Genomic DNA, 111804 nt, shown 5'->3' on the forward strand with positions numbered 1-111804 from the left:
TCGTTGGCTCCCAGGTCCGTCGCTTAGGGCGACAGACGCTGACGATCTCGCGGGAACAACGAGAGACTCACTCCGTTCGCCTCTCTGGCTCCCCCTCGCCGGTCAGCGGCGAGCCCGATTACGGGCTCAGCCGCTGACGGTCTCGCGGGAACAGCACAGCTTCTCGGATGTTGTCCAGTCCGAGAAGCGTCATGATCAGGCGCTCGCCGCCGAGGCCGAAGCCGGCGTGGGGCGGCATGCCGTACTTGAACATCTTCGTGTAGTACTCGAACTGATCGGGGTCGAGACCCTGCTGCTCGAAGCCTTCGATGAGCTTCTCGTGGCGGTGCTCGCGCTGGCCGCCCGAGACCAGTTCCATGCGCGGGTGCATCAGGTCGAAGCCGGTCGACAGTTCCGGATCGTCGTCGTGGTCCTTGATGTAGAACGGCTTGATCTCGCTGGGCCAGTCGGTGATGAAGTAGTGGCCGCCGACGTCCTGTCCGAGGGCCTCCTCGGCCGGCGTCGAGAGGTCGTCGCCCCAGACGAGCTGCTCGTCGAGTTCGCCCGTCGCGTTGATGCGCTCGATGGCCCCCTCGTAGCTGATGCGCGGGAAGTCGCCCTCCGGCACCGCGAACTCGTCGGCGATGCCGATCGCCTCGAGTTCGTCGCCGAAGTTCTCCTGGACCGCCTCGTAGGCGGCCTTGACGATGCCTTCGGCGACGTCCATGGCGTCCTGGTGGTCGCAGAACGCGCCCTCGAAGTCGATCGAAGTCGCCTCGTTGAGGTGGCGGGGCGTGTTGTGTTCCTCGGCGCGGAAGATCGGGCCGATCTCGAAGACGCGCTCGACGTTCGAGCCCGCGATCAGCTGCTTGAACAGCTGTGGCGACTGGTTCATGAAGGCCTCCTCACCGAAGTAGGTGATCGGGAAGAGCTCGGTACCGCCCTCGGTACCCGTGGCGACGATCTTCGGCGTGTTGATCTCCGTACAGTCGAACTCGCGGAACTGGTCGCGGACCGCGTTCAGCACGCCCGAGCGGATCTCGAAGACGGACTGGACGTCCTCCTTTCGGAGGTCGAGCGTCCGGTTGTCGAGTCGCGTCGAGAGGTCAGCGTCGACCTTCCCCGACGGGTCCAGCGGCAGTTCCGGGTCCGCGGGCGCGACGACCTCGACCGATTCGGGCGTGACCTCGACGCCCGTCGGTGCGCGCGGCTCTTCCTCGACGGCGCCGGAGACTTTGACGACGCTCTCGCGGGAGGCGTCGAGTCCCGTCTCGACCAGATCGTCGTCCATCTCGTCCTTCTCGAACTTGATCTGGATCTTGCCGGAGGTGTCCCGAAGAATCAGGAAGGCAATTCCGCCGAGGTCGCGGATCTCGTGGACCCAGCCGGCGACGGTGACGTCATCGCCCGGCTCGGTGTCAGCAGTGTAGGTTCGGTCCTGCATACACCTCGATTCCGGTCGCCGCAACTTAAGCGCAATCGTTCGCGGCCGTTCGGTTCGCGGACCGCTCACGCTCGGCCGTTCGTCCGAGGGCGGACCATCGACGCCGCTCGAAGCGCGGCCGAGCGGTTCCGATCGGCCTCGAGCCGTGCGATCGCAGTCGCTCGCACCACGACGAGTTTTCACGATCCGCCCCGACCGTCTGGTATGGACGACCTCGAGTCACTCGCCGACGAGATCCGGAGCGCGGACACCGTCGTCGCCTTCACCGGCGCGGGCATCTCCGCGCCCTCGGGCGTACCGACGTTCCGGGGCGACGGCGGCGTCTGGGAGAAGTTCGACGAAGGGCAGTTCACCTACGGTCGCTTCCGGAGCGATCCGGCGGGATTCTGGGACGACCGCGTCGACCTGCAGCGGGAGATGTTCGCCGAAGTGTACCAGCCGAACGCGGCCCACGAGGCACTGGCCGCAATGGGCCGGGACGGCCATCTCGAGGCGATTCTCACGCAGAACACCGACGGGTTACACGCGCAGGCCGCCGACGCGGTTTCCGGGGACTCGAGCGGCGATTCCGACGGTGCTGACGCTAACGGCGACGCCGCCGATGACAACACCACGCTCCTCGAGTTACACGGCAACGCCCGGCGCGTCCGCTGTACGGACTGTGGGCGGCGAAGAGACGCCGATCCGGTCTTCGACCGGGCCGCCGAGGGCGAGTTGCCCCCAACCTGCGACTGCGGCGGCGTCTTCAAACCCGATGTCGTTCTCTTCGGCCAACAGCTTCCGGGTACGGTCATCCAGCGCGCCCGGTCGCTGGCCCGCGAGAGCGACGTCTTCCTCGCCGTCGGCTCCTCGTTGGTCGTCGAGCCGGCCGCCTCGCTGCCTCGACAGGCGGCGTCGACGGGAGCCACTCTCGGTATCGTCAACCTCGAGTCGACGCCGGTCGACGACGCGGCCGACGTGGTCCGTCGCGAGGACGTGACCGAGGTCCTGCCGCGGCTTCGCGAACTCGTCGCAGAATAGCATCGGTTTGAGTCGGATCCGACCCGAATCAGGCGTCGCGGGCCGCCTCGACCGTCTCGCGAACGGCCTCGACGCCCTCCTCGTGAGCGAGGTCGCCGACGACGATCACGTCGGCGTGCTGGGCCATCGTCGCGGCCGAATCGTAGTCGTGGATGCCGCCGCCGTAGAACAGCGTCGTCTCGTCGGTCGCCTCGCCGGCCGCCTCGACGATTTCCTCGTCACCGAACGTCCCGGAGTACTCGAGGTAGACGATCTCCTGGCCGAACATCCGCTCGGCGACCTCGGCGTAGGCTGCGACGTCGTCCGGCCCGAGGTCGCAGTCGGCTTCGGTGTACTCCGCGACGTCGGCCTCGGGGTTCATCACGATGTAGGCTTCCGTCCAGGTCCGGTCCCAGTCCATGTCGTCGTCGGTTCGCACCCACTCCTTGTGGGCGCCCGTGATCCAGAACGGCGAGCCGGCGTTGAAGACGGTGGGGATGAGATACCCCTCGAGCGCCCGGTTGTCGATGACGACGTCGGGACTCGAGGGCTCCTGGTAGAGCGGCACGTCGTGTTCGGCGCAGGCGTCGACGACGGCCTCCATGTTCTCCTCAGTGATTCCCATGGTGCCGCCGACCTCGATAGCGTCGGTACCGGTCGCACAGAGGTCTCCGTAGGTGACGCCCTCGGGGAGCTCCTTGTCCGGGTCGATCTTGAGAATATGGTTCCAGTCGTCCCAGGGGCAGGCAGTCATACCGCGTCGTTTCCCGACAACCGGCAAAAACGCTACGAAACGGCCCCTGGCGGAGAACGACCGCGAGTAACCTCACGAGGCCCGTTTACGACGACCGTTCGTCGACGCGTTCGGAGACCGTCAGGAGGTCTCGAATAGCCGTCAGCGCCTCGTCGACCGCAGCCTCGTCGATCGTCGTCGCGTCGCCGTCGAGCGCTTTGTCGCCCTCACTCGAGTCGGAACCGATCGCCGGTACTGACAGTCGGAGGACGAGCGCATCGCCGTCGGTCAGCAAATCCGTCGCCGGCGGAATCGCGGTCGCGTAGCGTGCGGCGAAGGCCCGGAGATGCACAGCAGCGCCGGGAATCCGGAGCTCGACGGATCCCGCTGACAGCGCGTGAACGAGCAGGTGGTCGTCGGCCAGCGACGGGGCGTCGATCGCGACCGTCGATTCCTCGGAGGTCATCTCGCCGCTGGACTCGAGGTCGAGGTCGCGATCGAGGTCGGAACCGGCGCGGAACTCGAACGCGGGTTCGCGCTCCGTCGCGAGCGACCGGTAGGCGTCGACGACCGACGGCGGTCCGCCTGTGGAATCGCGGTCGCCGTCGATCGCGGACGCCAGCAACGCCGCCCGGTACGCTCCCCGATCCGTGCCGCGGGCAGCGAGTCGGTCCCGGAGCCACTCGAGCGGAACCGTCGCGTCGATCGTCGGGTCGGTGTCCGTCGCCGACTCCTCGAGACTGTCTGCCGGTGCGAGCAGGACGACCCGACAGTCTCCTCGTCGCCCCTCGAGAGCGTCCGCGTCATCGTCGGCGCTCGAGCCGAAATCGGTTGCGACCGTCAAAACGAGATCCACTCGTTCGTTCTGCTCCCCGCGTTCGAGTACCACCTCGAGGACGGACGCGGACCGTCTGCGAGCGGTATCGAAATTAGCGGTCTCGACGTCGCCGAACGAATCCCGTGCTTCGAGGTCCGTCACCGATTCGGTCTCGGTCCCGATATCGATCTCGAGACCGATCGCCTCGAGCAGCCACGACCGAAACGCGTCCGAGAGCGACAGTTCCTCGAGGACGATCAGCGCGACGTCCCGAGGCGTGACCGATTCGAAGCGAACGGAATCCGCGGGCGTGGGCATGTCTCGGTGCTGTTGGGCCGTCGCCAAGAGCGTTCGGTTCGCGTCGACGACCGACGCTCGAGGAGTCTCGCGTCGAGGACCGCTGAACCGGGCCGGCCGATGAGTCGGATCAGCGCCGCGACCGGTACGCACCGACGGCCCCGAGGAGACCAATCGCGGCGACGGCGGCGCCGACGGATCCGAGACCGCTCTCGTCAGACTGGTCGTCGGTGTCGGTCCGAGAGTCGTTGTCCGCGTCTTCGGCTCCGGAGTCGTCGCCGGGGTATTCGAGTTCGGTGTGATCGCCGACCTCCTTCTCGAAGTGCGTGTGGACCTCGGTTCCTTCGAGGGTCCCCTCCAGATGGACGACGTACTCGCCGGGTTCCGTGAAGATCACCGGAGCCTCGTACACGCCGGGTTCGCCGTGTTTCTCGCTGACCTCGAGCGGGGTTTTCTCGCTTCCCGAGGCGTCGATCGATACGGTTAGCGTCTCGGCCTGTCCGTCGACCGGCTCTCCTGTCTCGTTATCGACGATTTCGAACTCCAACCACATCCGCTCGCCGGTGACAAGCGGTTCGTCCGCTCCGCCGAAGGTGACGTCGTAGCCGTCGAGCTCTTGGGTCTCGTGGGCTACAACGGGTCCGACGGCGACGGTCATCAGTACTGTGATCACGACGAGTGCAGTGAGCGGTTTGCGCCAGCGCATGCGAGATGGGACGTAATCTCATCTCGAAAAGAATCTGGTTCGATTCTCTGGTAGCCGTATCAGGAACTATATAGCAATATTTCGGCCGATTCAAGCGTTACTGGCGAGCTCATTCACAGAAGTGACGATATATATACAGTTTCTCGGCCTGTCGGCGTGTACGCATAGTGAAACGAATGCCGCGTTCGTCCGCATCGCTATCGGACGATCCGATTTGAAAGCGCGCGAGGACGACTCGAGGATTGCTCGCGAGAGCAGCGAACCGAGAGAGACGGAAATCAGCGGGTTCGGACGTCTAGACGTACTCGAACCACTCGTCGTACTCGTCGGTCTCCCGCTCGACGACCTCGAAGAACTTCTGCTGAATTTCCTCGGTGACCGGGCCGCGAGAGCCGTCGCCGATGACGACGTTGTCGACCTTCCGGATGGGCGTGACCTCGGCCGCGGAGCCGGTGAAGAACAGCTCGTCGGCCGTGTTGAGTTCGCCCCGTGAGATCGAGACGTTGTCGTGGACCGTGTAGCCGAGGTCCTCGGCGATCTCGATCACGGTGTCGCGGGTGATGCCGTCGAGGATGGACTCGGAGAGGCCGGGCGTGTGGAGCTCGCCGTCGCGAACGAGGAAGATGTTCTCGCCGGGGCCTTCGGCGACGTTGCCCTCCTTGTTGAGGACGATCGCCTCGGCGAAGCCGTTCCGGCGCGCCTCCTCGCCGGCGAGCATGCTGTTGACGTACAGTCCCGTCGTCTTCGCGTTCGTCGGAATCTGGCTCGAGGCGTGTTTCCGCCACGAGGAGATCATGACCTCGATCCCCTCTTCGAGGGCTTCCTCGCCGAGGTAGGCGCCCCACGGCCAGACGGCGATCGCGGTGCGCGTCGGGCAGTCCTTCGGACTGACACCCAGCGAGTTGTAGCCGTAGAAGGCGACCGGCCGGATGTAACAGGACTCTAAGTCCTGGCGCTGGATGAGCTCCTTCGTCGCCTCGGTGAGCTCCTCCTTCGTGTAGTCGATATCCATCTCGTAGGGCTTGGCCGACTGGAAGAGCCGTTCTAAGTGTTCCTCCCAGCGGAAGATCGCGGGGCCCTCCGCGGTGTCGTAACACCGTGCGCCCTCGAAGACGCCGCTGCCGTAGTGCAGTCCGTGCGTGAGGACGTGGACCTGCGCCTCGTCCCAGTCGACGAACTCGCCGTCCATCCAGATCGTGTCGACGTCCATCTCGTCGAATCCCATGATCGAGAGTGTTACAAGCCACCGTACTAAGTGTTCGCGGTTTCGGGTGCGAAAATCGAACCGAGCGGCGTTGCTTGCCGTTGAATCTTACTCAAATGCGGCCGTGATGACGACCGACTGGGGACGCAGGATGCAGACGGCGAATCATCAGATAGCAGTCTTCCGCTGCGGATGACCAGTATCCGTCTCGAGACGAGATCGGAGAACAAACGTGATCGACTGGGCCGAGCGCTGCCTACTCGGAATCGACGGGGTTCTCGAGCAGGCCGTCGACGAGCCGCGTAAATCGATCGACCAATCGGTCCGGCACCGTCGGTGAGATCTCCGAGAGCAGCGGCGCGGTTCGGTCGGGTCGGGACAGCGAGAGTGTGACGCGATTGCGCTCTCCGTACTCCTTCTCGACGATGTCGCACTCGACCAGGTTATCGAGGTGGTACTCGAGGGTGCTCCGGGCGATGTCGAGTTCGTCCGCGACCGCGGCCGGTCGGCTAGAGCCGCGCTCGATCAAGAGGAGGACGATCTCGCGGGTCGTCTCGCGGCGAAACAGCGCCAGCGCGGCGCGCTCCCACTCGTCGTACTGCGGGGGATAGTAGTGGGTCTGCCCGTAGAGTTCCTCGCGAACGAGTTCGTCGGCGTCGATCAGCCGACGAACGTGATACTGGATCTGTCCCGGCGCGTACGTCGACTCGCGGACGAGTTCGTTGAAGTGGATTCCGGCGTTGGCCCGAACGTGTGCCCTGATCTGTCGTCGTGTCTCGCTCATTGTGGACGTGGTCGTCGTGATCGATGCCCCGCCAGCGGGGCTGCTATCATCGAATAGCGACCACGACCGGATAACGGCTTCTGCTCGTTCCCGACAGCTGGGAACGGGTCATACGACCCGTCTTGATGGGATAATCGGTGAAATATGAAATCGACGCAGACGCGAGCGAGTGCTCGAGATGCCCGTCTTCGATCGATTCGATGTGAGACGGATGATCACCGTGGTACGACGACTCGTGAACAACCGAAGCGCATAGGTAGCGTTCCCGCCCAGCTAGTGTATCGCGGATGGAACATACGAGTCCCCTCGACATCCCGTGGCTGGATCCGCAACTGGCGCCGGTGTTGATAGTCGTGATCGTCCTCGCCGCCGTCGGCACGACGATCCTCTTTTGCTGCGGGCTCGTCGCGTACTCGAGACGGCGCTCGCCCCGGTATCTACTGATTACGGCCGTGCTCGGACTGCTCGTGGTTCGGTCTGTCGTCGGCCTCGGTACCGTGTTCGGCGTGGTTCCGATGACGGTCCACCACCTCGTCGAACACGGGTTCGACTTCGCGATCGCCGTGCTCGTCCTCTATGCGGTCTACCGAAGCGGACCGATGGCCGATACTGAGACGAACCGCGAGCGTCCCTCGAAGTCCGACGATTAGTCTCGAACGACGGCCGAAAATCCCGCTACCGAACGCATCTGCACGTTTCAGCGTGACGCCGCGTTACTCGTCGTCGAACTCGAGGGCCACCGAGTTAATGCAGTAGCGTTTGCCCGTGGGGTCGGGGCCGTCCTCGAAGACGTGGCCGAGGTGGCCGCCGCAGTTGGCACACAGGACCTCGGTGCGGCGCATCCCGTGGCTGTTGTCTTGCCGAGTCTCGACGCGGTCGTCGTCGACGTCGTAGAAACTGGGCCAGCCGCAGCCGGACTCGAATTTCGTGTCGCCGTCGAACAGTTCGGCGCCGCAGCCGGCGCAGGCGTACGTCCCGTCCGCTTTGTGATCGACGTACTCGCCGCTAAAGGGCGGTTCGGTGCCGGCCTCGCGCAGGATGCGGTACTCCTCCTCGCTCAGTCGATCGCGCCACTCGGCGTCGCTGTCCGGAAGGTCGCCGTCAGCGTCGTCGCGGGGCTGATCGCTCGTATCGTGTTCCATGGAGTTCCCTAGGGGAGAGACGCCTAAGAGTCTGTGCGTTCCGACGGGGTATCGAGTCGCAATCCGTTGTTCGCGGTTCTATCGACTCGTGATAACGTCGGTACTCTCACAGTCGGGACACTGTGTCATACGGCCCAGTTTCGGGACGTCGATGCGACGCCACGCGTCGTCGCCGCCGGGCGCTTCGAACCCGCAGTTGCGACACCGGGACAGGCCGAGGCTGGTCGAGTTACTCGCCATAGATCGATCTATGCGACACGGTCGCATAGAAGTTGTTCACGGTCGCGCTGACAGTCACCGATCGGAATGAAACTATCAGTCTCGTTCGACCCCACCGGATTCGAACGTGGGCCGTGCGCGACGGTGTTGCGACACGGTTCGGCGTCTAGCTGATGGTTCGACAGCCGACAGCATCAGTCGGATCGAGACGACTCCACGTCGGCGCGACTCTGCCCGTAATCGGTCGCCCGATCCGATGATCGGTCGGTCAACCCGTCGCTCGATCCCTCGTCGACGGCCAGCGGTGACTCCGCGTCCTCGAGGAGCGTCTCGAGCCGATCGAAGACATCGATCGTCCGGTCGCCATCGCGACAGGGCGCGACGTGGAGGAGTTCGTCGCCGTCGAACTCCGCGACCGCGATCGTCGGGAGCCGCCAGACGTCGTGTGACTCGCCCGTGATCGACGACTCGACGTGCGTGTTTCGGAAGAACGGCTCGAGCCGGCGCCCCGTGCGAGCCGCCCAGTTCTCGAAGGCCTCGAGTCGGCGCTCGATCCGACAGAGCTGGGGAATTTGCATCGCTCGCTCGGGTCGATCGACCTCGATTTCCTTGCCCCAGACGCTCACGTCTACCGACTCGATCGGCGCCTGCGACTCGAGATCGGAGAGCTGCTCGAGAGCGCGTTCCTGCGTCGGACCGGCGCTCGCGGGGGCGAACGATCGGATCCACAGTTCGACTGACGTCGGTGTTGTAGTGGGGTTCGACACGTATCTGAGCCGTCCACAGATGTGTACAAAAGTGTTGTCTGAATCATAATTTGGATTGAAATAATGGTTGGCGGCGGCCGTGGTGATTTCCGCGTCGCGGGCCCACCAGAGAGCGTGCGAACGCTACTGATCGGTCGTGGTGGTCCACACTGGCGATTGCCGACACCTATTGGCGACCAGCACCGAAACGCACACATTCAGGGTCCCCGGTCGCCAACGCTTCAGCAATGACCGTTTCACGAACCGTCGAACTCGAGGGGCACATCATCGACTCGGGGACGATGGGCCACTGTTTCGGGGTCGTGATGGACATGGGCGGCGAGTTCGAGGTCGAGGAGTTCGAGGTCGGCCGCCACAAACACGCGGAGACGTACTGCCGGATGCGCGTGATGGCCGAGAGCGAGGACGACCTGCGGGCGATCCTCCACGAACTCAACCAGCAGGGCGCGACCGTCGCCGACCCCCGCGATGCGACGCTCGAGGCGGCGCCGGAGGACGGGGTCGTCCCCGTCGATTTCTACTCGACGACCAACCACCCGACGTTCGTCCGCGTCGACGGCGAGTGGGTCGAAGTCGAGAACGTCGAGATGGACTGTACTCTCGTCGTAGACCGAGGCGAAGACGGCGAGGACCCGCGCGTCTACACGAAGGTCCTGAACGCCGTCGAGGAGGGCGATCTCGTCGTCACCGGCGAGACCGGGATCCGCGTCGAACCGCCGGAACGCCCCCGCAACGGCAGTGGTTCGTTCGGCTTCATGCAGGGCGGCGTCTCGAGCGAGCGGCCCTCGGCGTCACTGATCGAGGAGATCGCCGACGAGATGCGCGAGGTCCGGGAAAACGACGGGAACGTCCTCGTCGTCTGCGGCCCGGCGATCGTCCACTCCGGCGGCCGGGACGCGCTCGCCGACCTCGTCCGTGCGGACTACATCGACGCGCTTTCGGCCGGCAACGGCTTCGCCGTCCACGACCTGGAGCGCGACCTCTACGGCACCTCGCTGGGCGTCGACACCGAGAGCCTCGAGCACCCGCGAAAGGGGCACAAACACCACATCTACACGATCAGCGAGATCGCCCGCCTCGGCGGGATCGAAGAGGCCGTCGACGAGGGCGTCGTCGACGAGGGCGTGATGTACGAGTGCGTGCGCAACGACGTCCCCTACGTCCTCGCGGGCTCGATCCGCGATGACGGCCCGCTCCCGGACACGATTACCGACTCGATCGCGGCCCAGAACGCGATCCGCGAGCAGGCCCAGGAGGCCGACATCGTGCTCATGCTCGCGACGCTGCTCCACTCGGTCGCCGTCGGCAACTGCCTCCCCTCGACAACCAAGACCGTCTGCGTCGACATCAACCCGGCCACCGTCACCCAACTGCTCGACCGCGGCAGCGCCCAGGCCATCGGCATGGTCACCGACATCGGGACCTTCATCCCGATGCTCGCCGAGGAACTGCTCGAGTAACTGCCGCCGATCGAACTGCGTTCTCGTTTTCCGCTGGGTCAGATTCGAACGATACTCTGGCGATAGAGCCTCTAGCCAAATGGGGTTTCTTTTGGACAATACCATTGGCTATTTCCGATAGACTTAGTTAGTTGAATTATGTATCCGAACCATACGATGGATCGACGATCAACACCGACACCGACGCGCCGACGGTGGCTCGCAGCCTGCGGCGGCGCATCGGTCGGTATTGCCGGTCTTTCCGGCTGTACGGGTAGTGACGATTCGGACGGCGAAAACGGTACTTCTGAATCCGACGGCGACGGTGAGAAACCCGATGAAAACGGGACCAACGGCAGTCACAACGGCTCGATCGGCGAATCGTGGCCGATGGCACGGTTCTCGGCGAACAACGGGATGGTTACTGATGAGTGGAGCGGACCTGAAGGTCCGCTCGAGGAACGGTGGACGGTCGAAATAGAAGATGGAGCGGTTTCAGGACCTGTTGTCGGTCACGGCCTCGTCTATGTCGCGGATGAGACGTCGACACTCCACGCGATCGACCATACGACTGGCGACGTCGAGTGGACATACGAACCGGAACTGCCACCGGAGACACCTCCAAATCCGCAGTGGGAACCGACGACGCCCGCGGTAACTGACGACGCCGTGTACTTTCTTACTGAAACCCTGTATGCACTCGAGCCCAAGAGCGGTGATGTCTTGTGGTCGATCGAACTCGGGTCCCTGTACTCTGGAGACATTCGTGTCTACGATGGGATCGTATATGTCCACAACGGTGGAAAACTATACGCAATTGATTCTAATAACCAAACTATCGTCTGGGAGGATGAAGCTAGTTCCACACAGGATATAGCCATCGGAGATGACGGCATGTTCTACGTAGTTCGGCGAACAAACAATGGCCATGATTACGAGGTAATGGGAATTGACATTTCGTCTAAGGGGACAGAGTGGACGTATTCTCCACCGGGAAACGTAGCCTCCGGTTTTGGATTACTGGTTCGTGATGGAACAGTATATCTTAACGAGATGGAAAAGCTACTGATGATTGATGGTGTAACTGGTGATGTCGAAATACTCGCCGAATTCGAACAAACGAGCGAACTTGTCCCAACAACCGGTCGTGCACCAACAATCGCAGACGGAATTGCCTATTCCCCGGCTCCGAGCAGGTATCCTGCTGTCCAAGCAGTCAATTTAAGCACTGGTAAAGAACCCGATATATGGGATTCGAGTGCTCTTAAAAACGGACCAACAGGCATCCAACCGTTCGTTACTGATGGTACACTCTACGTTTGGCGTGATCCAGGATATGTTCAGTTAGATGCTATTAATACTAAAACTGGAAAACAACAATGGACAACCCATACAACAGATCACATTGACTTAATCGGTGGGCGTATCAGAGGATACGCAATCCTCAGCGATACTGTGGTGTTCACATATAACTCTGGGAGTGGTAGTACTATCAGTACACTCGAACCAGAATAGTCATTGGGAGAAGCATTATCTATATATCGGCTTATTGAGGACCGGTATCACCGTACTTATCAGTCGATTTTTCGGGACCCAATATTACAGTCTCCTCATCATTGAGGGACTCTTCAAGAGATTTTAACATCTTACTGAGTCCAATCTTCTCACCGAACGAAGGATCCCCTGTATTTGGCGGTGTACCCGATTTCATCGGCATCATGCCGGGCATAGCGATCAGAATCTCGAGTGACGTATCGAACGTGATCGGTTCGACTTCACCGATTTTCTGTGGAGTATCGCCGCCGAGGTCGACTTCGACGTCCATCCGATCGCGGACGTACGTCGTTCCCTCACCGTCGACCGGATCGCCCGCTGTTGCACTCACTTCGAAGCGAGAGTACTCGCCCTGGAGATCGACGTTGTAGCTGTTGACTTGCAGGACGTACAGCATCGGCGGCCACGGTACCAGCGGGAGCCCCGGTGTCGGTAGCCGCTGTCCGTATTTGGCTCCGAGCGCCGCGTGCTCGCCGTCGACATCGTTGTCCATGATCGTGGTGTTCGGCGGTCGAACCGACGGTACCTCGTCGTCGTTGACCGTCTCGAGATCCATGTACGTCGGCGAACCGGAGACGTCGAACTCCATGTCGCCCATGAGCTCCGATCCCTCGAGTTCGCCGCTTCCCGTCTCGACGTCGCCGGCGAAAACCGCCTGCACGATATCGAGGGAGTCGTCGAGCGCGCCGTCGCTCGTGGACATCGCGTCATCGACCTCGCTGACCGTTTCCTCGTGGAAATCGGCCATCTCATCGAGTCGACCGGTGAGCGTCTCGAAGTAGGCGTTTCGCACTTCCATTCGAACGAGGTCCGGAACGTTGTCGTACGATTCCGTCTCTACGAGTTCGGCTTCGACGTCTCGGATCTCGTCGTTTAGCTCTCTGAAGGGCGATGGACTGCGCAGAAACTCCACTCGCGGTTGCTCGATCGCGTTCGTCTCTTTCTTGACGTACGCGTTGACCAGATAGAGGTCGTCCTCGAGCCATTCTTTGAGTTCGGCTCTGTCGAGATTTGAACTGGCCTCGAGATCCTCAAAGCCGTAACTCGCAGAGTCCGCTCCGAGAACTTCGGAGCGAATATCCAGCGCGACGGATATCGCCCCGTTGGTACTCTCGTTCGTCGGCGGAATACTCGAGATGCGGATCGAATCGCTGAGATCCGCTTCGATCTGGGACTCAAGGTCGCCGTCCGAATCGAGCGCGTTCACCTCGAGCATCGCCTCGAGGGAGTCAGTTACGACGTGCTCGAAGTTGGCCGGATCCGAGAGGCCGGTGATATCGCCTCGGCTCGCGTATCCGGTGCCGGCCTCGAAATCGTCCTCGATCTCGCTTCGATCGATATCGAAATCGTCGACGAGATCAGCGTCGATGTCGACCTCGATCGTGACCGGGAGTGTTTCGGGCGATCGATCGATGGTTTTCGTGTCGGTTCCGTTCCCCGTCGTGTTCTCGAAAACCGATCGCTCCTGAACTTCGACGTCGGCATCGATCGTGAGACTGTGGAGATCACGATTGGTGTACGCTCCCTCAGTAGCCCGCCAGTCCTGCGACAACGACACGTCGATGTCGGTGACTCCGGTCGAATCGAACTTCGAACGGCTGTACTCGTAGTCGGAAAACGAATTGCTCCTGTTTGCGGAAAGTGACCCGTACGAGACATCGACCGATCGATCGACATCCACGTCGTAGATATCGTCGATGAAGTCGCCGTTCTCGAGTTGCGATTTGAATCCCTCGGTGTAACCGATTGGTTCGTCAATGTCCTCGGGATTCATCGCGCTAGGGAGATCGCCCAGTACCGTCGAGAGATCTCCGATGCCGATCATCTCGTAGTAGGCGATGTCTGCCATATCGTTCGGTTCGACCGTTTCGTTCTGCGTCAGCGGATTCATCTCGCCGAACATGCCGTCGACGAGTTCGGCCGTCGAGGGTGCGTCCGGGAGATCGCCGTCTTTGTCGCCGAAGAGATACTCGCGGAAGTCCTCGCAGGCCGCGTCCTTGAGGCTCGGATCGTCCTCGAAGTAACTGTGCAGTCCCGCACTACCCTCGAGATCGTCGAGCGAGGCGTCGCCTTCCGACGTGAGGATCGCAGTATACGAGCGGTCGATCTCGATCGTCCTCGAGGCGTCCTCGTAGCCGTCCGCGAATATTTCGACGGTGAGTTCCGTCCGGTCGTCGATTGCGAGCGACTCGAGGTCGATCGTTCCATCGGCGCCCGTTGTCGCGTACGCGAGTCCGTCGTCCGCCCAGACGTTGACGTCGGCCCCGTCGATAGGCTCTCCGGACGGATCGTAGACGTTGATCGTTCGATCGGTAGATGGCTGGAGTTCGACGCGTTCTCGAGAATTCCGTTCGGAAAACCGGATGCGCTGCTCGAATCGTTCGTAATCATCTCCAATCACGACGACTGAGTGCGTCCCGTTCTCCGCGAGCTCGAACGAAACCTCGTTACCGGGGACCGTCGTACCTCGCTTTTCTCCGTCGACGAAAACGGTCGCGTTGTAAACGCCGTTTCCGAACCCGTCCGTGACGGACACCGTCGCCTGATAGCCGTCGTCGCTGTTCTCGTCATCGTCTTCCCCGGCCATCGTCTCCAGCATGTCCGCGGTGAAACACGCCCATGCAGGACGCATTACCCTGTCAGCGTACGGATCAACAGCGTCCTCGCCGAAGACCTCGTCTTGGACGCCGAAAATAGCGTCGTTCGCCATCACTTCCGTGTGATTGTTCTCGAGAATTTCGTCGAAGGTCCATGCTTGCTGGCCAGCACCTGTCCCTTCGTCCATCCGATTGATGAACGACTTGAAATACGCCATCGGATAGAGCCGCATGGCCGTCTTCTGGGCCATGTTTTCGAACTCGGTGGCCTCGCCCTCGAGAAAGTCCTCATTCAACATCGTCTCGAATTCCTGGGTCTTCTCCTGTAACTCGAGGATCGGCGTCCCGACAGTAACGGTGAGATCGTCTACCGTCCGCTCGCTGATGACCCGATCGTCTTCCTCGAGCGTGATCGTCACCCGATCGAGCGTCACCTCGAGCAGCCCGTCGCCGCCCGCTCGTTCCGCGACATCGATTCGGTCATCGGCGGTCCTGATCGCGCGGTCGGGGTCATCGGGAACGTCCCCACCGATGGAAACCGTCGTCGCGACGTCGCCGGTCGTCTGGCCGGCGGCCGACAGCGACTCCTGTGCCTCGAGGTAGATCAACAACTCGAGATACGTCTCGAACGTCTCGGTCTGGTTGCCCCCGAGCGCGTCGAGTTCGGACGTCGTTACCGGTTGGGCCGCGGCCCGGTGGGTCGCATCGAGGACGGCACCGCGGAGTTCGCTCTGGACGGCCGTTTCCGTCCGGTCCATCGCGAGCGTCTCGTCGATCTCCGTCTCGGGTCCGCCGCGCATCTGGAGGACGCCGACGACCGTGACGCTGGTCACCAGCAGCAACACTCCGATTATCGCGAACGGGACGCGAGCGCGATCGTCGATCGATACCGTTGCCGTTCGTGAACGTTTTCCTGTCATTATTCCCATGTATACGTCGTGATGTCGACGTCGCTGGGGGCGATGGTTTCCTCGAAGAACGCTTCCAGTTCGGCCTCGTCGTCGCCGATCGCGTCGAGTTCCTCCCCGATCGCCCCCGACTCGAGGTCGTCGGCGATCAGTTCAGTGAGGCCCGCGATCAGCACCTCGTTGGCGTCGTCAGCCCGGGCGTCCGACCGCCGCAGCGGACCGGCGTCTCGCTCGAGGTCGTGATCCGGATCGAGTCGATCGGCGAGTTCGAGGTAGTGAGTCGTCGTGACGGCACGATCGAGACCGCGCCGCTCGAGTGTCAGTTGCGTTCGCTCGGGCGGGAAGTAGCCGCGGACGATCGAGCGAGCGATCGGTTCGGCGAGCGCGTCGATCTCTTCCTCGTCGGCGTACGCCGCCGCCAATGCTGAACTGTTGAGAGCAGGGGGTTCGCTCGAGGCGGTCGTCGTCGCGGCGGTCGTATCTGCAGTCGGCGGCGGCCGCTGGCCGGCGGTCACTTCGCCGCTGATCGAGGCGTCCTCGTAGGGGCGCCAGCTGGCGACGACGTGGACGTTGCGGTTCGAACCGGTGAACCGGCCGTCGACGCTGGCGGCGACGCTCTCGACGAACGAGTCGGCGTACCGGATCAATCGGTCGTCACCGATCGTCGCGTTCGCGACTGCCGCCTCCGCGAGCAGGTCGGTCGCGGAGCCGTACGTCGTCCGTTCGTAGCCGTCGACGGTCTCCGGTTCCTCGTAGCGGTCGCTCTCCGTGATCGCCTCGAGATCGTAGCTGACGGCGACCGTCGACCCGCTGAGCGTTTCGGCGGTTCGGTCCGCCCGCGTTTCCTCGAGCGAGCCCTCGGTACCGGTAAGATAGAGGCCGAGCAGCAGGACGCTCGCGCTGACCAGCAACAGCGCGAACGCGACGTCGAGGACGGTGCTGACGGCGCGCTCCGATCTCACGGCGACCACACCTCCACGCGAAGGGTACCGCCGCGGACGTCACCGGGGGCGACTTCGACGGGGACGGGCCGTTCCGCCACGCCGGTCTCGATTCCGGACCCGTCGGCGGGCGGACCCTCGGGGTCGTCGACCGGCGTTCCGTCCGCCCCGAACTGTTCCGTCGCGACGACCGCCCGATCGCCGTCGTCGGTCACCGCAGTGACTTCGACGTGGACGTTTCGTCCCTGCGGGAGCGAATCCGGTTCGACGTCGTCCAGCCCGGTCGGTCGGTGGGCTGCAAAGGTGCCGCCGTGAGAGGCGTCGGCCCAGATTCGGTCGATCGCGGACGCCTCGGGCGAACGGTCGGTGCGGTCCCTGAGGACGTCGGCGAGGAAGCCGCTGTAGAGGCCGAGCGCGAGCACCATCACGACGATCGCAACGAGCGCCGCTACCGGCTCCGTCTGCCCTCTAAACGACCACGAGCGTGACATGGTAGTTCTCCGTCTCGTCGTTTCGTTCGATCCAGTCCAGTTCGGCCGCGCGCTCGTCGGTGGCGGTAGCGGTCGGACAGACGGAATCAACGGTCGTCGCGCTCTCGAGGGTCGTTTCACACGTTTCCGAATCGAACTCCGCAGTGACGGTGAGCGGATAGACGCCGATCCAGAACTCTTCGTCGGGACGTTCGGTATCAGTACCCGGCGAACGGGTCCCGTCGATCCGCACCCCGTCGACGAGGTGCGAATCGAGATCGGTTCGGACGGTATCGGAGTCCGCGTGGGTCGTCGTCCACGTCGCCTCGTAGCCGACGGCCGCGTACTCGTGTGGCGCGACGATATGGGGCTCGATGGGAGCAGTACCGGTCACGGTATACGTGATCGTCGGCGTTTCGTTGCCCCGGTACGTGGCGGCCACTTCCTTCGGGAGGGAACGACGGCCGTCGAGTATCGAGTCTTCGTGTTCGGTCCCCCGAACTCGTAACTCCGGCATCTCGTCGGGTTCGACGGCGACCTGTCGAACGGTTAGCTCGTCCGAGGCGGTCAGCCACTCGCCGGCGTTGTTCTCGTCGGCGTCGGCGACGCGGTCCATGAACGCGGTCGCCGCGTTCGCGTCTGCGTCCTCGAGTTCCGATTCGAACACCGTCGTGAACGACTCGCCGTAGACGAGGCGTTCGAGTCGCTCGTCGCCGTTGACGACGACGACCTGCCCGTACGCGAGACTCGAGCGACTGATCCCGTGCTCGTTGCGCAGCGCGACCGTCTTCCCGTCGATTCTGATCGCGTCGGCGTCGTGCTCGAGGGTCGACGCCGCTTCGTAGCTGCTCGCGGTCGTCTCCTCGATCGCGTTCGTCGCGCCCTCGGCGTCGGGCGGCGGTCCCGTCGGCAGGGCGAGGACGACGCCGGCGAGAGCGAGACTGACGATACTGGCGCCCAGCCACACGTACCAGGCGTCGACGGGTGTTTCCCAGTCCATGGCCGCTGCTGGCTCGTGATCGTATTTAAACTCGGAGACGGGTGCGAAAGCGACCTGGTGTCGCGGGCTCGGAGGGCTTCTCGGGCCCGAGTCCATATGGGGGTCAAGCCCGAACCACTACTCGATGGACGCCGGGAACACACTCGCCGACGTCGCCCTCGAGACGCTCCCCATCACCGTCGCGGTCGTCGACGAGAACGGAGAGATTCTGCTGACGAATAAGTCCTGGCGGGCGTTCGGTCCCGACGACCACCGAACGGATCACGTCGGCGTCAACTACATCGCGACGGCGGAAATGGACGCCGACACCGACGAATACGCCAGACGGGCGGTCGAAGGAATCGAGGCGGTTATCGACGGCGAGCGGGAGACGTTCACGATGGAGTACCCCTGTCACTCGCCCGAGCGAAAGCAGTGGTTCCTGATGTGGGCGAAGCGATTCCGCATCGGTGGGGAGGTCCGCGTCTCGGTGGTCCACCTCGATATCACCGAACGCAAACTGGCCGAGATCACCGCCGAGGAGACCGCCGCGGAACTCCGCGAGGAACACCGGACGCTCGAGCACGTCCTCGAGCGCGTCGACGGCCTGCTCCGGGACGTCACCGACGCCGCCGTCGGCGCGACGACCCGCGAAGAGATCGAACGCGCGGTCTGTTCGCGTCTCGCCGACACCGAACCGTACGTGCTCGCCTGGATCGGGCGCGTCGACGTCACGAACCGCCGCCTCTCGCCGCGCGAGTGGGCCAGCGCCGGCGACGTTCCCCTCGAGGACGGCGACCTCGTCCTGGGGTCGGACGAGAGTCACCCCGCCGTTCGGGCGCTCGCAGACGGGGACGCGCAGGTGGTACAGGATCTCGACTCGTTCGACGACGCGGAGCGATGGTGGCCCGAGGGTGCCGGCGATCGGTTTCGGTCGGTCGCCGCGTTGCCGCTTCGCTACGGCGACGTCGCGTACGGGGTGCTCGCGGTGTTCGCCGACGAGCCGTCGGCCTTCTCGGAGCGCGAACTGCTCGTCCTCGACTCGCTGGCCGGGACGATCTCGACCGCGATGAACGCGATCGAGGCGCGGCGGATGCTCGCGACCGACGACGTCGTCGAACTCGAGCTCGCGATCGGGGATCCCGACCTGTTCGTCGCGGCGCTGGCGACCGAACTCGAGGCGGCGGTCACCTTTCGGGGATTGACCGACGACGAGGACGGGACGCCGATCGCGTTCTTCCACGCCGACCGTGCCGTCGACGGCGCCCCGGACGCGGCGGCGATCGACGGCGTCGCCGACGTCCGAATCCTGTCGACGTACGACGGTGGAACGCTCCTCGAGGCCGCCGTCGACGACGACATCGTGCGGACGATCTCCGAACACGGCGGGACGGTTCGGCGGTTCGAGACCAGAGGCGATACGCCCCAGGCCGATTCCCGGACCGCCGCCGGCGACGGGATCGTCGATCTCACCGTCGATCTCCCGAACGGACAGGCCGCACGCTCGGTCTACGACCGGTTGGACCGGCGGTACGACGCGGTCGAGTTGATCAGCTACCACGAGACTGAGCGCCCCAGACGAACGCCGGGGGACGTGATGGCGCGATTGGAGTCGTCGCTGACCGATCGCCAGCAGACGGCGCTGCGGAAGGCCTACTACGCCGATTACTTCGAGTGGCCCCGCAACGTCTCCGGCGAGGAACTCGCCGAGTCGATGGACATCTCCCGATCGACGTTCCACCAGCACCTCCGGACCGCACAGCGGAAGCTGCTGGACGAACTGTTCACCGGGGACCCCACTAGGTAGGGGCAGCTATTTTATAGGCAACTGTCGTATGTGTTACATCCCACCGCGGGGAGGGTCACGAACAGAGAATGCAGCAGAAACACATCGACGCGGGCAAGACGATCCAGCAGCGAACCGGGAAGACGTTCTACCTGGCGACGAAGTTCCTCCCGGAACGGGTTCGCCACGCGACGCACGTCCTCTACGGGTTCTTCCGGATCGCCGACGAGGTGGTCGACGACGCCGAAGGCGTTCCGCCGGACCGGCAACGCGCCGAACTCGAGTCGCTCCGAGCGCAGGCCCTCGGCGAAACCGAGCCCGAGGGACCCGTCCTCGAGGCGTTCGAGGAGCTCCGGCGGGAGTACGACATCGCCGGCGGCGAAATTAACTCGTTCGTCGACGCGATGCAGTCGGACATCGAGACCGACCGGTACGAGACCTACGACGACCTCGAGTCGTACATGCGCGGCTCGGCGGCCGCCGTCGGTGTGATGATGACGGCGATCATGGATCCCGACGAGCGCGCGGCCGCACTCCCCCACGCCGTCAAACTCGGCGAGGCGTTCCAGATGACCAACTTCCTGCGGGACGTCCGTGAGGACGTCGTCGAGCGCGACCGGATCTACCTGCCACAGGAGACGCTCCGCTCGCACGGCGTTTCGGACGCCCAGATCGAGCGCCTCGAGTACTCCGACTCCTTCGAGGCGGCGATGGCGGCGGAGCTCAAACGAACCGAGGAACTCTACCGTGAGGGCGTCGCCGGCATCCGCTACCTCCCCGAGGACTGCCAGTTGCCCGTCCTGCTAGCGGCCGTCCTCTACGCGGAACACCACACCGTGATTCGAGCCCAGGAGTACGATGTCCTGAGCCGGGAGCCGTCGCTCTCCACGACGCGAAAGCTGCGATGTCTCGCGAAGACGCGCTGGCACTGGCACTGGAACCGCGATCCGGAGGCCGTCTTCCGGCGGGTCTCGGCCATCCCCGATCGCGACCGCGACCGCCACGAGGCCGGACACGGCGGTCACGTCCCGACGCAGTGACGCCGAACTCGGCGGCCGCTTTTCAACTCCCTCGATATAATGGATTTCCCGTTGTTATCTATCGGGGCGTAGGTCGCCGTGTATGTCCACTACCGGTTCACACGACCCCGTCGACATCGACCGAGAGAACGCGCGCCGGGCCGCGGTCGGTCTCGGCATCTGGCTGACGCTCACGATGACCGCGGTGCTCCTGTTGCTCCTGTTCGGAAGTTCTATCACCGGTCTGTTTGTCTGACCTGCGCCGGTGCCGAACGGCTGCGGTCGGTGCTCACTCCGAGACGTCTCTCGCGTGCAGCGCCTCGGTTTCGGCGACGACGAACCGCGCTAACCGTCGTTTGGTGTGAGCGTCGACGAGGTGGTCCTCGAGGGTCCCGCCGCCCTCGAGTTCGGTGTGACAGAGCGGACACTCGACCGGCGCTATGGTCGCCATACGATCAGTAGCGGCCGCGCGAGCAAAAGTCTCGAGCAAGCATGGCTCGCCCCCCGATTCGCGCCGCTTGGCACCGAAGACGACTGCGCCTGCGGCGCGTCGACCTTCCGCCGGCTCCGGTAACCTCACGTCGACGAATGCGCCGCCGAACACCGCGAGCCGCGATCACGAGTCGCGATTCCGTCCGACGCTCGCGGGAAGCGCCGTCAGGAGCAACTCGCGGTCGTAGCGCTCGGTCCGGAACAAGCCGAGACAGAACAGACCAGCGACGCCGGCGGCCAGCCAGTTCCCGTAGAGGACGTTGATCGCCCCCCAGAGCACCACGAAGCTCACCAGATCGTCGAGGACGAACTCGCAGGTTCGGACCCGCTCGAGCAGTGCCGCGCGGTCGAACGCGCGGTCGACGAGGAGGACCGCGACGGTTCCCGAGAGGAGCCAGCCGACGTAGTTCGAGGCGGGAACGCCGTAGTAACTCCCTGGCGGGACGTACGCCCAGAAGCCGATGGCGACGGCGGCCGGATCGAGGACGAGGTCGACGGCGACGACGACGGCGATCGCGGTCGGGATCCTGACCAGCGGCCGCGCGCTCCAGCCCTCGAGGATCAGCAGCGTCAGCAGGAAGGCGTTCAGGACCAACGGGAGGAAAAACAGCGGGAGCGCGAGCGGGATCTCGCCGAACAGCATCGGTCCCAGTTGGATTCCGTACTCGAAGGCACCGTAGGGCCAGCCGGTTCGCACGCCGACCAGTTCGATCGCGTACGTGTACGCCGTCACGAGCCCCAGATAGGCCAGCGCTCGGCGGTCGACCCGCGGAAGCAGGCCGACGACCAGCGGCGAGCGCATCACCAACGTCCCGAACAGGATCAACAGCGGATTGTACGCGAGCGGCCTCGGCAGTAGCCCTTCCGCGCTCGCGACCAGCGTCACTGCGCCGACGACCGGAAACACGACCGCGATCGTGAATCGATTCTCCCGAATCAGCGCCTCGAGGCGGCGCTCGAGAGCTACCCGGCGTTCGTCAGCCCCGGGGTCGGAGCCGGCGACGGCGTCCGAATCGATATCGGCGTCCGTCGGGGCGCCCGGATCAGCCATAGAGCACCCTCCAGAGGCCGCCCATCGTCAGCACCGCGCCGACGACCGTGTTGATCGCCGGGAACCACCAGTACGCGCGGTCGACCGCGACGCTCGAGGTCGCGATCGCGGCGACGAGGCCGGGGTAGACGAGCATGAGCGCACCGAGACGGAGATCGAGCGCGGCGAACGCGGCGGCGCTCGCGAGCCAGCAGGCGCCGCAGTAGGCGTAGGTCCGGCGCTCGCCGAGCACCGTCGCGGTCGTCCGGATGCCGGTCTCCCGGTCTGGTTCGATGTCGGGAACCGCGGAGAACGTGTGCATCCCCATCGCCCACAGCCAGCCGCCGAGGACGGCGAGGATCGGGGGCTGGCTCCCCGCGACGGCGGCGTAGGCCGCCACGCCGGGGGCGATGTAGAGCCCGTTCGAGACCGAATCGAGCACGGGTGTGGTCTTGAACCGGACCGGCGGCGCGCTGTAGGCCGCCCCGAGGACGAGGAAGACAGCGAGCCACGGCCACGCCGCGGACGGGACGAGAGGGAGGATCGCCAGCCCCAGGAGCGCGCAGACGGCCACGACGACGGGAACGATCCGCTGGCCGCGGTACCGGGCCTCCCGCTCCGATTTCTTCGGATTCGCGGCGTCGATCTCGCGATCGTAGATGTCGTTGATCCCGTAGAGGAAGACGTTCGCCGGAAGCAGGAAGTAGGCGAACAGGACGATCGCCGCGGGAGCCAACGCATCGCCGACGCTATCGGCGGCGTAGGCGACGCCGACGAGCACCGGGCCGGCGAGATAGAGCCAGAACCGGGGCCGAGAGAGGGTCAGCAGGTACCGGAGCCGGTCGCCGTGTCGGCCCTCGCCCGCAGCCGTCGAGTTCGCGGTCATGGCAGTGAAGCGATCATCGGCCGGTCGGTCGGCCGTAGTCCTCGAGGACCGTCTGGGCGGTCAGCTCGCCGCTGATGAGACACATCGGAACGCCGATCCCGGGCGTCGTGTCGCCGCCGACGAAGTAGAGCCCGTCGACCCCCTTGGAGCGGTGGGGCGGGCGGAACAGCGCGGTCTGCCGGAGCGTGTGGGCCAGTCCGAGGGCCGTCCCGTCGTAGCTGTTGTACCGGTCGGCGAAGTCCTCGACGCAGAAGCGCTCCTCGAGGACGATCCGGTCGCGCAGATCGGTCCCGGTGTTGACCGCGATGTCCCCGAGGATCCTGTCGCGGTACTCCTCGCGGACTTCGGGGGTGTCCTCGAGGCCGGGCGCGATGGGAACGAGGACGAACAGCGCGCTGTGGCCGTCAGGAGCGACGTCGTCGTCGGTCTTCGAGGGCACGCAGAGGTAGTAAGCGGGATCCTCGGGCCACTCGGGGTCTTCGAAGATCCGATCGAAGTGGTCCTGCCAGTCCGTGGGGAGGACCAGCGTGTGGTGGGCGAGTTCGTCGACCGACCCCTCGACGCCGAGGTACAGCAGGAACGCAGAGGGCGCGTAGGTTCGCTTCTCCCAGTAGTCGGCATCGTAGCCGCGCTGTTCGGGCTGTAAGAGCTCCTGTTCGGTGTGAGCGTAGTCGGCGTTGCTGACGACCAGATCCGATCGGATCGGGCCGTCGGGCGTCTCGACGAGAAAGGCGCCCTCGCGGCCCTTGATCGCCGTCGCTGGCCGATCGGTGTCGTACTCGACGCCCAGTTCCCGACCCAGTTGCGCGATACTGTCGACGACGGCGGCGATCCCCCCGTCGGGATACCAGACGCCGAGGTTGAAATCGACGTGGCTCATCAGATTGTACAGCGCCGGCGTGTTCGTCGGCGAGCCGCCGAGGAACACCAGCGTGTACTGCATGATCTGCTGGAGCTTCGGGTGGTCGAAGTAGTCCTCGACGTGGCCCTGCATCGATCCCAGCAGCGAGAGGCCCCGTGCCTGTCGAGCCACGTCGGGATCGACGTAATCGCGCAGGCGGGTGCGATCCTCGTAGACGAAGTGTTCCATCCCGACCTCGTAGTTCTCCTTCGATTTCTCGAGGTAGCGCTCCAAGGCCTCGCCGGCGCCCGCCTCGTACTCGTCGAAGACGGCCTTCGTTCGCTCGAGGTCGGGCGTCACGTCGACCTGATCCCCGTCTTTGAAGAACAGCCGGTAGTGCGGATCGAGGTGCGTCAGTTCGTAGTAGTCCGACGGCGTCCGATCGAAGTCGCCGAAGAAGCGCTCGAAAACGTCCGGCATTAGGTACCACGAGGGACCCATGTCGAACCGGAAGCCGTCTTTCTCGAGGCGGCTCGCTCGACCGCCGACCTGCTCGTTCTTTTCGATAACCCGCACGTCGGCGCCCGCGTCGGCGAGGTAACAGGCCGTCGCGAGGCCGCCGATTCCGGCGCCGATCACGACGACCGACTCACCGGCCAGCGATTGCATACCCGAACGTGAGTGTCGGCACGGTGAAAAGCGTATGTCATACCCATGTAGGGTCGACCCCGCCACGTGCGGCGAGGGTCCGACGGTCAGCGCCCGTTCGCGACCGTCCGCGCTCCGGTTCTGGTTTGGTACGTGCTGACTCGGGGCGTCCTCAAAGCCAAACGCTTAGTTCGTTCCGTGATTCGAACCCGACTATGAGCGATCACGAGCAGCCCGGTAGCGTGGAGGAAGACCGCGCTGACCGGGACCAAGAGGAGGCGCCGCCGCCCGATCACGACGCGGAGGCGGAGCGAGTCCGCGAGGCCGTCGACCGCTCCCGAAGCGGAGCGCCGGCGGCCGGATCGGTCGTCCGCGACCGGTTCTCTTCGGACGAGGTCTTTCAGCGGATCGTCGCGGCGGCCGACGAGGAGGTCACCTCTGGCAGCCGCGAACTGTTCTTCAGCGGCATCGCCGCCGGCTTCGCGATCACGATCACGGTCCTGCTGTACGCCTCGCTGTACGGGGCGACCGACGGCCATCCGATCCTGAGCGCGCTGCTGTACCCGCTCGGGTTTATCTACATCATCATCGGTGGCTACCAACTGTACACCGAAAATACGCTGCCGCCGGTGGCGCTCACCCTCGAGCGTCTCGCGAGCATCCCCGCGCTCTTGCGCCACTGGACGATCGTCCTCGCCGGCAACTTCACCGGCGGCGCGATCGGCGCCGCAGTGCTCGCGTGGGGCGGCGTCTTCTCCGACGAGGCGTTCGAGGCGGCGCTGTATCTCGGCACCCACGGTCCGGAGACCGCGTGGTTAGACCTGTTCTTCAAGGCGGCCTTCGCCGGTCTGATCGTCGCCGGCGTCGTCTGGGTGGAGTACGCCGCCCGCGAGACGGTCGCCAGAATCCTGATCGTCTACATGGCGTTCCTCGCGATCCCGATCGGGAACCTCTTCCACGTCGTCACCTCCTTTACTGAGATGGCCTTTGCCGTCTTCCTCGGCGAACTCTCCCTCTACGTGGGCGTCGTCCACTTCGTCCTCCCGGTGGCGCTCGGCAACACCATTGGCGGCATCCTGTTGGTGACCGTCGTCAACTGGTTCCAGACCAGCGAACGACGCCTCGAGTCGGCTCGGTTCGAGGGGATCGAACGGCGCCTCTCGATCCAAGAGTGGACCCTCGGTAGCGTCGTCGGGCGCTCGTACGTCCCCATAATCGACACGGCCGATACGACCGCTCCCGCCGACGACGACACCTACCGGGTGGTCGTCCCCATCGCGAACCCGCGCACCGAATCCCGGCTCGTCGAACTCGCCGCGACGCTCGCGAGCACCCGCGAGTCGGCGATCGTCCACGTCGTCCACGTCGTCCAGACGCCCGACCAGCCGTCGGCGGTCGGCACCGACAGACAGCGCGCCCGAATCGTCAACGAATCCGAGAGCTTACTCGAGGACGTCACCGGGTCGATCGACTACGGCAACGTCGACAGCGAGACGTCGACGGTCGTCACCCACCGCTCGTTCGAGGAGATCTTCGACACCGCCGTCCGCGAGCACGCCGACCTCGTAGTGATGGGCTGGGGCGGCAACAACCTGTGGGACGCCGCGCGCGCCGAACGGCCCATCAGCGAACTCACCAGCCAGCTCCCCTGTGACTTCCTCGTGGTCAGGGACCGCGGGCTGGACACCTCGCGGATCCTGCTGCCGACGGCCGGCGGTCCGGACTCGGATCTGAGCGCCGAGGTCGCGAAGACGCTCAGTGACACCACCGGTGCCGAGGTCTCGCTGCTGCACATCGTCGACGGTCCCGACGACCGCCGCGCCGGCGAGGAGTTCTTAGAGGAGTGGGCCATCGACCACGACCTCCACGACGCCGAGATCCTCGTCGACGACTCCGGAAACGTCGAGGAGGCCATCTGTCGCGCGGCGGACGATCACACGACGATCATGCTCGGCGCGACCGAGCGCGGCCTGCTCTCGCGGCTCGTGACCAGCTCGCTGCACTTAGACGTCGTCAACGAGGTCGACTGCTCGGTGATGCTCGCGGAGCGACCGAGCGGACGGAGTTTCTTCAGGCGGCTGTTCGGTCGGTAGCCGACTCCCCTGCTTTTCTATCGACCGAGACCGATCGCGTCGCCGACCGTCTCGAGTCGAGACGATTCGCACCGTCCCGAATCGCTCGAGCGGGAACTCGCGAGTCCGACACGCTTATTCACGAACGGCGACGAAAGACGTACAGTGAGTACCGAGACGCCCGAACCGACCGAAACCGAAGCGTTCGAGCGGGTCTGCGAGACGCTCGTCGAGCGGATCGTCAACGGCGAGATCGAGCGCGACGAGGTCGAGAAAGCCAAACTCGAGGCCTGTTCGGAACACTCGGCGCCGAAGGTGCCGAAGAACTCCGAACTGCTCGATTACGCGCCCCAGGAGTACCGCGAGGATCTCGAGGCGGTCCTCCAGCGTAAGCCCGTCCGTACCGCCTCGGGCGTCTCGCCGGTCGCGATCATGACCTCGCCCGAGCGGTGTCCCCACGGGAAGTGTCTCTACTGCCCCGGCGGTCCCGACTCGGAGTTCTCCTCCTCCCAGAGTTACACGGGCGAGGAGCCCGCGGCCGCCCGCGGGGTCCAGAACGATTACGACCCCTACGGGCAGGTGACGCTCCGACTCGAGCAGCTACGCGAGATCGGCCACCCCATCGACAAGGTCGAACTGATCCTGATGGGCGGCACGATGACCGCCCGGAGCCACGACTACCAAGAGTGGTTCGTCAAGCGGGCCCTCGAGGCGATGAACGACTACGATGTCGAGAAGGAGCCCGAACCGGCCGAGGGCGAGAGCTTCGCGCAGGACCCCGAGGAGTACGACTGGAAGTACGTCGAGGACGTCATCACGGAAAACGAGACCGCGGACGTCCGCAACATCGGCACCACGTTTGAGACCAAACCCGACTGGTGCGATCCCGAACAGATCGATCGCATGCTCGATCTCGGCGGGACCAAAGTCGAGGTCGGCGTCCAGACGACCTACGAGCGCATAAATCGGGAAATGCACCGCGGCCACGGCGTCCAGGAGTCGATGGAGGCCAACCAGCGGCTGCGGGATTCGGCGTTCAAGGTCGGCTTCCACATGATGCCCGGCCAGCCCGGAATGTCCAAGGAGATGTGTCTCGAGGACTTCCGCCGGATCTTCGAGGCGGAGGCCTGGAAGCCCGACTACCTGAAGATCTACCCGACGCTGATCGTCCGCGGGACGGCGACCTACGACTGGTGGCACAACGGCGAGTTCGATCCGCTCGACAACGACGAGGCCGCCGAACTGGTCGCCGAGATCAAAGACATGATACCCCGCTACACGCGCCTGCAGCGCGTCCAGCGGGACATCCCGGCGGACTACATCGACGCCGGCGTCTGGAAGTCGAACCTCCGACAGCTCGCCCGCAAGCGGATGGACGACCACGACTGGACCTGTGAGTGTATCCGCTGTCGCGAGGCCGGGATGAATGACGAGACGCCCGAGAACGTCGAACTCGACGTGATGACCTACGACGCCTGCGGCGGGACGGAACACTTCATCTCCTTCGAGGACTTCGAGCAGGACCTGCTGGTCGGCTTCTGCCGCCTGCGGTTCCCGAACGATCCCGTCCGACCGGAACTCGAGAACGCCGCGCTCGTCCGCGAACTCCACGTCTACGGCAGCGAAGTCACAGTCGGCGACGAGGGAGCAACGGACCAGCATCAACACCGCGGCTACGGCCGCCGACTCATGGCCCGCGCCGAGGAACTCGCCGCCGACGCCGGCTACGACAAGGTCAGCGTCATCTCGGGCATCGGCGCCCGCGAGTACTACCGGGAGAAACTCGGCTATCATCAGGACGGGCCGTACGTCAGTAAACGGCTCTGAGGCGTCCGACGAGCGGTTCGCTTGCGGTTTTCTTCCTGTCGATATACGATGCGCGTGTCGAGTCCCCCTCGGCCCCGTCTCTCGCGCCCATATAAAATAACCCATAGTATACAGAAAATTTATGAGTATTCGGAACGGAGTATTCGACGCCGACAATCGTCGGCACCGTTGTCAACACTCCCCAGACCGACAGCGGCACACCGAGTTGCCTCTCACCCAGCACGCCGGGGATGCTCCCCGAACCGCTCGTCCCCCACCGAGCGATCCACCCCCGGCGTGTATCCTCTCACTGTGCCTTCGATACCCCCTCGAGTCGATTCTCTAGTCAGTTCTCTGAGCCAGACGCGACGTCGAGCTTCGCCCACTGAGGACCATCGGGTCGTACCAGCGCCTTATAATATTCGACCGACCGTCAGCGTCGATTCGAGATGGCTTTCAGCGACCAGTTACTCGAGGCGGGATCGGACGTCTGGGCGGCACAGAAAGAGCACCCGTTCGTGCACGAACTCGCGGCTGGCACGTTGGACGAAGACGCCTTTCAGCACTGGGTGAAACAGGACTACCGGTACCTGCTCGATTACGCGCGGGTGTTCTCGATCGCGGGCACGAAGGCCCGCGACGAGGCGACGATGACCCACCTGCTGGGGGTCGCCCACGAGGTCTTGGATCACGAGATGGACCTCCACCGGGAGTTCGCCGCCGACTACGGTATCTCGCGGGCGGACCTCGAGGCCGTCGAGAAGGCGCCGACCTGTCACGCCTACACGAACTTCCTCGTGCGGACCGCGTACGAAGGATCGATCGCTGAGATCGCTGCAGCGCTGTACCCCTGCATGCAGGGGTATCTCGACGTCGCGGAGCACATGGCCACCCTCGCCGAGGAGGAGCACCGGTACACGCCCTTCATCGAGCTGTACACGGGTGAGGACTTCCGCGAAGCCACCGCCTGGTGTCGAGAATTCGTCGACGACTGCGGCGAGCGGTATCCGGGCGAGCACGACGCGATGCGCGAGGCGTTCCTGACGAGCGCCAAACTCGAGTACCGATTCTGGGAGATGGCCTACACCCGCGAGGGCTGGGAGCTCTGACCGTGGACACGATCGAGACGGGACGACCGTTGCGGTCATACCGACGGTGCCCCAATCGCCGCGCATGAGCGAGCGCGACACCGTCATCGAACGCATCGCGGCGGCGACCCTCCGGGTCGACGTTCCCCTCGAGCGCGGCGGCGAATTGGCCGTCGCCGCACAGGAAGCCCTCGAGTCGCTCGCGATCGTCCGATACGCCGACGTCAGGGAACTCGGCGCGGTCGACGCGGGCGATGACGGGCTGGCGGTGACGATCGACTGTCGGCTGACGCTCCACGGCGACGACGCGACCGCGGCCGAAGCGACCGGACGACAGGCCCTCCGTGAGGCGGACCGAGTGCTCGGCATCGACCGGTTCGAGACGGTCGACGGGCCGTACCGTATCGAACGGTGGTGAACGGCCCTCACTGATCGCGATCGTCGCTCGACTCGACAAAACTGTCGACCAACTCGAGCGCTCGCTGCCGCTCGACTCGCGATTCCGATCGACTCGGTAACAGTGACCAACTGCCGATTCCAGCCGCGTCGCCCCTCGAATCTACCGCCGACAACCAGAATAGGAACCGAAAGGCGACGATTTAAGTACGCCGTCTCGGTAGATTAGCAAAACTAGATGCCGCCAGAGTTGTCGGTAGTGCTGGCTGCTGTCGCCCTCCCCTTCGTCGCCGCTGTGAGCACGCCCGTCCTGTACCGCCTGCTTGGTGAACGGACCGGCTACGCCGGCGTAGCGGTCGCGCTGGCGAGTTTCCTCCTGCTGGCGAGCCAGCGCGGCACCGAGGGCCCCGTCGGCCTCGAGTGGATCCCGTCGCTCGATATCGCCCTGCGCTTCTACCTCGACGGCTGGGGACTGCTGTTCGCGATGTTAGCCTGCGGTATCGGGACGCTCATCTTCCTCTACTCGCCGGCGTACATGCACGGCGAACCCCACCTCGCTCGCTTCTACACCGCGTTACTGGCGTTCATGGGCTCGATCGTCGGCGTCGCGCTGGCGGCCGACCTGATCGCGATCTTCCTCTTCTGGGAGCTCACCAGCCTCTGTTCGTTCGTCCTGATCGGCCACTACACGGCCGACGACTCCTCGCAGTACGCCGCCCGGATGGCGATGTTCATCACCGTCGGCGGCGGCCTCTTCCTGCTCGTCGGCCTGCTCATGCTGTCGATCGTCGCCGGCGACGTCGTCGGCCCCGACGCCGCCTTCAATCTGGCCGCGATGCTCGAGACCCCCGAGGCGATGGCCGACGGCCTCCGCGAGCGGGGGCTGTTCCTGCCGGTGCTCGGCCTGCTCGCGATCGGCGCGGGGACCAAGTCGGCCCAGGTTCCGCTGCACTTCTGGCTGCCCAACGCGATGGCGGCGCCGACGCCCGTCTCGGCCTTTCTCCACTCCGCGACGATGGTGAAGGTCGGCGTCTACTTCATCGGGCGGATGCGGCCCATCCTCGTCGGCGAGGAGTGGCTGTTCCTGTTCGCGACGCTCGGCCTGACGACGATGACCGTCTGTGCGATCATGGCCGTCGCGGCGACGGATATCAAGGAACTGCTGGCCTATTCGACGGCCAGCCACCTCGGGTTGATGGTCGCCGGCTTCGGCTTCACGTCGATCTACGGCGCCGAGACCGGCGTCTTCCACCTGCTCAACCACGCCCTGTTCAAGGCGGCGCTCTTCCTCGTGGCCGGGATCGTCGCCCACGAAGCCGGCACCCGCAATATCGACGACCTCAGCGGCCTCCGTCACGACCTCCCGGTCACGGCGCTTATCACGGTGATCGTCGCGCTCAGTATGGCCGGCATTCCGCCGTTCAACGGCTTCTATTCGAAGGAACTGCTGTTCGAGGCGGCCGTCGAGGCGAGTCACTACCACGACATCGGCGTGCTCGGCTGGCTCTACCCCGCGGTCGCCGTCTTCGGGAGTATCTTCACCGTCCTCTACTCGCTGCGCTTTCTCTCGCTGTTCTTCGGCGACCGGCCCGACGCCCTCGGGCACGTCCACCGCCCGTCGACCACGCTGGTCGTCGCGCCGGGCGTGCTGGCGATTCTGGCGGCCGCCGTCAGCATCCGGCCGCAACTCGCCGTCGACGCGATCGTCCAGTCGGGCGTCGATGCAACCGCCCTCGAGCACCACGAGATGCACGCCGGGCTTCCGACCAGCTATTCCACCCCGGTCGGAATGAGCGCGATCACCATTGTGCTCGGACTGGCCGCCTACCCGTTCTACGGACGGATCCACGACGGGCTCAACGCGGCGCTGGCCGCGGCCCCACCGATCGCCGCGAACTGGTGGTACGACGCGATCGTCGGCGGCCTCACCGGCAGCGGCGCCCGGATCGGCGACCGCATCCACAACGGGCTGCTCCGGACGTACGCGACGTGGACGTTGCTGGGCACCTGCGGGCTGGCGCTCGCGGGGTTCGTCGCGGCCGGCACCGTCGCCTCGTCGGAGCTCATCGATTTCGACGCCGCGCCCGCGGTCGCGCTCGTCCTGCTCGTCGCGGTCGTCGCGGGGCTCGCGGTCGCGCTCTCCGACTCCCACATCGCCGGCGTCCTCACGCTGTCTATTCTCGGCTTCATGGTCGCTATCTTCTACATCCTCGCGAGCGCGCCCGACCTCGCGTTGACTCAGCTGGTCGTCGAGACGCTCGTACTACTGATCTTCCTGCTGGTCATCGAGGAGATCCCCGAGTACTACGAGGTCAGCCTCGGCAAGTACGCCCGCGACGCCGTCGTCTCGCTGGCCGTCGGCGTGACCGCCTTCATCACGGTTCTCGTCACGACCGACGCCCGCCCCGAGGGATCGACGGATATCGCCCGCGTCTACGCCGAACAGGCCGTCCCGGAGGGTGGCGGGACGAACATCGTCAACGTGACCCTCGTGGACTTCCGCGGGTTCGACACGATGGGCGAACTCGTCGTGGTCGCGATGGCCGCGATCTCGATCCTGACGCTGATCGTGATGCGATCGGGAGGTGACGACGAGTGACGACCGTCGTCATGCGCACGACCGCTCGCGTGGTCGTCCCGATCATCCTCGTCGTCTCGATCTCGCTGTTCGTCGAGGGTCACAACCTCCCCGGCGGCGGCTTCATCGGCGGCGTCCTCACGACGACGGCATTCGCGGTCATCTACCTCGCGTTCGGGCTGGACTTCCTCGAACGCGGGGTGCTCGGTCGCGACGTCGATCCCGGAAAGGAGCCCTCGAGAGACCGCGTCGTCGTGGCCTACCGACGGCTCTTCGAGTACGGGCTGGCGATCGCCGTCCTAAGCGGGCTGGTCCCGCTGCTGTTCGGGCTGCCGTTCCTGACCCAGACGTTCGTCATCTTCGAACACGTCCCGATCTACGGCGAGATCGAGATTGCCAGCGCGCTGGCCTTCGACTTCGGGGTCTACTGCGTGGTCGTCGGCGGTCTCCTGACGATCCTCTCGGTGGTGGGTGCCGAATGACGGCCGTGATCCTCGCCGCCGTGGTCGGCGCGCTGTTCGCCCTGGGCACGTTTCTGCTGCTCCGCCGGGATCTGATCCGGGTCGTCTGGGGACTGGCGATCATCAGCCAGGCGGCCAACGTCTACCTGCTGGCGATGGGCGGCCTCGCGGACGCGAGCGCCGACTCGGTCCCGATCCTCGCGGGCCACGGTGAGCACGTTCCCCAGACGGCCGATCCGCTGGTGCAGGCGCTCGTGCTGACCGCGATCGTCATCGGCTTCGGGATGACCGCCTTCGCGCTCGTGCTGTCGTATCGGGTCTACGAGGAACACGACACGCTGGACGTCTCCGAACTGGGTGATCGCGACCGATGATGACGCAGCTACTGACGACGATGACACGACTCGAGTCGACGCTGATGACGGCGGGAATCGAGCCGACGGCGCCGCTCGCTGCGGTTCCAGGTGGCTCCGAATCGGGACTGGTGATCGCGCCGATGCTCGTCGTGCTCGTCGCGGCCGTCGGGAGCCTCCTGCTCGGCCGGTGGCCGCGGCTCCGAATCGGCGTGAGCCTCGCGGGCGGCGCGGCCTATGCGGCCGTCGTCGCGGCGATCGACTGGTACGTCGTCCTCGCGCCCGACGCGCCGGGGGTCGCGACCTACCAGGTCGGCGACTGGCCGGCGCCGTTCGGAATCACGCTCGTCGTCGACGGCCTCTCCGCGTTCATGCTGACGATGGTCGCGATCCTCGGGATCGCGTCGCTGGTCTTCTCGACGCGCGTGCTGCCCGAGATCGACCGGCGCAGCTACTACTTCCCGCTGTTTCACTTCCTGGCGCTGGGCGTCACCGGCGCCTTCCTCACCGGCGATCTGTTCAACCTGTTCGTCTGGTTCGAGGTGATGCTGATGGCCAGCTATATCTTCGTCGCCTACTACGGCGGCCCCCAGCACACCCGCGCGGCCTTCTGGTACGTCGCGTTGAACCTGCTGGCCAGCGCCGTCTTCCTGCTGGGCGTCGGCGGCATCTACGCGACGACGGGGACGCTCAACATGGCCGACCTCGCGCAGCGACTCGCCGACCCCGGTGCCTACGGGCTCGATCCGACACCGGTCGTCGGCCTCTTCGCCCTGCTGTTGTCGGTGTTCGCGATCAAGTCCGGCCTCGTCCCCTTCCAGTTCTGGATTCCGACGGCCTACCGGGCCGCACCGCCCCAGATCTCGGCCCTGCTGGCCGGCGCGACCAAGAAGGTCGGTATCTACGCGATCATCCGCCTCTCGTTTACCGTCCTCGCGGATGCGGACGTCCCGGTCGAACTCGCCGTTCCTGGCGTCGGAACCGTCATCGCGGGTGACTCCCCGCTCGCGTTCGTCGGCGCGGCGCTGTTCGTCATGGCCGCCGCGAGCATTCTCGTCGGCGGGATCGGCGCCGTCGGCCGGGACTCCATCGAGGGCGTCCTCGCCTACTCGAGCATCGGGCAGGTCGGCTTCATCGCCGTTCCGGTCGCTATCGCGGCGACGACCGGGAGCGCCGAGTTGCGCCACTTCGCCGTCGTCGCCGCGCTGGTGTACGCGCTCAACCACACGCTGGCGAAGGGGCTGCTATTTTTAGCGGTCGGGGCGATCCGGTCGGCGACCGGGACGAGCCGACTCTCCGACCTCGGCGGACTGGCGGGCCGATCGCCGCCGCTGGCGATCGGCTTCTTCGTCGGTTCGCTCGCCCTCGTCGGCATCCCGCCGCTGTCGGGCTTCTTCGGCAAGTTCCTCGTCTTCGACGCGGCGGCTCGAGCCGAGTCGGCGCCGCTGCTCGTCCTCTTGCTGGTCGGCTCCCTGCTGACCATCGCCTACACGACGCGGACGTGGAACCGGAGCTTCTGGGGAGCCCGAACCGACGCCGTCGAAGAGGCATCGGTCGACGTCGTGCAGGTGGGCGTCGTCCTCGTTCTCGCGACGGCCATTGTCGCGGTCGGCATCGGCTTCGAACCGGTCTACGAGTTCGCCGACGCCGCCGCGTCGGCCGCGCTGGACGGCGAGGCGTACGTCGACGCCGTCGATCCGCTCGAACCCGACGAACTCGAGACCGAGGGAGGTGAGCACTGATGCGGGTCAAGACCTGGCCGCTGGCCGGCGCCGTCTTCGCCGTCCTCTGGATTTTCGTCCGCGGGCCGTCGCTGGCGCCGTCGGCGGTCCTCGGCCAGTTCCTCTTCGGACTGGTCGTCGGCCTCCCGACGGCGTTCGTCTTCCGGCGGCTGTACATCGAGCGGGTCGACGTCGCCCGGGGTACGCGTGCGCTCCCCGCCGCCGGGCTCTACCTCGCGACCTTCTCGTGGGAGATCGTCCGCGCGAACATCGACGTCGCCTACCGGGTGCTCTCGCCGGGAATGCCGATCGAGCCCGAGGTAATTCTCGTGCCGCTGCGGGTCGAGACGGATCTGGCAGTCACGACCATCGCCAACAGCATCACGATCACGCCCGGGACGGTCACGCTGGACCACGACGAGGAGACCAACTCGCTGTACGTCCATGCCGTCGACGGCCGCGACCCCGAGGCGATCGTCGCGCCGATTCGGACGTGGGAGAACTACGCCCTCAAGATGTTCGACGAGGAGGCCTCACCCGACGATCCGGCGCCCGATATCGTCGTCTCCGGCGGGGAAAGAGACAGGGGTCCCGCCCGCGAACGCCGAGGTGAGAACGATGAGTGAAGCCGCGGATCCGGCGCTGCTCGACGCCGTCGTTGGCGGGGCGCTGATCCTCGTCAGCGGCCTCTGTGTGCTCTGTAGCTACCGCGTTATCTCCGGGCCGACGAACCCCGACCGGGTCGTCGCACTGGACGCCATCGCGACGAACGTCGTCGCCATCGCCGTCCTCTTCGCCATCCAGACCGACCGCGGGCTCTTCGTCACGGTGAGCCTGGTGCTCGCGATCATCGGCTTCATCGCGACGGTCGCCGCCGCCAAGTTCATCACCGACGGGGAGGTGATCGACGAACCGTGATCCGAACCGGACTAGTGATCGCGCTGATCGTCGTCGGCGTCTTCTTCCTGACCGTCGGCACCATCGGCATGCTCCGCCTGCCGAACGTCTACAACCGAATGCACGCGACGAGCAAGCCCACGACGCTGGGGACGGCGGCGATCTTCCTCGCCGGCTTCGTCCACTTCGGCCCCGGACACGAGGGACTGACCGCCCTCATCGGGATCGTCTTCCTCTTCCTGACGGTCCCGACCGGCGCCCACATGATCGCCCGCGCCGCCGAGCAGATCGGCATCCCCTTCGAGGGCAGTGTCACCTGGCCCGATCCCGGCGCTGTCGACCGATCCGATCGATCCCAGCGCACTGAGGAAGTCGACGATTAACAGTCGTTTATCACACGGTTTTGTATCCGGAACTCGGTGTGAGAACGAACCGTCCGATCCGATAACCACGGATACGTATTGTCCGCCAACGAATCTGCTAGCTTCGATAGCTGATCTTCGCGGCGTACTGAATACAGGGCGCGTTTCGGTCACGACACTCGCCCTGGGACGCTGACGAAGACACATCGTGCCCTAATGATGATATCGTCGCCACTGCACCGAGTAGCCGTTGATCAATCTGGCTTTTCACTGTCATCCATCAGGGAAGAAATGATGAGTCGTTTGGTCCCACGCCGAAGGAGACCACTGGCTGCAGGTTGAGAGATATCCAGATTAGCGGCGACTTCGCTGAGAGTTGCGTTCCGTGGGTCTTCGAAATACCCTATCTCGAGTGCGACGAGGAGTGCCTCTCGTTGGCTATCGGTCAATCCTGCGTCCGTATTCCCTAAACTAGCGTATTCGTTCACGCGCAGTAAATCGATATCAATGTCGTTCTGTTCTGCATAGTCCCATAGAGGGGCCAGATTCGTCCGGTCGGGCATCCATACTGTTAGAATCCAACCGTTTCTGTCGTTCTTCATATCGAGTATGATACCATTCGCGGTCGAAATAATTGGTGAGATGATCTTCGCTTCGTCTGTATACTCGAAACTATAGATCGCCTTCTCGTCTCTGGTTTCAATAACTCGTTCAAACTCGCCAATGGTGTGATCGTTCCGCAATCCGTCTTCGAACTGGCGGAAATCAGATGACTGTATGCGATAGAAGAATTTCCCCGATGTAGGGTCAGTTCCTGCCTCTAACACCGACTCGACTTTCGAACTCTGGTCGTGAGTGACTGTCTTTGTGAGCACTATGTCAGGGTGCTCGACTCGGACGACTGCTTTGATATCGGTCACTGTTCTACAGGGTAGGTATCTGTAATATATGAATATGTATATCTGGTGAAGCCCTTAGCAACTATCAGAACCGGTTTGCTGCATACAGAGGATATAAAAAGCATTGGCGGTGCGTTCCGAATCGGAGTCAGCGAAACGCTATAGACAGAGTCTGCGTTCAGCAGTCGGGCGCTGTTCTATGGGTCAGTGAAACGGAGGCTGCTGGGGGACGAGATAAGAGAGCGGTCCGGCGGAGTTGGTGGTACACTACTCGGAACGAGGATGACCGCGCATCGAAAATCTCTCGTGGAGTTCTCTGGGCGATAATCATCCTTTTTGCTTGCCCTCGTCGTCCTCACTGCATCCATCGAACGACCCGCGAAAGCGGTCGGGGATGCGTGGAATCTCCTAGACCCGATATAAATGGATTATTCGATTAAGAGAGAGACCAATGCGGGAACGGTCGGTATGCAGTATGTATGGCACAGAGATATCATGCCGATGACCGAGGCAGCGACACTGAACCGAAATTCCACCTCCTCGCCGGGGTCACCCCACCGTTCGATACCAGTCGCTTCGAGCGTCTCTGGGCGTCGCTATTCAACCATTACGTTGAATCACGATAATGAGTTTCCCTGAGATAGATTCGGCTCTGTTCTTTGGTTCGATTACAATGGTAGCTTGGGGAATTTGGGTAGTCTTGGGCAACGCTGCGTCGGAGTCTATTGACCCGAGGACGGCCGCTGCAATCACCTATCTTGTTGCGGGACCTCTTGCACTCGGATACATCCTCGTTTCAGACGCATCGCTTGCCATTACTGCGAGAGGAGGACTGCTCGCTGGCACGGCCGGATTGTTCACCGGAATAGGCCTGATTTCGATGTACATCGGTCTTTCCGGAGGGTCAACAACCGTCATCTCTACTCTCGGTGCGATGTACTTCGTCGTCGCGGCTCTCATCGGTATGGTCATCCTCGGAGACGAAGTTACGATAACGAGATTTGCTGGGATAGCGTTCGCAGTTGTTGGGATCATCTTGGTTACCCGATAGAGTAGCCTACGCGATTATTGGGCATGGGATACTACTCTCGAAAAAAGCGAGTCAAGGCGCGTCTTCCACTCGGAAATAAACGAATAGCCCCAAACGTCGTTCTTAGTAGGTATTAGAGGAAGCAGAATCCGTCTCGTTGCTAGATCATCTGTCTCTACCAGTCCGCGTTGTCTCCGCCAGCACTCGTCGCCGTGCTGGATTTCGCTCTGTCTTCAGCACGCCGTTCTCGATAGAGATTGGATAGGTTCCAACCCGCAGCGTTCCATCGTTTGCCTGTACCGAACGGTAACTGTGTATGCTTATTGATCGATAGTGATCGTCCCGTTCTCGATCGCGATGCTGTATCCCGCGTATTCGAATCGGATCTCACTCGAATCGGCGAGTCGATCGAGCGCCTCGGGATCGATGCTGTCGTAGAGCGGTGGCAAGTCCAGAGGGTCGGTCCCTTCCATCTCGGACACTCTCGTCACAATCTCGGTAACGAATTGAGTTTGCGAACGCTGGATGAGATTCCCCATAGCGGTTCTTTCGACGCTCCTGTTTATAAGCGCTTCGCGAATGAAAGTAGACGATGATCGAAGATGCGGGTTTGTGATCGTTTACGATCCTTCCATTCAAATCCATGAAGAATTTAAAGTAATTATCTTGCAGGAGAAGTGGTGCCGCTATCCACCGTTCGGGCCGCGTCAGCGCTCGTACTCGAGGTCGCGCTCGCCGTCCGTTCCTCGCTCGCGATCGTGGTCTCGGATCCACTCGTCGGCGTCCTCGAGCGTCTCCGTCTCGAGCAATCGCTCGAGTTTGCGCTCGAACTGGTCGTCGGTCAACTCGCCCGCGGCGTAGCGATCGCGGAGCGTCTCGAGGGCGTCGCGGTGATCCGCCGGCGCGTCCGTTCGATCGCCGTCGGAATCGGACTCGACGTCCGCGCTCGAGTCGGTCGTCCAGTCGTCTAGCCACTCCTTCCGGTCGGCCTCGTCGCCGAACACGAGGGCGACCAGCGGGACGACGACGATGTAGCCGACCAACAGGGCGGCGAGCCACCAGCCCTGTCCCGTGAACATTGCGCCGAGCCACAGGCCGGTCACGAGCATCGACGCGATTCCGGTCGCGTTCTCGCGGAGGCGAGTTCCCGGATCGTCTTCGGTCCGCCGCCCTCGAGCGTTCCCCTCGCTCCCGTTCATACGTCTCTATTCGACCGGCACCGGAAATACGTTAACGGTCCGAGATATCGTCGAACGGACCAGCGAGACGCACAGCCGCGATCTATCGCGCTCGTACCGAGCATTCGGCGTGCGGTGGCGCGCGCCGACGACGCGTCCGAGCACCGCGAGGACGCGACGGAAAACCCGCGTGAGGTCTTCGCGAGTAGTGCGACCTTCGGTCCCGCATACCATGCGACCGGTGCTTCGCACCGTGAGCAGATCGCATGGGCGAACGGCTTGGAAGACGCGAAGCGTCTTCCAGTGGATGATCGAACAACCGAAGGAAGTGAGCGTTAGCGCGGAACCAGAGGTTCCGCGAACCATGCAAACGGGCAGAGCGCGGCGCAACGCGCCGCGATTGTCGGGACGGCAGAGCCGTCCCGCAGCGCCCGTGAGCAGAAATCGGCTGGGGAGGGTGTGGCAATCACCGTTGCCACGGTAGCAGGACGTCTGTTTTCGGCCGTGTTCTCTCTTTAGCCGCTGTGCAATCGAAACGACGCTGTCGCTATCGACCGTCGGAGACAGCGGAGAAGTGCGCGTGTTACGCGAGCGTCTCGCCGAGCGCCTCGAGTGCGGCCTCGCGAACGGCGTCGCGTTCGCCGGGCAGGAACTCCACGTGGCCGTCCTGCCCGCCGACGACGCTGATGCCCCCGTTGGGCACCGCGTCGTCGATCGCCTCACCGAGCTCGCGGACGTTCAGCGACTCGGTCGCGCGGACGTGCAGTTCGTCGTCGCCGACGCCGAGGGTCACGAACGGGCCCTCGTCGCGCTGTCGACGGTGGAGCGCGTCGAGCAGCAGCTTCGTCGTCGGGAAGTTGTACCGGTGGGTGAACGCGTCGGTGTCGAGCACGGCGACGGTGACGCCGTCGACCCGCTCGGTCTCTAAGTTCTCCCGGGCCGTCTCGAGTTCGGTGTCGAGTTTCGCCCGGAACTGCTCGGAGACGTGGGCGGCCAGATCGCCGTTTCGACCCGTCTCCTCGTCGCCGAACAGCAGGTCGATGACGAGTTCGCGCTTGTCCTTGTACGACTGGTAGAAGGCCTCGAGGGCGACGGCTTCCCGCCGGTCCGAGACCGCGGTCTCGTCGTAGCCGGCCTCGGTCGCGAGATCGACGTACGCCTCGGGGGTGTCCTCCCAGTAGCTGACCGCGGGGAGGTGGACGAGGTCGTCGCGGACGTCGCTGTTGATGTGGGCGGCGACGTTCGCGGCGAGCGCCGTCGACGTGACGTCCGAGACGTCGGCGCCGGACAGCGACGGTGCGACGGCGACCGAGACGGCGTCGGCGATCTCCTCGTCGGCGCGGCTATCGTCGATGACGACCGTCTCGGCGTCGTACAGCGAGAGCAGGTCGTAGCCGTCGATCGACTCCTCGGTGGAGCCGGCGTCGGCGACGACGACCAGCGGCAGTTGCTCGCCGTGGCGGTCGCGGGCTTCGAGCATCGAGGTGACGTCGCTGGTAGCGGCGTCCATGTCGTAGACGCGGCCGTCGAGCGGGCGTCGCTCGAAGTAGTGGTACTCCGCGTCCTCGCGGGTGTGTTTCTCGCGGATCAGCGGGAGGACGGCCCGCTCGATGGCGGCGCCGGCGACGTAGCCGTCGGCGGTCGCGCCGTGGCGGACGACGATCGGTCGGGCCTCGACGACGGCGCGGCGGATCGCGGTCGCGGCGTCGGAGAGTCCGTCCTCGACGGCGGCGACGGCGTCGTGGTCGGCCAGCAGGTCGATCTCGGCCGGTCGGGCCTCGCGTTCGATCGATTCCTCGAGACGGTCGCGGACGGTCTCGCGGTCCTCGCCCTCGAGGATCTCGAGGGTCTCCGTCTCGATCTGGAGGTCGCCGTGGTGGCGTTCGACCTCGCCCTCGAGGCGAACGACGTCGTCGACGTCGACGTCGGGGTAGGCGCGGACGCCGGCCTCCTCGAAGGCGGCACACTCGACGGTGGCCGTCTCGTCGCGGAGTTCGAAGACGGTCGGGCCGCTGGTCTGGCGGACGCCGGTGATCTCGCCCTCGAGGCGAACGACGCTGCCGACCTGGTTCTCGATGGCCTCGATCGTCGTGCGCTTGAGCGCCGGTTCGGCCTCGGGTTCGGCGTCGGCCGCGTCGTCGGTGGCCGCCGTCGAGCCGGTCGCGGCCGTCTCGGTTGCGACGCCGCCGCTACCAGCGGCGACGGTTTCGCTCGCGTTCGGCGCGCCGGTCTCGTCGGACGGCCCCGTATCGTCGGCGGCCGCCTGCAGGTCGCCGGCAGCGGGATCCTCGTCGGCGCTCGCTTCCGATTCGGTATCGGTCGCGGTCTCGGCTCCCGCGTCGGTGTCGGAATCGGATCCGGAACTGGAACCGGAATCGGCGGCCGACTCGGCTTCGGCGTCGTCCTCGAGATCCTCGGGACGAACCTCGTCGTCGCCCGTGTCGATCAGGTGGCCGCGGAACTCGCGTTCGCGCTGGCGGATCGACCAGCCGAGGTCGACGTTGCCGTTGTCTCGAACGTCGAGAACCTGGACGAAGACCTCGTCGCCGGACTCCCAGTCGAGGCTCTCCAGTCGTCGGTCGAGTTCGCTCCTGTGCAACAGACCGGTTACGTGGTCTCCGATGTCGACGAAGACACCGAAGTCGGCGTAGCCGTCGACGACGCCCCGGTAGTACCGACCGGGGGTGAGCTCCGAGGCGGACGTGCCACGAAATTCGAAGACCGCGTCCTCCTCGTGACTCTCGCAGATTTCGCCGTCGACAGTTGTGCCACAGATGATACAGTTACCCATCTATTCGAACCAAGCGGTTTCGTCCTAAAACGGTTGTCGAAATGCGGCCGCGAGAAACGCCCCGCCGCTCACGGCGCGGACAGAATCGTCGCGATCGCGCAATTACCGAACCCACCGACGTTACAGGCCATTCCGACGTCGGCGTCGACCTGCCGATCGCCGGCCCGTCCGATCAGCTGGTCGTAGAGCTCGACGAGTTGTGCGACTCCCGACGCGGCGATCGGGTGTCCCTTGGATTTCAACCCGCCGGACGTGTTGACCGGCAGTTCGCCGCCGCGCTCGGTCGCGTTCCGCTCGACCAGCCGCCAGGACTCCCCGCGATCGGCGACGCCCAGTCCCTCGAGCTGGAGGAGCTCGAGGATCGTGAACATATCGTGGACCTCGAGGGCGTCGATGTCGTCAGGGGTCCGACCGGCGCGGTCGTAGACCCGTCGGCCGGCGTCGACGACCGCGCTCATGGCGGTCAGGTCGTCTCGCTCGTGGACGACGTGCGTTCCCGTCGCGCCGGCGATCCCATCGACGTGGACGTGTTCGCCGCCGTCGAGCGCGCTCTCGGCGACGAGTAACAGCGCCGCTGACCCGTCCGAAATCGGACAGAAATCGTACAGTCGGAGCGGATCGGCGACCACGGGCGAGTCGAGTACCGTCTCCACGTCGATCTCACGTCGGAAGTGGGCCTTCGGGTTGGCGACGCCGTGCGCGTGGTTCTTGACCGCGACCTTCGCCAGCGCCGTCCGGGGCGCGTCGTATCGCTCGAGATACCGGCGCGCGGTCAACCCCGCGAACGAGGGGATCGTGATCCCGTGTCTGTATTCCGCGGGGTGGGTGATCCCGGAGACGATGTCGGTCGCCGTCGCCGTCGAGAGATGGGTCATCCGCTCGCCGCCGACCGCGAGCGCTACCTCGCAGGTCCCCGACGCGATCGCCTTCCACGCCTCGTAGACGGCCGCCGCGCCCGAGGACGACGTCTGCTCGATCGCCACGGCGTGGGCCGGCCGAATTCCGAGCTCACCCGCGAGCGCGGCCGCCAGTCCGCTCTGTCCCTCGTACGCGCCGCCCGAGCGGGCGACGAAGAGGTGATCGACCTCGTCCGTCCCGATAGGCGCGTCCGCCAGACAGTCCGTGCCGGCCTCGGCCAGCAGCTCGAGCAGCGACGCCTCGCGCGGGCCGAACGGCGTCATCGCGGCGCCCGCGATGGCGACGTTCCGTCCGGGAGCGCCGGCCGGTGTGGCGGACGCCGAATCGATTCGAGTCACGGTAGCAGGAGCACTTTCCCGCGGCTCCGGCGGTTCCGAACGTATCTGTGTGCCTCGTCCGCCTCCTCAAGGGGGAAGGTTCGGTCGACGACGACCTCGACGTCCCCCGACGACAGCAGCGAGTCAAGCGGCTCGAGGGCCGCGTACACTCGCTCGGGCCGGTTTTCGGCGGCCTCTCCCAGGTGATAGCCGATCACACTGTGATTGCCGAAGAGGAGTTCCGGGGTCGACACCGTCGGTACCTCGCCGCTGGCCAGTCCGTACGCGACGATCCGGCCGCCGGGCGCGAGCGCCTCCATGCTCCGGTCGAACGCGTCGCCCCCGACCCCGTCGAGTACCAGATCGACCCCTTCGCCACGTTCCTCGATCGCTGCGGGGACCGCGTCGTAGGCGATCGCGTGATCGGCGCCGAGATCGGCCGCGAACTCGCGTTTCGCCACCGTGCTCGCGGTCGCGAACACCTCGGCGCCGGCCGCCGCGGCGAGTTGGACGGCGGCCGATCCGACGCCGCCGGCGCCCGCGTGGACGAGCACCCGCTCCGGCCCGACGTCGGAGCCGGGGGTCTCGAGGCCGCCCCACTCGAAGAGCGCGTTGTGGGCCGTCACCCACTGGATTGGGACGGCGGTGGCCTCTCGCAGCGAGAGCCCGTCGGAAACGGGAAACGCCCTGTCGGCCGCGACGACGACCGACTCGGCGTAGCCGCCTCGCGGGACGTAAGCCGCGACCGCGTCACCCGGTTCGAAGTCGGTTCGGTCGCCCGCCTCGGCGATCCGGCCGGCGACCTCGATGCCGGGCACGTACGGCGGCGTCGGCCCGTCGGGATAGGTGCCCCGTCGTTTCGCGAGATCGGCGAAGTTGATCCCGGCGGCCGCGACGTCGATTCGGACTGCCGTCGCATCCGGCGTCGGCTCCGAGACGTCGGCGGGTTCTAACACCGCCGGCTCTCCGTACGCCGGAACGCGAATAGCTCGCATGTCCTTGGCGTGTTACGAGTGGAAGTATAAACGTCCCTATACCGGGAGCCGATCAGAAGGAGTCGTTGCCGGCGATTCGCCGATCGCGTTACTCGAAGACCGGCGAGTCCTCCTCGAGCGTTTCGATGTCGTCGGCGAGCTTCCGGACGTCCTCCGGAAACAGCGAGACCTGGACCTCGCTGCCGTCGTCGTCCTCGAAGACGAGTTTGACGCGCTTGTCGCCGAATTCGCGGGCCTCGGCGGACTCGACGTCGAACATTTTGACCGTCGCCGACTTGTTCGCCGGGCCGACGTTCTTGATCGATCCGTCGTTCAGCTCTACCATGAAGTCCTCGAGCGTCAGTGAGAGCATACGCGCCGTACGGGCCCCGGCTAAAAAACCGCACGGCATTGGCGGACGACCGGGCCGTCGCGGCGTCTCGTGCGAGTGGCTCGGTGCGTCGATTAGCGGTCCGAAACCAACCGGCTCGACCACCTTTAAGTTGCATTCGACCCAATCGGTCGCACGCAATGCAAGTCACCTGGCACGGCCACTCGACGTGGCACGTCACCGTAGGGGAGACGGAGCTGCTGATCGATCCGTTCTTCGACAATCCGAAGACGGACCTCGAGCCGGCGGACGTCGACGAGCCCGATTACGTGTTGCTGACGCACGGCCACGCCGACCACATCGCCCACGCCGGCGAGTTCTCCGAGGCGACGCTGGTCGCGACGCCGGAGCTCGTTTCCTACTGCGAGGACGAGTTCGGCTTCGAGGACGCCGTCGGCGGGATGGGGATGAACTTAGGCGGCACCGTCGAGTGCGGCGACGCGTACGTCAGTATGGTCCGTGCCGACCACACCAACGGGATCATGACTGAAAACGACAAGAGCGGCGGCATGCCCGCCGGCTTCGTCGTCTCAGACACGAAGCCGACACAGGTCTCGGACGAGGAGTCGACGACGTTCTATCACGCCGGCGACACCTCGCTGATGACCGAGATGCGCGAGGTCATCGGCCCGTATCTCGAGCCCGACGCTGCCGCGGTCCCGATGGGCGATCACTTCACGATGGGGCCCCAGCAGGCCGCTATCGCCGTCGACTGGCTCGACGTCGACGTCGCCTTCCCCCAACACTACGACACCTTCCCGCCGATCGAGCAGGACCCCGAGGAGTTCGGAAGCGAGGTCGCAGGCACCGGCAGTGACGCCGAGGTCGTCGCCCTCGAGGGCGACGAGTCCTACGAACTGTGAGTTGAGCAGACGCGTCGACCGACGACGGACCGCCGATCACCGGCGGATCGGCTTTTCTTCTAGATACTGAGCGGTACCGCGAGACCTCAGTCGTTACCCCGCGAGCGATATCGGGTATCGCTCTCGGTGCGGTCACCGATCCGGTAGCGCGTCTCGAGCGGATAGCGTTCGCGCCGGGCCAACACCAGATGGAGGCCGACAGCGACGGCGAGCAGTCCGAAGTTCCAGACCGGCGAGGCGTAGTAGATGACGTCGACGATTACCGGTTCGGAGTAGACCGGCCAGAACGGCGAGAGCGGCGCCGCGATATCGGGAGCGGAGAGGACGTCCGCGAACAGGTGGCTGACGCCGCCGGTGATCAATCCCCCCGTCGCGAAGACGAACACCGTTCCGGCCGCGATTCGGGTGCTCCGAATTCGGCGATAGTCGTTGAACCAGTCGGTGAGGTACCGGGCGGCGACCGCCCCGACGAGAATGCTCGTCACTACGACGAACACCAGGGTGTGCGTCACGCCGTGGTGGGTGATCGGGAGGAACTGCTGTAGAACGAGGTCGGTGTCCGGGAGCATCGCCGTCACCAGGGTAAACGCCGTGAACGCGAGCGCACCTCGCCGTCCCCAGACCAGCCACGCCGGTGCGGCGAACAGCAGCGCCATGCCGAGGTGACCGGTGACGTCAACCATCGGTCTTCGAGGGAACGGAACCGTCGAGTGACTCGAGAAAACGGTACGACCGCCGTCCCGATTTCCGGCACCGGCGACGAACTCGCGGCCGCACCGAGGGACGGGACCCCTTTCGTTCGCTGCCCGCGTCGGAGCGCCGTCGCCCACCGCCCCGTAACGGCGAGCCGACGTCGAATCCGCTCGCCGATCGCCTATCGGAACTGGCCATCATTCGTCCGTGAACGTTTCACGTCGGCTGATAAATCGAATTACGCTGCAAACGCAGGTCGCCGACGACGTGGTCGGCTTACCGCTGTCCGATCGGCGAACCGCGCCCGGAAGGCGGTTCGCGCTCGCTGGCTCGCATCGGCAGTACACCACCAAACGTTTACAGCGCCGCCCGTGGACGACTCGAGTGCTATGGCGAAGCAGGTCACCACCGTCTCCGAGGAGGGTTACAGCGCGACGAACGAGATCCGCGAGTTCGAGACGACGATCGACGCCAACGGCGAGGACGCGCCGGACACGCTCGAGGCGCTGCTGGCCGCGTACGGCTCCTGTTACGTCCCGGCGCTGCGCGTCGGCGGGCAACAGCGCGACGCGGGCGACCTCGGGACGATCGAGATCGACATCACAGGCGAACTGAACGACGACGACAAACTCGAGTCCGTCCAGTTCGACGTCCGCGTCGAGGCCGACGTCGACGAGGACACCGGCGAGGAGGTCATCGAGCGCGCCTTCGAGCTCTGTAAGGTCCACGACGCGCTGAAGGACAGCCTCCACGCGGAGACGAGTTTCGAGGGGAACGCGGTCTAACGCGGTTCTCGACGGGCGGTCCGCGCGCGATTCGCGTCGAATATACGACCGTCACGGTCGCGGTTGCGCGGGTGATTCGTTCGCCCGCTCGAACGGTCACCCCCGAATCGATCGAGGGAGGTCCGAGTATCACATTTTCTACAGCACATGTTTCTGAAGCGGATAGTAGTGGCAACTGAACGATCCGAACCACCATACGCCGCGGCGTCATCGAATCGGGTATGCGACGCCACCGCGGTCTCGTGGTCGTATCAGTCGCTGGACTGCTCGTTCTGTCGGGATGTCTCGGCGGGTTCGTTCCGAGCGACGGTTCCGAGGGCGCCAGCGACGACAGCGACGACGCCGCTGGCGACCTCGAGATCCACCACATCGACGTGGGACAGGGCGATTCGACGCTGCTGGTCACGCCTGACGGCGAGACGGTGTTAATCGATACGGGGATCTGGCAGGCCGACGGGCAGGGCGTCATCGACTACCTCGAGGGCGAGGGCATCGAGCGAATCGACCACCTCGTCACGACCCACGGCCACGCCGACCACATCGGCGGTCACGCGGCCGTCATCGAACACTTCGAGGAGCGAGGCGAGGGCGTCGGCGCGGTCTACGACCCCGGCGTCGCGTCTACCAGCGCCACCTACGACAACTACCTCGACGCGATCGAGGAGCACGAGGTCAGGCTCCTCAAGGTCGCCGCGGGCGATCACTTGCCCCTCGAGGACGAGTCGGTCGACGCGACCGTACTGAATCCGCCCGGCGACGACGACGGAGGCAGTATCGACGCCTACAGCACCGTTCTCAGCGTCGAGTACGGGGAGTTCTCGTATCTGACGACGGGCGACATCGAGGACGGAGCCGAGCGGCGACTCGTCGACGAGCGCGGCGACGCCCTCGCGGCCGACGCCTATCAGGCCGGTCACCACGGTTCTTCGACCTCGTCGACGGCGCCGTTCCTCGACGCCGTTGACCCCGAAATCGCGGTGATCTCGAGCGCGCTCGACTCCCAGTACGGCCACCCCCACGACGAGGTGCTCGAGGCCTTCGCCGATCGCGGCGTCGAGACCTACTGGACCGGCGTTCACGGTGACATCGTCCTCGAGACCGACGGCGAGGAGGTCGCGGTGACGCCCGAGACCGAGGGCCCGACCGATCCGGCGGCGCTGCTCGAGCGAAAGGAGCAGGCCCAGTCGGAATCGGAATCGCTGTCGGCCCCGTCACCCGAACAGTCGCCGTCGCTCGAACAGTCATCGCCGCCCGAACAGCCGTCGTCGGTCCAGTCCCCGGCGTCGCTCGAGCGGGCGCCCGCACCGGTAGTTGATAGTGCCGCGCCGCGTCTCTCGGCACGATGACCGAGCACTACACCGCGGTCCTCGACCGCATCGTCGACGGCGAGACGGCCGTGCTCCTACTCGAGGACGACGGGACGGTGGTCGACGAGCGCGTCCTCGACGTCGAGCGACTGCCCGAGGACGGCCGACACGAGGGCGCCCTCTTCGACGTCGAACTCGCGGACGACAGTCTAGAGGCGGACAACGACCTCGAGACGGGCGACGGTCTCGAGGACGACGACTTCACGTCGGTGGACTATCGCCCGTCGCTCGAGCGGGATCGACGGGAGGAGGCCCAGGATCGGTTCGATCGCCTCTCCGAGCGGCTCTCCGACGAGTAGGCGAACGCACGGCTCACGGGGAATCGAGGTGGAGAGGTGGAACGAAGGCAGGTGACGGGGGTGAAAACCCCCATGGTGGTTCGGGATGTGTGGGATGACACAGCAGCGGAGTGCCTTCGATCGGGAGAGACGGATGCCGCTGCAGTCGCATCTTCATCATGTTTGTAGATAGCAGTGGTGCCAAAATACGTTGGGACCGAACGGTCCGAACGAGACGAACGTGGTCCGCGACGCCGAGTGCGTCGGCAGTCGTCGCGCCGGCCATCGTCCGACGCGGGTCGCGAGCCGGCTGGTTCCGTTCGCCGATGGTCAGGTTCAAGACGCTCCTCGGAGCAGACGCAGCCATGCTACGATCGTTCGACGGAACGGAGCCGCAGGTCGCCGACTCGGCGTACGTCGACGAGGCCGCGGTCGTCATCGGCGACGTCGTCGTCGAGGCGGAGGCGAGCGTCTGGCCGAACACGACGCTGCGGGGCGACCACGGCCGGATCGTCGTCGGCGAGGGGGCCAACGTTCAGGACAACGCCGTGCTCCACGAGGACGCCGCACTCGAGCCCCACTCGACGGTCGGTCACAGCGCGATCGTCCACGACGCGACCGTCGGGGAGCGCGCGCTGGTCGGGATGAACGCGACCGTCCTCGACGGCGCTCACGTCGGCGCGGGCGCCGTCGTCGCGGCCGGCAGCGTGGTCACCGAGGGAACCGAGGTGCCGCCGCAGACGCTCGTCGCCGGCGCGCCCGCCGAGCCGAAAACCGAGATCGACGATCCCCACCTCGAGGCGACGGCCGACCGGTACGTCGAACTCTCGCGGAAATACGCCGAGACGTCCGAGCGACTCGACTGAGCGGGTCGGACTCGAGGACCGTTCGTCCCGAGAGTCGGCTACGAGCCGGTTTTGTTCCACCGGTACTGCTCCTCGACGAGCGTTCCCACACCGCAGATGACCACGAAGGTGTTCTTCGTCGTTCGGCCGCCGATGGCGATCCAGAGCACTCCGCCGACGAGAATCGCGATCCCGACTGCCAACTTGAGACGATGGGCTGTGAGCTGATCCATTCCGCGTACTCCTCGCCTGACGTGGCCGCTCTCACGGCATAGTTCTATCCACCCGTCCGGCTGCTCCGGACCGGACGCTCGCCGCGAGCGAGAACACGGGCGACGCAGTCGACGAACGGTGGTATCCGAGTCTCTCGGCGACTCGAGCGCGAACCCGATGAAAACGCTGATACAGCCGCCGTCCCAAGCGATAGCCATGAGCGACTCACCGTGGACGGACCGGATCGTCGGCGCCCGAATGACCGTCGATCAGGAGTTCTCCTCGCGGATCGCCGACTCGCGGTTTTCCAACCAGCAGTGGAGCCTGATCATGACCGCGACGGAGTTCGAGATCGAAGACGCCGACGATCCCGACCGCGCGCGGCTCGTCGCCGACATCGAGCAGGTCGAGGGAATCATCCCCGAACTCGAGAACGTCCCCAGCGGCGGCATGGGCGCGATGGGTGGCCCGGGTGCGGGCGGGGGCAACCGGAACAGTTCGTCGGGCGGCGTCTTCGACTCGATTATGGGTGCCCTCGGGCTGGGCGGCGACGGCGGCGACGATCACGCCGAAAAGCTCCGCGCGGCCGAGCAGCTCACGCAGGAGTACGCCGAGGAACTTCAGTCCCACCTCGAGTCGAACGGACGCTGGCAGTCGGTTCGGAAGGCCGCGGCCGCGGACGACTAGTGCTGCCAGCGGGCTAGTCGGGACCGATCGAACGAGACCGCGGACCGCTCAGTCGCCGGCGTGAAAGAGCGTGTACTCGCTGGTCTCGTAGATGTTGATCAGTTCGTTGACGAGTTCGTCGTAGGACTCGTCGTCGACGCGAAGCGCCTCCAGCCGTTCGATCGTCTCCTCCTCGAGTTCCACGGATGGCATATACGACGCTTCGACGGCGATCAGCAAAAACGCCATGGGGTGGGTGGCGGTCGGATCGCAGCGCGAGACCGCGTCCCGCTCCGATGCAAGCCACAGCACCTTTAGGGACAGTTCACTACGGTAGGGGTATGACCGAGGAAGTCGACACGACGACCTTCGAGATCAGCGCCGACGACGGTACCACCGACGAAGTCACGGTCCCCACCGGACTCCTCGACCTCGTCGCGGAAGGCGACCAGACCGACGCCGAGACGGTCGGCGACGTCACCCTGCTGTCCTTCGCCAGCCGCGCCCACCACATCGTCCACCACGGACAGGACGCCGACGCGGAACTCGAGGCCCAGGAAGCCCGCATCATGGACCTGTTCGAGGAACGCTTCGGCGTGACCTACGGCGAAGCGACCGGCCACCAGCACTAACCGCGACCGCACTCGAGTCCGTTCGGACCGATCCGATCGACTCGAGAAGATTTTTCGAGCGCGTCGAGTCCGGACCGTCGGTAGCGAGTCGGTCGCGCACCGCCCGGTCTCGAGTCCGTCACTCGGCGGCGACGTCAGAACCGTTCGTTGCTGGACCCGTCTCCGTTCCGGCGGGTCCCTCCGGTTCACCGGGCGACTCGGGCGCTGGCGGCTCCGTCGGCTCGGGCGGCCCCTCATCGGTCGGTTCCGTTTCAGTCGGCCCCGTTTCGCTCGGTTCTTCCTCGGCCGGCTGCGTCGCCGCGATGGTCACCGACGCCTGCTCGTCGTCGGTCGCGACCGTGTGCGTCGAGTCGGTCTCCGGCAGCGTCAACGAGAACGACAGGGTCGTCGCGCCGCCGGCCTCGAGCGCGACGCTCTCCTCTGCGACGGTCTGGCCGTCGACGGCGTAGCTCACCGTCTGGGTGCCCTCGGCATCGCCGACGTTTTCGATCGTCGCGTCGACCGTCACCGACGACCCCGGCTCGCCGGACGCCGGTGCCTCGAGGTCGGCGACGGCGAACTCGGCCTCGCCGGGCTCCTCGATCGTTACGGTCGTCTCGGCGGTCGCGTTGTCAGTCGAGACCGTGACCGGGTACTCGCCGGGCTCGAGGTCGGCCGTGTCGGCGGTCAACGTGACCGATTCGGACGCACCGGGCTCGAGCGAGACCGGTGTCTCGTTGACGACCGAGCCGTCGATCGCCAGCTGAACGTCCTGCGTGCCGTTCTCCCCGCCGGTGTTCTCGATCGCGGCGTCGACCTCGAGAGGATCACCCGCTTCGACCGAGTCGTTCGCCTCCGTGATCGAGACGTTGAACGCGGCAGGTTCGGTCGGCTCGCCCGAGTCGATCTCGCCGGCCGGCAGCGTTTCGGCGGTCAGCGGCTCCTCGTAGCCGTAGTTGCTCATGTCGACCTCCCAGACGAGTCGTTCGCTGTCGTTTTCGGGGGTCCAGTCGACGGTGAACGAGTCGTTGCCGGGCTCGAGTTCCGACGGCGGCTCGTCGGCGGCCGTCCCCTCGACGAACTCGCTACCGACCGGCAGCGATTCGTTGTTTGGGTTCTCGTACTCGAAGGTGACCGCGATGCCGTCCTCGGTCGGCGCCGTCTCCGCGACGGAGATATTCGGCTGTTCGGGTCGGATCTCCTCGATACACTCGCTGGCGTCGGGGTTCGGGTAGTCGATCGAACCCGGCGTCGCGTCGGGCGACGCGAAGCCGGTGATCACGGCACCCGTATCGCCCTCGGGGATCATGACGGTCGCGCCGTCGGCCGTCTCGGCGATGGTGAAGTCGTCACCGGTCTCGTAGGTGAGCGTCCCCTCGAACGGCGCCGGGACGTCCTCGCCGACAGTGACAGCGTACTCGCCCATCGAGTTGCCGAAGCCGCCGCTCTCGTAGAACGCGGTCCCGACGATGATCGTGTCGCCCGCTTCGAAGGAGCCAGTCACCTCGGCCCGCGAACAACTGAGGAACGTCGCGTTGAACGTTGCCGGATCGCCGTCGACCGTGTACTCGACGGACTCGTTCGCCAGTGCCGTGCCGTTCTCGTCGGTGACGGCGACCTCGAGTGTCGCGTTCTCGGAGAGTGGCGGCTCGAGATCGAGCGACTCGAACTCGGCGGTCTCGTTGGCCTCGAAGAGATCGCTCTCCCCGCGTTGCGTGCCGTTCTCGTCGGTCGCGGTGAGTCGGTAGTCAACGGTCGCGTTCGCCTCGTCGACGACGAGCGTCTCGCCGTCGCCCGTCTGGTCCGACACGTTGAGCGTGGCCGCCGATTCGTTCGGCTCAGCCGGTTCGTCCGGAGCGTCGTCGACCGTGTACTCGACGGATTCGTTCACCAGCGCCGTGCCGTTCTCGTCGGTGACGGCGACGTCGACCGTCGCGTTCTCGGAGAGCGGCGAATCGAACTCGAGTTCGAGGTCCGTCACCGTCCCGTTGGCCTCGAATGACTGGCTCTCGGCCGTGGTTCCGTTAGCCGACGCCGTCACCGCGTAGTCGACGGTCGCGCTCGCTTCGTCGACGGTCAGGTTCTCGCCGTCGCCGGTCTGATCGCTCACTGAGAGCGTCGCGTTCGGCTCGGCCGGTTCCTGTGGTTCCTGGGGCTCCTGCGGTTCGTCGCCGACCGAGACGAACGCCGTATCGAGCACCGGCACGCCGGCGTCGGTGACGTACGGGACGTCCTCCGCCCCGTCGGTGTCGCCGTACTCGAACGTTCCGTCGTCGTTCGTATCGTGGTGGACCACCGCGGTGAGGGGCTGGTCCTCCTCGATCGGCTCCTCGAGGTCGATCTCGACGCCGGAGTGGCTCCCGGCTTCGAGGGCGCTCGACGTCCCGAGCACGGCGCCCGGATCGGCGACGGCGTCGGCCGCGTAGATCGCGACGAAGCCGCCCTCCGAGAGGTTGACCTCGTCGACGCTGACCGTCTCGCCGTCACTTTCCCGGTCGGCGAACGTAATCGACGCCGTTCCCTCGAGTTCGTCGATCTCGTCGGCGCGATCCTCGGCCGCGTCCTCGACGTACTGCCTGATTTCGGTGATATCGTCGATCTCCTGTTGGACCGCGTACGCGGTGGCGTTGGACGCGGTTTCCTGGGTCAGGACCTGCAGTTGCGTGACGCTGATCCGCTGATACTGGACGACGCGGGCCGTCTCCTGCGTGGCGCTGCTGGCGGCGACCTGGATCTGTTCGACGGTCGCCTCTTGAGACTGACTCAGCGCGCCGCTGGCACCGCCGGACGCCAGCCGCTGGACTTGGGTACTATCGATGACCTGCTGCTGGAGCACAGATCCCTCGCCGGCGCCGAACGCGGCGGCCTGAATCTGGTCGACGTCGACGATCTGGTACTGGACCGCCGACTCGATCGCTCCCTGAGACGCACCGACCGCGGCGTATTGGATCTGGGTGATCGAGATCTCCTGGTGCTGGACCAGCACGCCGCCCGCGGCCCCATCGGCCGCCGCCTGGATCTGCTCGATTGTGGCCGACTGGCTCTGATAGATCGCTCCCTTAGCCGCGCCGAAGGATGCCTCCTGAATCTGGCTGATCGAGATCCGCTGGACCTGTTCGACGCTGACGGTCTGGAGCTGCGTCAGCGAGCCCCGACTGGCTCCGCGGGCCGCGGCCTGGGTCTGCTCGACGGTGACTTCCTGTCGCTGGACAAGCGCTCCTTTCGCGGCGCCCGTAGCGGCCTTCTGTACCTGCTTGATGTCCACGCGTTGGCGCTGTTCGACGTCGATCTCCTGGCTCTGTTCGCCCTCGAGGGCTACTGGGACGCTTCCCTCGAGTGCGCCCGCGGACGCGCCGGCCGCCGCGTGCTGGACGTGCTCGAGCGTGATCCGCTGGCGCTGTTCGACGGTGATCTTCTGGTACTGCTCGAGGACGCCGTAGGCCGCCCCCTGCGCGGCCTCCTGGGTCTTCGGGTGGTCCTGAACGTCGCTATCGCCCGCTTCCCGGCACGCCCCCGCTGCGGCCCCGCGCGTGGCGACCTGGATCTGTTCGACGTCGGCGTGCTGTTTCTGTGCGAGGGCGCCGTGGGTCGCCCCCCAGGTCGCGCTCTGCATCTGGCTCGCTGCGACCGTCTGAGACTGGGCGAGCGCGCCGTCGGTCGCGCCGCCGACCGCGGACTGGATCTGTTCGATCTCGGCGTCCTGAGACTGGATCAGCGAGCCGTGGACCGCGCCGGCCGTCGCCGCCTGAATCTGTTCGGCGTCGGCCGCCTGGTGCTGGGCCGCCGACTGACTGGCGGCCTCGACGGCCGCCGCGCGCTGTTCCTGGGTCACCTCGACGCCCTGCTGCTGGGCCAGTTCGATCCCCTCGTCGACGCCGGCCTCGACGGCGTCCGTCTGTTCCTGTGCGAGCGAGGCGGTCGCGTCCGCGTCGGCCTTCGCTTCTGCGTCGGTCGCGGCCGATTCGGCCGCGGAGTCGAACGACACTAACTCGCCGTCTCCGGCCGACTGGCTCGCACGCACAGGTTCTCGGTCCGCCGCATCAGCCGCGATGGAGTCCGCACTCCCACTGCCATCGTCTTGGCTGGCGGCCACACTGTCCGTAGCGGCGATATCGGTCGTTTCGCCGACTCCCTCGCCGGGATCGCTCTCGCCGCCCTCGAACGGGACGATACCGCCGCTGAGCAGCGGAAGTGCCACTACGCTCGTGACCATCAACGCGGCGACGGCGAGCACCGCTACGGCCGCGCCCCGAGACCGATTCATGGCTCGACGCCCCTGCCGGCTCGATCGCTCGATCGGTTCGCTTGCTCCCCACGGTTAGAGCGGCGATCGCGGCTCCAACGGCCTCTGAGACCGTCGCGTTCCCACCGTCCGCGAGTCGGCCGCTGGCTACGTCTCGGTTCCCGATCGCTCCTCGGTCCGAACCGGCTACGTACGGATGACATCAGCTTTCTATCACGGGAGCGAAAGAGCGCATAAGGCCAGCGGGTCGTTTCGGTTAGTAATCGGATACAATTCCCCATTACTCCACTCGAGCGCGGCGTCTCCCGACGGAGCGGCGCTCTCGAGGGAGCGGTGATTTCGGACGCGTTCGGGCCTCGATCGGGTCGGATTCTCCGCGAACTGTCCGTTTCCAGAGGGGAAGCGGGCTGTTTCGATCCCTCCCGACGGGTCGGGATCCGTCCCGTCGTGCGGAGATGACAGACTTTTGTCTCTCCTCGCCCTTCGGAAACCGAAGTGTTGAACTCGGTTTACGAGAGTCGGTGTGGTATGGCAACGAACCGAGAGTCGGTCGACCTCGTCGATGGGGACGTCGTCCGCCAGTTCGCTCGCGCGGCGGTGCTGGCGGCGCTGGTGGGGGCGTCGATATTCGTGACGATTCCGTATCCGTTCTCGCCGGCGCCGATCACGCTGCAGGTGCTGTTCGTCTTTCTCGCCGGCCTCGTCCTGGGGCCGGTCTGGGGGGCGATCTCGATGCTGCTCTATCTGACCGCCGGTGCAGCCGGCCTCCCGGTCTTCTCGGGGATGGAGGCCGGATTCGGCCCCCTCGTCGGAAACACCGCGGGCTACCTCTGGTCGTACCCGCTCGCGGCGGCGCTGATCGGCGCCATCGTCCACCGGGGCACCGACCTCCGAAATCCCGCCGACGTCCCCCTGCCGATCGTCGTCGTCGCGCTCGTCGCCGCGACGATCCTCATCTACGCCATGGGGACGGCGTACGCGGCCTGGCTTCAGGCCCTCGAGCCCTGGGAGGCGATCGCCGGCTACGCGCTCCCGTTCGTTCCCGCCGAGCTGGTCAAGATGGTCGCTGCGATCGCGATCGTCGAGAGCGGGCGACTCGAGCCGGTCGGATCGTGATCGCTCGAGTGACGCCGCTGACCCCGTCAGCGAGGACGCGATGATCGAGTTTCGCTCCGTTACCTACGCTTTCGACGACGTGCCCGTCCTCGAGGACGTCTCGCTGACCATCGGCGACGGCGAGTTCGTCGTCCTCGCGGGCGCCAACGGGAGCGGCAAGACGACCCTGCTGCGCCACTGCAACGGACTGGTGACGCCCGATTCGGGAACAGTGCTGGTCGACGGGACTCCCGTCACCGAGGACCTCGTCGCCGCCCGCTCGAGCGTCGGCATGGTCTTCCAGCACCCGCGCGACCAGTTCGTCGCCGCGACGGTCGGCGCCGACGTCGCCTTCGGCCCGGAGAACCTCGGCCTCGAGCGCGCCGAGATCGACCGCCGGGTGGCCGACGCCCTCGAAGCCGTCAACATGGCCGGTCGCGAGGACGAGCGGATCGACCACCTCTCGGGCGGCGAGCAGTCCCGCGTGGCCATCGCCGGCGCGCTCGCGATGGCGCCCACTCACCTCGTCCTCGACGAACCGTTCACCGGGCTCGACGATCCGGCCCGTCGATCCGTCCTCTCGCGACTCGAGGCGCTCTCGGAGGACGGAACCGGAATCCTGCTCGCGACCCACGACCTCCGAGACGTGCTCGACCTGGCTGACCGCGTCGTCGCCATGCGGGACGGCGCGGTCGCCATCGATGACTCGCCCGACCGCGCGCTCGAGGCGCTGTCGGATTTCGAGGTTCGAGTGCCAGAGCGCTGACCGCACGCGGCGCGACGATCACTGCCGCCGCCAGACCACCGATCCCGACGATGCTCACCTACGACCCCGACGACACGCTCGCCCACCGGCTCGACCCCCGCTCGAAGTTGGCCGTCCAGCTCGGGTTCGCCGCGACCGCACTGGCCCACACGAGCCCGCGGGCGCTGGTCGCGCTCACCGCCGTCGCCGGCGTACTCTTGGTCGCCGCTCGCGTTCCGCTCCTCGAGACGCTGTACGCCTATCGCTTCGCCCTGCTCTTCCTCTCGCTCGCACCGGTACTCGCGGCGCTCACGTTCGGTTCGCCCTGGCTCGACCTCGCGGACGGCCTCACCTCCGCGCGGGCGAGCTACCGCGTCCTGCTCGTCTTACTCGTCAGCGCGGCGTACGTCCGGTCGACCCCGGTCCGGGACTCTCGAGCCGCGATCCAGCGAACGATTCCCGGAAGGCCCGGCCAACTCCTCGGAATCGGCGTCGCGCTCGTCTTCCGGTTTCTGCCGGTCCTGCAGGCCGATCTACGGACGATCAGCGACGCGATGGCGGCGCGGCTGGGCGACCAGCGCGGCGCTGTCGACCGCGCGAGTACGCTGGGGCTGTTAGGCCTCTCGCGGGCGTTCGACCGAGCCGATCGACTCGCGCTCGCAATGCAGGCGCGGTGTTTCGCCTGGAATCCCACCCTGCCGGCGCTGTCGCTCTCGCGGCTCGACTATCCCGCTCTCGTCGTCGCCGCCGTGCTCGCGCTCTCGGCGGCGCTGTGAAGAAGTCGGGGCCGAGCCGATCGGACCCGTCTCGGTGCTCGAGCGCGGAACCGTCCTCACACCCCCGCGACGAGTCCGTTGCTGGCTATCCGAACGGGAGCCGTGCGACGCGATTGCGCGTTAGGCTGACGGTGCGTGTGCATCTCCCGTGCAGTCCGGCCGGTCCTTCATTACGCCCGGCGTCGGAATTCGGCGCATGGAGGAGTACGATTTCCTGGTTATCGGGTCGGGATCGGGACTGGACGTCGCGAACGCGGCCGCACGGCGCGGTCAGTCGGTCGCCGTCGTCGAGAAGGGACGGCTCGGCGGAACCTGTCTGAACCGCGGCTGTATCCCCTCGAAGCAGCTGTTGTACCGCGCTGAGGTCCTCGAGACGATCGAGCGCGCCGAGGAGTTCGGGATCGAGGCGACGGTCGATGGCGTCGCCTTCGCCGATATCGTCCGCGAGGTCAACGAGGACGTGGGGGAGAGTTCCGAATCGATCCGTCGCGGGCTCGAGTCCTCGTCGCAGCACGATCTCTACCCGACGGAGGGGAAGTTCGTCGACGAGCGAACGGTCGAACTCTCCGGCGGGGATCACGACGGGAAGCGCTTGACCGCCGAAACGGTTCTCGTCGCGGCCGGCACCCGTCCCGGCGTCCCGCAGGTCGACGGCATCGAGGACGTCGACTACCTGACGAGCCGGGAAGCGCTGCGACTCGAGGAGCGTCCGGACCACCTCGTCGTGATCGGCGGCGGCTACATCGCGGCCGAACTGGGCCAGTTCTTCGGGACGTTCGGCAGCGACGTCACGGTGCTCGGCAGGCGGCCGCACCTGTTGCCCGACGCCGACGAGGAAGTGGCCGCCGAATTCACCGACCGATTCGCCGACCGGTTCGACGTGTATACGGGGTACGAGGCGACCGCGGTCTCGGGATCGGACGGCGAGGTGACCGTCGAGGCGCGACCGTATCGGGAGCCCGACGAGGACGCGGCGACGGCGATGGGTGAAGCCGAAACCGAGGACGGGGCGGAGCCCGTCACGGTCACCGGCGACGAACTGCTCGTCGCGGCCGGCCGCGTGCCGAATACAGACACGCTGAACGTCGACGCGGCGGGAATCGAGACCGACGACGTGGGGTTCGTCGAGACCGACGAGTACCTGCAGACGACCGCCGACGGCGTCTGGGCGCTCGGTGACATCGTCGGCGAGTACCTCCTGAAACACAACGCGAACCACGAGGCGAAGGCCGTCGTTCGGAACCTCTTCGGCGACGACCTCGAGCCGGTCGACTACTCGGCGATGCCCTTCGCCGTCTTCTCCTCGCCCGAGGTCGCCGGCGTCGGCGCCACGGAGGGCGAACTGCAGGCGGCGGGTCGCGACTACGCCAAACGAACGTACCGGTACGAGGACACTGCCCGCGGCTCGGCGATGAAAGCCGAGGGGATGGTCAAGCCGCTCATCTCACTCGAGGGCGAGATTCTGGGCTGTCACATCGTCGGTCCGGACGCGTCAAACCTGATCGAGGAGGTCGTCGTCGCGATGACGGCTGGCTCTGGAACGGTCCAGGATATCCGAGAATCAGTTCACATCCATCCCGCGCTCTCGGAGGTCGTCCAGCGGGCGTTCTCGGGACAGTTCACCCGCGGGGGCCACGATCACGAGCACGGACACGACCACTAGCATCGCGGTTCGCCACTGTCGGCCGCGGTCGCGGTGTTGCATCGCACGCACACGGTCGCCGGGCCGTCTTATCCGTCAGTCGCGTGGATCCACGTGCAATGGTAAACGCAGCCATCGTTATTCTCGCGGGCACCGAATCGCACTCCGACACCGGACGACTGGTCAACGGCCTCGAGGCGGCGAAGGAGTTCGACGACAACGAGGAGGACGAACTCGAACTCATCTTCGACGGAGCCGGCACGCAGTGGGTCGAAGAACTCGAGGACGAGGACCACGACTACCACGACCTCTATCAGTCCGTCCGGGACGAAGCGGCCGTCTGTGACTACTGCGCCGGCGCGTTCGATGCCGACGACGCAGTCGAGGACGCGGGCCTCGTCCGCATCGACGAGAACGACGGCCATCCCAGCGTGCGGTCGCTCGTCGACGACGACTACGAGATCATCACGTACTGACGCCGCCATCGAGGCGTTCTTTTCGGGCGTACTTCGGCCGAGCGCGACGGGTGCGTATCGACGTTCGTTCGACGCGCTCGTCACCGTTCGTCCCGTTCCGAACCGTCTCCCGGAACGTCGGTCCCGTCGACGTTCGAACCGATAAGATCGGATTAGTCGTCCTAATCGCGATTTAGGTCGCCCGCTCGCGAGAAACTCCGTCTAAAGCCTTACGGGAGTGAGCGCTTGCCGTGCCACAACGATTCGTCTCATTCTTTGCTCCGACCTCCACGGAACACACGTGGTAACAGATGTCAAACAAAAACGATTCGAACGACGGCGTGGCGCGGCGATCGGTGCTCGCGGCCGGTGGCGCAACGACGCTCGGGGTGCTCGTGGGCGGTGTCGGAGCAGCGAACGGATCGGCGGTCACCCGGCAGGACGAGGGGGGCGAAACCGCCGACTCGAGCCGCGACGTCACGGTGAGACAGGAGCCGGGAAACGCCTTCTACTGGGTGCTTCCCGGTGAGCGACAGCTGAGTCCGCAGGTGTTCGGAACGCCGGACGATCCGCGGCGGGGGAGCGATCTGCTCGAGTCGCGCATCGAACAGGCCAAGGGATTCCCCGAGCCGCTGGACGAGGCGATTCCGCAATTGCTCGAGGATCTACCGCCGCTAGTCGCGGCACCGGAGGACGCCCGCGAGCCGATCGAAGACGATGAGTCGGGCGGAATCGCTCGGGAACGATTCACCGAACCGACGCTGTACAGCGACGAGGCCGAGGTGACCAGCGGCTCGTTCGAGGTCACCTACGGGGATCGACAGCCGTACGACCTCCCGGGTGAGCCGGGCGATACGACCGACGCGGTCGACATCGACGCGCAGTTCACCGATCCGGCGGGCAACGAGTACGAAATCGACCACGACCACGTCGTGCAACCGCCGATTCCGGGCTACGAAACGGGTGGCGGCGTGTTGTCGGGCAGCTGGCTGCACGGGATCACGGGGACCGGTTCGCCGCTGTTCCCTCGAGTGTACACCTACGGCGCGTCGTGGGGCGTCGGGGACGTTCGAATCAACGGCGAGGTGGCCACCGAGGACGGATTCCGCGTCATCCACTTCATGACGACCCAGACGGTACGCGACGAGCGCTATCGGATGGCCGTAGACGAGGAGATGCCGCTCGCGCCCGACGGCACAATCGCGGGACAGGTCCACCACACCCACGGCGTCGTCCTGCCGATCAGGCCGACTCCGGAGGGGCCCGTCTACGATCCGGTGCCGACCGCGATGGAACTGCCGAACGGCGAGACCCAGCCGTTCATCCACGCGATGTGGGAACAGGACGAGATCGTCGAGGGGCCGTTCGACGACTGGGAGTTCCCCGGACAGGCCGATGGGGAGGCGTCGGACGCCGAGGAGTCGGCCGGTGGAGACGCTGACTTCCAGTTGGTCGGCGAGGCGTCGGCCTGGCAGGGCGCGGCGCCCGAGGCCATCGCGGGCGCGGAGAACCCGACGCTGCAACTCGAGGCGGGCACCGAATACACGCTCGTCTGGGAGAACGGCGACGGCCTCCAGCACAACTTCGCGATCGTGGACGCGAACGGCGAGGACCTTCTCGCGTCCGAACTCGTCGGCGATCAGGGGGCGACGCAGACGGTCACGTTCACCGCTAGCAAGGAGATGAGCGAGTACTACTGTCAGGTCCACCCCCAGAGCATGCGGGGCGGAATCGAGATCGGCGGCTGACGTAGTAGCCGCTGAAAGTCAATGCACACCTGATCGCAGAACGGCACTGCGATCAGTGTGTGATTCGTTTCAGTATCTCCTATCGGAACTCTCGCTTGGGAGCCCGACCGGCTCGCCGAGTCGAATCCCCATCGGCGCCGGGCCGGGCGCCTCGTGGCCCCGCAGATAGCCGAGATAGAGGGCGCTGTTGACGATTCCGATGTGGCTGAACGCCTGCGGGAAGTTCCCGAGATGGGCGCCGCTCTCGGGATCGATCTCTTCCGCGATCAGTCCGAGCGGGTTCAGGTACTCGAGCAGCGTCTCGAACCGGGATTGGGCCTCCGCGACGCGCCCGGAGAGCGCGAGCGCGTCGACGAACCAGCACGAGCAGAGGACGAACGCGCCCTCCTCGCCCGGGAGGCCGTCGTCGCCGTCGTACCGCTGGACGAACACCCCGTCCTCGACTAACGTCTCCTCGATCGCGTCGATCGTTTCTCGAATGCGGTCATCGCCGAAGGGCAGGAAGCCGACGATCGGGAGCAGGAGTCCGGTCGCGTCGAGCGCGTTCGACCCGTAGGACTGGACGAACGCGCCGACGTCCTCGTCGTACCCGTTCTCGAGGACGTCAGCCCTGATCCGCTCGCAGGTCTCCCGCCACTCCCCGACCGGAGCGTCGTAGCCACCGTCGGTCGCGAGCGCGATCCCGCGATCGAGAGCGACCCAGCACATGACCTTCGAGTAGACGAAGTGTTCGTCCCCGCCGCGAACCTCCCAGATGCCCGCGTCCGGTTCGTCCCAGATCTCGCGGACGTAGTCGACGATATCGCGGATTCGGTCCCACTCGTCGGGGTCCAGTTCGCGACCGTGCCGGTGCATCTCGTCGACGGCGAGCAGGAGTTCGCCGTAGGTGTCGTGCTGACGCTGGTCGGCGGCCTCGTTGCCGATCCGGACCGGGCTGGACCCGCGATACCCCTCGAAGTGCTCGAGTTCTCGCTCCTCGAGGTCCGACTCGCCGTGGAGGCCGTACAGCGGCTGGATCGCCGCCGGGTCGTCGGCCTGACAGAGGTCCATGAACCACTCGAAGTAAGCGGTCGCCTCGTCGGCGGTCCCGAGGTTCATCAGCGCCTGAACGGTGAATCCGGCGTCGCGGAGCCAGTTGAACCGGTAGTCCCAGTTCCGAACGCCGCCGATGTCCTCGGGTAAGGAGGTGGTCGGCGCGGCCGCGATCGCCCCGGACTCGGCGTGGGTGAGGAGTTTCAAGACGAGTTCGGAGCGGACGACCCGATCGTGCCACGCCCCCTCGAACACGCAGTCGCCGTCGGCACCACAGTCGTGTGCCCAATCGGACCAGTACTCGAGGCTCTCCTCGAGCGCGGCTTCGGGATCCGTATTCGCGTCCTCTGCGCCCGTACACCGGAGTAGAAACCACTCCTCGTCGCCGGTCTCGAGCGAGAGCTCACCGGTTACTCGATCGTCCTCGATCTCGAGGTCGATCGGACTCTCGAGCAGCGTCCGCTCGTCTCGTCCCTCAGCGAGCGCTCCTCGCTGTTCTGATTCCACCGTCGTCTCCGCGCGGGCGTAATCGAACCGCGGTTCGAGATCGACCGCGAGGTCGACGCGTCCCTCGTCGCAGGCGAGTTTGCGGTAGAGCACCTTCTTCGGATGGTCGGTGCGCCCGGCCGGCGGCAGGAAATCCGTCACCGTCGCCGTGCCGCCGTCGGTTCGGAACGACGTCTCGAGGACGTTCGTGTCGTCGACGTACCGCCGGTCGGTCTCGAACGAGTCGGTCGGGGCGATCCGGAACCGCCCGCCCCGCTCGGCGTCGAGGACGGCGGCGAAAATGCTCGGCGACTCGAGGTGGGGAAACGGGAACCAGTCGACCGAGCCGTCCGGGGCGACGAGCGCACAGGTCTCGAGGTTCCCGACGACGCCGTAGGCCTCGATCGGCGGGTAGTCGTCATCGCGCATTGGAATCACCGTCGCGGGGAAACGACCCAAACGCGGTGCGATCGAACGACGAACATGGGCGAACGGGGAATCGTTCGCGGGCCGCGGAGAAAAAGTCGATCCCGGCAGCGACGGGGGCCTCTCGATCGGCGCCTTCCAGCCAGCCTCGATCGAATCGATCGCGTCAACGAGCGGCGGACGGGCGTTGCAGCGGCTGAAAGCCTTTACTGCGGGGACGACGTACCGACCCCGATGGCATCCTCCGACGTGGAACTCGCGGTGTACCGCTGCGAGTCGTGCGGCGACTACCAGCTGGGAACCGCAGCGATGACGTGCTGTGGCGACGCGATGACGGAAGTCGACGACGGCGCCGTTCCGATCGACGCCCCCGACGAAGCGGAGCTCATGCGAACCGTCTTCGACATTTCCGAGACCGAACTCGAGGTCTGTCGCTGTCTGATGGCCGAACCCGAGATCACGGTCAACGAACTCGCGGAGATGGTCGAGCGCGATCGGAGCGTCGTCACCAGACACCTCAGTCATCTGGTCGGCCTCGGAATCGTCGAAAAGCGCTCGCGCGTCCTCTCCGACGGTGGACGCGTCAACGTCTACTCGCATCGGTCGGTGGACGCGGTCCGCCGCCAGTTCAAGCTCGGGCTCTACGTCTGGATGCTCGAGGCCGTCGAGGTGATCGACGATCTCAGCGAGGAGAAGATCTCGCTGCTGGTCGAGGACGAGACCGCCCGGACCGACCCCAGCCAGGTGATCGTCGACCGAGACGGGTCGTCCTGACGTGACTCGAGGTCGGCGCCGACTCGAGATTCGACGCTACTCCCGCAGGTCGCCGCCGAGTACCTTCGCGGCGACGAGCACCGGGTCCCACGTAGTGTTGAACGGCGGCGCGTACGCCAGATCGTAGTTCTCGAGTTCGGAGACGGTGGTTCCCTCCGTGAGGGCGGCGACGATCGCGTGACTGCGGTGGACCGCCCCCTCGCCGTACTCGCTGACCAGACTCGCGCCGAGGACCCGGCCGGAGTCGCGGTCGGCGGTCAGCGTGATCGTCACCTCGCCGCCCTCGGGGTAGTAGCCCGCGCGGGATTTCGCCGTGATCGTCTCGCTGACCGGCTCGAAGCCGGCCGCGCGGGCCTCGTCGTGGTCGAGGATGCCGGTCCGCGCCGCCTCGACGTCGAAGACCTTGACGGCCGCCGTGCCGGCGACGCCGCCGCCCTCCACCGGCGTCCCGGTGACGGTCTGTCCGACCGCGCGGCCGTGTCGGTTGGCGGTCAGCGCCAGCGGGACGTGGGTCGGTTCGCCCGTCACGACGTGGGTCGCCTCCGCGCAGTCGCCGGCGGCGTAGACGTCGGGCCGGTTCGTCTCGCGGTAGGCGTCGGTCGCGATCGCGCCCGTCGGCCCCAGTTCGATCCCCGCGTCCTCGGCGAGGCCCGTCCGCGGTCGCACGCCGGTCCCGAGCAGGACCATCTCGACCGGAACCCGATCGTCCGCGGTGACGACCGCCTCGACTTCGGCGGCGTCATCGGACTGTGTCCGATCGCTCGAGGCGCCGTCGGACGCCTCGCTGGCCTCGCTGCCGGCGAGTTCCAGGACCTCGCTTCCGAGAGAGAGCGCGACGTCCCGCTCCCGGAGGTGATCGGCCACCGCCTCGCTGGTCGCCTCGCTGAATCCCGTCAGAACGCGGTCGCTGCGCTGGAACAGGTGCACCTCGAACCCGTTCGCGGCCAGCGCCTCCGCCATCTCGAGGCCGATGTACCCCCCGCCGACGACGCCGACCGGACCCGAACAGTCCTCGAGATACCGGCAGGCCGGCCCGCGGTCGGCCTGCTGGAACGACTCGCCGTCCCGCGCTCGAGCCACGTACTCGCGGAGTTCCTTTCCGTCGCTCATCGAGCCGAGCGTGTAGACGCCCTCGAGTTCGGTGCCGTCGATCGGCGGCGCGACGGCCTCGGCGCCCGTCGCGAGCAGCAGGTGGTCGTACGGCTGGACGACCTCACCGCCGTCGCCTTCGGCAGTGACCGTCCGTGCGTCGGGATCGATCTCGACAACCTCGTGGCCCGTCCGCAGGTCGATATCACGCTCCTCGCGGAACTCCTCGGGCGTCACCGAGACCAGCGACTCGAGCGACTGAATCTCGCCTTTGACGTAGTAGGGCAGGCCGCAGGCGCCGTAGGAGACCCACTCGCCTTTCTCGAAGACGACGATCTCGAGGTCCGGGTCCTCGCGTCTGGCCTTGCTCGCCGCGGCCATGCCGGCGGCGTCGCCGCCGACGATGACGAAGGTGTCCGTCATGGATTGGTAGTCGATCGCCCGCATTGTAATCCCTGAGGTGTCGGCGGATTCCGTTCCGCTCCCCGAGGCGATCCGCGTGAGGATCGGTCCGACTCCGGATAGCGCACTTCGGCGGTGGATTTCGGACGCCCCGTCCCGCCGCCGTCCCGCGATTGTGCAGTCATCGTGCACACGCGCTCAAACGCTTTGAGAGCGGCCGCACTACCATCGACCGCACCGGGTAGCTCCGGTGTGCGACCGTTACGGTCGCGGGGGGTGACGACGCGGGTCGCCGTTGCGCTTCGACGACCCGCGGTAGCGTCCCGCGGTTATTGAGGCACGGGCCGCGGGACCGCCTTCCGGTCACCGCGAGGTCGCGGTCGTCGACCGGAAGGCGACCCACCAGCTTCGCGATTCGAAAACGACCGCGATCGGGCGCCGCGACGAGCGTCGCGGTCACTCGGATGTCCACTCCCAGTCCTACTTCGAATGCAGCGGGTTCAGAGATCGATACCGCCGTTGACGTCGATCACTTCGCCGGTGACGTACCCCGACTGCTCGCTCGCGAGATAGCGGACGAGCCCGGCGATCTCCTCGACGGTCGCGAACCGCTCGAGCGGGATGTCCTCGCGTAGGTCGTCCCGAACGGTCTCGGGAATGGACTCGATCATCTCCGTCCGCGTGAACCCCGGGGCGATGCAGTTGGCCGTCGTCCCCGTTCCGGCCAACTCGAGCGCGAGCGATCTGGTAAAACCGAAGAGGCCGCTCTTGGCCGCAGCGTAGTTGGCCTGACCGACGTTCCCCTGCTTGCCGATCACGCTCGAGACGCTGATGATCCGGCCGTTCGGGGCGGAGGCGAGGTCGTCGTAGAACGCCTTCGTGCAGTTAAATGCGCCGTTGAGCGAGACGTCGACGACGCGGTGCCAGTCCTCGGCGGTCATGTTCGCGAACGTGCGGTCGGCCGTGATTCCCGCGTTGTTGACGAGGACGTCGATCGGGCCGAACGCGTCGGCGACCGACTCGCGCATCGCGTCGACCGCGTCGCGGTCGGTGACGTCGGCCCGTACCGGATGGGCCGTCCCGTCGGTGTCGGCCTCGGTGATCGCGTCGGCGACCGCGTGGGCGTCGGCCTCAGAGGATCGGTAGTTGACGATCACGGTCGCGCCGTACCGACCGAGCTCTCGAGCGATGCCGCGTCCGATCCCGCGCGAGCCGCCGGTCACCAGACACGTTCGCCCCGCGAGCGGCTGGCGGGCCGGGCGTTCGAGTTCGGCCGAGCGGTCGATCGTCTCCGCGCTCATCGACGCCCCTCCAGCGGCGTCGCTCCTTCCGGCTGGCGCGTCTCCGGACGAGCGCTCTCCTCGGCCGCTTCGACGATGGAGAGCAGATCGTTGACGGTGTACGTCCGCGATCGCTCCGACGACGGTCGTTCCGTATACGGGACGACGCCCCGAAGCGACGCCGCGTCCGCGTCGACGGCGTCCGCGGTCGCCGCATCCGCTTCGACCTCGGAAATCGCCAGCGCGACGACCGGAACCCGAACTCGCTCGCGCGGCTCGTCGAGGCCGGCGTCGAGCGGCGACGGCGGAACCGCCTGTCGACGGAACGCCGGCTCGAGCGAGTGGCCGTTCCGGGCGGCCCAGCGTTCGAATTCGGCGACGAGTTCGTCGCGGCTCGATCCGTTTTCACCGGTCGATCCGGCGGCCGAGCGGTACTCGGGCGGCCAGTGAGTCACCCGGTGGTCGTCGATCACGTCGTGTTCGTCGAGCTCTCGGAATCGCTCGATGACGTCGTCGATGGTCGCAGTGATAGCCGGCGGAACGGTCGCCCGGACGTAACAGTCGACCCGGAGACTCGCATCCGGATCGGTATCGACGATCGGCGCGAACGGGGACGCAGACTGGGACTCGAACTCACCGGCAGGCATAGCCGACCTCCGTGGATCGAACGCGACCGTCTGCGGCGAGCGATCGTAGAATCGGTAGGAGCGTAAGTTTCGATAATCCGAGTAGTTCCTGGAGTTCGGACACCGTCGCCTCTTCGAGTACCAGCAGGGACAGATAGACGAGTTTGGTCTGTGGCGCGTCGAGTTCGTTCGGCACTGTCGGCTGGTGTTCGCTCGTGGACATCATCCATAGACGACCGCAACGAATCGATACTTAAAGGTGTTTGAGAGGTGTTTTCATACACCACAGACCGTCCGCAGTCGGCGATATTCCTAGCGATTATTCGTTGGTAATTGGGTACCTCTCGAGAGTGACATGATTTCGCTCGTCTAGCTCCCTTTACCAAAGTGCTGACTAATCGGTAGCAACCATCTCTGACGAGCACCGAGAGACGGACGGTGGAATTAGTTCGGCGCCTCGCAGTCGAGAGCGATCGCTCTCGACGGAGGGATCGCGCTGTGGATCGGCCAGAAGTGGATGATGTCCACGAGTGACCGCTGAGGGCGGCCATCGTGCCAAGCGAACCCGGACCGACGATCCGGATCGCCTGTGATCCCGTCTAGGTTCCAGACACACAAGATTGTACTTCCAAACAGGTTTGGTGTTTAGTGTTCGGCGGTGCACGAATGTGCTATGCGTACTCGAACCGCACCGCGTTGCGATTTCGACGTCGAGTGCCGTCGAATACCCGCTTACTCCGTAGGAAATCGAACCTTCGTTCCGCCACGTTCCAGACGCGAATCGACCCGCTTCGGGAGCGGGCTGGAAGCGCTTTCGGAGCGCAGACCGAATCCGCACTCGTCGCAGTCGATATACGTGTTCGTACGACCGTAGCTCGGTCGTCCGTCGCCGGCCCGGTCCGACCCGCTTCGCGAGTATTCTTCTCGAAAACTCGAACAGTACTGTCACTTTCGACAGTGATCATCCCCTTACTCATCCCGCGGATAGCTGCGTCGAGGGTGTCCGACTCGAGAGTCCGATACCGCGGCGGAAGCTCCAACTGATCGATGGCCGTGACCAGCGCCATTTCCTGTACGATGGTCTGGATACTCGATTGCTGGCTACGTTCCATTCCGCCACTACCCAACTACAGGTCCCTTCGAGACCGAAGCAACAGGACCTTCACCTGCCCCACGGCGTCGAAATCGCGGAGTCGATACACGAGTTTGCGAACGCGGGCCGCCTCGCCGCGACAGAAAATCGTTTCCAGACACCAATCGCCTTCGTGCGTGTGACTCGTCGTCGTAATCACGTCCTGAAAGTCGTGTTGTACGTCGTGGAGTTCGCGGATCACGTCCTCGTGCTGGTAATCGAACGCAAGCGCAGTCGTCACGTCACCCGAGACCGTCTCGAGTTCGGTGTGGGACTCGATATACTCCTGCATCGCTTCCCGGACTGCTCGCGAGCGAGAGTCGAACCCCTCAGTCTGCCACGTCCGGTCGAACTCGGCGAGTAACTCATCCGGAATATTGAAACTGGTACGCATCTGTCTACACCGGACCTAGCGGGGTGAACGAATGGGCGCTGTGGTTTTCGAGCTGACGGGTATTACGATCCCCTCCAATCGGTGCTAACAGGGTTTTTGTGCCGTCTCTCCCGAGAATCCCGTATGGATATCGGTCTCGTTGCAGGTGTCGTTACGATCGGGTTTATCCACGGCGTGCTCCCGGATCACGGGTGGCCGATTGCTGCGACCTACGGGTTGAGTCGCTCACGGACGTGGCTCTACGGGACGATAGCGGGCCTCGTCCTCGGGGTCGGACATCTGATTAGTAGCGTCGTACTGGTACTGGCGTACTTTTGGTTCAGTCGCTTCGCTGCCTTCGCCGAAGGCCCGTGGATGAGATATATCGCGGGTATCATCCTCGTTTTACTGGGAATTCACGAATATCGGAACGGCGGACACGGGTCGGGACACGATCACGACGACTCCCACCACGACCACGCCCATTCGCACACTCACGAACACGAGCATTCACACGAACACAGTCATTCGGGAGCCCCGTCCCAGCGCGGGATCCTGACTCGAATTCGGGAGCGACTGTTCAGCGGCGGCCATCGCCATTTGAGTGACGAAGACGCTGAACGAGGCTTGATGGCCCTCGGGACGACCGCCCTCCTTCTCGGATTCGCCCACGAAGAGCCGATTCAAATTCTGGCAGTCTGTACGGGGACGGCCTACTGCCTGGAACTGATGCTGATTTACTCGCTGGTCGTTATTGTTGCGATCCTCGTTCCGACGCTCCTCTTGATCGCGGGCTATGAACGCCATCGCGAAACGGTCGACCGATACACGCCGTACCTGCCGTTGCTGACAGCGACGGTGCTGGTGAGCATGGGACTGGCGTTCATCATTGGGGTCCTCTGAACTCCCGTTCCTGACCACCGTACTCTCCGGCGTCAGTCCGTGTTCGTTCGTCGCGATACTCGCTGAACGTATTCTCAAAATCGCAGCATGCGGGACGTACCGCGCACTCGAGGGGAGCAACTGGCAGCGCCGAGACGTTCGCCGACGAGGGTTCGACTGTGGTGGATATCGGAATCCGAACTGAACCGAAGGAAGATGCCAGTGGAGAAGACGTGCATCGCTCCGCACGTGACGCTCGTTGCAGAAGACAAGCCCGTAGAGGGGATTGTGAACCACTGGGAGAGGAAGCTCTCCCTGATTCAAATCCCTCGACGGCGGTTGCTGCTCACGTGTTGTTCGCAGCAAAAAGCCGGTGGAGGGATTTGAACCCTCGACCTAATCCTTACGAAGGATTCGCTCTGCCAGTCTGAGCTACACCGGCACACCTTCGGAGTGCGCGTTTATTCGTAGGGCCGATACCAGCCATAAGGGTTGCGAATCGATCTTCTCGTGGGACTGACTCCCGTACCTTCGAGTCAACGCTCGAGTCGGACGTCCAGGCAGACGTTCAGTTCGTGGGGCGCGTAGGAGCGAACGACCCGTTCCGTCTCCACCGAAACGTCGTACGTCGGTTCGGCGGCTTCGCGGATCGCCCGCTCGCCGGGGCCGAACGGGTCGTCCTCGTGCTGGATGTCGTAGTAGTGGAGCACGCAGTCGTCGCCCGCGACGGTGACGGCCGCCTCGAGGAACTCGTCGGCGCTGTGGGGGAGGTTCATCACGATGCGGTCGGCCCAGCCCTCGTACCCGGGCGCGACCTCGCGAACGTCGTCGCAGGTCGCCGTCACCCTGTCTTCGACGCCGTTGCGGCGCGCGTTCTCCCGCAGGTAGTCGATCGCTTCTGGATTGACGTCGACGCCGACGCACTCGGCGCCGCGTTTCGCGAACGGGATCACGAACGGGCCGACGCCGGCGAACATGTCGAAGACGTGCTCATCCGCGGTGACTTGCTCGACGACTCGATTGCGCTCGGTCGCGAGTCGCGGCGAGAAGTACACCTCGGCGAGATCCAGCAAGAATTCGCAGCCGTACTCGCGGTGGACGACCTCCGTGTCCGCGCCCGCGAGCACCTCCCAGTCGCGGACCCGAGTTTCCCCTTTGACCTTCGAAGCCTTGTTGAGGACCGTCTCGAGGGGCAGATCCGACGCGACGATCGCGTCGGCGATTTCGCGGGCGCGCTCGTCGTCGTCCTCGTCGAGCAGCGCCGCGCGGCCCAGTCGCTCGTAGGACGGCTCGAAGCCGAGCAGGTCCGCGGGCGTCGTCTGTGTCTCGCGCTCCTCGAGCGGCCGAGAGACGACGTCGAACGCTGCGGGGACCGCGTCGGGGTCAGTGACCGGGATGTAGAGGCTGCCGTCGTCGACGGTCAGTTCGTACTCGTCGTCGATCAGGTCCGCGTCCGCGAGTCGCTGACGCGTGGCTTCCCCCTCCTCGCGCGGCGCGCGGACGCACGGCACTTCCATACTCGGACGAAGCCGACGAGTCGCCGTAACGCTGGCGTTTCGCCGCGCCACCGAACGCCGTCGACCGAACCGTGACTCGAGCAGCGAACGCCGGAGTGAAGGTTTTCAGCCCGCCGACGGTAGGGGTCCGTATGCACGAACTGACGACCGTGGAGACGGTCCACGACGAGGGGTCGTGGCTGTTCACGGTGCGGGACCAGTACGGCGAACGGGACGAAGTCATCCTCGTTCCCTGTGAAGACGGTGTCGAGCACGGCTCGACGAGCGGTCAGGCGACACTCGACGACAGTGTCGAGGCGTGGATCAACCGCTGTACGCACGAAGCCCAGCGCTTCGATACGGGCCGGGGCGTCCCGATGCGCGAGGGTCAGATCATCTGTCCGAAACACGGCTCGATGTTCGATTCCTGTTCGGGCTACTGCGACAACGGCGAGGCCGTCGACACGACGCTCCCGTCGGTCGACATCTCGGTGCGAAACGACGGCAGGATCGTACTCACCGACGACGAGTTCACGTTCGTCGGCGAGGGCGGGATCGACGACAACGAGGGCGACGGCGACGACGATCCCACCTCGACGTCCCACATCGGCTTTTGAAGCCCAGTCAGTAGGAGCGATCCGCCCGCTGCGTGGCAGGCGCAACCCGCCGTATTTTCTCCGTCGCGAGCGTCGTCCAGCCCGATACCATGTCGTCGACAACAGGCGATCGATCGGGACTGATGAAGAAGGTCGGCGTCGTGACAACCCTGATAGACGCGGTACGGGAGTTCTCGAAGGGCCACCGCGGAAGCGGCCTGGTGCTCCTCGTCGCGGCCGCGCTCTCCTCGCGGATCCCCGGCATCGGAACGGCCGCGTCGCTGCTCCTGCGGGCGTACCGACGGCTCCGCTGAGAGGGCGTCGCGATCGGTGACCGCCGTCTCGAAAGCGTATTCCGAGCGCTGGCACTACGAGCGCTCATGCTCACCTTCATCGGCCTCGGACTCTACGACGAGCAGTCGATCACCGTCGAGGGCCGGGACGCCCTCCGGAACGCCGACCGCGCCTACGCCGAGTTCTACACCAGCAAGCTACTCGGCGCGACCGCCGCGGACCTCGAGTCCGCCCACGACGTCGACATCGAGGTCCGCGACCGCGCGGGCGTCGAACAGCGCCCCGACGACATCCTCGAGGCCGCAACGAGCGAGGACGTGGTCTTCCTGACCGCGGGCGACACGATGATCTCGACGACCCACGTCGACCTCCGCCTGCGGGCCCGCGACCGCGGGATCGAGACGCGGGTGATCCACGGCGTCACGGCCCAGACGGCGGCCAGTTCCCTGACCGGGCTTCAGAACTACCGCTTCGGGAAGGCGACCACGCTCCCGTTCCCCTACGCCCACGGCGCCGACGGCCTGCCGGCGAGCGTGACGGACACGATCGACGCGAACCGCGAGGACGGCCTCCACACGGTCGTCTACCTCGACATCAAAGTCGATCACGAACTCACCGACGAGGACGAGTACATGACCGCCGACGTCGGCGCCGAGTTACTCGCCGAGGAGTATCCGGACCTCGTCGGCGTCGTCGTCGCCCGCGCGGGCAGCCCCGACCCGCTCGTCGCGGCCGGAACGATGTCGGAACTCGCCGAGCGAGAGTTCGGCGACCCGCTGCACCTGCTCGTTGTTCCCGGCGAGTGTCATCCGCTCGAGGCCGACGCGCTGGTCGAACTCGCCGGCGCGGATCGGGACGCACTCGAGACGAACTGACTCGAGACGCACGTCGGTCCGTCTCGGGCACACCGGCGCGAGGCGCGATCGGGCCTGTCTGCCGACGGCTCGAGCGCGTCGAACGCGTGACTATTTAGGGCCCCGGTTGCTGTCCTGATCCATGAGCGGTCGGGAGCGCACGGACGAATCGGCCGGGGACGAGGCGATCGGCACCGCGCCCGACGGAGCGAACGAACTCGACGCGGAGACGGTCGCCGTCGCCCGCGAGGAACTCCAGCGAACGTTCGACTATCAGGTCGAGCGCCTCCAGGAGATCGACGCCAAGGCCATCGAGATCCTGAAGGCGAACCTCCTGCTGATCGGACTGGTCGTCACCGGCGGCTCGATCGTCTTCCAGACCGATATCCACATTATGGCCTTCGCGAACCTCTTTACGATCGCGGGCGGGATTCTCCTGCTGGTCTCGACGGGTCTCGCCGGAGTGACCTACACCGCGTCGAACCTCCGGGGCGGCATCGACGCCGACGCCGTCGAGGTCGCGCTCGCGTCGGCTCGAGTCGACTCCGAGACGCGAGCCGGGACGGCGCAGTTCGAGGAGCGCCTGCTGCGCAGCTACGGCCGCTGGATCGAGTACAACGCGCGGGTGACGGCCGTCAACGACATGTTCGCGACGATCACCGTCCTCATGGTGATTGCCTCGCTCGTCTACGTCACCGCCGGGATCGCGGTCGGCGCCGCCGGCATCTCGATGGCCGTTTCCGTGCTCTCGTTTCTCGTCCTCTCGGCCGTGCTGGCGTGGCTCGGTGCCTTCGCCTACTACATGGACCACCTCGGCGTGAGTGAGGAGTCCTGGGAGGGGACGTTCGACGGCGTCCGCCTCTCGAAGGGCGTCACCCGGAAACGAGGCCTCTCGACGCTCCGAACGATGCGCAGCGAACGCGACGAGGCGGAAGCGGACGAAGCGGAAGCAGAGACGAAAACGAACGCCTAGACGAAACCGCTCGACCGCACCACTGTTAGCCGTCCAGCACGCCCTCGAGTTCGTCGCGGAAGTCTCCGGGCACCTCGACGTGGGGCGCGTGCCCGGTGTTCCCGAAGACGACCTCCTCGAACTCGCCGCCCGCGTTGGCGTAGTCCTCGAGGACGGCGCGGGTCTGGTCGACCATCGGCTGGGGCGGGAAGACGTCCTCGCCGGGCCAGTCGGGGACCTGCCCCATCCGGCCGAGCGTGCCCACGTCGAAGACGGACTCGTTGGAGACGATCTGGTCCGAGTCGCCGCGGATCCACAGGACGGGCGGCTTCTCGTCGGGATCGACGTCGACGATCTCCTCGAGCGAGCAATACTTCGGTGAGATGGCGTTGTTCACGCCGTTCTCGCCGGGCGCGACGCCGGGCCAATTTTCGCTCTCGACCGCGTCGCCGGGGTAGTTCTCGTCGCCGGTCGCGGTATCGAGCATCCCCGTCAGGTACGACCCCTCGCGCTCCTCGTCGAACACGTAGCTCGGATCGACGTAGAACGTCCGCAGGACCTTCCGGGGCGAGGATTGGCCCTCCTCGCCGCGGTCTCGTTCCGCGAGCCCCGCGACGAACTCCTCGTTGCCCAACCCGCCGCCGGAGCCGGCGTAGTCGTCGAAACACGGCGTTCCCTCCTCGTCTTTCGTCCCGCCGAACCCGTACGGCGAGAGCGGGTTGATCAGAACGAGGTTCGCGACCGCTTCGGGATTGTCGATCGTATACCGCATCGCGACGCCGCCGCCGTTCGACCAGCCGACCAGCGTCACGGGCTCCTCGAGGTCGAGTTCGGCAAACAGCGCGCGGAGGTCCGCCTCGAAGTCTCGGAGGCCGTTGGTCGCATCGATTGGCTTCGTCTCGGAGTCGCCGTACCCCCGCAGATCGGGCGCGATCGCGCGATACCCGGCTGGGAGGTCCGTCATGACGTCCTCGAAGAAGCGCGACGAGGAGACGTTTCCGTGAATGAAAACGACGGTGCCCTCGGTCTTATCGGCCCCGTTCGGGGTGCCCGACTCGAGGTAGTGGGTCTCGAGGCGGTCGGTGTCGACGGTACGCGAGTCGATGCCGGCGAGGGTGTCGTCTCGAGGCATGGCGGGGGCTATCACGTCATGTGTGATAGCTGTCGGTGTTGCAAACCCCGTTACAGCGGCGACCGTCGAGAGAACGGGCTGCGCCGATCGCGGTCGAATCGGTCAGGAGAGGAGGCGCTTGAGTCTGGCGAACAGTCCCTTCGAGGGGTCGCCGCCGCGGCGCGGCGCGCCCGAATCGGCCGCTTCGGCGTCGGAGGCGCTCGCGTCAGCCGCCCCCTCAGACTGCGCCGAGTCGGCGGTCGACGTCTCGCCATCGGCCGCCGCGATCGCTCGCTCGAGGAGGTCCTCGACGTCGTTAACGGCGTCTTTCACCGGCGCCGTGACGACCGGTTTCCCTTCGAAGCGATCCTGATTCACTGACGTGTCCGCGGCGATGATCACCGCGTCCGCCTCGGCGATCGCGTCGCTCGAGAGTTCGTTCTCCTGGCCCATGGCGCCCTGGACCTCGACGTCGATCTCGTGGCCACGATCGGTCGCGGTCTGCTCTAGGTTTTCGGCCGCCATCTGGCTGTGTGCGATACCCGTCGGACAGGACGTTACTGCGACGAATTTCATTGGTCTGTGGTGGTGTTGACGTGCTCGTACACGGTCGTTCTGGTAGCCGCATCGGTCGCTCGGTTCGCGAGCGCTTCGGCCGCGTCGGTCTCGATGTTGGCGATCGCGGCCTTCACCTCGGGGATCGTGACGGCGCTCATGCTGAGTTCGTCGAGCCCGAGCCCGACGAGCAGCGGCGCCAGGTCGGGGTCGCCGGCCATCTCGCCGCACATCCCGACCCAGGCGTCGCCGGCGTCGGCGGCCGCGACGGTGCGCTCGATCGCGCGGAGGACGGCCGGCTCGCAGGGATCTCGGAGGTCGGCGACACGCTCGTTCTCCCGGGCGGCGGCCATCACGTACTGCGTGAGGTCGTTCGTGCCGATACTGAGGAAGTCGACGCGTTCGGCCAACTCGTCGGCGATGAAGGCGGCGCTGGGCGTCTCGATCATCGCACCCAGCTCCGGCCGCTCGTGCTCGATCCCCTCGGACTCGAGGTCGGCCGCGACGTCCGCGACGGTCTCGAGGGCCGCCTCGAGCTCCGGCACGGTCGCCACCATCGGGAACATCACCGAGAGCGTCCCCGATTCGGCGGCGGCCGCTCGCAACAGCGCCCGGAGCTGGGTCTCGAAGAGGTCAGCGTCGGGACCGAGCGAGCGCCGGATCCCCCGCTGGCCGAGGAAGGGGTTGTCCGCGTCGGGCGTCTCGAGGTAGGGAATCGGCTTGTCGCCGCCGACGTCCAGCGTCCGCACGACGACCCGCCCCTCGGGAAACGCCGCGAGCGCCTCGCGGTAGACCTCGAACTGCTCGTCCTCGTCGGGCGGCGCCTCGCGGTCGAGAAAGAGGAACTCGGTCCGGAAGAGCCCGATCCCGTCCGCGCCCTGCGCGACGGCGCCCTCGAGTTCCGCGAGAGTACCGACGTTGGCCGCGACCTCGACGGCGCGCCCGTCGGCCGTCTCGACCGGGTCCTCGCGAATCTCGACGTCGCGGCCGCCGGCCGCGCGCTCGCGCTGGTCGGGCGTCGGGTTGGCGATCACCGTGCCCTCCTCGCCGTCGATCAGTACGTCCGCGCCGTCGTCGATCGACTCAAGGCCGTCGCCGACGCCGACGACGGCGGGGATCCCCAGCGAGCGGGCGAAGATCGCGGCGTGGGAGGTCCGACCGCCCTCGATCGTCGCGAAGCCGGCGACGCGCTCGGGGTCGAGCTGTGCGGTGTCGCTCGGCGTCAAGCGCTCGGCCAGCAGGATCGAGCCGTCCGATAGCGAGGCGAGGTCGACGCGATCCGCGTCGGTGAGCAGTCGCAGCAGTCGGTCCCGCACGTCCCGGAGGTCGTCGGCGCGCTCGGCCATCCGGCCGTCCATCCCCTCGAACTGCGCGATGGGGTCCTCGAAGGCTGCGTCGACCGCATGCTCGGCGGGCAGGCCGTCGTCGACGGCCGCCTCGACGCCGTCGATGATCTGCGGATCGTCGACGAACTGCTTGTGAGCGTCGAACACCGCCGCCTCGTCCTCGCCGACGCGCTCGGCGGTTCGTTCGCGCTCGCGCTCGAGTTCCGCTCGGGCGCGGTCGCGGGCGTCCTCGAACCGCTCGCGTTCGGCGTCCGGATCGACCGTTTCGGCCGCCGGCGGCTCGCCAAGCTCGAGCTCGGCGTTCGGATCGTACCAGACGGCGGTTCCGACGCCGGACAGCGGCGTGACGCCGGTTCCCTCGTGCGCTCGCGGTGCGGACTCGTTGGCGGCCATCGGTTCAGGTCCCCGAACTCGATTCGGCCGCGGACTCGGTCTCGGGCGTCGCGAGCAGTTCCTCGAGGTCGTCGAGGGCCGCCTCGGCGTCGTCGCCCTCCGCGATCAGCCGAACGTCCTCGCCGCTGGCGACGCCGAGGCTGGTCACGGCCAGCATGCTCGCCGCGTCGACCGGATCGTCCCCGTCGGCCGGGGCGACCCGCACGTCGGCGTCGAACTCAGTTGCGGTCTCGACGAACTTCGCGGCCGGCCGCGCGTGGAGCCCGTCCTCGGGGACCACGGTGACGGTGCGCTCCATCACGCGACCGCCTCCGTGATCGTCTCCTCGATCGCCGCCTTCGAGTCGGCCTCGTGGAGGCGCTCGCGGACGTCGTCGTGCATCAGAGCCCGCGAGAGCGAGCTCAGGAGTTCGAGGTGCTCCTCGCCGCCCTCGGCTGGGACCAGCAGTAGGAACAGCAGCGTCGCCGGCTGGTCGTCCATCGCGTCGAAGTCGATGCCGGCCGAGGAGCGGGCGAAGACGATGGTCGGCTCGGCGACCGCGTCGGTCTTCGCGTGCGGGATGCCGATTCCCATGCCGACGCCGGTCGTCGTCTCCTCCTCGCGGGCGAGCAGCGCCTCGAGGGCCGCCTCGCGGTCGGTGACGCGGCCGGCGTCGACCGCGCGGTCGAGCAGGAACTCGATCGCGGCCGCCTTCTCTGCGGGCGGTTCCTCGAGCGTGATCAGTTCGGGGGTCAGTACGGCGTCGATTTCGGGTTCGGACACAGTCATCGTATGATCGCTATGGTGTTGAACGGTGGGGTCGCGTCGGATAGTCAGTCGTTCGTCTGTCCTGCGTTCGTCTGGCTCGCGTCGGTCGCGGACTTCGCGGGTTCGGCGCCGGCGACGCGCTCGTGGTAGTCGGGCTTGATCAGCGTGGCGACCGTCGCCGTGACGATCGTGCCGAGCGCGATGCAGGCGAGGAACAGCAGCGCGCTGCTCGAGAGGAACACGACGAAGATGCCGCCGTGGGGCGCCGGCATCGTCACGCCGAGCCAGAGGGCGGCCGCGCCGGCCGTCGCGCTGCCGAGGACCGCCGACGGAATCACCCGGAGCGGGTCGGCGGCGGCGTAGGGTATCGCCCCCTCTGTGATAAAGGCGAGGCCGAGCGGGACGGCCGCCTTCGCGTTCTCGTACATCTCCGCGGCGTACTTCTGGGGCGCGATGAAGTTCGAGAGCGCGAGGCCAAGCGGCGGGACCATCCCGCCGATCATCACGGCGGCCATCGGCGCGAAGATCTGGTCCGCGACGAGGACGGTCCCGAACACGTACGCGACCTTGTTGATCGGACCGCCCATGTCGACCGCCATCATCCCGCCGAGGATCGCCCCGAGCAGGAGCGCGTTCGACCCTTGCATGCCCTCGAGCGCGGACGTCAGCGCATCGTCGACGATGGCGATGGGAACCCCGAGACCGAGGATGACGACCGGGGCGAGCAGCAGCGTCGTGAAGACGGGGATGACGAGGATCGGCATCATCTGCGAGACGACCGACGGCACCGACCAGCCCTTCATCCAGCGGGCGACGTAGCCCGCGAGCAGGCCGGCGACGATCGCCCCGAGGAAGCCGGCGACGGCCCCGTCGGCCTCGAAGCCGATGACCAGCCCGGCTGCCTCGATGACCGCCTCCTGCTGGATCACCCACGAGAGGATGAATCCGGGCGCGAGTCCGGGCTTGTCCGCGACCGCGTACGCGATATACCCTCCCAGAACGGGGATCATGATCGTCAGCCCGAGGTCGCCGATCTGGGCCAGGTACCACGCGAGCGAGCCCGTCTCCTCGAACACCGTCTCGGTACTACCGGCCGTTCCCGGTAATTCCGCGACCATGAACGCGAGCGCGAGGAAGATCCCGCCGATCGTCACGAACGGGATCATGAATGACACGCCCGTCATCAGATCTTCCTTGACCGAGAGGAGGTGGGCTCGGAGTCGTGATTCTACATCGTTTTCCATGCTATCTCTGCCGCAGTCCTTCGACAGCGGCTGCAAAAGTGGTTTCGAATATGTTTGTTTTAGATTGGATATATTCGAAATATAGTTGCGATCGGATATTCGGGGTCGCGGTCAGTACGCGGAGACGCTGATCGACTCGCGCTCGTCGCGCAGTCCCGTCAACGACGGCGCTCGCGTCCCCGACACCGCGACCACCCGGGAGGCGACGGCGACGCCCGATCTGAGCGCGACCGCGTCCGATTCCTGGCGGGCCCGAGCGGCGAGCACGCCCGACAGGAGGGCGTCGCCCGCTCCGACGGTGTCGACCACGTCGACGTCCGCCGCCGGCGCGTGTAGCGTCCGGTCGGGCGTCGCCATGATCGCGCCGTCGGCGCCCAGCGACGCGACGACGCGCTCGAACCCGGCGGCCTGTAGCTCCTCGGCGGCCGCGATCGCCGACTGCACGTCGTCTACTCGCCGCCCCGTCGCCGCCGCGAGTTCCTCGTGATTGGGCTTACAGAGCGCGTACTCGGCCTCGAGGTCGGCGAGGGTCGCTCCACCGACGTCGACGACCGTCTCCCAGGGGCCGGCCGCGGCCACGCGGTCGATCGTCTCGGGACCGGTCCCCGGCGGCAGGCTCCCGGCGATCACGACCGTCTCGGGATCGTGTCCCTGGAGCGTGTCGACGATCTCCTCGATCGCAGACGGGGCGACCTGCGGTCCGTTCTGGTTGACCTTGTACTCGCCGTCGGGACCGAGGAGCGTGGTGTTGAGTCGCGTCTCGCCGTCGATTTCGACGAAGTCGGCGTCGATCGACGTCGCGGAGAGTCGCTCGAGGAGCGAGCGACCGAGAAAGCCGCCGGCGACGCCGGTCGCGACGGTCTCGACGCCGAGTTCGGCCAGGTACTTCGAGACGTTGATCCCCTTGCCGCCCGCGTCGTAGCGGTGCTCGTCGGAGCGGGCGACGGCTCCGTCGGTCAGCGGTTCGGAGAGCTCGACCGTGTAGTCGACCGCCGGGTTGAGCGTCACGCTAGCGATCATCCGGCACCTCCACGCCGACGGTCACGTCGGCCGCGGCGCAGGCCTCCGCGACCTCGCCGGTCGGTTCCGCGTCGGTCACCAGCACGTCCACGTCGGACAGCGACGCGAACTCGACGAAACTCCGCTCGCCGAATTTGGTCTCGTCGGTGACGAGGACGACCCGCTCGGCGCTCTCGACCATCAGCTCCTTGATCCGCGCTTCGTCCTCGTTCGGCGTCGTCAGGCTCCCGTCGCCGGCGATGCCGTTCGTCCCCAGAAAGAGCAGGTCGAAGTTCGTCCGATCCATGAACGCCTCCGCGCTCGGACCGACGAGCGCCCGCGTCCGGTGGCGGAGCGTCCCTCCGGTGAGCTTGACGTCGTCGGCGTTCTTCCCGAGTTCGAGCGCCAGCAGCGGCGAGTTCGTCACCGGGATGAACGTCGTGTCGGTCGGTGCCCGCTTTGCGACCTGCATCGTCGTCGTCCCCGAGTCGAAGAAAGCGACCTGCCCGTCGTGGATCTCCGTCGCGGCGCGCTCGCCGATCGCGGCCTTCGCCTCGAGGTTCTGGACCTCCTTCTGGACGTACGTCTGCTCGCGTCCGACGGCCGTCACCGGGACGGCGCCGCCGTGGGAGCGCTCGACGAGGCGCTCCTCCTCGAGGTCGTCCAGATCTCGCCGGATCGTCGCCTTCGAGACGTCGAGTTCGGCGGACAGCTCCTCGACGGAGCAGCCGTCCCGCTCCGACACGAGTTCGACGATCGTCCGTTTGCGCTGTTCGGGTAACATGTGCCTGGGTGGTCTTCGAATCTCTCTGCGGTCTGCACGGTTTTATTTGTTTATGCTGCAATAACCGTTTGTTTCTGGGCAGATAGAATCGTTTTAACTCGGAGATAGAAATTCGGATCGTCTCCGGCCTCGGAACGCGATCGATAGCTCGAGCTAGCGGCCGAAACGTCCCGAACTGACGCCAATTTAGAACGACTAATTCGGTTTCGAGTAAGAATATTCCACGCTCTGATCGAATGTGATCGATCTGCCGGTCAGGGCGATCGGATCCGTCCGCGTCGGCGCTACAGTCGCTCGATGATCGCTTCGGTCACGTCTTCGGTCGAGGCGTCGCCGCCCAGATCCGGCGTGCGCGGTCCGTTCTCGAGGGTGTCCTCGACAGCCGCGTGGACGGCCTCGCTCTCCTCGTCGTAACCGAGGTACTCGAGGAGCATGGCGGCGGAGATGATCGTCGCGGCCGGGTTCGCGACGCCCTCGCCGGCGATGTCTGGTGCGGTACCGTGAACGGGTTCGAACAGGCCGCGCTCGGGGCCGACGTTGGCCGAGGGCAGGAGACCGAGCCCGCCGACCAGTCCCGCGGCGAGGTCCGAGAGCACGTCGCCCGCGAGGTTCGGGCAGACGACGACGTCGAACTGCTCGGGGTCGAGACAGACCCGCGTCGCGAAGGCGTCCATCAGCACCTCGTCGGTCTCGACGCCGTTCTCGTCGGCGACGGATTTGATGGTGTCGCGGAAGAGGCCGTCCGTCTCGCGCATGACGTTTGCCTTGTGGGCGATCGTGAAGCCGTCGTGCTCGTCGCCCGAGACGTAGTCGCAGGCGAACTCGGCCAGTCGCTCCGAGGCCGATTCGGTGACGACGCGGGTCAGCGTCGAGACGTCCTGGGTCAGTCGGTCCTCGATTCCCGAGTAGACGCCCTCCGTGTTCTCGCGGAGGAAGACTAGGTCCGTCTCGGGCCGGACGGCGTCGATTCCGGGGTAGGATTTCGCGGGTCGAATGTTGACGAAGGAGTCGACGGCGGTCCGGAGCGGAAGGATGACGTCGGCCGCGGTCTCGCCGGCCGCGCCGAACAGCGTCGCGTCGGCCGACGCCGCCAGGTCGTAGGTCTCCTGGGGCAGCGCCTCGCCCGTCTCCTCCTTTACGGCATCGCCCGCGTCCGCTTCGACGAACTCGAAGTCGATCTCGAGGGACTCGAGCACGTCGACCGCGGCGGGGGTGACTTCCTGTCCGATTCCGTCGCCCGGGATGACGGCGATCTCGTGAGTCATACTCACCCCTCTTTGCGGCGGCGAAAAGAGGGTATCGATACGGGCATCGCGTCGGCGATCGGTGACCGCCTCGAATCACGGACTGCCGACGCCCGTCGAGACCCCCACCGCGTCGGCGATGGTTCGACGCTTGAGCAGGGCGAAGCCGACCGCGACGAGCGCGAAGCCGGCGATCGTCAGCGCGCCGATCGATTCGCCGAGCAGGACGACGCCCGCGACGGTCGCGACGATCGGAACCAGGTAGCCGATCAGCGCCGCCTCGAACGCGCCGTGTTCCTCGAGGATCGTGAAGTAAATCATGAAGGCGACGGCGGTCGCGAAGACCCCGAGATAGAGCAGGGCGGTCAGCGAGACGGGACCGATCGCGGCGGCGCCGGGTCCCTCGCCCCGGCCGAGGCTGACGGCGTGGAGGACGAGGCCGCCGACGAGCATCGACCAGCCAACCAGCGGTAGCTGCTCAAGGGTCGGGCCGGCCCGCTGGATCAGGACGCCGCCGAGCGCGACGCTGCAGACCTGCCCGACGATGAGCAGTCGCGCGCCGGTGTCGCCCGCCAGCAGGTTCCCCGGATCGGGTTGGACGACCAGACCGACGCCGAAGAAGCCGATCGCGGCGCCGACGGCCCCGAGCCCCGAGAGCCGCTCGCCCAGCAGCGGGATCGCCCACAGCGCGGTCAGGATCGGCACCAGCCCCTGCAGAATCGCGGCGACGCCGCTGGGGACCGTCTGCTGGCCGAGGAAGAGCAGGCCGTTCCCGGCGATGAGGAAGACGCCGCCGCCCGCGACCGCCGCGAGGTCGTTTCGGGCGGTCGGCCGCCACTTCTCGACGCGGACGGCGGCCGCCGTCAGCAACAGGACGGCGGCGATATCGTATCGGGCGGCGGCGAAGAGCAACGGCGGGAGCGACTCGAGGCCGACCGAAATCGCCGGAAAGGAAAACCCCCACAGCACGGCCAGGGACAGAAACATCGCGATGTCGCGGTTCCGAGACATACCTGACGTTGCGGACTGGCGCCGAAAGCGGTAGCGATGCCGGCACGGGGCTGCCGCTTCCGGTGTGATAGCGAATCGCTCGGGACAGGTGGCGAACCGCTCGAGCGAAGGCGAACGCACGGACGTGCGAACGGGAGATCGCGATGTCTCTAGCTACGGTTTCAGTGAACGGAAAACGGCGAACGAGAGTGGCTCGAGCGAGTTACTCGGCTTCGGGAATCGCCGCGTCGTCGACGTAGGGAAGCCCCTCGGCCTTCTTCCGCACTTCGCCGGCGTTGGACTTCATCAGCGCCGTCGTGTCCCAGACGCCCTCGACGAGCGCCTTGCGCTGGGCGTCGTCGACGGTGACGTCGATCGTGGTGTCGCCGTAAGTGACTTCCTCCGCTTCGACGTCGATGTCGATCTCACCATCGGGGTTCTCGTCGACCCAGTCCTGGAGGTCCTGGATCGTCTCGCTGTCGGCCGTGACGGTCGGGATCCCGAGGGCCAGACAGTTGCCCGCGAAAATCTCGGCGAAGCTCTCGCCGATGATCGCGTCGATTCCCCAGCGCATCAGCGCCTGAGGCGCGTGCTCGCGCGAGGAGCCACAGCCGAAGTTGCTGTTGACGACCATCACCGAGGAGTCCTGGAATCGGTCCTCGTTCATCGGGTGGTCCTTGGGGTTGTCGTCGTCGTCGAACCGGACGTCGAAGAACGCGAACTCGCCCAGTCCGTCGAAGGTGACGACCTTCATGAACCGCGCCGGGATGATCTGGTCGGTGTCGATGTCGTTGCCCCGAATCGGGACGCCCGAGCCGGAGACGTGGGTGACCTCGGGAATCTCGACTTCGTCACTCATACCGAGGTCACCTCCTTCAGTTCGCGCACGTCAGAGACTTCCCCGGTGATCGCCGCCGCGGCGACCATCTGCGGGTTCATCAGGACGGTCCGACCGTCTTTCGAGCCCTGTCGGCCGACGAAGTTCCGGTTCGAGGACGAGGCGCTGGCTTCGTCACCCTCGAGTTGGTCTTCGTTCATGCCGAGACACATTGAACAGCCGGCGTTTCGCCACTCGAAGCCGGCCTCCTCGAAGATGTCTTTGAGCCCTTCCTCCGCAGCGGCTTCCTGGACGCGCTGGCTGCCGGGGACGACCAGTGCGCGGACGTCATCGTCGACCTGCCGTCCCTCGACGATCTCGGCGGCACGTCGCAGGTCGGGCAGGCGCGCGTTCGTACAGGAACCCAGGAAGGCGACGTCGATGTCGTAGCCCTCCATCGTGTCGCCGGGTTCGACGCGCATGTGTTCCTGGGCGCGTCGGGCCGTATCCTGTTTGTCTTCGGGCAGGTCCTCGGGGGCCGGAATCGGCTCGGTGACGCCGACGCCCTGGCCGGGCGTGGTCCCCCAGGTGACGACCGGCTCGAGTTCGTTCGCGTCGATGTGGACGACATCGTCGTACTCGGCGTCCTCGTCGGAGCGAATGGACTCCCAGTACGGTTTGAGTTCCTCGAACTTCTCCGGGTTCTCCTGGAAGTAGTCCGTCTCCTCAAGCCACTCGTAGGTGGTCTCGTCGGGGTTGACGTAGCCCGCGCGGGCGCCGCCCTCGATGGACATGTTACAGATCGACATGCGACCTTCCATGCCCAGCGATTCGATGGCTTCGCCGGCGTACTCGTAGACGTAGCCGACGCCGCCCTCGGTTCCCAGACGACGGATGATCTCGAGGATGATGTCCTTGGCCTCGACGCCCTCGCCGAGTTCGCCGTCGACCTGGATCTTGCGGACCTTCTGTTTCTCCATCGCGACGGTGCCCGTCGCGAGCACGTCCCGGATCTGGCTGGTGCCGATCCCGAACGCGAGCGCGCCGAAGGCGCCGTGGGTGGAGGTGTGAGAGTCGCCGCAGACGATCGTCTTACCGGGCTGGGTCAGTCCCTGCTCCGGTCCGATGACGTGGACGATCCCCTGATCGCCCGTCGTCGGGTCCGAAAAGTCGATGCCCGCCTCGCGGACGTTCTCCTCGAGTTCGGCCATCATCTCCTCGGCCGCGTCCTCCTCGTAGGGCCGGGACTGATCGGCCGTCGGGACGATGTGGTCGACCGTCGCGTGGGTCAGCTTCGGATAGGCGACCTCGAGGTCGCGCTCGCGGAGCATCCCGAACGCCTGCGGACTCGTCACCTCGTGGATGAGGTGGAGTCCGACGAACAGCTGATCCTGTCCCGTCGGCAGCGTGGTGACTTTGTGTCGATCCCAGACCTTGTCGTACAGTGTGCCCTCGCTCATTCCTCGTCCTCTACTGGGTGTTTGCGTCCGCGCTCGAAGACGCGGTTCGCGTCCTCGGCGTCCTGTGGCGGCGTGTGATCCACATCTGCCATCGTGTCGGTCGGTTCGTCGTCTGTGCGTTCGGTGGACTCCGTCGCGTCTCGGCCACCGTCAGTGGCGACCGTCGGACCGCGACTGAACAGCCGCCCAACCGTCTCCCCGGTGTAAGGGTTCGCGTGGCTGACGTCGGCCATCGTGTCTGTCGTCGATTCGTTATTGCTCATTGGTTGTTATCGATCAGTCGTCCGCCTGCACCTGGACGGACTCGTCTTCGTCTTCCGCTTGCTCTTCCTCCTCGGCCCAGGCGAACAGGTCGCGCAGTCGACCGCCGACCTCCTCGATGTCGTGTTCCTGCTCGGCCTGTCGAAGCTGGCTGTAGCTGGGTCGGCCGGCCTGGTTCTCGACGATCCACTCACGCGTGAACTCGCCGTTCTGGACCTCCTCGAGGACCTCTTCCATGTTCTCACGAACCGACTCGTCGACGATCCGGTCGCCGCGGGTGAGCCCGCCGTACTCGGCGGTGTCGGAGACGGAGTTCCACATCTCCATGTTCCCGCCTTCGTACATCAGGTCGACGATCAGTTTGAGCTCGTTGAGACACTCGAAGTAGGCGATCTCCGGCGAGTAGCCCGCGTCGACGAGCGTCTCGTAGCCGTGTTTGACCAGCGAGGTGACGCCGCCACAGAGGACGGCCTGCTCGCCGAAGAGGTCCGATTCGACCTCCTCCTGGAACGTCGTCTCGATGACGCCGGCGCGAGTGCAGCCGATCCCCTTCGCGTAGGCGAGTGCGCGTTCCTCGGCATGGCCGGTAGTGTCCTGGTAGATCGCCAGCAGGCCGGGGGTCCCCTCGTCGTTCTCGTAGTTCCGGCGGACGAGGTGGCCCGGGCTCTTCGGCGCGACCATCGTCACGTCGACGCCCTCGGGGGGCTGGATCTGGTTGTAGTGGATGTTCAGTCCGTGGGCGAACTGCAGCGTGTCCCCCGCCTCGAGGTTGGGTTCGATGGCGTTCTCGTAGACGTCCGACTGGACGGTGTCGGGCACCAGCACGGAGACGTAGGAGGCCTGGGCGACGGCGTCGGCCGGCGTCGCGACCTCGAGACCGTCGGCTTCGGCGGCCGAGCGCGAGGACGACTCCTCGCGGAGGCCGACGACCACGTCCACGCCGCTTTCGTTCAGGTTCAGCGCGTGGGCGTGGCCCTGGCTCCCGTAGCCCAGCACGGCCACGGTCTCGTCGTCGAGCGTCGATACGTCTGCGTCGTCGTCGTAGTAGATGTCGGTGGTGAATTCGTCAGTCATCGTTTGCTGTCTGGTATGTTTCGTCGTGGTTCGCCTCGGTGGCGGTCGATTCAGTCGCGTTCACGGCTGCCGCGGTCTCCTCGGTGCCGCGAGCGAGCGCCGTCGTCCCGGTTCGGGAGATTTCCCGGATCCCGAACTGGCCGAACGTGTCGATCGCTGCCTCGATCTTCTGGCGCGCGCCCGTGATCTCGAAGGTCGCCGTCTCCGGACTCGAGTCGACGGTCGTCGCGTCGTACATGTCCGCGACGGCGCTGACCTGCGCGGGATCGTCGGCGTCGACCTTGATCAACGCCAGCTCCCGCTGCATCGCGTCGGGCTCGAGTTCGCGCACCGAGATCACCGGCACGAGCTTGCGCAGCTGTTTCTTGATCTGGTCGATGCCCGGATCGGGCTCCTCGACGACGACCGTGATCCGCGCGCGGTCCTCGTCTTTCGTCGGCCCGACGGTCAGGCTCTCGATGTTGAACTGGCGCCTCGAGAACAGTCCCGAGACGTCCGAGAGCACGCCGGGCTCGTGGGCGACCAGCGCGGAGATCACGGTGCGCCGGGGCTCGTGGGTCGCTTCGACCTCGGGGTCGATGCGAATGCCCTGCTTGTTGCGTCGACCCGCGGGGGTCGGTCGGTCCTCCGGCGGTGGTCCCTCGAGTCCTCGTTTCATAGTTGGTCCTCCGTCAGTGCGAACTGTCCGTTGTCGCCGCCGCTTGGCACCATCGGGAAGACGTTGGCCTCGGGATCGATGTGGACGTCGATCACCGAGGGGCCGTCGTAGGAAAGCGCCTCCTCGATGGTGTCGGCGACCTCGTCGTAGTCGTCGATGCGGAAGCCGGCCGCGCCGAAGGCCTCGGCGAGCTTGTCGAACTCGGGCATCCAGTGGTAGTCCGACGCGGAGTGGCGGCCCTCGAAGAAGGCGTCCTGCCACTGTCGGACCATCCCGATGTACTCGTTGTTGAGCACGGCGACCGTGATGTCCAGATTCTCGCGGACCGCGACCGAGAGACCCTGCAACGTCATCAGGAACGAGCCGTCGCCGTCGAAACAGACGACGTCCTGATCGTCGTCGGCCGCGATTCGGGCGCCGATCGCCGCCGGCAGCCCGTAGCCCATCGTCCCGAGCCCGTGACTCGAGACCCACGTGCGGGGTTCGGTGTACGTCCAGTACTGGCAGGCCCACATCTGGTGTTGGCCGACGCCGGTCGTCACGATGGTGTCGTCGTCGGTCGCCTCGTCTAAGGCTTCGACGACGAACTCCGGCTGGAGCGGCTCGTCCTCGGGCGCGTCGTAGGCCATCGAGTAGTCGGACTTCCACTGCTGGCACTGCGCGCGCCATTTCGTGGCCTCGGGCGACTCGTCGACCGCCTCGGCCAGCTGTTCGACGACGGTCGCGGCGTCGCCGATCAGCGGGTAGTCCGCGTGGATGTTCTTCGAGATCTCCGCGGGATCGATGTCGACGTGGATGAGCTCCGCATCGGGCGCGAAGGTCTCGATGCCGCCGGTCAGGCGGTCGTCGAACCGCGTTCCGATCCCGATCAGCGTGTCGCAGTGGGTGATCGCCATGTTGGCGTAGCCGGTGCCGTGCATCCCCGCCATCTCGAGGGAAAGCTCGTGATCCTCGGGGAAGGCACCGATGCCGGGCATCGTGGTGATGACCGGGATCTCGTGTTCGATGGCGAACTCGCGGCAGGCCTCGCTGGCCTCGCCCTTGATGACGCCGCCGCCCAGCAGCATGGCGGGCCTGTTCGAGTTCTCGATGCGCTCTGCCGCGGCCGCGACGATCTCCTCGTCGGCCCGCTCCTGGACCTCGTAGGTCTCGGGCACCGACGGCGCGTCGGGCTCGTGGTCGGTCTCGCCGTTCGTGATGTCCTTGGGGAGATCGACCAGCGTCGGGCCCGGTCGGCCCTCACCGGCGAGGGCGAACGCCTCGCTGACGTCGCTGCCGACGGTGTCCGAGTCGCTCGAGAAGGTGTTGTCCTTCGTGACCGGCGTCGTGACGCCCGTCGTGTCGGTCTCCTGGAAGGCGTCGTTGCCGACGAGCTCCGTCGGCACCTGGCCCGTCAGAGCCACCATCGGATCCGAGTCCATGTCGGCGTCGGCCAGCCCCGTGACGAGGTTGGTCGCGCCCGGTCCGGAGGTCGCCAGACAGATGCCCGGCTTCCCCGAGACGATGCCGTAGGCGTCGGCCGCGTGGGCCGCGCCCTGCTCGTGGGCCATCGTCACGTGGTAGATCTCCGAGTCGTAGAGGGCGTCGTAGACGGGCATGATCGCCCCGCCCTGCACGCCGAAGGCGTGCTCGACGCCCGCGTTTTCTAGCGCGCGGACGACCGCTTCGGCACCGCTGGTGACGGGTGCCGGCGTCGTCTCCGACCCGGCGTCGGCCTCCTGAGCCGCGTCCGGGGCCGCGCTGTCGGTGATCTGGTCGTCGTCCTGTGCCTCCTCGTCTGCCTGTGTGACCTTTGCTGCGCGTTCGCTCATCGATTACCTCCCGCCGCGTGGCGGCTGTCGATCGCTGTGGATGTCGGGTATGCTGTCATCTGCTGGATTTGCTGTCGCTGTGAGAACGGTGCGACGAATTCGGGTCCGAAGCTACGAGGTACTAGATACGGGGCGTAGGCGCCCCTACAATACGAATCGGAGCGAGCGCGCTGGTGTCGACCGGGCTGCGAGCCGACAGTGAAGCGCGGACCGTCATTATCGTTCTCGTAGGACCCTCGAGTGACATAACCCTTGCGAGTTTTCAAGCCGCTGCAAGTATTGCTGGTCGGTCCGCTCGAGCGCGACAGCAGGGGCTCGCGAACGGTGGCAAACGGGGAGGACATCCCTTAGACGCGCACCTCCTCCTCCTCTTTGGACTGGCGTTCGATGCCAGCCTCTTCGGCGAAGCGCTCCAAGTCGTCGACGGTGACCCGGCGCTTCTCGGCCCCGAAGTCCTTGACGCGGCGGGTGACCGCCCTGACCTGATCGTCGGTGGGCTCGAAGCCCAGTTCGGCCAGGCGCTCCCGTACCGAGTGGGTACCGGTGTGCTTGCCCAGGATCAGGCGGCGTTCGGCGCCGACCATCTCCGGGGTCATGACGCCGGGCTCGAAGGTGTCGGAGTTCTCGATGACGCCGGCGGCGTGGATGCCGCTCTCGTGGGAGAAGGCGTTGTCGCCGACGACGGGCTTGTTGCCCGGCGTCGCCATCCCGCTTTTCTCCTCGACGACGTTCGAGAGCTCGGTGATGCGCGTCGTGTCGATCCCCGTGTCGGTCTGATACAGGGACTCGACGGCCATCACGAACTCCTCGTAGGCGGCGTTGCCCGCGCGCTCGCCGATGGAGTTGACCGAGACCTGCGCCTGATCGGCCCCCGCTTCGATGCCGGCCAGGGCGTTGGCGGTGGCCAGCCCGAAGTCGTCGTGGGTGTGGACGTCGATCCGCGCGTCCGTATGGGCACAGACCTTCTCGATCATGGCCCGAAACCGCGTCGGCGTGGCGACGCCACAGGTGTCCGGAATGTTAATCCAGTCGACGCCGGCCTCGCTGACGGCCTCGATGATCTCGAGCAGGAACTGCTCGTCAGTTCGGGTCGCGTCCATCGGCGAGAACATGCAGGTGGTTCCCGTCTCAGTGACGCGTTCGACCGATTCGACTGCGCGTTCGACGACTTCGTCTCGCGTCGCGTGCATCGAGTCCTCGATCTGGACGTCGCTGGTGCTGACGAACGTGTGCACCATTTCGACGCCGGAATCCAGTGCGGCCTCGATGTCCGCGTCGACGACGCGGGCTAACCCGCAGGTCGTCGTCGAGGTCGATGACGCGATATCACGAACGGCCTCGAACTCCGCGTCCGAGTTGACGGGGAACCCGGCCTCGATGACGTGGGTACCCATCTCGTCCAGGATGGACGCGATCTGCCGTTTGTCGTCGTAGGAGAACGAAGTTCCGGGCGACTGTTCGCCGTCCCGGAGGGTCGTATCGAAGACACGTGCTGACTCTATTTCGTCAGTGGAATCTAACGTGCCCTGGAAGAACTCGACCCCCCTGACTGGTGTCAGAGGACGAATCGTCTTGTGAAGACATTGTATCTGAATCCGACGGGCGACGAGGTATATAAAGCTACCGCTGTCCTGAGTCTCGGGTGGGAAGTGGTCACAACCCACGATCTCCGATGAAGGTCGAAAATCGCAAGACACCAACGGCCTTTCCTGTCCTATTATGTCCTATTATCATACTTCGAACGAGAGCGAACGAGACCGCGATCGACTCGAGTCGACCCTGATTGCGAGCCGTCGACATCCGAGAATCGCTGGCGCGCGCTCATCGGTTGACAGTCGGGTAGAAGTTCTCCTCCTGACCCGAATCGAAACGAACATTTCGATTATATCGGTCCATTAGCGCCCATTCGTCTATATACCTCCCAAATACTCGCCTCCGCGCTGCGTCTGCGGGCGAATGACGTGCGCCGTTGGGATCGACGAACGGTCGGGGTCCATAAACGCGTCATGCAGGCGCGCGTACCAGGTCTTTACCGCTCGCTGTGGTAGGTCGGCCGGCATGACGACCGACGAGATTACGGACCTCCTGACGGAGGCCTACACCGACGAACTCGAGACCGTGATGAACTACCTCTCGAACGCGATCGTCCTCGATGGCATCCACGCCGAGGAGGTCAAGGCGAGCTTAGAGGAGGACATCCAGGAGGAGCTCGACCACGCGCAGATACTCGGCGAGCGCCTGAAGCAACTCGACGAGTCGCCGCCGGGCTCCGAGCAGTTCCAGGCCAAGCAACACAGCCTCCAGCCTCCCGAGGACACCACCGACGTCCAGTCGGTCATCGAGGGCGTCCTCGAGGCCGAGAACGATGCGATCGAGACCTACCGATCACTGATCGAGGCCGCCGAAGACGCGAACGACCCCGTCACGGAGGACGTGGCGGTGACGATCCTCACCGATGAGGAGGCCCACCGGACCGAGTTCCGCGGGTTCCAGAAGGAGTTCCCGATGGACTGAGCCGTCCGACTCGATAGCTGCCGCGAACAGTCGAAGACCGCGAGCGACCAAAGGGAGTGAGCGGGCCGAGGAACCCTCGAAGCCGCGCCTTGGCGCGGCTGAGGGGGTGACGCTGTGCTTTTGATCAACCTTTTGCCGAGTGCGGTCGCGAAGCGACCGCACGCAGCGTAAAAGGTTGATGGCGAACGTTTTTCTCGTCCCGGTTCGACGCACCCCCTATGAGCGATTTCGACCTCGACCTCCGAACCGTCGAGGAACACATCGATGAGGAACTCGAGATCGATGGCAGTATCGTCCTCGGCGTCCTCGACGGGGAGACGCCCGCCGAGGAGTGGCTCGAGGCGATCTCGAAGGGGAACGTGCTCGTCCTCAACGTCGAGGGCGACGTCAACGAACTGGCCGCCGGTTTCGCTCGCGACATCAGGGAGTCGGGTGGGAACCTCGTTCACTTCCGCGGATTCTTGCTGGTGACGCCGCCAGGCGTCGACGTGAACACGGATCGACTGTAGTTTCGCGGTCGAGAAAAAGCGAGGGTCTCGCGGGTCGACGCCGTCAGTTCGACGCTTCGAGTTCGCCGTAGTCGAACTGCTCGCCCATCTCCGAGAGCGTCTCGAGTTCGTCCTGCTCCTCGCGGAGGGTTTCCTCGAGCATGTCGGCGACGTCGTCCATCCCGAGCTGGTCGGCCATCGGGATGAGGTTGCCGTAGGTGGCAATCTCGTAGTGTTCGGACTTCTGGCCGGCGGCGATATTGTACCGATCGATGGCCTGCTCGCTCGGATCCTGATCCATGAACTCCTCGTGAGCCTGGATCATCCCCTCGACGACGGGGTCTTCCGCCGCTTCGGCGTCGGCGTCGAGCTGTTCGAACACCTGCTCGATACGGTCGACGTGCGTCTTCGTTTCTTCGCGGTGCTCGGCGAACCCGCTTTTGAGTTCCTCGTTCGAGGAGGTCTGCTCGAGTTCGTCGAGGGCGTCGACGAGTTGCTGTTCGGTGTAATACGCGTGCTTGAGGCCGGATACGAAGAGGTCTTCGGTTGTGTCGATGCTCATGGGCGATCCGTTTGTTGGGACAGCGCTAGGTTCGATAAACAGCGGGCTTGCAGTCTGCAGGAGCGTTCGGCTGGCGGCAAACGGCTCTCAGGGCATGCTCATCACAGGAGGTTTCCGGTCGTCGGAGACGGGTTCGAACGATTCGACGCCGGTTTGGTACATGGCAGCGAGTGAAAGAGTCTCTGCGGTGCTTTCCTCCCAATTTATAACTGAGACAGGTAGCAAACAATCGTATGGACTGGCGTTTTCCGAGATGGCTCGGAACCGCGATTGTTGTGGCGATTTTCGTCTTCTCGCTGGTCGTCTCTGTGTACCATGTGTGGGTTCACGAATCGCGGTTGGTGTTGGCGTTACTTGGACAGTGGTCACTGGTCGTTCTCTCGGTTACGTTCGGCTGCATTGGATACTACGCGCTCACGAACGTTGACACACCGAACGGACCTGGAATCATCGGTCGCTATACGGGTATCGGATACGTACTCGCAGGGCTGGCGTCCGGTGGATACGCGTCGCATCAGTATCTGGCACCGGAAGCGACGATCGATTTCGACGTGATCCTGTTTCAGGCGATCTTCGTGGCGCTCGTCGGGGGAACGGCTGGCATTCTCGTCGGCTTCGAGACCGCCCGCCGGAAACGATCTATCGCCGATCTCGAGGAGACGACGAGCGAACTCGAGGCGATCGAGGACGAGATCCGAACCGAGAAGCAGCGGTTCGAATCGCTGTTCCAGAACGCGCCGTCCGCGGCCGCGGATATCCAGTACACGGACGGCGAGCCGACGATCGATCGCGCCAACACCGTCTTCGAGGAGCTCGTCGACCACACGAGCGCGGACGCCCAGGGAAAGAACCTGTTCGAGGTCGTTCCCCTCCAGGAGACAGAGACGGAAGCGGCGGTCGCGGCCCACGTCGCGGACAACGAGATCTACCGAGACGAGGTCACCGTTGACCGACCCGACGGTCGCGGTCACTACAAGCTTCGCGTGATCCCCTACGAGGTCGGAAAGGAGGGCGAGCGGGCGTTCGCGCTCTACACCGACGTGACGGAGCTCAGACGGACCCAACAGGAGCTGGCCGAGAGCGTTGACCAGCTCGAGGCCTCGAACGAGCGCTTAGAGCAGTTCGCCTACGCCGTCTCCCACGACCTGCAGGAACCCCTGCGGATGGTCTCGAGCTACCTCCAGTTACTCGAGGATCGTTACCGGGACGAGCTCGACGAGGATGCCGAGGAGTTCATCGACTACGCCGTCGACGGCGCCGAACGGATGCGCGCGATGATCGAGAACCTCCTCGAGTACTCCCGGGTCACCACCCGCGGCGAGCCCCTGGAACCGACGGACGCCGCAGCGGTCCTCGACAACGTGCTCACCGACCTCGAACCGCGGATCGAGGAGACCGACGCGACGATCACCGTCGACGAACTCCCAACGGTTATCGCTGACGGCGACCAGCTCGCACAGGTGTTCCGCAACCTCCTCTCGAACGCGCTCAAATACAGTGGGGACGAGCCGCCGCGGGTGCACGTCGGCGTCGAACGGGACGGCGACGAGTGGCGGTTCGCGATCGCCGATCAGGGAATCGGGCTCGATCCCGAGCAGTCCGAGCAGATCTTCGACGTCTTCGAAACCGCGCACACGTCCGAGGAGGGATCGGACTCGGGCATCGGACTGGCGCTGTGCCAGCGAATCATCGAGCGCCACGGCGGGAAGATCTGGGTCGACTCCGAACCCGGCGAGGGCGCGACGTTCTACTTCACGCTGCCGCGCACCGAGGCTCAGGAGTCGGAACGGACCCGCCCGCCTCGAGCCGACAGCGAAGAGCCCAGCGACAGTCGAGCGTAGCGCTCGTCGGCAGCCGACTCTTCTCCGAGATACTCGCTCCCCCTACGTCGTGAACGTCAGGCAATGGCCGTCCGGATCGCGGACGACGACCTCCTCGTCGTCGACGCGGTCGACGCGCTGGACGCGGTCGCTGACCGCCTCGAGTTCCGCGGTCGGTTCGGTGCTCTCGAAGCCCAGATCGACGTGGACGCCGCCGCGAGCGTCAGCGATGCCGAGGTGGGGCTCCCAGAGTTCCAGGGCCATCGGGCCGTTCATCCGGATCCGCTTGCGTTCGTCCCCGCCGTCGACCGTCTCGAACCCCAGCGCAGCGTAGAACGACTCCGCGCGCTCGAGATCCTCGACCTCGAGGACGACCTCGAAGATCCCGTCGATGCCGGGGCCCTCCACGCCCTGCTGGCCGAGTTCGACGCAGTTGCCGTCGGGGTCGTAGAGGTACAGCGACTTCGCGGGGCCGAATCGAGCCTCCTCGAGGTCGTACTCGGCGCTCAGGCGGTCCCACCAGTCGTCGTACTCGGCATCGGGAATCGAGAACGCGTAGTGGGTGTGGAGCCCGCCTCGCGGGACGGCCTCGGGCCGGCGAATCACGAGGTCCGTCTCGCCGGCGGCGAAGACGAGTTCGGTCTCGCGCTCCGCGGTGCAGGCCAACTCCAGCGTCTCCTCGTAGAACGACCGCGCCGGCTCGAGATATTTGGCCTCGAGAGCGAGCCAGGACAACCCGGTGAGCATGGTCGGACGTACGCGGGGCGGCGACATAGTGTCATCGCCTACGCTTTTACGCGCCGCCGCCGTAGTCGCAGGTATGCCGTTTCGCGTCGACGAGCGTGCGACCGAGTTCCGAGAGATCGACCGCTTCGACGGCGGCGTCGGCTGGATCGCCCACCCCGACGAGGAGATGCAACGCGCGAGCCACGCCCTCGAGGTAGACGGCGACGTCTGGCTCATCGATCCCGTCGACACCGCGGGACTCGACGAACTGGTCGCCGAGTTCGGCGACGTACGGGGGGTCGTCGTCCTGCTCGATCGCCACACGCGAGACGCCGAAGCGATCGCCGACCGGCACAACGTGCCGGTCTATCTCCCCCAGATCTTCGAGGGCGTCACCGAGGACCTCGACGCCCCGGTCGCCCGCTTTTCGGACGAACTCTCCGACACCGGCCTCGAGGCCCACACGATCGTCGACAATCGCTTCTGGAAGGAGGTCGCCCTCTACGACCGCGAGGACGGAACGCTCGTCGTCCCCGAATCGGTCGGCACGGCCGCGTTCTTCCGGGCCGGAAGCGAACGCCTCGGCGTCCACCCGATGCGTCGACCCGTCCCGCCGCGCGAGGAACTGGGCGGCTTCTCGCCCGAGCGGATCCTCGTCGGGCACGGTCCGGGGATCACGACCGACGCGCCGGCGGCGCTCGCGGACGCCCTCGAGAACGCTCGCCGGCGCGCGCCGCAGGTATACGCTGGGATGGCGTGGCAGCTGCTGCCGATCTAGCTACTACCGCCGCCGAAGACGGTACCGATACGATCGACGCGCTCGTGTCGCGTTCCAGCACCGTCGGATCGCCCGTACCCTGTTCGAGCGTCATCGTATCGCCCGTATCCTGTTCCGGCATCGGTTACAGCGATGATCGTGGGGGTACAACTAACTACGATCGGTACTTACGGGGAATAGTGGTCTATATCACGCGGGCGCTCGTAGACGTCCTTCTCGATCTCGCCAGCGACGCCGATCCGGACCGCGTGACGACCGGCGTCTCGGTGATGCCCGCCGGCGAACTCGAGGGGACAACCGAGTTAGCGCCCGAGACACCGGTCTTTACGGATTTCTTCCTCCCGGACCCGGACAACGCCCTCAACGCCGTCTTCGGCGTCGATCTCACGACCCCGGCCCGCCAGACACAGGGGCAGTTCGTCTCGCACCCGCTCCGGGAACTCGAGGTGACCAAGCGAGACGACCTCGCGCAAGTGATCTTCGTCGCCGTTCCGCCGTGGGAACTCGACGAACAGTCGTTCGGTGCCTTCGACCGGCGCGGTCGACGGCAACCCCTCGAGGTCGTGGACGCGCGACCGCCGGACCAGTCGCTGACCGACTGACTGCGGCGGCGGGAAGAAATATCGAATCCGAACGCGCTGCGAGCGCGCGACCGCTACCAGAACGAGGCCGGAACCGGTTCCGGTCGCGGTGCGGCGCTCGTCGGCCCGTGTCCGTCACCGATTATTCGATCGATGATGCTCCGACGCTCCGGCTTACGATCGTCGTCAGCGTCGTCCGACGGCGATGGGAAGTCCGGGACGTGTGGCATCTGTCTTCGACCTCCAGTGCGAACTAGGGCCTCGAAACGGATAATAGCCGTGCCTGTGCTGACGAGGTAGCGGCGATCGTGCTGTCACGGCCCGTCTCGTACCGCTCGGTCTCGCAACGCTCCCGGGCGAGCATCGGCCCGACGACTCGAGCGCACTGACTCGAGACTCGAGAGCGACGACCGCGCTACTCGAGGTAGCCGAGCCCGCGAAGCTGTTCGGTGATCTCCTCGAACTCGGCTTCGGTGAGTTCGCCCTCCTTCTGGTGCTGGATGACGATGCTCCGGAGCAGGAACCGAACGAGATCGCTCGTGCTCTGGAAGCTGGTGCCGTCGATCGTCTCCTCGACGCGGTCGGCCAGATCCTTCGGGATCGAGACCGTGGTGTATTCGGTCATACAGGTGTCTTCATCGCCGGCGACAAATGCGTGTCGGGAGCGGACGTCCGTGTCGATCCAGCGGTGTCTCCTTCCCACGGATCGAGAGCGTGGCTTTCCCACGGCCGTCTTCGTAGCGGTTTTGCGGGCGGACGTGCTACGTGATCGTATGGGAGTCCGGCCACCATCGAGCGGAGACGACGACGAACCCGAGAGCATCGAATTCGGTATCGCCGCCGTCGACGCCCGCCTAAAGGACGCGGAGCTATCGTTTCCGGCGACGAAAGACGACGTCGCGGCCGAACTCGGCCACGAACGCATTCCGTACAACGTCCACGGAAACGACGTCGCGCTGCGCGAGATGCTCGCGGAAGTCGACACCGAGGAGTTTCGCTCGCGCCAGGAACTGTTGAACGACCTGCACGGCCCGTTCGAGGAGTATCGACGGAACAACTCGAACGGCGTCTTCCAGCAGGTCCGTTCGATGCTGCCCTTTTGAAACGCGTTATCGTCCGTCGTCGTCTCGCTCGCGGCTCTTGCGAGTGATCTGCTCGAGACGGCGCCGCTGCTCGCGGTGCAAAGAGAGGAGCATATCCGAGAGGACGCCGAAGATGAGTAACTGGACGCCCAACAGAATCGCGGCCGCCGAGACCAGCGCCATGATCTCGTGGCCGATCTGGTACTGGATCCACTCCCAGAGGACGTACGACGCGATCGCACCGCCAAAGAGGATCCCGCCGACGCCGAAACTGCCGAAATAAAACAGCGGGTTGTTGGTCTTGGCCAGCGAGTACAGCGCGAGGATGATCGTGCCGCCGTCCCTGATCGGGTGGAGGTTCGTCTCCGACTCGTCGGGGCGGGCGCCGTAACTGATCGGCACGACGGTCGTGTCGATACCGTGCTTGACGCACTCGACGGCGAGCTCCGTCTCGAGAGTGAAGCCGTCCGAGTCGATCGAGAGCCGGTCGAACGAGTCGACGGTGAACGCTCGGTACCCCGAGAGGATGTCCTCGTAGTCGGCACCGTGAATGACGCTGAACGAGCGGTTGATCATCCGGTTGCCGAAGCCGTTCAACGCCTTCATCGCGTCGTCGTCCATGTCCGCAAAGCGATTGCCGATCACGTGCTCGTACCCCCGCGAGAGGGGCTCGATCATGGCGTCGATATCGACGGGATCGTAGGTCCCGTCGCCGTCTAACATCACCACGTAGGGGACGTTGACGTACTCGACTGCCTCGCGGACGGCCTGGCCCTTCCCCTCGCCGGACTGGACGAAGACGTGGGCGCCGCGGTCGCGGGCGATCTCCCGGGTTCCGTCGTCGCTCCCGCCGTCGGCGACGAGCACGTTCGTGTAGCCCTGCTCGTGAAAGCCGTCGATGACGTCGCCGATCGTCGCCGCCTCGTCGAGGGTCGGAATGAGAACGCAAACGTCGTCGGGAGAGATCTCCCGCGTCTCGGCGCTCATAGCGATGACCTCTCCATCGCCGCTCGAGAGCCTCGCGTCCGCGCGAACCGCGTCATTTCCCATCGACAATCATTCCCGTGCGCTGCCGCAAAAGGATACTGATTGCGTAATACGCGTGTTATAACGGCGCCCGCAGACGGCCCGTCGCGCGTCGCGGTTCGCCGGGCCGACTCGAGGGACACCGACATCGGCGTTACCAGGTGAGCCCCTCGTAGACCTCGAGGGCGTCCCGGTCGACGTCGATCCGGCGGCCGTCGACCAGCACCCGGCGTTCCATCCCGTCGAACGCGAGGTCGTCGAACTCCGGCCAGTCGGTCGCGACGACCGCGCCGTCGGCGCCCGCGAGCGCCTCGTCGGCCGAGTCGGCGTACTCGATCTCGGGGTAGTCCGGCCGGACGTTCTCGACGGCGACCGGGTCGTAGGCGACGACCTCGGCGCCGCGCTCGCGGAGGTGCTCGATCACGTCGAGCGCGCGGGACTTGCGCACGTCGTCGGTTCCGGGCTTGAACGACAGCCCTAGCACCGCGACGCGGGCTCCCTCGAACGGGACGTGCTCGGCGAGCAGGGCGACGAGCCGGCGGGGTTGCTCGTCGTTGACCGAGACGACGGCGTCGAGCAGGTCGGGGTCGTACCCCTGTTCGCGGGCACCGGCCCGCAGGGCGTTGACGTCCTTCGGGAAACAGGAGCCGCCCCAGCCCAGCCCCGAGCGCATGAAGCGGTCGGAGATACGGTCGTCGAGCCCGACCGCGTCGAGGACCTCGTAGGCGTCCGCGCCGTACTCCTTTGCGACGTTCCCCAGTTCGTTGACCAGCGAGACCTTCGACGCGAGGAAGGCGTTGTTGGCGTACTTGATGAGTTCCGCCTCCCGAACGTCGGTCTCGACGAGATCCGTCTCCTCGCGCTCGAGAATTGGGGCGTAGAGTTCGCGCAGCGTCGCGGCGGCGCCCTCGCTCGAGGCGCCGAGCACGACCTTATCGGGCTCGAGGAAGTCCTCGACGGCCGTGCTCATCCGCAGGAACTCGGGGTTCATCGAGATCTCGAGCCCGTCGCCGATTCGGCGGCCGGACTCCTCCTCGAGGATCGGGCCGACGACCTCCTCCGTGGTTCCGGGGAGAACCGTGCTCTTGACGACCACGAGGTGGTCGCCGTCCTTCTCGGCGAGCGTCCGCCCCAGAGACTCGGTGCCCGCCCGCATGGGCGCCAGATCGAGACTGCCGTCGTCGGTCTGGGGCGTCGGGAGGCAGAGGAAAGTGACGTCGGTTTCCCGGATCTCGTCGTAGTCCGTCGTCGCACGGAGGTTCGTGCCCGCGTGCTCGGCGATTCGCTCCTCGAGGCCCGACTCGTGGATCGGGGCCTCGCCGGCGTTGATAGTCGCGACGATGTCCTCGTCGATCTCGACGTTCAGCACGTCGTGACCGAGATCGGCGAGGCAGGCGGCGATGGTGGTGCCGACGTAGCCGCTGCCGATGATAGAGACGTCCATGCTGTATCGCAATATCGGCCGTCGTTACATGCTTTTGGATTTACACGGTCGATCGATCAGTCTGCGCAGGAATGGTCCGCTCCGGACCGAGGGACCGCCGTGCGATGGCATGCTGTCAGGTGTCTGAGCGATAGCGAGGGCTCTCGACGACCTAGGCGAGCGAATCGGCTGGGAGGGGGGCGGCAATTCCGTGTTGCCACGATAGTGAACCGCCCGATAGCGTTCCAAACGATAGCAGACCGCTTCGTTTCGAGTCCAGTTCTAAGTTCTACCGATCAGTTCACCCCTCACTCGAGCGCCCGCTCGAGAGCACGCGTGACGTCGTCGTAGGCCTCGTGGGCGCGCCCGAGGTTCACCGGATCGGCGAACATCCCGAAGAACCCGTGGATCATGTCGTCGTAGTGGTAGTGGGTGACCGGGACGCCGTCGGCCTCGAGGCGCTCGGCGTAGCGCGCGCCGTCGTCGCGCAGCGGGTCGAAGCCGGCGGTGACGACCGTCGCCGGCGGGAGGTCAGAGAGGTCGGCCGCCAGCCGCGGGCGGGCGTAGACGTTCCCGCGATCGATCTCGCGCTCGAAGTAGCAGTCGTCGAACCACTCCATGGTGTCCCGCTCGAGGAAGTAGCCGTCGCCGTTCTCCGCGTAGGCGTCGGTCTCGGTGATGTCGCCGGTGATGGGGTAGATCAGGAGCTGGTGAGCGGGGTCGACGCCGCCGCGGTCGCGCGAGAGCAGGCTCGTCGCCGTCGCGAGATTGCCGCCGGCGCTGTCGCCCGCGAGGACGATCCGGTCCCGGTCACCGCCCAGCGTCTCGATCTCCTCGCCAGCCCACTCCAGCGCGGCGTAACAGTCCTCGAGTGCGGCGGGGAACGGGTGTTCGGGCGCTAATCGATACTCGACGCTGGCGACGGTGTATCCGGTCTCGGCGGCGAGTTTCCGGCAGGTGTCGTCGTGTTCGTCGACGCTCCCGACGACGAAGCCGCCGCCGTGGAAGAAGAGGATCGTCGGCCGCGGCGTCTCGCCCGCGGGCCGGTAGACGCGGATCGGGAGGTCCCCGGCCGGCCCGTCGATCGTTCGATCCTCGACCGACTCGAGGTCGATCGACGGACCGTCGGCATCGTCGTCGAACATGTCGTCGAGCACTGCGCGCGCCTCGTCGACCGGCAGTTCGTGGAGTGCCGGCGCCGCCGACGAGTCGAGGGTCTCGAGGAGCGGTTTGAGGTCCGGATGGGGCTCTGGAGCACGGCTTGGTGTCATATCACGGGACACTCATCGGCGGAACAAAAAGATATGCGCATCTGCACGTCGGGAGCACACGCGACGTCGATCCGTTCCACACCGCTTATTTCGGTTCGGCGCGGCCCTTCGAGCAATGCCAAACGAGGAACTCATCGCGGCCCTGCGGGACGCGGAGGCGGTCAAGTTCGGCGAGTTCAAACTCTCCCACGGCGGCACCAGCGAGTACTACGTCGACAAGTACCTCTTCGAGACCGATCCCGACTGTCTCGAGGCCATCGCCGAGGCCTTCGCGGAGCGACTCGATGCGGACGACAAACTCGGCGGCGTCGCGCTGGGCGGGGTCCCCCTCGCCGCGGCGACCAGCGTCGCGGCCGGCGTCCCCTACGTCATCGCGCGCAAGCAGCGCAAGGAGTACGGCACCGGGAACCTGATCGAGGGCCGACTCGAGGACGGCGAGGAGGTCGTCGTCGTCGAGGACATCGTGACGACGGGGACGAGCCTCGTCGAGGCCGTCGAGGCGCTCCGAGAGGCGGGCGCGACCGTCGAGCGCGCGCTGGTCGTCGTCGACCGCGAGGAGGGCGGCCGCGAGAACGTCGAGGACGCCGGCGTCGAAATGGAGGCGCTGGTGACCGCGAGCGACCTACTCGAGTCGCAGTGAGTTCCGCGGCGGCCGACGAAGACGCCGACGGCGCCGGCGGCTACTGCCCGTAGGACTCGAACTTCTCGAGCACCGTCTCCAACTGCTCGTCCGACAGCGTCCGCGGCTCGAGGCCGGCGGCACGGGTCTGGAGGTACAGCCGAGCCAGGCTCTCGACGTGGTGGGTGTTCTCGAGTGCGGTCTCTACGTCCGACGCCGTGACGACGAGGCCGTGGTTTTCGATGAGCGTCGCGGTCGCCTCGGCCTCGTCCATCGCCCGGACGATGTGTTCGGCCAACTCGTCGGTGCCGTAGGGCGCGTACTCGGCGACGGGGACGCGCTTGCCGACCGCGACGATCATGTAGTGGATCGGCGGCAGCGGCTCGCGGGCGACCGCCAGCGTCGTCGACCACGGCGAGTGAGTGTGGACGATCGCGCCGACGTCCTCACGCCGGTAGATCGCGGCGTGCATCGGCACTTCGCTGCTCGGGGCCATCTCGCCGTCGCGCCGGTCGCCGTCGACGCCGACGACCGGGACGTCCGCGGCGTCGAACCCATCGTACGGGACGCCGGTCGGCGTGATCGCGAAGGCGTCGCCGGTCTCGCCGTCGCGAACGCTCAGGTTGCCCGTCCGGCCCGGCGTCAACGCGGCGAGATCCGGCGCGTGCTCGACCACTGCTCGGCGCTCGTCCTCGAGGGTCATCGGATCACCTCCAACAGTTCGTCGAACGCGTCGATCCGGTAGTCCGGTTTCCGATCGCCCTCGAGCGCTCCGTCTACCTCGACACGAGGATCGAACAGGACCGTCTCGAGGCCGACCGCGTTCGCGCCGACGACGTCCGCGTCGACGTTGTCACCCACCATCACGGTCTCCGAGGCGCGCCGGTCGAGGCGCGCGAGCGGGAGCGTGAACATGACCGACCCCGGCTTCTCGCGGCCCGTCTCCTCGGACGTCAGGAGGAGATCGATCCCGTCCGCGAGCCCCAAGCGCTCGAGTTTCGCGAGCTGGATCCGCGTCGTCAGATTGGTCACGATCCCGACGTCGATACCGCGGTTCCGCAGGTCTGCGAGCGTCTCCTCGACCTTCGGATAGCACGTCATCTCCGCGAGGTAGGCGTCCCAGAACGCCTCGCCGAGGGCCTTCGCGTCGCCCGGTCTGGCCGTTTCCGCGTGCAGTTCGAGCCCGCGCTTGAAGTAGAGGAACCGTTCGTGGCTCGCCGCCGTGCCGGGGACCTCGCGTTTGACTTCGCGACGGCCGGCCCGATAGAGCGACTCGAACCCGGCGCGATCGAGATCGTACCCCAGTTCGCGAGCGGCCTCGAACGCGGCCTCCTTTCCCGCCTCCTTGCACGGCGGATACGGGTACAGCGTATCGTCGAGGTCGAACAGCGCCGCGTCGATCGACATACCGGACCCGTCACCGGGAGGGACAAAACGAGTATCGGTCGCGGAACCGCGCGGTAGCGGCCTCGGTATCGGTCGGCTCACTCGCGGGCGGAGGCGCTAGACGCGGACGTCTCGCTCTCCGTACGGGCGCGATAGCGGCGATAGGTCGCGACGGCGAGGCCGAGCGCGACGGTTCCGACGATCACGAGACCGCCACCGATGAGCCACTGACCGCGGAATCCGAGAAACATCAGGCCGAGCGCACCGGCGAACACCCCGACGTGGACGAGTACCCCGACGACGATGAACGCGAGCAACGTCTCGGACGAGAGTTCGGCGAACGCGCGCTCGAGGTCCTCGTCGCTCTCACTATCCCCGGCGGGGTCCTCGAACGGATCCTCGAGAGGGTCGTTCTCGAACGGATCCCTGAGCGGATCGCCGCCGAACGGATCGTCGAACGGGTCGTCGTCTGACGGGTCGGGGCCCACGAACGGACGTACCCCGTTCGGCGGGAAAACCGTTCGCCCGACGAAGACCGTCTGGAGCCAGCGCCGATGTCCGTCGCGGCCGGTCGCGAGTCGCGACGACGGCCGTCTGACGAACCGGAATCTCGACGGTTCATCACAATGTTTTTATCCCGCTCGAGACTACGCGTATCCACGATGGTAGGTGTCCGCTTTACAGGGGCTCTCGCCCGCTTCTAACCTACATCTACCGCTGGCTGTGTTCGATTCGATCCACAGCACGGTGGGACGAGCGGACCACCCGCCGAACTTCTCACCGAAGTTCCCCGATCAGCAGCAGCCACAGCACTACTCGCAGCCGCACCCACACGAACACCCATGTCAGAACCAGATTCCCAGTCACAGGAACAGATAACGGTCGTACTGCCCGACGGATCCGAACTCGAGGTCGCATCCGACGCGACGGTCGAGGACTGCGCCTACGAAATCGGTCCCGGTCTCGGCCGCGACACGGTCGCCGGCAAACTCGACGGCGAACTTGTCGCCAAGGAAGAACCCGTCTACGACGGCGTCGAGCTCGAGATCGTCACCGACGGCTCCGAGGAGTACCTCGAGGTCATGCGCCACTCCGCGGCACATTGCCTCGCCCAGGCCGTCGAACGGCACTACGACGACGTCGACCTCGCGATCGGGCCGCCGACGGACGAGGGCTTCTACTACGACTTCGATAATCTCGACGTCGACGAGGAGGATCTCGCGGCCCTCGAGGACGAAATCGAGGCGATCATCGCCGAGGACTACGAGATCGAGCGCGAGGATGTCTCGATCGAGGAGGCCGAGGAGCGGCTGGCCGGCGAGCCCTACAAGCTCGAACTGCTCGAGGAGTTCGCCGACGAGAACGACACCGTCACCTTCTACAAACAGGGCGAGTGGGAGGACCTCTGTGCCGGTCCGCACGTCGACTCGACGGGCGAAATCGGCGTCGTCGAGCTGTTGGAAATCGCCGGCGCCTACTGGCGCGGCGACGAGGAGAATACGATGCAGACGCGCATCTACGGGACGGCCTTCGAAGACGAGAGCGATCTCGAAGACTTCCTCGAGCGCAAGCAGGAAGCCGAGAAGCGCGACCACCGCCGGATCGGCAACGAGATGAACCTGTTCTCGATTCAGGACGTCACCGGCCCCGGACTGCCGCTGTATCACCCGCCGGGGAAGACCGTCCTGAAGGAACTCGAGGACTTCGTCGAGGACCTCAACAAGGACGCGGGCTACGACTACGTCGAGACGCCCCACGTCTTCAAAACGGATCTCTGGCACCGCTCGGGTCACTACGAGAACTACCAGGACGACATGTTCATCTTCGACGTCGGCGACGACGAGTTCGGCCTGAAGCCGATGAACTGTCCCGGCCACGCCGCCATCTTCCAGGATCAGTCCTGGAGCTACCGCGACCTCCCCATTCGCTACGCGGAGAACGGGAAGGTCTACCGCAAGGAGCAGCGCGGCGAACTCTCGGGCCTCTCGCGGGTCTGGGCCTTTACGATCGACGACGGCCACCTGTTCATCCGCCCCGACCAGATCAGACAGGAGGTCGAGGAGATCATGGACATGATCACCGACGTCCTCGAGACGTTCGACCTCGAGTACGAGATGGCTCTCGCCACCCGGCCCGAGAAGTCGGTCGGCTCCGACGAGATCTGGGACCGCGCGGAGGAGCAACTCGAGAACGTCCTCGAGAATCGCGCCCACGACTACGAGGTCGAGGAGGGCGACGGCGCGTTCTACGGGCCGAAGATCGACTTCGCGTTCGAGGACGCCATCGGCCGCTCGTGGGACGGCCCCACGGTCCAACTCGACTTCAACATGCCCGAGCGGTTCGACCTGAACTACGTCGGCGAGGACAACGAGGAACACCGTCCGGTCATGATCCACCGCGCGCTCTACGGCAGCTACGAGCGGTTCTTCATGATGCTCATCGAGCACTACGAGGGTCGGTTCCCGCTGTGGCTCGCGCCCGAACAGGTCCGCGTGCTACCCATTTCGGACGACAACCTCGGTTACGCTCACCGCGTCGCCAACGAGTTCGACGACTTCCGCGTCGAGGTCGACGGTCGCGACTCCACCTTGGAGCGGAAGATCCGCGCGGCCCACGACGATCGGGTCCCCTACCAGATCATCGTCGGCGACAACGAGGAGGACGACGGCAACATCTCCGTCCGCGATCGCTTCGAGGACCAGGAGTACGACGTCGAGATCGAGGACTTCAAGCAGCACCTCGAGGCCGAAATCGAGGAGCAGCGGACCCAGCCGGACTTCCTGCAGGACTGATCGCGGTCACCCGCCGTCGCTGACCGCCGTTTCGTCTGCCCGATTCCCGACGAGTGCGCGAACGGTCCGCCTCCCCACGAATCGCGGCACGCGCTCGGTGTAGCGCTCGTACTCCTCGCCGTACTGCTCACGTAGCCAGGACTCCTCGGCGAACGGCAGCGAGAGCCACCAACCGAGGTAGATCGCGCAGATGACGGCCACCAGCGTCGAGTTCGCCAGTAGCGCGAACCCGACCGTCGCGACGATGTAGCCGACGTACTGGGGATTTCTCGAGTAGCGGTACCAGCCGCCGGTTCGCAGGTCGCCGGCGAGTCCCTTCGTCTCCTCGACGCCGAGGTCCAGGCCGGCCGCGATGGCGACGCCGTAGCCGGCGACGAACAGCGCGGCGCCCGCGGCCAGCGACGGGCCACGGGGAAGGCCGAGACTGTTCCAGCTGAGGTAGGTGAGCGCGAGCATGACGACGTTGAGCGAGTGCGAAATCCCCCAGTGAACGTAGTAGGTCCAGTTTCGTTCGCCAGGGGGCCAGTACTCGAGCACGCCCAGCGCGCTGGCGACGATTCCCGTGAGGTTCGCCAGTGCGAGGCCAACGCCCACGACGAAGACGGCACTCGTCAGCGCGTTGATCATCGGTGCATCACCGCCGTCGCCGTCAGCGACTCGAGCGACCACACCTGCCCCTGTCCTGGATCGACCGTCGGCAGCCGTGCTTGATAGCGCCTCATACGCGTACGTCGGCCATCGATCGCACTGTCGCTTCTCACGGATACACTAGGTGATTTATATGCTACCCCGTCCTGCCGTCGACACACCGCGATGAAGTACCTCGACGTTCGGCTCCGCCAGCCCGACTGGATGCTCCATCCCATGCAGCTGTTCATCCGCGAGGGAGACGCGGTCCGCTACGAGGAACTGCGCACGTGGAACATCCTCGGCCCCGAGGGCGACCGCGAGTACGAACTGTTCTACGCCGAGGCCGACCGCGAGGCGTACGTCGACGCCATCGAGGCCGTCGATTCGGTCCGCTGGTACGACCTGACGCCGATCGACGACGACTCGTTCTACGTCTACATCTGCCAGGAGACTCGCGAGGAAGACGTGCGCTGGCGGCAATCGTTCGCCGCGCTCGATCTCGTTGTCGTCCCGCCCGTAATCTACGACTCCGAGGCCGCGTTCTACATGACCGTCGTCGGCGCCGGCGAGGACCTGCAGGCGATGCTCGAGGGGCTCCCCGACGAGATCGACGTCACCGTCCGCGCGATCGGGGAGTACGACCGCCGGCACGCACCGCTGACCGGTGGTCTCACCGAGCGTCAGCTCGAGGCCGTTGCAGCCGCGGTCGAGGTCGGCTACTACGCGGTTCCGCGCGAGGCGGGACTCGAGGCCGTCGCCGAGCGGCTGAACTGTGCCGCGAGCACGGCCGGAACGCTCCTCCAAAAGGCGCAGGCGCGGGTGATGCAGCGACTCGTCCGACAGCGCGGGCGAGGTCTCCTGGAGGGCGAGACGAACGCGACCGCTCTCGATGCGGGGAAATAGAAGTGACCTGGCCGGTTCGGCCGACTTGCGGCCGCTGATCACGGACGTGGCTATCTCGAGCGCGCAATCCGATCGAAACCCCCATACTTGCAGGATCGTGCATATCTAGTATGAACAGAGCCGAGAAGGCAGCCCTCCAGTTACGGGCCGTCGACGTGTTGCGGATGCTGAAGGAGACCCGAACCTACGACGAACTCGCCGAGACGACAGGGCTTCCGGCGGGAGATCTCAATCGGTACGTCAACGGTCACGTGCTGCCGGGAACCGAGCGCGCACGCGAGGTCGTCGAGGACCTCGGCCGCGAGGCCTTGGCCGGCGAACTCGAGGCCCGCATCCGGGTCGACGACGAGGGCTACGTCGACAACAGCGCGGCGGTCTTCGATCAGTCGTTTCTCGACCTCGTCGCGCCGGTCGTGGCTAACGCGTTCGACTTCGATCGGCCCGACGTCGTCCTCACCGCGGCGACAGACGGGATCACGCTCGCCGCCTCGCTCGCGAGCTACTACGGGACGCGCTGTGCCTACGCGAAGAAGAGCAAAGAGACCGCCGTCGAGGAGTTCATCGAGGCCCGCGAGCGCCTCCAGTCGGGGATCGAACTCACCTACTATCTCCCCGAGTCGGCCATCGACGCCGGCGAGTCGGTGCTGGTCGTCGACGACCTCATCCGCTCGGGCGAGACCCAAGAGCTCCTACTGGACATCGTCGACACCGCCGACGCCGACGTCGCCGGCGTCTTCGCGCTCATCGCGGCCGGCGAGGACGGCATCCAGCGGGCCCGGAGCCACACCGACGCGCCCGTCGACGCCCTCACGACGGTCTGAGCGGTCCGACCGCCGTCTCGAGTCGTTCCGTTCGGGCGTCGTCGACCGATGAGTCTCCCACCGGGGAAACCGTGCGAACCATTGCCACATGATTAATCATTAGGTTTATTGTGCTCCCGCCAGTTTGTGGTGGTACGACCATGACGAAGACAGTCATCCTCGGCGTGATCGGATCCGACGCCCACGTCGTCGGGATCACCATCCTGGAGCAAGCGTTCGAGGCCGCGGGGTTCGACGTCGTCAACCTCGGGGTCCAGACCTCCCAGACGGAGTTCGTCGACGCCGCAGACGAACACGACGCCGCGGCGGTACTCGTCTCCTCGCTCTACGGTCACGCCAAACAGGACTGTCAGGGCTTCCACCGGCAGATCGCCGACGCCGGCCTCGAGGACGTCACGACCTACATCGGCGGCAACCTCGCCGTCGGTCAGGACGACTTCGAGGAGACCCGGGCGTTCTTCCGCGAGATCGGGTTCGATCGCGTCTTCGACTCCGAGACCGACCCCGAGGACGCGATCGAGGCGCTGCGGGCCGATCTAGATATGCGCTCCGCGGAGACCGAGCGGGAGAGCCAGACCGTCTCCGCCTGAATCGATCCGCCGGTCGCCGTTTTCGTCGTTCGCTACGCTACGGACCGCCCGCTGTTGCGGTCGCTCACACTGAGACGTCTCGACTCGAGTCGCCAATCGCTGACCGCTCACCGGACGATCGTCACCGGGACGGGCGAGCGGCGAGCCACCTTCTCGGCGACGCTGCCCAGCAGAATCCGACTCGCGCCCGTGCGGCCGTGGCTCCCGATCGCGATGTGGTCGACGTCGTTGTCGGCGGCGTAGTCGACGATCGACCGCGAGATCCCGCCGACGACGTGGTCCGTCTCGATCTCGACGCCGTGCTCGGCGGCCTGTTCGCGCGCCGCCTCGAGGATCGCCTCCGCCCGCTCCTGATGGTGGTCCTGAAGCTCCTCGTAGTTGGCCATCGCCCCGCCTTCGATGCCGGTCGCGGCGTAGAAGTCGCCGGGATCGAGGACGTGCAGCGCCGTGATGCGGGCGTCGGGATACTCCTCGCAGGCGAATGCGAGGGCTTCGGTCGACTGGTTCGAGTCGTCGACGGGAACGAGAACGTGTGTTGCCATGCGCGATACTACATCGGCTCCCGAAATAAACGTCGGGCTATCGACGGGGCAAACCCGGCGCCTACGACGACGTTACGCGCTCGATCGCCCCTCGAATGCGCTCCTGGTCGGGCCGGTACGCCTCCTCTCGGCCCGGCAGCGGCACCGGGACGTCGTAGCCGGCGACGCGCTCGATCGGCGCCTCGAGGTGCCAGACCGCCTCGTCGGAGATGCGGGCCGCGATCTCGGCACCGAACCCGCCCGAGCGCGGGGCCTCGTGGACGACGACGCACCGGCCGGTCTTCCGGACCGACTCGCGGACCGTCTCGGTATCCATGGGACTGATCGTCCGCAGGTCGATCACGTCGGCCGACGCCTCGCTCTCCTCGAGGGCGCCTTCGACCTCGCGGACCATCGCGCCCCAGGTGACAACTGTGACGTCGGTACCTTCCTCGACGACGCGGGCCTCGCCGAGCGGAACCTCGTGGTCGGCGGGGACGGGGCGACGGGCCGCCCGGTACAGCACCATCGGTTCGAAGAACAGAACGGGATCGGGGGCCCGGATCGCGGACCGGAGCAGCCCGGCGGCATCCTGCGCGGTCGACGGAATCACCACCTTGAGTCCGGGAATGTGGGCGTAGCCGGCCTCGTAGCTCTCGGAGTGGTGCTCTAAGGCCTTCACGCCCAGCCCGTACGGCGCGCGAATCACCATGGGACAGGTGAGTTTCCCGCGCGAGCGACTACGCAGGCGCGAGACGTGCTGGTGGATCTGGTCGAACGCCTGGAAGGTGAAGCCGGCGAACTGGATCTCCGCGACGGGCCGGTAGCCCGCAGCCGCGAGGCCGACACCCAGACCGACGATGCCGGCCTCCGCGACCGGCGCGTCGTGGACGCGGCCGGGGAACGCGTCGAGCAGCCCCTGGGTCGCCCGGAAGACGCCGCCGTCGACGCCGACGTCCTGCCCGTAGACGACCACGTCCTCGTCGCGATCCAGTTCCGCGCGGAGCGTCCCGCGGATCGCCTCGACCATGTTCAGCCGATCGACCCCCTCCGTGACGCCCGAGTCGGTCGCCGTCCCGCCGTCGCCGCGCTCCTCCGCCGCTCGAGGCGGCGCGATCTCGCCGTCGGCGTCGCCGGTGAACGCC

General features: G+C 65.8%; 113 protein-coding genes and 1 tRNA gene. 49 read left to right on the forward strand and 65 right to left on the reverse strand.

The features are described from left to right. Positions 1 to 118: 118 nt before the first annotated feature. A complete protein-coding gene (gene aspS, locus HTUR_RS13245; RefSeq protein WP_012943827.1) occupies positions 119 to 1423 on the reverse strand; it encodes an aspartate--tRNA(Asn) ligase in 1305 nt (434 codons plus the stop codon). A 204-nt stretch (positions 1424 to 1627) separates the two neighbouring features. Between aspS and HTUR_RS13250 the strand changes: the two genes are divergently transcribed. Further along, positions 1628 to 2443, forward strand: coding sequence for an SIR2 family NAD-dependent protein deacylase (locus HTUR_RS13250; protein WP_012943828.1), 816 nt, complete (start codon positions 1628 to 1630; stop codon positions 2441 to 2443). A 28-nt stretch (positions 2444 to 2471) separates the two neighbouring features. Here HTUR_RS13250 and HTUR_RS13255 read toward each other — a convergent pair whose 3' ends face one another. The 5 genes from HTUR_RS13255 to HTUR_RS13275 form a co-directional block, all read right to left on the reverse strand. Further along, positions 2472 to 3176, reverse strand: coding sequence for a phosphoglycerol geranylgeranyltransferase (locus tag HTUR_RS13255; protein ID WP_012943829.1), 705 nt, complete (start codon positions 3174 to 3176; stop codon positions 2472 to 2474). A gap of 85 nt (positions 3177 to 3261) precedes the next feature. Beyond that, the gene (locus tag HTUR_RS13260; RefSeq protein ID WP_012943830.1) at positions 3262 to 4290 is read right to left on the reverse strand and encodes a hypothetical protein; all 1029 of its coding nucleotides are present in this window, start codon (positions 4288 to 4290) and stop codon (positions 3262 to 3264) included. Positions 4291 to 4399: 109 nt separating this feature from the next. Next, positions 4400 to 4975 carry a FixH family protein gene (locus tag HTUR_RS13265; RefSeq protein ID WP_012943831.1) on the reverse strand — a complete coding sequence of 192 codons (576 nt, stop codon included), beginning with the start codon at positions 4973 to 4975 and terminating at the stop codon, positions 4400 to 4402. A gap of 295 nt (positions 4976 to 5270) precedes the next feature. Next, complete coding sequence (locus tag HTUR_RS13270; RefSeq protein WP_012943832.1) at positions 5271 to 6200, reverse strand: branched-chain amino acid transaminase; 930 nt, start codon at positions 6198 to 6200, stop codon at positions 5271 to 5273. Between the two features lie 235 nt (positions 6201 to 6435). Next, entirely contained in the window at positions 6436 to 6963 is a 528-nt protein-coding gene (locus HTUR_RS13275; protein ID WP_012943833.1) for a winged helix-turn-helix transcriptional regulator, read from the reverse strand. Positions 6964 to 7250: 287 nt separating this feature from the next. Between HTUR_RS13275 and HTUR_RS13280 the strand changes: the two genes are divergently transcribed. Next, entirely contained in the window at positions 7251 to 7613 is a 363-nt protein-coding gene (locus HTUR_RS13280; protein WP_012943834.1) for a DUF7471 family protein, read from the forward strand. A 63-nt stretch (positions 7614 to 7676) separates the two neighbouring features. On the opposite strand, the gene msrB is transcribed toward HTUR_RS13280, so the two are convergent. From msrB to HTUR_RS13290, 3 genes are all read right to left on the reverse strand, one after another. Then, positions 7677 to 8105: a peptide-methionine (R)-S-oxide reductase MsrB gene (gene msrB, locus HTUR_RS13285; RefSeq protein ID WP_012943835.1), complete on the reverse strand. Its 429-nt coding sequence runs from the start codon at positions 8103 to 8105 to the stop codon at positions 7677 to 7679. Positions 8106 to 8183: 78 nt separating this feature from the next. Continuing rightward, the gene (locus HTUR_RS27420; RefSeq protein WP_012943836.1) at positions 8184 to 8345 is read right to left on the reverse strand and encodes a hypothetical protein; all 162 of its coding nucleotides are present in this window, start codon (positions 8343 to 8345) and stop codon (positions 8184 to 8186) included. 173 nt (positions 8346 to 8518) lie between these two features. Beyond that, a complete protein-coding gene (locus HTUR_RS13290; RefSeq protein ID WP_012943837.1) occupies positions 8519 to 9091 on the reverse strand; it encodes an HTH domain-containing protein in 573 nt (190 codons plus the stop codon). Positions 9092 to 9318: 227 nt separating this feature from the next. Here HTUR_RS13290 and HTUR_RS13295 point away from each other — a divergent pair, with 227 nt between their 5' ends. Then, positions 9319 to 10551: an ornithine cyclodeaminase gene (locus HTUR_RS13295; RefSeq protein ID WP_012943838.1), complete on the forward strand. Its 1233-nt coding sequence runs from the start codon at positions 9319 to 9321 to the stop codon at positions 10549 to 10551. Positions 10552 to 10707: 156 nt separating this feature from the next. After that, the gene (locus HTUR_RS25560) at positions 10708 to 12045 is read left to right on the forward strand and encodes an outer membrane protein assembly factor BamB family protein (protein ID WP_081443499.1); all 1338 of its coding nucleotides are present in this window, start codon (positions 10708 to 10710) and stop codon (positions 12043 to 12045) included. Between the two features lie 31 nt (positions 12046 to 12076). Here the strand turns inward: HTUR_RS25560 and HTUR_RS13300 are convergent, their stop codons facing one another. From HTUR_RS13300 to HTUR_RS13315, 4 genes are read right to left on the reverse strand one after another with little or no spacing between them, the layout of a single operon-like run. After that, positions 12077 to 15610, reverse strand: a complete 3534-nt coding sequence (locus tag HTUR_RS13300; RefSeq protein WP_449271829.1) for a carboxypeptidase-like regulatory domain-containing protein — start codon at positions 15608 to 15610, stop codon at positions 12077 to 12079. Beyond that, the gene (locus HTUR_RS13305) at positions 15601 to 16551 is read right to left on the reverse strand and encodes a DUF7284 family protein (protein ID WP_012943841.1); all 951 of its coding nucleotides are present in this window, start codon (positions 16549 to 16551) and stop codon (positions 15601 to 15603) included. The genes HTUR_RS13300 and HTUR_RS13305 overlap by 10 nt, the downstream gene beginning before the upstream one ends. Further along, positions 16548 to 17021 (reverse strand): DUF7285 family protein, encoded by a 474-nt coding sequence (locus tag HTUR_RS13310; protein WP_012943842.1) that lies wholly within the window; start codon positions 17019 to 17021, stop codon positions 16548 to 16550. Before HTUR_RS13310 ends, HTUR_RS13305 begins: the two co-directional genes overlap by 4 nt. Next, positions 16999 to 18000, reverse strand: coding sequence for a DUF7283 family protein (locus HTUR_RS13315; RefSeq protein WP_012943843.1), 1002 nt, complete (start codon positions 17998 to 18000; stop codon positions 16999 to 17001). Before HTUR_RS13315 ends, HTUR_RS13310 begins: the two co-directional genes overlap by 23 nt. 124 nt (positions 18001 to 18124) lie before the next feature. On the opposite strand from HTUR_RS13315, the gene HTUR_RS13320 reads away from it, so the two are divergent. The 3 genes from HTUR_RS13320 to HTUR_RS27425 all read left to right on the forward strand — a co-directional run bounded on the left by HTUR_RS13320 (position 18125) and on the right by HTUR_RS27425 (position 21040). Continuing rightward, positions 18125 to 19786 carry a bacterio-opsin activator domain-containing protein gene (locus HTUR_RS13320; RefSeq protein ID WP_012943844.1) on the forward strand — a complete coding sequence of 554 codons (1662 nt, stop codon included), beginning with the start codon at positions 18125 to 18127 and terminating at the stop codon, positions 19784 to 19786. A 68-nt stretch (positions 19787 to 19854) separates the two neighbouring features. After that, on the forward strand, positions 19855 to 20805 hold the full coding sequence (locus tag HTUR_RS13325) for a phytoene/squalene synthase family protein (RefSeq protein ID WP_012943845.1): 951 nt from the start codon (positions 19855 to 19857) through the stop codon (positions 20803 to 20805). An 82-nt stretch (positions 20806 to 20887) separates the two neighbouring features. After that, positions 20888 to 21040, forward strand: a complete 153-nt coding sequence (locus HTUR_RS27425; RefSeq protein ID WP_012943846.1) for a hypothetical protein — start codon at positions 20888 to 20890, stop codon at positions 21038 to 21040. A 33-nt stretch (positions 21041 to 21073) separates the two neighbouring features. On the opposite strand, the gene HTUR_RS27430 is transcribed toward HTUR_RS27425, so the two are convergent. The 4 genes from HTUR_RS27430 to HTUR_RS13340 form a co-directional block, all read right to left on the reverse strand. Then, positions 21074 to 21235, reverse strand: a complete 162-nt coding sequence (locus tag HTUR_RS27430) for a hypothetical protein (RefSeq protein WP_012943847.1) — start codon at positions 21233 to 21235, stop codon at positions 21074 to 21076. Between the two features lie 165 nt (positions 21236 to 21400). Next, on the reverse strand, positions 21401 to 22327 hold the full coding sequence (gene cruF, locus HTUR_RS13330; protein WP_012943848.1) for a bisanhydrobacterioruberin hydratase: 927 nt from the start codon (positions 22325 to 22327) through the stop codon (positions 21401 to 21403). Next, positions 22320 to 23192, reverse strand: coding sequence for a prenyltransferase (locus tag HTUR_RS13335; RefSeq protein WP_012943849.1), 873 nt, complete (start codon positions 23190 to 23192; stop codon positions 22320 to 22322). Before HTUR_RS13335 ends, cruF begins: the two co-directional genes overlap by 8 nt. A gap of 13 nt (positions 23193 to 23205) precedes the next feature. Next, positions 23206 to 24702, reverse strand: coding sequence for a phytoene desaturase family protein (locus HTUR_RS13340; RefSeq protein ID WP_012943850.1), 1497 nt, complete (start codon positions 24700 to 24702; stop codon positions 23206 to 23208). A gap of 194 nt (positions 24703 to 24896) precedes the next feature. On the opposite strand from HTUR_RS13340, the gene HTUR_RS13345 reads away from it, so the two are divergent. The 11 genes from HTUR_RS13345 to mnhG all read left to right on the forward strand — a co-directional run bounded on the left by HTUR_RS13345 (position 24897) and on the right by mnhG (position 36436). Continuing rightward, on the forward strand, positions 24897 to 26774 hold the full coding sequence (locus HTUR_RS13345; protein WP_012943851.1) for a formate/nitrite transporter family protein: 1878 nt from the start codon (positions 24897 to 24899) through the stop codon (positions 26772 to 26774). Between the two features lie 144 nt (positions 26775 to 26918). Beyond that, complete coding sequence (locus tag HTUR_RS13350) at positions 26919 to 28580, forward strand: tRNA uridine(34) 5-carboxymethylaminomethyl modification radical SAM/GNAT enzyme Elp3 (protein ID WP_012943852.1); 1662 nt, start codon at positions 26919 to 26921, stop codon at positions 28578 to 28580. A 428-nt stretch (positions 28581 to 29008) separates the two neighbouring features. Further along, on the forward strand, positions 29009 to 29668 hold the full coding sequence (gene tenA / locus HTUR_RS13355; protein ID WP_012943853.1) for a thiaminase II: 660 nt from the start codon (positions 29009 to 29011) through the stop codon (positions 29666 to 29668). A 64-nt stretch (positions 29669 to 29732) separates the two neighbouring features. Further along, positions 29733 to 30065 (forward strand): hypothetical protein, encoded by a 333-nt coding sequence (locus HTUR_RS13360; RefSeq protein WP_012943854.1) that lies wholly within the window; start codon positions 29733 to 29735, stop codon positions 30063 to 30065. 216 nt (positions 30066 to 30281) lie between these two features. Continuing rightward, positions 30282 to 32642: a hydrogen gas-evolving membrane-bound hydrogenase subunit E gene (gene mbhE / locus HTUR_RS13365; protein ID WP_012943855.1), complete on the forward strand. Its 2361-nt coding sequence runs from the start codon at positions 30282 to 30284 to the stop codon at positions 32640 to 32642. Then, entirely contained in the window at positions 32639 to 33103 is a 465-nt protein-coding gene (locus tag HTUR_RS13370) for an MnhB domain-containing protein (protein WP_049941736.1), read from the forward strand. The genes mbhE and HTUR_RS13370 overlap by 4 nt, the downstream gene beginning before the upstream one ends. Next, positions 33100 to 33456 carry a sodium:proton antiporter gene (locus HTUR_RS13375; protein WP_008894390.1) on the forward strand — a complete coding sequence of 119 codons (357 nt, stop codon included), beginning with the start codon at positions 33100 to 33102 and terminating at the stop codon, positions 33454 to 33456. The genes HTUR_RS13370 and HTUR_RS13375 overlap by 4 nt, the downstream gene beginning before the upstream one ends. A gap of 44 nt (positions 33457 to 33500) precedes the next feature. Beyond that, positions 33501 to 35177, forward strand: coding sequence for a complex I subunit 5 family protein (locus HTUR_RS13380; RefSeq protein WP_049941897.1), 1677 nt, complete (start codon positions 33501 to 33503; stop codon positions 35175 to 35177). Next, complete coding sequence (locus tag HTUR_RS13385; protein ID WP_012943858.1) at positions 35177 to 35782, forward strand: Na+/H+ antiporter subunit E; 606 nt, start codon at positions 35177 to 35179, stop codon at positions 35780 to 35782. The genes HTUR_RS13380 and HTUR_RS13385 overlap by 1 nt, the downstream gene beginning before the upstream one ends. Then, positions 35775 to 36074 (forward strand): monovalent cation/H+ antiporter complex subunit F, encoded by a 300-nt coding sequence (locus tag HTUR_RS13390; RefSeq protein ID WP_012943859.1) that lies wholly within the window; start codon positions 35775 to 35777, stop codon positions 36072 to 36074. The genes HTUR_RS13385 and HTUR_RS13390 overlap by 8 nt, the downstream gene beginning before the upstream one ends. Next, positions 36071 to 36436: a monovalent cation/H(+) antiporter subunit G gene (gene mnhG / locus HTUR_RS13395; RefSeq protein WP_012943860.1), complete on the forward strand. Its 366-nt coding sequence runs from the start codon at positions 36071 to 36073 to the stop codon at positions 36434 to 36436. The genes HTUR_RS13390 and mnhG overlap by 4 nt, the downstream gene beginning before the upstream one ends. Before the next feature lie 233 nt (positions 36437 to 36669). On the opposite strand, the gene HTUR_RS13400 is transcribed toward mnhG, so the two are convergent. Then, on the reverse strand, positions 36670 to 37335 hold the full coding sequence (locus HTUR_RS13400) for a helix-turn-helix domain-containing protein (protein ID WP_012943861.1): 666 nt from the start codon (positions 37333 to 37335) through the stop codon (positions 36670 to 36672). A 604-nt stretch (positions 37336 to 37939) separates the two neighbouring features. On the opposite strand from HTUR_RS13400, the gene HTUR_RS13405 reads away from it, so the two are divergent. Continuing rightward, positions 37940 to 38365 carry an EamA family transporter gene (locus HTUR_RS13405; protein WP_049941737.1) on the forward strand — a complete coding sequence of 142 codons (426 nt, stop codon included), beginning with the start codon at positions 37940 to 37942 and terminating at the stop codon, positions 38363 to 38365. Between the two features lie 299 nt (positions 38366 to 38664). On the opposite strand, the gene HTUR_RS13410 is transcribed toward HTUR_RS13405, so the two are convergent. The 6 genes from HTUR_RS13410 to HTUR_RS13435 form a co-directional block, all read right to left on the reverse strand. Further along, complete coding sequence (locus tag HTUR_RS13410) at positions 38665 to 38883, reverse strand: HalOD1 output domain-containing protein (protein WP_012943862.1); 219 nt, start codon at positions 38881 to 38883, stop codon at positions 38665 to 38667. A 168-nt stretch (positions 38884 to 39051) separates the two neighbouring features. Further along, on the reverse strand, positions 39052 to 39543 hold the full coding sequence (locus HTUR_RS13415; RefSeq protein WP_012943863.1) for an SHOCT domain-containing protein: 492 nt from the start codon (positions 39541 to 39543) through the stop codon (positions 39052 to 39054). A 562-nt stretch (positions 39544 to 40105) separates the two neighbouring features. Further along, the gene (locus HTUR_RS13420; protein ID WP_012943864.1) at positions 40106 to 42313 is read right to left on the reverse strand and encodes a DHH family phosphoesterase; all 2208 of its coding nucleotides are present in this window, start codon (positions 42311 to 42313) and stop codon (positions 40106 to 40108) included. 68 nt (positions 42314 to 42381) lie between these two features. After that, positions 42382 to 43569, reverse strand: a complete 1188-nt coding sequence (locus HTUR_RS13425) for a thiolase family protein (RefSeq protein WP_012943865.1) — start codon at positions 43567 to 43569, stop codon at positions 42382 to 42384. Then, positions 43566 to 44543 (reverse strand): quinone oxidoreductase family protein, encoded by a 978-nt coding sequence (locus HTUR_RS13430; protein ID WP_012943866.1) that lies wholly within the window; start codon positions 44541 to 44543, stop codon positions 43566 to 43568. The genes HTUR_RS13425 and HTUR_RS13430 overlap by 4 nt, the downstream gene beginning before the upstream one ends. 88 nt (positions 44544 to 44631) lie before the next feature. Further along, positions 44632 to 44895, reverse strand: coding sequence for a hypothetical protein (locus HTUR_RS13435; RefSeq protein WP_012943867.1), 264 nt, complete (start codon positions 44893 to 44895; stop codon positions 44632 to 44634). 158 nt (positions 44896 to 45053) lie between these two features. Here HTUR_RS13435 and HTUR_RS13440 point away from each other — a divergent pair, with 158 nt between their 5' ends. Further along, positions 45054 to 45776 carry a metal-dependent hydrolase gene (locus HTUR_RS13440; RefSeq protein ID WP_012943868.1) on the forward strand — a complete coding sequence of 241 codons (723 nt, stop codon included), beginning with the start codon at positions 45054 to 45056 and terminating at the stop codon, positions 45774 to 45776. Between the two features lie 86 nt (positions 45777 to 45862). Here the strand turns inward: HTUR_RS13440 and HTUR_RS13445 are convergent, their stop codons facing one another. Next, positions 45863 to 46459: a metal-dependent hydrolase gene (locus HTUR_RS13445; protein WP_012943869.1), complete on the reverse strand. Its 597-nt coding sequence runs from the start codon at positions 46457 to 46459 to the stop codon at positions 45863 to 45865. 399 nt (positions 46460 to 46858) lie between these two features. Here HTUR_RS13445 and HTUR_RS13450 point away from each other — a divergent pair, with 399 nt between their 5' ends. The 4 genes from HTUR_RS13450 to HTUR_RS13465 all read left to right on the forward strand — a co-directional run bounded on the left by HTUR_RS13450 (position 46859) and on the right by HTUR_RS13465 (position 49765). Then, positions 46859 to 47254, forward strand: coding sequence for an OsmC family protein (locus HTUR_RS13450; RefSeq protein WP_012943870.1), 396 nt, complete (start codon positions 46859 to 46861; stop codon positions 47252 to 47254). A gap of 221 nt (positions 47255 to 47475) precedes the next feature. Then, the gene (locus tag HTUR_RS13455; RefSeq protein WP_012943871.1) at positions 47476 to 48600 is read left to right on the forward strand and encodes a ComEC/Rec2 family competence protein; all 1125 of its coding nucleotides are present in this window, start codon (positions 47476 to 47478) and stop codon (positions 48598 to 48600) included. Beyond that, the gene (locus HTUR_RS13460) at positions 48597 to 48920 is read left to right on the forward strand and encodes a DUF3006 family protein (RefSeq protein WP_012943872.1); all 324 of its coding nucleotides are present in this window, start codon (positions 48597 to 48599) and stop codon (positions 48918 to 48920) included. Before HTUR_RS13455 ends, HTUR_RS13460 begins: the two co-directional genes overlap by 4 nt. 344 nt (positions 48921 to 49264) lie before the next feature. Then, a complete protein-coding gene (locus HTUR_RS13465; RefSeq protein WP_049941899.1) occupies positions 49265 to 49765 on the forward strand; it encodes a gamma carbonic anhydrase family protein in 501 nt (166 codons plus the stop codon). A 38-nt stretch (positions 49766 to 49803) separates the two neighbouring features. Here the strand turns inward: HTUR_RS13465 and HTUR_RS27435 are convergent, their stop codons facing one another. Then, on the reverse strand, positions 49804 to 49977 hold the full coding sequence (locus HTUR_RS27435; protein ID WP_012943874.1) for a hypothetical protein: 174 nt from the start codon (positions 49975 to 49977) through the stop codon (positions 49804 to 49806). Between the two features lie 196 nt (positions 49978 to 50173). Between HTUR_RS27435 and HTUR_RS13470 the strand changes: the two genes are divergently transcribed. Next, the gene (locus tag HTUR_RS13470) at positions 50174 to 50644 is read left to right on the forward strand and encodes a DUF5799 family protein (protein ID WP_012943875.1); all 471 of its coding nucleotides are present in this window, start codon (positions 50174 to 50176) and stop codon (positions 50642 to 50644) included. 48 nt (positions 50645 to 50692) lie between these two features. On the opposite strand, the gene HTUR_RS27440 is transcribed toward HTUR_RS13470, so the two are convergent. After that, positions 50693 to 50836 (reverse strand): DUF7557 family protein, encoded by a 144-nt coding sequence (locus HTUR_RS27440; protein ID WP_012943876.1) that lies wholly within the window; start codon positions 50834 to 50836, stop codon positions 50693 to 50695. A gap of 128 nt (positions 50837 to 50964) precedes the next feature. On the opposite strand from HTUR_RS27440, the gene HTUR_RS13480 reads away from it, so the two are divergent. Further along, positions 50965 to 51255, forward strand: coding sequence for a DUF7545 family protein (locus HTUR_RS13480; protein ID WP_012943877.1), 291 nt, complete (start codon positions 50965 to 50967; stop codon positions 51253 to 51255). Positions 51256 to 51373: 118 nt separating this feature from the next. On the opposite strand, the gene HTUR_RS13485 is transcribed toward HTUR_RS13480, so the two are convergent. Beyond that, on the reverse strand, positions 51374 to 55498 hold the full coding sequence (locus HTUR_RS13485; protein ID WP_012943878.1) for a DUF7282 domain-containing protein: 4125 nt from the start codon (positions 55496 to 55498) through the stop codon (positions 51374 to 51376). Between the two features lie 507 nt (positions 55499 to 56005). Between HTUR_RS13485 and HTUR_RS13490 the strand changes: the two genes are divergently transcribed. The 6 genes from HTUR_RS13490 to HTUR_RS13515 all read left to right on the forward strand — a co-directional run bounded on the left by HTUR_RS13490 (position 56006) and on the right by HTUR_RS13515 (position 61938). Next, the gene (locus HTUR_RS13490) at positions 56006 to 56593 is read left to right on the forward strand and encodes a biotin transporter BioY (protein WP_012943879.1); all 588 of its coding nucleotides are present in this window, start codon (positions 56006 to 56008) and stop codon (positions 56591 to 56593) included. A 40-nt stretch (positions 56594 to 56633) separates the two neighbouring features. Beyond that, complete coding sequence (locus HTUR_RS13495) at positions 56634 to 57338, forward strand: energy-coupling factor ABC transporter ATP-binding protein (RefSeq protein WP_012943880.1); 705 nt, start codon at positions 56634 to 56636, stop codon at positions 57336 to 57338. Positions 57339 to 57388: 50 nt separating this feature from the next. Further along, positions 57389 to 58093 carry an energy-coupling factor transporter transmembrane component T family protein gene (locus HTUR_RS13500; RefSeq protein WP_012943881.1) on the forward strand — a complete coding sequence of 235 codons (705 nt, stop codon included), beginning with the start codon at positions 57389 to 57391 and terminating at the stop codon, positions 58091 to 58093. Between the two features lie 196 nt (positions 58094 to 58289). Beyond that, complete coding sequence (locus HTUR_RS13505) at positions 58290 to 59756, forward strand: dihydrolipoyl dehydrogenase (protein WP_012943882.1); 1467 nt, start codon at positions 58290 to 58292, stop codon at positions 59754 to 59756. Positions 59757 to 59854: 98 nt separating this feature from the next. Then, positions 59855 to 60211 carry a DsrE family protein gene (locus HTUR_RS13510; RefSeq protein WP_012943883.1) on the forward strand — a complete coding sequence of 119 codons (357 nt, stop codon included), beginning with the start codon at positions 59855 to 59857 and terminating at the stop codon, positions 60209 to 60211. Positions 60212 to 60501: 290 nt separating this feature from the next. Continuing rightward, positions 60502 to 61938 (forward strand): cupredoxin domain-containing protein, encoded by a 1437-nt coding sequence (locus HTUR_RS13515; protein WP_012943884.1) that lies wholly within the window; start codon positions 60502 to 60504, stop codon positions 61936 to 61938. A gap of 69 nt (positions 61939 to 62007) precedes the next feature. Here the strand turns inward: HTUR_RS13515 and HTUR_RS13520 are convergent, their stop codons facing one another. Beyond that, the gene (locus tag HTUR_RS13520; protein WP_012943885.1) at positions 62008 to 63885 is read right to left on the reverse strand and encodes a glycoside hydrolase family 15 protein; all 1878 of its coding nucleotides are present in this window, start codon (positions 63883 to 63885) and stop codon (positions 62008 to 62010) included. Positions 63886 to 64116: 231 nt separating this feature from the next. Here HTUR_RS13520 and HTUR_RS13525 point away from each other — a divergent pair, with 231 nt between their 5' ends. Beyond that, entirely contained in the window at positions 64117 to 64656 is a 540-nt protein-coding gene (locus HTUR_RS13525) for an HVO_A0114 family putative DNA-binding protein (RefSeq protein ID WP_012943886.1), read from the forward strand. Between the two features lie 36 nt (positions 64657 to 64692). Here HTUR_RS13525 and HTUR_RS13530 read toward each other — a convergent pair whose 3' ends face one another. The 5 genes from HTUR_RS13530 to HTUR_RS13555 all read right to left on the reverse strand — a co-directional run bounded on the left by HTUR_RS13530 (position 64693) and on the right by HTUR_RS13555 (position 69579). Further along, the gene (locus HTUR_RS13530; RefSeq protein ID WP_049941900.1) at positions 64693 to 66168 is read right to left on the reverse strand and encodes an FAD-dependent oxidoreductase; all 1476 of its coding nucleotides are present in this window, start codon (positions 66166 to 66168) and stop codon (positions 64693 to 64695) included. Positions 66169 to 66647: 479 nt separating this feature from the next. Then, the gene (fabG, locus tag HTUR_RS13535; protein ID WP_012943888.1) at positions 66648 to 67448 is read right to left on the reverse strand and encodes a 3-oxoacyl-ACP reductase FabG; all 801 of its coding nucleotides are present in this window, start codon (positions 67446 to 67448) and stop codon (positions 66648 to 66650) included. Then, positions 67445 to 68074 (reverse strand): HTH domain-containing protein, encoded by a 630-nt coding sequence (locus HTUR_RS13540; protein ID WP_012943889.1) that lies wholly within the window; start codon positions 68072 to 68074, stop codon positions 67445 to 67447. The genes fabG and HTUR_RS13540 overlap by 4 nt, the downstream gene beginning before the upstream one ends. Continuing rightward, entirely contained in the window at positions 68061 to 68279 is a 219-nt protein-coding gene (locus tag HTUR_RS28000) for a hypothetical protein (RefSeq protein WP_012943890.1), read from the reverse strand. Before HTUR_RS28000 ends, HTUR_RS13540 begins: the two co-directional genes overlap by 14 nt. Positions 68280 to 69180: 901 nt before the next feature. Next, positions 69181 to 69579 carry a CopG family ribbon-helix-helix protein gene (locus tag HTUR_RS13555; RefSeq protein WP_012943891.1) on the reverse strand — a complete coding sequence of 133 codons (399 nt, stop codon included), beginning with the start codon at positions 69577 to 69579 and terminating at the stop codon, positions 69181 to 69183. Between the two features lie 123 nt (positions 69580 to 69702). On the opposite strand from HTUR_RS13555, the gene HTUR_RS13560 reads away from it, so the two are divergent. Next, on the forward strand, positions 69703 to 70461 hold the full coding sequence (locus HTUR_RS13560) for a hypothetical protein (protein ID WP_012943892.1): 759 nt from the start codon (positions 69703 to 69705) through the stop codon (positions 70459 to 70461). 347 nt (positions 70462 to 70808) lie between these two features. Here HTUR_RS13560 and HTUR_RS13565 read toward each other — a convergent pair. After that, positions 70809 to 70882 (reverse strand) — tRNA-Thr (locus HTUR_RS13565). Between the two features lie 94 nt (positions 70883 to 70976). Further along, positions 70977 to 71957, reverse strand: coding sequence for a class I SAM-dependent methyltransferase (locus HTUR_RS13570; RefSeq protein WP_012943893.1), 981 nt, complete (start codon positions 71955 to 71957; stop codon positions 70977 to 70979). A 131-nt stretch (positions 71958 to 72088) separates the two neighbouring features. On the opposite strand from HTUR_RS13570, the gene HTUR_RS13575 reads away from it, so the two are divergent. From HTUR_RS13575 to HTUR_RS13590, 4 genes are all read left to right on the forward strand, one after another. Next, positions 72089 to 72553: a Rieske (2Fe-2S) protein gene (locus HTUR_RS13575; RefSeq protein WP_012943894.1), complete on the forward strand. Its 465-nt coding sequence runs from the start codon at positions 72089 to 72091 to the stop codon at positions 72551 to 72553. 89 nt (positions 72554 to 72642) lie between these two features. Beyond that, positions 72643 to 72846 carry a hypothetical protein gene (locus tag HTUR_RS13580; RefSeq protein ID WP_049941740.1) on the forward strand — a complete coding sequence of 68 codons (204 nt, stop codon included), beginning with the start codon at positions 72643 to 72645 and terminating at the stop codon, positions 72844 to 72846. A gap of 66 nt (positions 72847 to 72912) precedes the next feature. Beyond that, on the forward strand, positions 72913 to 73701 hold the full coding sequence (gene dph5 / locus HTUR_RS13585) for a diphthine synthase (protein WP_012943896.1): 789 nt from the start codon (positions 72913 to 72915) through the stop codon (positions 73699 to 73701). Positions 73702 to 73822: 121 nt separating this feature from the next. Then, positions 73823 to 74653 (forward strand): lipase chaperone, encoded by an 831-nt coding sequence (locus tag HTUR_RS13590; protein WP_012943897.1) that lies wholly within the window; start codon positions 73823 to 73825, stop codon positions 74651 to 74653. Positions 74654 to 74678: 25 nt separating this feature from the next. On the opposite strand, the gene HTUR_RS13595 is transcribed toward HTUR_RS13590, so the two are convergent. The 17 genes from HTUR_RS13595 to HTUR_RS13675 form a co-directional block, all read right to left on the reverse strand. Beyond that, positions 74679 to 75764, reverse strand: coding sequence for an alpha/beta hydrolase (locus HTUR_RS13595; RefSeq protein ID WP_012943898.1), 1086 nt, complete (start codon positions 75762 to 75764; stop codon positions 74679 to 74681). A gap of 102 nt (positions 75765 to 75866) precedes the next feature. Beyond that, positions 75867 to 76319, reverse strand: a complete 453-nt coding sequence (locus tag HTUR_RS13600) for a PTS fructose transporter subunit IIB (protein WP_012943899.1) — start codon at positions 76317 to 76319, stop codon at positions 75867 to 75869. Then, positions 76316 to 78037, reverse strand: coding sequence for a phosphoenolpyruvate--protein phosphotransferase (gene ptsP / locus HTUR_RS13605; protein WP_012943900.1), 1722 nt, complete (start codon positions 78035 to 78037; stop codon positions 76316 to 76318). The genes HTUR_RS13600 and ptsP overlap by 4 nt, the downstream gene beginning before the upstream one ends. A gap of 4 nt (positions 78038 to 78041) precedes the next feature. Further along, positions 78042 to 78335 carry a phosphocarrier protein HPr gene (gene ptsH1 / locus HTUR_RS13610; protein WP_012943901.1) on the reverse strand — a complete coding sequence of 98 codons (294 nt, stop codon included), beginning with the start codon at positions 78333 to 78335 and terminating at the stop codon, positions 78042 to 78044. Then, entirely contained in the window at positions 78335 to 78805 is a 471-nt protein-coding gene (locus HTUR_RS13615; protein WP_012943902.1) for a PTS sugar transporter subunit IIA, read from the reverse strand. The genes ptsH1 and HTUR_RS13615 overlap by 1 nt, the downstream gene beginning before the upstream one ends. A gap of 44 nt (positions 78806 to 78849) precedes the next feature. Continuing rightward, the gene (locus HTUR_RS13620; protein WP_012943903.1) at positions 78850 to 80028 is read right to left on the reverse strand and encodes a PTS fructose transporter subunit IIC; all 1179 of its coding nucleotides are present in this window, start codon (positions 80026 to 80028) and stop codon (positions 78850 to 78852) included. Between the two features lie 111 nt (positions 80029 to 80139). Next, complete coding sequence (gene pfkB, locus HTUR_RS13625) at positions 80140 to 81048, reverse strand: 1-phosphofructokinase (RefSeq protein WP_012943904.1); 909 nt, start codon at positions 81046 to 81048, stop codon at positions 80140 to 80142. Next, positions 81038 to 81811, reverse strand: coding sequence for an HTH-type transcriptional regulator GlpR (gene glpR / locus HTUR_RS13630; protein WP_012943905.1), 774 nt, complete (start codon positions 81809 to 81811; stop codon positions 81038 to 81040). Before glpR ends, pfkB begins: the two co-directional genes overlap by 11 nt. Positions 81812 to 82095: 284 nt before the next feature. Next, positions 82096 to 83076, reverse strand: coding sequence for a 3-isopropylmalate dehydrogenase (gene leuB, locus HTUR_RS13635; protein ID WP_012943906.1), 981 nt, complete (start codon positions 83074 to 83076; stop codon positions 82096 to 82098). A gap of 75 nt (positions 83077 to 83151) precedes the next feature. Continuing rightward, positions 83152 to 84066: a DMT family transporter gene (locus HTUR_RS13640; RefSeq protein WP_012943907.1), complete on the reverse strand. Its 915-nt coding sequence runs from the start codon at positions 84064 to 84066 to the stop codon at positions 83152 to 83154. Between the two features lie 202 nt (positions 84067 to 84268). Then, positions 84269 to 84904: a 3-isopropylmalate dehydratase small subunit gene (gene leuD / locus HTUR_RS13645; RefSeq protein ID WP_012943908.1), complete on the reverse strand. Its 636-nt coding sequence runs from the start codon at positions 84902 to 84904 to the stop codon at positions 84269 to 84271. Beyond that, positions 84901 to 86322: a 3-isopropylmalate dehydratase large subunit gene (leuC, locus tag HTUR_RS13650; protein ID WP_012943909.1), complete on the reverse strand. Its 1422-nt coding sequence runs from the start codon at positions 86320 to 86322 to the stop codon at positions 84901 to 84903. Before leuC ends, leuD begins: the two co-directional genes overlap by 4 nt. After that, positions 86319 to 86585, reverse strand: a complete 267-nt coding sequence (locus HTUR_RS13655; RefSeq protein WP_012943910.1) for a hypothetical protein — start codon at positions 86583 to 86585, stop codon at positions 86319 to 86321. The genes leuC and HTUR_RS13655 overlap by 4 nt, the downstream gene beginning before the upstream one ends. A 13-nt stretch (positions 86586 to 86598) precedes the next feature. Beyond that, positions 86599 to 87657 (reverse strand): ketol-acid reductoisomerase, encoded by a 1059-nt coding sequence (ilvC, locus tag HTUR_RS13660; protein WP_012943911.1) that lies wholly within the window; start codon positions 87655 to 87657, stop codon positions 86599 to 86601. Beyond that, positions 87650 to 88315 carry an acetolactate synthase small subunit gene (ilvN, locus tag HTUR_RS13665; protein WP_012943912.1) on the reverse strand — a complete coding sequence of 222 codons (666 nt, stop codon included), beginning with the start codon at positions 88313 to 88315 and terminating at the stop codon, positions 87650 to 87652. Before ilvN ends, ilvC begins: the two co-directional genes overlap by 8 nt. Further along, on the reverse strand, positions 88312 to 90126 hold the full coding sequence (ilvB, locus tag HTUR_RS13670) for a biosynthetic-type acetolactate synthase large subunit (protein ID WP_012943913.1): 1815 nt from the start codon (positions 90124 to 90126) through the stop codon (positions 88312 to 88314). Before ilvB ends, ilvN begins: the two co-directional genes overlap by 4 nt. 347 nt (positions 90127 to 90473) lie before the next feature. Further along, on the reverse strand, positions 90474 to 91685 hold the full coding sequence (locus tag HTUR_RS13675; RefSeq protein ID WP_226377505.1) for a LeuA family protein: 1212 nt from the start codon (positions 91683 to 91685) through the stop codon (positions 90474 to 90476). Between the two features lie 499 nt (positions 91686 to 92184). Here HTUR_RS13675 and HTUR_RS13680 point away from each other — a divergent pair, with 499 nt between their 5' ends. Both HTUR_RS13680 and HTUR_RS13685 read left to right on the forward strand, forming a co-directional pair. Further along, positions 92185 to 92640: a ferritin-like domain-containing protein gene (locus HTUR_RS13680; protein WP_008894323.1), complete on the forward strand. Its 456-nt coding sequence runs from the start codon at positions 92185 to 92187 to the stop codon at positions 92638 to 92640. Between the two features lie 218 nt (positions 92641 to 92858). Continuing rightward, positions 92859 to 93149: a DUF5779 family protein gene (locus HTUR_RS13685; RefSeq protein ID WP_012943915.1), complete on the forward strand. Its 291-nt coding sequence runs from the start codon at positions 92859 to 92861 to the stop codon at positions 93147 to 93149. Between the two features lie 43 nt (positions 93150 to 93192). Here HTUR_RS13685 and HTUR_RS13690 read toward each other — a convergent pair whose 3' ends face one another. Beyond that, complete coding sequence (locus tag HTUR_RS13690; protein WP_012943916.1) at positions 93193 to 93690, reverse strand: YciE/YciF ferroxidase family protein; 498 nt, start codon at positions 93688 to 93690, stop codon at positions 93193 to 93195. 551 nt (positions 93691 to 94241) lie between these two features. On the opposite strand from HTUR_RS13690, the gene HTUR_RS13695 reads away from it, so the two are divergent. Further along, positions 94242 to 95531: a sensor histidine kinase gene (locus HTUR_RS13695; protein ID WP_226377448.1), complete on the forward strand. Its 1290-nt coding sequence runs from the start codon at positions 94242 to 94244 to the stop codon at positions 95529 to 95531. A gap of 42 nt (positions 95532 to 95573) precedes the next feature. Here the strand turns inward: HTUR_RS13695 and HTUR_RS13700 are convergent, their stop codons facing one another. Continuing rightward, complete coding sequence (locus tag HTUR_RS13700; RefSeq protein ID WP_012943918.1) at positions 95574 to 96257, reverse strand: VOC family protein; 684 nt, start codon at positions 96255 to 96257, stop codon at positions 95574 to 95576. A 73-nt stretch (positions 96258 to 96330) separates the two neighbouring features. Between HTUR_RS13700 and HTUR_RS13705 the strand changes: the two genes are divergently transcribed. Beyond that, positions 96331 to 97014: a hypothetical protein gene (locus tag HTUR_RS13705; RefSeq protein ID WP_012943919.1), complete on the forward strand. Its 684-nt coding sequence runs from the start codon at positions 96331 to 96333 to the stop codon at positions 97012 to 97014. 179 nt (positions 97015 to 97193) lie between these two features. After that, a complete protein-coding gene (locus HTUR_RS13710) occupies positions 97194 to 97616 on the forward strand; it encodes a hypothetical protein (protein WP_012943920.1) in 423 nt (140 codons plus the stop codon). Positions 97617 to 98010: 394 nt separating this feature from the next. Here HTUR_RS13710 and HTUR_RS13715 read toward each other — a convergent pair whose 3' ends face one another. Continuing rightward, positions 98011 to 98220 (reverse strand): ribbon-helix-helix domain-containing protein, encoded by a 210-nt coding sequence (locus tag HTUR_RS13715; protein ID WP_008894315.1) that lies wholly within the window; start codon positions 98218 to 98220, stop codon positions 98011 to 98013. 148 nt (positions 98221 to 98368) lie between these two features. Between HTUR_RS13715 and HTUR_RS13720 the strand changes: the two genes are divergently transcribed. Continuing rightward, the gene (locus HTUR_RS13720; RefSeq protein ID WP_012943921.1) at positions 98369 to 98698 is read left to right on the forward strand and encodes a DUF5789 family protein; all 330 of its coding nucleotides are present in this window, start codon (positions 98369 to 98371) and stop codon (positions 98696 to 98698) included. A gap of 6 nt (positions 98699 to 98704) precedes the next feature. Here the strand turns inward: HTUR_RS13720 and aglJ are convergent, their stop codons facing one another. The 3 genes from aglJ to HTUR_RS13735 form a co-directional block, all read right to left on the reverse strand. Next, positions 98705 to 99727 (reverse strand): S-layer glycoprotein N-glycosyltransferase AglJ, encoded by a 1023-nt coding sequence (gene aglJ / locus HTUR_RS13725; RefSeq protein WP_049941742.1) that lies wholly within the window; start codon positions 99725 to 99727, stop codon positions 98705 to 98707. 130 nt (positions 99728 to 99857) lie between these two features. Further along, a complete protein-coding gene (aglM, locus tag HTUR_RS13730) occupies positions 99858 to 101147 on the reverse strand; it encodes a UDP-glucose 6-dehydrogenase AglM (RefSeq protein WP_012943923.1) in 1290 nt (429 codons plus the stop codon). Positions 101148 to 101434: 287 nt separating this feature from the next. Continuing rightward, positions 101435 to 102397 carry an alpha/beta hydrolase gene (locus HTUR_RS13735; protein ID WP_012943924.1) on the reverse strand — a complete coding sequence of 321 codons (963 nt, stop codon included), beginning with the start codon at positions 102395 to 102397 and terminating at the stop codon, positions 101435 to 101437. 115 nt (positions 102398 to 102512) lie between these two features. Here HTUR_RS13735 and pyrE point away from each other — a divergent pair, with 115 nt between their 5' ends. After that, positions 102513 to 103037 carry an orotate phosphoribosyltransferase gene (gene pyrE, locus HTUR_RS13740; RefSeq protein WP_012943925.1) on the forward strand — a complete coding sequence of 175 codons (525 nt, stop codon included), beginning with the start codon at positions 102513 to 102515 and terminating at the stop codon, positions 103035 to 103037. Between the two features lie 40 nt (positions 103038 to 103077). On the opposite strand, the gene HTUR_RS13745 is transcribed toward pyrE, so the two are convergent. The 3 genes from HTUR_RS13745 to HTUR_RS13755 all read right to left on the reverse strand — a co-directional run bounded on the left by HTUR_RS13745 (position 103078) and on the right by HTUR_RS13755 (position 104890). Further along, positions 103078 to 103719, reverse strand: a complete 642-nt coding sequence (locus tag HTUR_RS13745) for a class II aldolase/adducin family protein (protein WP_012943926.1) — start codon at positions 103717 to 103719, stop codon at positions 103078 to 103080. After that, complete coding sequence (locus HTUR_RS13750; RefSeq protein WP_012943927.1) at positions 103716 to 104423, reverse strand: HAD family hydrolase; 708 nt, start codon at positions 104421 to 104423, stop codon at positions 103716 to 103718. Before HTUR_RS13750 ends, HTUR_RS13745 begins: the two co-directional genes overlap by 4 nt. Positions 104424 to 104500: 77 nt before the next feature. Further along, positions 104501 to 104890, reverse strand: coding sequence for a DUF7322 domain-containing protein (locus tag HTUR_RS13755; protein ID WP_012943928.1), 390 nt, complete (start codon positions 104888 to 104890; stop codon positions 104501 to 104503). A gap of 354 nt (positions 104891 to 105244) precedes the next feature. Here HTUR_RS13755 and thrS point away from each other — a divergent pair, with 354 nt between their 5' ends. Continuing rightward, positions 105245 to 107194: a threonine--tRNA ligase gene (gene thrS / locus HTUR_RS13760; RefSeq protein ID WP_012943929.1), complete on the forward strand. Its 1950-nt coding sequence runs from the start codon at positions 105245 to 105247 to the stop codon at positions 107192 to 107194. Between the two features lie 6 nt (positions 107195 to 107200). Here thrS and HTUR_RS13765 read toward each other — a convergent pair whose 3' ends face one another. Beyond that, positions 107201 to 107821 (reverse strand): methyltransferase family protein, encoded by a 621-nt coding sequence (locus HTUR_RS13765; RefSeq protein ID WP_012943930.1) that lies wholly within the window; start codon positions 107819 to 107821, stop codon positions 107201 to 107203. A gap of 186 nt (positions 107822 to 108007) precedes the next feature. Between HTUR_RS13765 and HTUR_RS13770 the strand changes: the two genes are divergently transcribed. From HTUR_RS13770 to glmS, 3 genes are all read left to right on the forward strand, one after another. Continuing rightward, complete coding sequence (locus tag HTUR_RS13770; RefSeq protein WP_012943931.1) at positions 108008 to 108727, forward strand: helix-turn-helix domain-containing protein; 720 nt, start codon at positions 108008 to 108010, stop codon at positions 108725 to 108727. A gap of 110 nt (positions 108728 to 108837) precedes the next feature. Continuing rightward, positions 108838 to 109548 carry a phosphoribosyltransferase family protein gene (locus tag HTUR_RS13775; RefSeq protein ID WP_012943932.1) on the forward strand — a complete coding sequence of 237 codons (711 nt, stop codon included), beginning with the start codon at positions 108838 to 108840 and terminating at the stop codon, positions 109546 to 109548. A 140-nt stretch (positions 109549 to 109688) separates the two neighbouring features. Beyond that, positions 109689 to 110138 (forward strand): methylaspartate mutase subunit S, encoded by a 450-nt coding sequence (gene glmS / locus HTUR_RS13780; RefSeq protein ID WP_012943933.1) that lies wholly within the window; start codon positions 109689 to 109691, stop codon positions 110136 to 110138. 107 nt (positions 110139 to 110245) lie between these two features. On the opposite strand, the gene HTUR_RS13785 is transcribed toward glmS, so the two are convergent. Further along, positions 110246 to 110680: a universal stress protein gene (locus HTUR_RS13785; protein ID WP_012943934.1), complete on the reverse strand. Its 435-nt coding sequence runs from the start codon at positions 110678 to 110680 to the stop codon at positions 110246 to 110248. Between the two features lie 61 nt (positions 110681 to 110741). After that, positions 110742 to 111689 (reverse strand): alpha-ketoacid dehydrogenase subunit beta, encoded by a 948-nt coding sequence (locus HTUR_RS28005; protein WP_226377506.1) that lies wholly within the window; start codon positions 111687 to 111689, stop codon positions 110742 to 110744. Positions 111690 to 111804: the final 115 nt, after the last annotated feature.

The organism is Haloterrigena turkmenica DSM 5511 (genome assembly GCF_000025325.1).
GTDB lineage: Archaea > Halobacteriota > Halobacteria > Halobacteriales > Natrialbaceae > Haloterrigena > Haloterrigena turkmenica.

Bases quoted from the DNA above. Each gene is read 5' to 3' on its own strand.
- leuD (WP_012943908.1), bottom strand. From the start codon at position 84,904: ATGAGTGACGAAGTCGAGATTCCCGAGGTCACCCACGTCTCCGGCTCG.
- HTUR_RS27425 (WP_012943846.1), top strand. From the start codon at position 20,888: ATGTCCACTACCGGTTCACACGACCCCGTCGACATCGACCGAGAGAAC.
- HTUR_RS13515 (WP_012943884.1), top strand. From the start codon at position 60,502: ATGTCAAACAAAAACGATTCGAACGACGGCGTGGCGCGGCGATCGGTG.
- HTUR_RS13680 (WP_008894323.1), top strand. From the start codon at position 92,185: ATGACGACCGACGAGATTACGGACCTCCTGACGGAGGCCTACACCGAC.
- HTUR_RS13295 (WP_012943838.1), top strand. From the start codon at position 9,319: ATGACCGTTTCACGAACCGTCGAACTCGAGGGGCACATCATCGACTCG.
- HTUR_RS13455 (WP_012943871.1), top strand. From the start codon at position 47,476: ATGCGACGCCACCGCGGTCTCGTGGTCGTATCAGTCGCTGGACTGCTC.
- HTUR_RS13405 (WP_049941737.1), top strand. From the start codon at position 37,940: ATGAGTTTCCCTGAGATAGATTCGGCTCTGTTCTTTGGTTCGATTACA.
- HTUR_RS13500 (WP_012943881.1), top strand. From the start codon at position 57,389: ATGCTCACCTACGACCCCGACGACACGCTCGCCCACCGGCTCGACCCC.
- HTUR_RS13785 (WP_012943934.1), bottom strand. From the start codon at position 110,680: ATGGCAACACACGTTCTCGTTCCCGTCGACGACTCGAACCAGTCGACC.
- HTUR_RS13590 (WP_012943897.1), top strand. From the start codon at position 73,823: ATGAGCGGTCGGGAGCGCACGGACGAATCGGCCGGGGACGAGGCGATC.
- HTUR_RS13275 (WP_012943833.1), bottom strand. From the start codon at position 6,963: ATGAGCGAGACACGACGACAGATCAGGGCACACGTTCGGGCCAACGCC.
- aspS (WP_012943827.1), bottom strand. From the start codon at position 1,423: ATGCAGGACCGAACCTACACTGCTGACACCGAGCCGGGCGATGACGTC.
- msrB (WP_012943835.1), bottom strand. From the start codon at position 8,105: ATGGAACACGATACGAGCGATCAGCCCCGCGACGACGCTGACGGCGAC.
- HTUR_RS13280 (WP_012943834.1), top strand. From the start codon at position 7,251: ATGGAACATACGAGTCCCCTCGACATCCCGTGGCTGGATCCGCAACTG.
- HTUR_RS13445 (WP_012943869.1), bottom strand. From the start codon at position 46,459: ATGGTTGACGTCACCGGTCACCTCGGCATGGCGCTGCTGTTCGCCGCA.
- HTUR_RS13335 (WP_012943849.1), bottom strand. From the start codon at position 23,192: ATGACCGCGAACTCGACGGCTGCGGGCGAGGGCCGACACGGCGACCGG.
- HTUR_RS13750 (WP_012943927.1), bottom strand. From the start codon at position 104,423: ATGTCGATCGACGCGGCGCTGTTCGACCTCGACGATACGCTGTACCCG.
- HTUR_RS13465 (WP_049941899.1), top strand. From the start codon at position 49,265: ATGCTACGATCGTTCGACGGAACGGAGCCGCAGGTCGCCGACTCGGCG.
- leuB (WP_012943906.1), bottom strand. From the start codon at position 83,076: ATGACTCACGAGATCGCCGTCATCCCGGGCGACGGAATCGGACAGGAA.
- HTUR_RS13525 (WP_012943886.1), top strand. From the start codon at position 64,117: ATGGCATCCTCCGACGTGGAACTCGCGGTGTACCGCTGCGAGTCGTGC.
- HTUR_RS13415 (WP_012943863.1), bottom strand. From the start codon at position 39,543: ATGAACGGGAGCGAGGGGAACGCTCGAGGGCGGCGGACCGAAGACGAT.
- HTUR_RS13615 (WP_012943902.1), bottom strand. From the start codon at position 78,805: ATGACTGTGTCCGAACCCGAAATCGACGCCGTACTGACCCCCGAACTG.
- HTUR_RS13775 (WP_012943932.1), top strand. From the start codon at position 108,838: ATGAACAGAGCCGAGAAGGCAGCCCTCCAGTTACGGGCCGTCGACGTG.
- HTUR_RS13485 (WP_012943878.1), bottom strand. From the start codon at position 55,498: ATGAATCGGTCTCGGGGCGCGGCCGTAGCGGTGCTCGCCGTCGCCGCG.
- HTUR_RS13640 (WP_012943907.1), bottom strand. From the start codon at position 84,066: ATGTCTCGGAACCGCGACATCGCGATGTTTCTGTCCCTGGCCGTGCTG.
- HTUR_RS13490 (WP_012943879.1), top strand. From the start codon at position 56,006: ATGGCAACGAACCGAGAGTCGGTCGACCTCGTCGATGGGGACGTCGTC.
- HTUR_RS28000 (WP_012943890.1), bottom strand. From the start codon at position 68,279: ATGATGTCCACGAGCGAACACCAGCCGACAGTGCCGAACGAACTCGAC.
- HTUR_RS13520 (WP_012943885.1), bottom strand. From the start codon at position 63,885: ATGCGCGATGACGACTACCCGCCGATCGAGGCCTACGGCGTCGTCGGG.
- thrS (WP_012943929.1), top strand. From the start codon at position 105,245: ATGTCAGAACCAGATTCCCAGTCACAGGAACAGATAACGGTCGTACTG.
- HTUR_RS13510 (WP_012943883.1), top strand. From the start codon at position 59,855: ATGGTAAACGCAGCCATCGTTATTCTCGCGGGCACCGAATCGCACTCC.
- HTUR_RS27435 (WP_012943874.1), bottom strand. From the start codon at position 49,977: ATGGATCAGCTCACAGCCCATCGTCTCAAGTTGGCAGTCGGGATCGCG.
- HTUR_RS27420 (WP_012943836.1), bottom strand. From the start codon at position 8,345: ATGGCGAGTAACTCGACCAGCCTCGGCCTGTCCCGGTGTCGCAACTGC.
- glpR (WP_012943905.1), bottom strand. From the start codon at position 81,811: ATGTTACCCGAACAGCGCAAACGGACGATCGTCGAACTCGTGTCGGAG.
- HTUR_RS13345 (WP_012943851.1), top strand. From the start codon at position 24,897: ATGAGCGATCACGAGCAGCCCGGTAGCGTGGAGGAAGACCGCGCTGAC.
- HTUR_RS13505 (WP_012943882.1), top strand. From the start codon at position 58,290: ATGGAGGAGTACGATTTCCTGGTTATCGGGTCGGGATCGGGACTGGAC.
- ptsP (WP_012943900.1), bottom strand. From the start codon at position 78,037: ATGGCCGCCAACGAGTCCGCACCGCGAGCGCACGAGGGAACCGGCGTC.
- HTUR_RS13720 (WP_012943921.1), top strand. From the start codon at position 98,369: ATGGGAGTCCGGCCACCATCGAGCGGAGACGACGACGAACCCGAGAGC.
- HTUR_RS13450 (WP_012943870.1), top strand. From the start codon at position 46,859: ATGGCGAAGCAGGTCACCACCGTCTCCGAGGAGGGTTACAGCGCGACG.
- HTUR_RS13570 (WP_012943893.1), bottom strand. From the start codon at position 71,957: ATGGAAGTGCCGTGCGTCCGCGCGCCGCGCGAGGAGGGGGAAGCCACG.
- HTUR_RS13595 (WP_012943898.1), bottom strand. From the start codon at position 75,764: ATGCCTCGAGACGACACCCTCGCCGGCATCGACTCGCGTACCGTCGAC.
- dph5 (WP_012943896.1), top strand. From the start codon at position 72,913: ATGCTCACCTTCATCGGCCTCGGACTCTACGACGAGCAGTCGATCACC.
- HTUR_RS27430 (WP_012943847.1), bottom strand. From the start codon at position 21,235: ATGGCGACCATAGCGCCGGTCGAGTGTCCGCTCTGTCACACCGAACTC.
- HTUR_RS13255 (WP_012943829.1), bottom strand. From the start codon at position 3,176: ATGACTGCCTGCCCCTGGGACGACTGGAACCATATTCTCAAGATCGAC.
- HTUR_RS13685 (WP_012943915.1), top strand. From the start codon at position 92,859: ATGAGCGATTTCGACCTCGACCTCCGAACCGTCGAGGAACACATCGAT.
- HTUR_RS13460 (WP_012943872.1), top strand. From the start codon at position 48,597: ATGACCGAGCACTACACCGCGGTCCTCGACCGCATCGTCGACGGCGAG.
- HTUR_RS27440 (WP_012943876.1), bottom strand. From the start codon at position 50,836: ATGCCATCCGTGGAACTCGAGGAGGAGACGATCGAACGGCTGGAGGCG.
- HTUR_RS25560 (WP_081443499.1), top strand. From the start codon at position 10,708: ATGGATCGACGATCAACACCGACACCGACGCGCCGACGGTGGCTCGCA.
- pfkB (WP_012943904.1), bottom strand. From the start codon at position 81,048: ATGATCGCTAGCGTGACGCTCAACCCGGCGGTCGACTACACGGTCGAG.
- HTUR_RS13250 (WP_012943828.1), top strand. From the start codon at position 1,628: ATGGACGACCTCGAGTCACTCGCCGACGAGATCCGGAGCGCGGACACC.
- HTUR_RS13555 (WP_012943891.1), bottom strand. From the start codon at position 69,579: ATGCGTACCAGTTTCAATATTCCGGATGAGTTACTCGCCGAGTTCGAC.
- HTUR_RS13315 (WP_012943843.1), bottom strand. From the start codon at position 18,000: ATGGACTGGGAAACACCCGTCGACGCCTGGTACGTGTGGCTGGGCGCC.
- HTUR_RS13700 (WP_012943918.1), bottom strand. From the start codon at position 96,257: ATGCTCACCGGGTTGTCCTGGCTCGCTCTCGAGGCCAAATATCTCGAG.
- fabG (WP_012943888.1), bottom strand. From the start codon at position 67,448: ATGAGCGCGGAGACGATCGACCGCTCGGCCGAACTCGAACGCCCGGCC.
- mbhE (WP_012943855.1), top strand. From the start codon at position 30,282: ATGCCGCCAGAGTTGTCGGTAGTGCTGGCTGCTGTCGCCCTCCCCTTC.
- HTUR_RS13430 (WP_012943866.1), bottom strand. From the start codon at position 44,543: ATGCGAGCTATTCGCGTTCCGGCGTACGGAGAGCCGGCGGTGTTAGAA.
- ptsH1 (WP_012943901.1), bottom strand. From the start codon at position 78,335: ATGGAGCGCACCGTCACCGTGGTCCCCGAGGACGGGCTCCACGCGCGG.
- HTUR_RS13320 (WP_012943844.1), top strand. From the start codon at position 18,125: ATGGACGCCGGGAACACACTCGCCGACGTCGCCCTCGAGACGCTCCCC.
- HTUR_RS13705 (WP_012943919.1), top strand. From the start codon at position 96,331: ATGCCGTTTCGCGTCGACGAGCGTGCGACCGAGTTCCGAGAGATCGAC.
- HTUR_RS13260 (WP_012943830.1), bottom strand. From the start codon at position 4,290: ATGCCCACGCCCGCGGATTCCGTTCGCTTCGAATCGGTCACGCCTCGG.
- HTUR_RS28005 (WP_226377506.1), bottom strand. From the start codon at position 111,689: ATGGTCGAGGCGATCCGCGGGACGCTCCGCGCGGAACTGGATCGCGAC.
- HTUR_RS13420 (WP_012943864.1), bottom strand. From the start codon at position 42,313: ATGGGTAACTGTATCATCTGTGGCACAACTGTCGACGGCGAAATCTGC.
- HTUR_RS13390 (WP_012943859.1), top strand. From the start codon at position 35,775: ATGAGTGAAGCCGCGGATCCGGCGCTGCTCGACGCCGTCGTTGGCGGG.
- HTUR_RS13495 (WP_012943880.1), top strand. From the start codon at position 56,634: ATGATCGAGTTTCGCTCCGTTACCTACGCTTTCGACGACGTGCCCGTC.
- HTUR_RS13735 (WP_012943924.1), bottom strand. From the start codon at position 102,397: ATGACACCAAGCCGTGCTCCAGAGCCCCATCCGGACCTCAAACCGCTC.
- HTUR_RS13385 (WP_012943858.1), top strand. From the start codon at position 35,177: ATGCGGGTCAAGACCTGGCCGCTGGCCGGCGCCGTCTTCGCCGTCCTC.
- tenA (WP_012943853.1), top strand. From the start codon at position 29,009: ATGGCTTTCAGCGACCAGTTACTCGAGGCGGGATCGGACGTCTGGGCG.
- HTUR_RS13580 (WP_049941740.1), top strand. From the start codon at position 72,643: ATGTCGTCGACAACAGGCGATCGATCGGGACTGATGAAGAAGGTCGGC.
- HTUR_RS13480 (WP_012943877.1), top strand. From the start codon at position 50,965: ATGACCGAGGAAGTCGACACGACGACCTTCGAGATCAGCGCCGACGAC.
- HTUR_RS13270 (WP_012943832.1), bottom strand. From the start codon at position 6,200: ATGGGATTCGACGAGATGGACGTCGACACGATCTGGATGGACGGCGAG.
- HTUR_RS13470 (WP_012943875.1), top strand. From the start codon at position 50,174: ATGAGCGACTCACCGTGGACGGACCGGATCGTCGGCGCCCGAATGACC.
- HTUR_RS13435 (WP_012943867.1), bottom strand. From the start codon at position 44,895: ATGCTCTCACTGACGCTCGAGGACTTCATGGTAGAGCTGAACGACGGA.
- ilvN (WP_012943912.1), bottom strand. From the start codon at position 88,315: ATGAAACGAGGACTCGAGGGACCACCGCCGGAGGACCGACCGACCCCC.
- HTUR_RS13325 (WP_012943845.1), top strand. From the start codon at position 19,855: ATGCAGCAGAAACACATCGACGCGGGCAAGACGATCCAGCAGCGAACC.
- aglJ (WP_049941742.1), bottom strand. From the start codon at position 99,727: ATGGGAAATGACGCGGTTCGCGCGGACGCGAGGCTCTCGAGCGGCGAT.
- HTUR_RS13300 (WP_449271829.1), bottom strand. From the start codon at position 15,610: ATGGGAATAATGACAGGAAAACGTTCACGAACGGCAACGGTATCGATC.
- HTUR_RS13310 (WP_012943842.1), bottom strand. From the start codon at position 17,021: ATGTCACGCTCGTGGTCGTTTAGAGGGCAGACGGAGCCGGTAGCGGCG.
- HTUR_RS13620 (WP_012943903.1), bottom strand. From the start codon at position 80,028: ATGGAAAACGATGTAGAATCACGACTCCGAGCCCACCTCCTCTCGGTC.
- HTUR_RS13340 (WP_012943850.1), bottom strand. From the start codon at position 24,702: ATGCAATCGCTGGCCGGTGAGTCGGTCGTCGTGATCGGCGCCGGAATC.
- ilvC (WP_012943911.1), bottom strand. From the start codon at position 87,657: ATGACTGACGAATTCACCACCGACATCTACTACGACGACGACGCAGAC.
- HTUR_RS13745 (WP_012943926.1), bottom strand. From the start codon at position 103,719: ATGACCCTCGAGGACGAGCGCCGAGCAGTGGTCGAGCACGCGCCGGAT.
- HTUR_RS13375 (WP_008894390.1), top strand. From the start codon at position 33,100: ATGACGGCCGTGATCCTCGCCGCCGTGGTCGGCGCGCTGTTCGCCCTG.
- HTUR_RS13655 (WP_012943910.1), bottom strand. From the start codon at position 86,585: ATGAGCAATAACGAATCGACGACAGACACGATGGCCGACGTCAGCCAC.
- HTUR_RS13380 (WP_049941897.1), top strand. From the start codon at position 33,501: ATGACGGCGGGAATCGAGCCGACGGCGCCGCTCGCTGCGGTTCCAGGT.
- ilvB (WP_012943913.1), bottom strand. From the start codon at position 90,126: ATGAGCGAACGCGCAGCAAAGGTCACACAGGCAGACGAGGAGGCACAG.
- HTUR_RS13265 (WP_012943831.1), bottom strand. From the start codon at position 4,975: ATGCGCTGGCGCAAACCGCTCACTGCACTCGTCGTGATCACAGTACTG.
- HTUR_RS13575 (WP_012943894.1), top strand. From the start codon at position 72,089: ATGCACGAACTGACGACCGTGGAGACGGTCCACGACGAGGGGTCGTGG.
- leuC (WP_012943909.1), bottom strand. From the start codon at position 86,322: ATGAGCGAGGGCACACTGTACGACAAGGTCTGGGATCGACACAAAGTC.
- HTUR_RS13770 (WP_012943931.1), top strand. From the start codon at position 108,008: ATGAAGTACCTCGACGTTCGGCTCCGCCAGCCCGACTGGATGCTCCAT.
- HTUR_RS13410 (WP_012943862.1), bottom strand. From the start codon at position 38,883: ATGGGGAATCTCATCCAGCGTTCGCAAACTCAATTCGTTACCGAGATT.
- pyrE (WP_012943925.1), top strand. From the start codon at position 102,513: ATGCCAAACGAGGAACTCATCGCGGCCCTGCGGGACGCGGAGGCGGTC.
- HTUR_RS13715 (WP_008894315.1), bottom strand. From the start codon at position 98,220: ATGACCGAATACACCACGGTCTCGATCCCGAAGGATCTGGCCGACCGC.
- HTUR_RS13690 (WP_012943916.1), bottom strand. From the start codon at position 93,690: ATGAGCATCGACACAACCGAAGACCTCTTCGTATCCGGCCTCAAGCAC.
- HTUR_RS13765 (WP_012943930.1), bottom strand. From the start codon at position 107,821: ATGATCAACGCGCTGACGAGTGCCGTCTTCGTCGTGGGCGTTGGCCTC.
- HTUR_RS13530 (WP_049941900.1), bottom strand. From the start codon at position 66,168: ATGACGGACACCTTCGTCATCGTCGGCGGCGACGCCGCCGGCATGGCC.
- glmS (WP_012943933.1), top strand. From the start codon at position 109,689: ATGACGAAGACAGTCATCCTCGGCGTGATCGGATCCGACGCCCACGTC.
- aglM (WP_012943923.1), bottom strand. From the start codon at position 101,147: ATGGACGTCTCTATCATCGGCAGCGGCTACGTCGGCACCACCATCGCC.
- HTUR_RS13600 (WP_012943899.1), bottom strand. From the start codon at position 76,319: ATGAAATTCGTCGCAGTAACGTCCTGTCCGACGGGTATCGCACACAGC.
- cruF (WP_012943848.1), bottom strand. From the start codon at position 22,327: ATGGCTGATCCGGGCGCCCCGACGGACGCCGATATCGATTCGGACGCC.
- HTUR_RS13440 (WP_012943868.1), top strand. From the start codon at position 45,054: ATGCAAGTCACCTGGCACGGCCACTCGACGTGGCACGTCACCGTAGGG.
- HTUR_RS13560 (WP_012943892.1), top strand. From the start codon at position 69,703: ATGGATATCGGTCTCGTTGCAGGTGTCGTTACGATCGGGTTTATCCAC.
- HTUR_RS13360 (WP_012943854.1), top strand. From the start codon at position 29,733: ATGAGCGAGCGCGACACCGTCATCGAACGCATCGCGGCGGCGACCCTC.
- HTUR_RS13540 (WP_012943889.1), bottom strand. From the start codon at position 68,074: ATGCCTGCCGGTGAGTTCGAGTCCCAGTCTGCGTCCCCGTTCGCGCCG.